We start from the raw sequence: 112,459 nt of genomic DNA on the forward strand, positions 1-112,459 counted from the left end.
TGCGCTTGACGGGCGTGGCCGTCGGGTCGAACGGGTCGATCTCGACCACCCAGCCGAAGCGGTGCGGCTCGTTCGGATGGCGGCTCACGTCGAAGCGCTCGTCGAAGCGCCAGTACTCGACCCACTGCGAGCCGGCCACCGTGCCGTAGCGGCGCTGGGCCGGCGTGGCGTTGCGGGCCGCGTCCTTCGGGCCGCCGAAGTAGCCGTGGAAGTTCTCCTCGCAGGTGAGGTAGGTGCCCCACGGCGTGACGCCCATCGCGCAGTTGGCGAAGGTGCCGAAGACAGCGTCGCCGGCCGGATCGGCCGTGGTGCGCATCAGCGGCGTGCCTGCGGCGGGGCCTGCAATGCGCATCGGCGTGCTGCCGTGCACGCGTCGTGCGAAGGGCGAGGGCAGCACCTGCTGCCAGCCCTTGTCGGTGCGCCGGATCTCGATCACCGAGACGCCCATGGCATGCAGCGACTTGCGGACCTTTCCGGCGGTCCATTCCTTCACGCCGTCGGTGTGCAGCAGCTGCTCGTCGGTGTACTCGTGGTTCATCGCCAGCAGGCCGCGCTCGCCGCTCGCATCGAGCGCGAAGAAGTGCATGCCGTCGTGGTGCATGCCGGCCTGCACGGCCTGGTCGTCGGCGCTGTTGCTCGCGTCGGGCGCGAAGCTCGGCATGCGGTTCGCGACGCCGGTGGGCGTGCCCCAGGGGTAGAGCAGCTGCCATTCGTATTCGGGAGGCACCACGATGCCGTCGCGCAGCGACGCCGGTACGCCGGTGAAGCCCAGCGCCTCTCCGGAGCGAGCGGATGCGGGAGCCGACGTCGAGGCGCAGCCCTGTCCGAACAACGCGACCACGGCGGCGGCCGAACCCGATTGAATGAGAAAGTGGCGGCGGTCCAGGGGCATGGCGGAGATGTTTGCGGTGTTGTGTTGGCGACAGGCGCCATCATCGCCTGAGCCCGTGCCCGGCGATACTGGTGCGGCAACCGCACAGGAGACATCGAATGACCGATCGCATCGAACGCACCCGCCACGCCGACGGCGTGGTCGAACTGCATCTTTCGCGCGCCGACAAGATGAACGCGCTCGATCCTGCGATGTTCGATGCGCTCATCGAGGCCGGCGAGGCGCTGCGTGAAGACAAGGCGGTGCGCGCGGTGGTGATCTCGGGCCGCGGCAAGGCCTTCTGCGCGGGGCTCGACATGGCTTCGTTCGAACGCATGCAGCAGCAGGACGCGGGCGCCAGCGTGCTGGGCGAGGGCGCCGCCGGCGCCGACCTGGTGGTGCGCACGCATGGCATCTCGAATGCCGCGCAGCAGGTCGCGATGGTCTGGCGCGAGGTGCCGGTGCCAGTGATCGCCGCAGTGCACGGCGTGGCCTTCGGCGGCGGCCTGCAGGTGGCGCTGGGGGCTGACATCCGCATCGTCGCGCCCGACACCAAGCTCTCGGTGATGGAGATCAAATGGGGCCTGGTGCCCGACATGGCCGGCATGGTGCTGATGCGCGAACTCGCGCGCAGCGACGTGGTGCGCGAACTCACCTTCACCGGCCGTATCTTCTCGGGCGAGGAGGCGCTGCGCCTGGGCTTCGCCACCCGCGTCAGCGCGGACCCGCTGGCCGAGGCGCTGCAGATGGCGCACGAGATTGCCGGCAAGAGCCCGGACGCGATCCGCGCGGGCAAGCGGCTGCTGAACGCATCGCTCTCGCAGAGCGCGGCCGAACTGCTGCGGGCCGAGTCGGTGGAGCAGAAGGCGCTGATCGGCAGCCCGAACCAGGTCGAGGCCGTGAAGGCCAACATCGAGCGGCGCGCGCCGCGCTTCAGCGCGCCGGGTTGACGGCCGGCGGGGCGCCCCGCGTGAAATCCATCGCTGCCGGGTGAACGGCCGGGCGGGTATTCCCCAGCCCGCCAACGCCGTTCTTCGCGCACCCTCGCATCCCCCGTCTTGCGCGGGCGCGGTTACATCTGCGCCTTCTGTTCGGCCGACCCTTCAATTCGGGCCGGAACAGCCGAAAACATCAAAAATCCCACTCGGTGTATCTTTATGTAAGAATAAAGTGGTTGTTTTATGGGGCAAAACCATGCGGATGGAGACAATTTGTGTGCAGAAGGTCACGTCTCCTCCGTTGATAGCTCCTGCGGAGGATGGCTCCAGACAGCTCACTCATTAACAATTGAACGCTTTGCCTAGCGACGGCGATCCTGCATGTCGACGACCACGTTTTTCTGTAACCTCAGCGTGCCCATCCTGGTGGGCGAGGATCGCTACAAGTACGTCCCCATCGTGGGAGTCTTCCGAAGCATTCCGTTCGATCAAGTCGATGAATGGGTGATGCACCCCGACGGCCGGCCGCGCAGCGACCGCGAACTGGCGGCCGAAGTCCTTGTTGAGATCCGCAAGCCGCTCGGCTCGAGTGGACGCACGGCGCCGCACGCCTTCGACGTCGCGGACATCCTGCAGCTCGACCGGGCCGCGGCGATCGTCGTGTCCACCTTCCTTGCGGCGCTCCCGCGCGTCTGAAGACGCCGCAGAGCCTTCAATTCCCTCGATCCTTCTTCAGTCGCACCTGAAGAGCACGCCGCTGCCCGGCGTGGTCGGTGCGTCGGCCTGCGTCAGGAACCGGATCGGGTTCCCGTCGATACGGCAATAGGCCTCCGCTTCCTGCTGGCTCGCAGCCCTGAAGACACCATCGTTGAGACGCTGCACGCCGGTTTGCGGCGTTGCGCAGCTGACGATGAGCAATAGGAGAGAGGCTGGCAGCAGGCGGCGCATGAAGCAAACGGGTCCGTTGGAGAACCCGAGACTTTAAGCGCTCCCCACCGCCCAGTAGAAAGTCGGCCTCGCCCCGTTGAGCAGGTGGTTGCCCACCACGCGCCCCTTGTAGATGGTCGGGTTGTGCGAGGCGAGTGTGCGCGCGTTGCGCCAGTGCCGGTCGAGCCGCCGGTCTTCCTGCAGCGCCGAAGCGCCGCCCACGTCGAAGAGACGCGTGCCCGCCTGCAGCACCGCATCGACGATGCCGGCCTGCGCCTTGGCGGTGTTCAGCTCCACCTCGAACAGCAGGCTCTCGGGCACGGCCTCGCCGCGCTGGCGGAAGCGGTCGACCTCGTCCAGGCCGCGCGCCACCGCCTGCACGGTCGATGCCGCGATGAAGGCCGTGCTCGCGAGCTGTCCGACGACCTGCTGCACCAGCGGGTCTTCACGCGGCGTGTCGCCGCTGCCATGGCTGTAGATGCGCTTGCGCGGCTGCACGAAGGCCACCGCGTCGCGCACGATGGCGCGCGCGATGCCCGCGAGCGTTGCCAGGTGGAAGAGCTGGAAGTGCGCAGTCAGCGGGGTGGGCTGGTCGCGCACGTACAGCAGCACGTTCTCGGGCTTCACGCGCACGTTGCGAAAGCGCGTGGTGCCCGATGCGCTCAGCCGCTGGCCGAAGCCGCGCCAGTCGTCCACGCGCTCCACGCCTTGCGCCTCGGCCGGCACGAGCGCGATCACGCGGTCGCTGCTGCCGTCGTCGTTCAGGCGCTGGGCCGAGACCGAGATCCAGTCGGCGTACAGCGTGCCGGTGCTGTAGGACTTGTCGCCGTCTAGCCGCCAGGCATCGCCGTCGCGCCGCAGCGTGGTCCGCAGCTCGCCGAGCGGGCCCTCGCCGAGCTCGGTGGTGGCGTTGCCGAAGATCACGCCCTCGGCCGCCAGCCGCATCCACGGGCCGTGCAGCGCGGGGTCGATCTCGGCGAAGAGCCGTTCGATGAAGCCGAAGTGCGCGCGCAGGATCTGCGGCAGGTTGGAGTCGGCCTCGCCGAGCTCGATCAGCAGGTCGTAGAGCTGCTCCACCGATCCGCCCAGGCCGCCGTGCTCGATGGGCACGCGCAGCGCGCCGAAGCGCTCGGCGTTGAGCCAGGCCACGGGCTCGTAGGCAAGCTCGCGTTCGTTCTCGCGCTGGGTGGAGCGCTCGGCGATGCGCTGGAAGACAGGACGAAAGCGGGCGGCAAGCTGCTGGAAGGATGGCGCCTGAGCGCCTGGCGCGTGCGCCGCGGGGTGCGTCGTTGCTTGGATGGATTCCATGGGGCAGGGCGGCCCCGAAAGGCACGCCCGGGAGAAGAGGGACAGCGCCCGACTGTCCCCCGCGGCACGGCGCTTGTGAAATACGCTTTTCGAGTTTTCTTATGCCTCTATCGCCTGCCGCGCGCGTCCACCGGCCAGATGGCGACCAGCGTGCCGCCTTCGACCACGTGATAGGCGTCGTGCAGGTTCACCGTCGGATCGCAGTGCGGGGTGACGAACTCCACACGCGAGCCCAATGCCGGTCTTTGCGCCTGCGAATTTTGCGAGCCCGCTGGCGGCATCAGCTTGCCGTGCTCGTCGCCGAAGAAGGCGTAGCGGCTCGCGGCGTCGGCGCCCTTGGCCACCAGCGGCACGCCGCTGTCGGTGGAGAAGCACTTGGTGCCGCCGTCCACCGTCACCCAGTCGGCCGCGTTCGTGCTTACCACCGCCGTCTGCACGAAGAGCGATGTCTCGAAGGGCGAGGGCCGGTCGCCGTCGGCCAGCACGCGGCTGTACTCGGCGTCCATGAACACGTACGAGCCGGCCTGCAGCTCGGTGAAGGCGTTTTCCTGTGAATCGAGGTCGTGCGTGCCGGTGCCCGCGCCGGTGACGATGTCGAAGTTCAGGCCCTGGCGCCGCGCCGCCGCGACGATGCCCGCCACGGTCTCGCGCAGGCCGGCGGCCGCCGCGCTGCGCTCCTCGCGCGCCACGATGTGCTGCAGGTTGCCCGCATAGGCCTGCAGCCCGCGCAGCCGCAGGCGCGGCTCGGCGGCGGCCAGTGCGGCCAGCTCGAGCACCTTGGCCTGCGTGGCGGCGCCGGTGCGGTTGTAGCCCGCGCCGTAGTCCACCAGCACGTCCAGCGGATGGGTGAGTTCGCTCGCGGCGCGCGCAAGCTCGGCGAGGTTCTGCGGGTTGTCGACCACCACCATCACGTCGCCCGGGCGCGCCTGCTGCGCCAGCCTGATGAGCCGCGCGATCTTGCTCGGCGTGACCGCCGGCGAGGTGATGAGCACACCCGGAATGCCGCCCTGGACCATCACTTCCGCCTCGCCCAGCGTGACGCAGCTCACGCCGATGGCACCCGCGGCCACCTGGCGGCGCGCGATCTCGACCGACTTGTGCGTCTTCACGTGCGGGCGCAGGTTCACGCCGCGCGACCTGGCGAAAGCGGCCATGCGTTCGATGTTGCGCGTCATCGCGGGCAGGTCGATCAGCAGGGCGGGGGTGTCGAGGAGATGGCGGCCGCCGGGAACGCCGATCAGCGGCGTGTTGACTTGCTGCAGGGCTTGGGGCATCGGGGAAAAGCCTTTGTCTCGGTTCTTGTTGTGGGACAGGCACCGGGCGCCCGGTGTTCCGGGGCGAGATGATCGCACCGATTCGCCCGGACCGACCAGGCCGGGTCAGGCCGGATGCGAGGGCCCGTGCCGCCCGGGCCGCCGCAGCGCCAGCCACCACAGCAGCGCGGCGTTCACCGACCAGCTCGCGGCGAGCATCAGCAGCGCCGTGTCGGCCACCCCGGGCGACAGGCCCAGCGTCAGCAGGCTCAGCGACCAAGGCAGCCCGCCCGCGATGGCGATCAGAAGGCTCACGTCGCTGTCGGGGGCGACGGCGCAGCCCAGGATGCAGACGACGCCGGCGACCGTGTAGATCAGCGCGGCGACGCGCCATCCGGAGCGCGCTGGTGAACGTGAATTTGCGATCGGCATGCCCTGAGCATCGCCGATCCCCCGCCGCCGCGTGAAGGCCTTCCGGACGAAAGGATGTAGTGTTTTCGAGCAGTCGAACACGAAGCCGAACGTTCATGTTTACTTCTTGGGCCTGTCATTCGAGCGCGCCACCATGCGCGGCATGGCTGGCCAACTTATCTCCATCGCCCTGACCGTCGACCAACACGACGAGGGCCATTACTTCTGGGTGCTGCTGGAGTCCTTCGACAACTCCATGGAGTTCGAGCCGCTGATGGAGGCGGCCAAGGGTTTCCACACCTACGCCGAGGCGCTGCAGGCGGGCTACGTCGTCCTGAAGGGGCTCTCGGAAGACCTGAATGTCGGACCTCGGGAGGAGGTCGACGACACCATCGCCGCGGAAGAGGAAAACGCCTTCGGCGGCATCCGCTGAGCGGCGTCGGCACACCCGCCGAATGCCCGGCGGCTGTCAGCTGCGAGCGATTTCGACTGACACGCGACCGACGCGCCTCCGACGAGATTGAGTCGAAAGGTCAACGACGTTGCGTCTTCCGCTCTTGTCGAGCGGGCCGCGGCGACCTTGATCGAACGATTACAAACAAAGTCAGGGATTTCGCATGGTCGAGTATTTCCGCGTGGGCCTCCCGTACATCCGGATGCGCTTCAGGGTGCCCGCACGGCGTGGCGGCAGGGTCGAGCTTCGGGGAAGGTTCGGAGCCATCACCGGTGCCAGCGGCGAATATCTGCTGGTGCGCTTCGACGGCGAGCCGGCGGCGTCGATCGTTCATCCGATCGAGCTCAACTATGTCGAGGCGGGGGAGGCGGCAGAGCCGCCCCGTGCATCGCGCAACGGGGCGAGACCGACTTCCGGCGAGTAGGGTGCCGGGCGCCGGGCGCCGGGCACCGGCGAGGGTAAATCCCCGCGATTTTTGTCTTCGGCAGGTCTATCTTGAATTGGTGACCAACTGCTGGAGACGATCATGTTGATGGTTACAAAAGTGGTGGCGGTCAGCGTGACTGCACTCGTCATCGGCGGCACTCCGTCGCCGGGCAGCGATCCTGCCGATCTTTCCCTCCTCGCATCATCCGTCGTGGCCGCACAGGCGAACCCTGGCCCGGTGGCGCCCGCGTGTCCGAGCGGATGCAACATGTGGCGAATGATTCACGACCGCCGTTGAGTCGTCGGACGATCGGCAATGCCGAGCCTTCGCAGGCTGGTTAACAGTCGCCAAAGACTGTATATTCATCCAGTCTTTGGCCACGAGCCCGGATCGGCGCGTACCTGCGCGCCGGGGCGATGAACCATGAACCAGTTCGAGCTTTTCTTTCCGCGGGGTGCTGCCGCAGCAGCGGCCTCAGCCTTTCCGGTTGCCTTGTCGCAGCCACAGCCACAGCCGCAACCGCATGCGCCGGTGCTGTTGCCGGAGCCCTCGTTTTCGCGCGCGCAGTCCGAGGAGCCGTTCCGCTTCGAGGACGTCGAAGTCGAGGAGCGGGTCGCGTACACCGTGAGGCTTGCCGACTATTCGCACCCGGCGGCCGATGCGGTGAAGGTGGCGCAGCAGCGCTTCAGGCGCGAGATCGACCGGCAGCTCGGCGGCGACGTGGTCGAGGCGTTGCGGGCGTTCCAGAACGCGAGCGAATCGAGCGAGAGCGATCTTTCGAAGGCGGAGATCGCCCTGGCCAAGCGATGGGCCAAGGCCTACGACGCGGCGCGCACGGCGGGCTTTCGCGACCTGGGCGACACGGACGAGGCGTTCTTCGACGTTCGGCCGGTCTGAGCCGGCCGGGCCCTCCTTCGGGGCCGGCAGCACGCGGCCGCACCGGGTTGCTGCATATCCGGCCGCAGATGTGTCAAAGTCGGCGAGGCGCTTCAGACATCGTTGCCTCGAAAGCAGATCTTGTTTCGTCGACCTTCCATCATCTTCCGGACCACGGCCTTCGTCGCCGTCGTCTGTCTCGCCCTTGTCGCGCTCGACTGCTGGAACAGCTGGCAGTCGCGCATGGTCCAGCTCAAGCAGATGAGCGTTGCCACGGCGAACCTGGCTCGTGCGATGGCGCAGCAGGCGGACGACACGATCAAGGAGACCGACACCGCCCTGATCGGCGTCGTCGAGCGCGTCGAGTACGACGGCACCGGGCCTGCGGCCCTCGAGAGGCTCCACAAGGTGCTCGCGATGCGGGTGGCCGAGCTCCCGCAGCTCGATGCGATCCACGTCTACGACAAGGAGGGCAACTGGGTCGTGAACTCGCGGAAGGTGCAGCCGCAGAACCTGAACAACGCCGAGCGCGAATACTTCATCTTCCATCGCGACCACGAGGACCGCGGACCGCACATCGGCATACCGGTGAAGAGCCGCACCAACGGCAAGCTGCTCGTGCCCGTCTCGCGGCGCATCGACAACCCCGACGGCAGCTTCGGCGGCGTGGCGCTCGCGACCATCGACGTCGAGTTCTTCACCAGGTTCTACGACAGCCTGGACATCGGCCAGGCCGGCGCCGTCGCGCTCATCCTCGACACCGGCACCATGATGACCCGCCGCCCGTTCAGCCCCGAGATGGTCGGACGGAACATGCTGGACACCTCGCTCTACCGCGCCTACAGGACCCTGGGGCCGGTCGGAACGGCCGAGATCAAGTCGGCGCAGGACGGCGTCACGCGGCTGAACAGCTTCAGGCGCCTTTCCAACTATCCGCTCTTCGTCGGGGCGGCTCTCTCCAAGGACGAGATCCTGGCCGAATGGTGGAGCGAAACGCTCTGGCACACAGGCGGTGTCGTCCTGCTGGTCTTGATCGTCGGCTTCGTGGGCTGGCGGCTGGTCAGGCAGATGGAGCTGCAGAACAAGACCGAGGCCGAGCTGCGGGGCGCGCGCGACGCGCTGGAAAAGCTCAACAAGACGCTGAACACGCTCGCCATGGAAGACGGCCTCACCGGCCTGGCGAACCGCCGGCAATTCGACGTGACGCTCGACACCGAATTCAGCCGCGCCATGCGCGACGCGAGCACGCTGGCGCTGATCCTGCTCGATGTGGACTGCTTCAAGCAGTACAACGACATCTACGGCCACACGGCCGGAGACGAGTGCCTGCAGACGATCGGCCGCACCATCTCGAACCTCGCGGCCCGGCATCCGGGTGACCTCGCCGCCCGCTACGGCGGGGAGGAACTCGCCGTGCTGCTGCCGAATACCGACGTGGCGGCCGCGGCGGTGCTCGCGGAAAAGATCCGCAGTGCGGTGCGCGACCTGGAGATCGTGCACGCCGGTGCGCCGGACGGCTTCGTCACGTTGAGCGCCGGGGTGGATGCGTTGAGCCCTGCCGGCACCCGTCAGCCGCCGAAGGAACTGATCCAGGCTGCGGACAGGGCGCTGTACGCGGCCAAGATGAATGGGCGCAACCGCGTCTGCACCGCCGCAGACCGGCCAACGACAGAATGAACGGCCGAATGAACGGGCGATACGCGCAAAGCGCATAAGCAAGCGCGATAACCGGATTTCCCTCGGGCGGCATCCCGCGCAAGACTCGAAGGCCAGTCACAACGCAGCCTTCTCTTCCGGATGCCCGGCATTCCCCACCAACCACCGCGCCCGCTTCGCCTCGGCTTCTTCAGCCGCCTGCTCGACGACGTGCCAGCCGCGGAACGCTACCGCCTCGTCGCGGCGCAGATCGCCCATGCCGAGGCCGCGGGCTTCGATTCGGCCTGGGTGGCGCAGCATCACTTCCACGAGCACGAGGGCGGCCTGCCGTCGCCATTCGTCTTCCTGGCCTACGTGGCGTCGCGCACGCGGCGCATCCGCCTGGGCACCGGCATCGTCACGCTGCCGCTGGAGAACGCCGTGCGCGTCGCCGAAGACGCGATCGTGCTCGATCTTCTCTCGGGCGGCCGGCTCGAGGTGGGCGTGGGAACCGGCGGCACGCCAGAGTCCTTCGCTGCCTTCGGGCTGGACGGCAACGACCGCTCGGCCATCTTCGCGAAGCAGCTGGCCGCGGTGCGCTCGGCCTGGGCTGGCCGGCCGCTGGCGGGCGGCGACGCGCTGTACCCCTCGGGCGAGCAGCTGCTCGGGCGCATCTGGCAGGCCACGTTCTCGGTGAGCGGCGGTACGCGGGCAGGGGAGGCCGGCGACGGATTGATGCTTTCGCGCACGCAGCCTCGCCCGGAGCATGCGCCGGATGCATCGCTCGCCGAGATCCAGAACCCGATCGTCGATGCCTATCTGGCCGCATTGCCGGCGGGCCGCACGCCGCGCATCGTGGGTTCACGAAGCGTCTTCGTGGCGGACACCCGCAAGGAAGCGCTGCGCCTGGCCGACATCGGCCTGCGCCGCTCGGCCGCGCGCTTCGCCGCTTCAGGGCAGGCCGGCCTCGCCGGTCGGGCCGGGCCCGATGCGCCGCTCGAAGAGCTGATTGCCGCCTACGACGTGCACGTCGGCTCGCCCGACGACGTGATCGCCTCGCTGCGTGCCGACAGCACGCTCGCGCGCGTGACCGATCTCGTGTGCCAGGTGCACTCCGTCGATCCGCCGCACGAGGCGATCCTGCGCTCCATCGAACTGACCGCCACCGCAGTCGCGCCGGCCCTTGGCTGGACGAGCGGAGCGAGCGCGTCCGACCTGCGATCGCTTGCGCTTCTCTAGGTGCACTCTTTTTTCCCCTTTTTTTGTCATGAACGCCATCGTCGCTTCTCCCATCGCACCCGTGGTGCCCGATGTCATCGACCGGCTCGTCGGCATCGAGCCCGGCAGCCATCTCGATCGCATCCGTGCGCATCGTGAACAGTCACGCACACATGCGCAGCAGAGCTATCTCGCGCTGTTTGCGCCGGCGCCGCCCGTGTTCGGGAATTTCGGGACCGCGGACAGGTTCGCCGTCGCGGCCTTCGTCACGGGGCTGCACGGACAGGCCGACGTGGCGCGCTTCTATGCCGATGCGCTGGCGGGGCAAGGCGCTCGCGCCGGCGTGGCGGATGCGATCGCTATCGAAACGCGGCGAGGCGCCGCGCAAGGCCCCGATGGACCCTATGGCCGCTATCCCCCGGGGCCGCTCAGCGCGGAGGATGCAAGCGGGCCTTCATACGAGGTGAGCGAAGCCGGGCGCGCGGTGCTGGGCGAGAAGCTCTCCGCCGCGCTGGCGCATGCGCACCTGCTCGTCTTCCATCCGCGCGACGCGAGCGCCGCGGCGCTGCAATCGCTGCTTGATGCGGGATGGACCGGCACCGAGGCCGTGACGCTGTCGCAGCTCGTGGCTTTCCTTGCTTTCCAGATCCGCGTCGTCGCCGGCCTGCGGGCACTGGCACAGCGGCCCGTCACCCTTGTCGATTGAGCAGAGAAAGACAGCGAGAAACACAGCCATGAGCGCCGAATCCGTGCTGAGCCACCCCGAGAACCACCATCCGAACGCCTTCACGCAGGCGCAGCTCGAGTGGCTGCCCTGGCTGGAGCCTTTGCCCGAGGCCGAACTGACAGCGCGGCATTTCGAAGGCCTGGTCGATGCAGCGCGCGCCAAGTCGCCGTACTTCCGCCTGCTGGCGCGCGACCCGGACATCCTCGGGGCGCGCACGCGCACCGACAAGGACATCTTCTACAACCCCGAAGCCGGCCTGCCGCGCGCCGAGCGCGAGCTCTCGGCCGCGGCGGCTTCGCGCTACAACGGCTGCATCTACTGCGCATCGGTGCACGCGCGCTTCGCCTCGCATTTCTCGCAGCGCACGCAGGACGTGCAGAGGCTGCTCGACGAAGGCGTGAAGGCCGACCTGGGCGAGCGCTGGAACGCGATCGTGGCGGCTTCGGTCGCGCTGTCGTCCACGCCCTCGGCGTTCGGGGCGGAGCATGTGGCACAGCTGCGGGCACAGGGGCTGGACGACCTCGCGATTGCCGATGTCGTGCATGGCGCGGCGTTCTTCAACTGGGCGAATCGGCTGATGTTGTCGCTGGGGGAGCCGCAGCAGCCCTCGGGCGGCTGAGCCTCCACGCTCAGGACAGCAGCGTCAGCAGCCAGGCCAGCAATTGGCCGATGGCAACCAGTGCGGCCCACAAGGCCCGTAGTGCGTCGAGCAAATTCGGTGTCCTGCCGGAAGGGCCGTTCGTTTTTTCGGGTCAGCGAATGCCGAAGCCCGGCCCCGGCTCTCCATGGCCGCAGTGGCTGAAGAAGGCGCCGGGTACGCACGACAGGGCGACGAGGGCGGCAGTGGTGGCCGTGGTGGCCGTGGTGAGTTTCCGGGTGGGGTATCGCATTCGGGGCGGTTTCCCTCGACGTTGAAGAAGCCCAGCCTAAGGCGCGACCTGGGGAGAAATTGGGAGGGCGGGAAAGGACCGGCGGCGACGGGCCCGTCGTCGCCGGCCTCCTCGTTTCAGCTCAGCTCGCCCGGGCCGTCAGCCACTTGTCGGAAGTCAGGGGCACGCCGACGATGCGGATTTCGCCGATGCTTCCAAGGAAGCCCGTGGACATGTTCCCGGCCCATTGCCCGCAGCCGATGGCGAGCTGCTGCGTCGGGGCGACGTACTGGATGCCCTGCATGTTCGTGTTGTTGCGCAGCACGGGCGCTCCCTCCACGTACATGGTGGTCGCATACGAAGCCGCGGGATCGTTGACGATGGCAACGTGCAGCCATTGGCCGGCCGATACGCCGCCCGACCAGCAGGTGAGGTTGGTTGCCTGGTTCACGGGAGCGACTTCCCATTGGAATTCCATCAGGTTCGAGAAGGCGAACATCAGGGCGCAGTCGCCATCGTCCGAGGCGAAGCCGGGCAGGTTCGAGCGTGCCCCCAGGCGATACAGGATGCCCATCCATCCATTCTTCGTCGCGTCGAAGCCGGCGTCGATGTACACGAACGCTTCGATGGTGTAGCCCTTGGCGAAGGTCTCCACGTTCAGTGCCGAATTCGCGTCGGTCGTGAAGTAGGAGAACCTGGTCTTGGTGGCGTTCAGGAAGCGCAGGCTGCCGGGCGCGGCCGACAGCGGATGATGGCTCTTCGACCAGACCAGGTCGCCGGACTGCCCCGCCCACGTGTTCACCGAGACGGGGTTCTTGCCTCCCGGGGAAACGTCCTGGATCTGCTGCCCAGGCTGATAGGGAAAGAGATCTCCCTCGGCCGCCGCCGCATTGAAGAAGCGCCAGTGGGCGAGCGTGTTGTCGACCTTCGGATAGTCGTCGGGGCCGGAAGGAAGCGCGGCTGCCTTCTGCGGCGGCTGGCTGTAGTTCGTCAGGATGAGCTTCTTCGCCACGTCCGTCAGGTTGCTGTCCGACGAACCGTCGGGCACCGAGAAATCCGGATTGAAGGAGGCGAATCTCTTGACGAAGTCCATGTCCAGCGCGAAGGACTGGTTCGAATCCGACAGCCATGCGGCGTCGAACTCGTTGAGCGTTGCGGCTGGCTTCAGGGGCACCCACGGGGAGAACGAGCTGGCGATGATCTTCCTGTTGGTCAGGTCGAACTCGAACATGCGCATGAGGCCGTTGCCGCCCATGTAGGCCATCTGGTAGTCCACCACCATCAGGTGCACGTCGTTTCCGCGGGAGTTCTTCTTCGTGCTGGTGCACGAGCCGTGGTAGTGGCCGCTGACGGCCATGAAGATCTGGTCGTTGTCCTTGATCAGCTTGTCCCACATGTAGTTCGAGTAGGCGGTGTCCGCGGCGGTCTTGCCGTCGCTGCCGATGCCCACCAGCTGGTGATTGACGAGGATGACCGGGGTCGTCTTGTTGGCCTGGATGACCTGGTTGGCCCAGCCGATCGCGTCGTCCGACGCCCGCCACGACATCGACAGCACCAGGAACCTGTTTCCCTCGGCTTCGAAGACGTGGTACTCGTGAAAGCCCGATGAGTGCCTTCCTCCGAAGGTGGCCTGCCGCTTCGCGCGCTCCGTGGGAAACACCTGCAGGTAGGGCTCGAACAGGCCGACGCGGTGGCTGCCTCCGTCCTGGTAGCCGTCGTTGTTGGCGAAACCGGTGACCCCCACGCCCCAGTCGGGACCCCACTGCATGTCGGAATCGATGGCTCCCACGTCGTGGTTGCCCGCGCAGATGGAGTAAGGGCATCTGGCCGCCTCCAGCACCTGCATCGCCTGGCTCGCGAGCTCCCATTCCTTCGTGACCTGTCCGTTGCCGATCTGGCCGTTGCCCACGAGATCGGTGGAGGCGCTCCAGGGCGACGAGCCTTCCGATGTGTAGTACCACGACTGGTCGACGATATCGCCCAGATGCATGGTGAACGGCATCTTCAGCAGCCTGGCGTTCTGGGCAATCCACTGCGTCTGGGTCTTGAAGGGGTTGTCGTATTTCGGGTCGATGCCCGAGTAAAGCTTCTGGTAGAGCTCGCCCATCTTTTCCGATGCATAGCGCGGATAGAACTGGGTATCGGGAAGCACCGAGATCGTGAAGCTCGAAATCTTTTGGGCGGTGACGCCCTGGCTCGCCGGCGGCGGCGCGCCGGTGGGCGATCCGGCTGTCGAAGGCTCGTTCGTCCCTGTCACCGGGAACGCCCCGGCACCGGCGCCACTGCCGCCGCCGCACCCGGGCAGCGCGACCGCGAGTCCCGTGACCGAGCCCGCCAGCATCAGCTTCAGCAATTCCCGGCGCCTGTTCTCCGGAACGGAAGCCAATTGAGCCAAGTCGATTTTTTCTTCATTGGAAAGAGTCTGCTTTTTCATGGTATTTGAATTCGTAGTGCATCAAATTCTTTTCTGAAATTGCCGGCAACTTCGGAAAGCGCAGACTCTATGCATTGAATATGATGTTCTCGTGAATTTATTGCCGCGAAAACTGCAGGTATTCGTTCCTCATTGCATCGATAAACAAGGCAATCAATTTCCCGGGTGGCCTGGAAATTTCAAGGGGACGCCGATTTTTCCGGAATTGCATGGATGTGTCCGGCCGCTGGGCATCGCGCCTCGTCGACTTGGGCTCGCACGGAGCGCCGCCACGGACGCCCGGGGTGTCGCCGGGGTTTGCTTTCAAAATTCTTTCAACGGGTATTGCTAATTTTCTTCTAATTCTGAAGTCAGTCTGTGGTCAGGTTTATTTGAGCGGGAATTCGATTGATCTGTTTTCGAGGTATTGACGGTGCACTGGCGGCAATTGACACATAAATGTCACCGGCCATTTCTACATTCCTCCCTGATCCGCGCTTTCTTAATGGGAAAGCAGCATCTCCCAAGTTTTCTCTCGCAGCTTGCTCAAAACCATCAATAACTCACTGCCCCACGATATGACGATATTCGACAAGAAAATCCTGCTCTCGTCCTTGACGACGGTCGCGGCCTGCGTGCTCGCCGCCTGCGGAGGAGGTGGCGGCGGAAGCAGCGGCTTCTTCCCGATCACCACCCCGCCCACCAGCACGACGGGCGCCACCCCCACGACCTTCAGCGGCGTGGTCGCGGCCAGCGGCTATGTGCCGGGCAGCAGCACGGGCAATCCGACGCTCAAGGCCGGCTACTACCAGAAGGCAACGGTCTTCGTCGATGCCAACGGCAACGGCGTGCTCGACAGCGGCGAAGCCTCGACCGTCACCGACGCGAGCGGCAAGTTCACGCTGACGACCACCCAGACCGGGCAGCTGGTGGCCGACATCGGCGCCTCCGCGATCAACACCGCGACCGGCGCGGCCGCGGGCAGCCACCTGATCCTGCGCGCTTCGGCTGCCCAGGTCGCCGACCAGGGCACGGACAAGATCGTCATCAGCCCGATGTCGAGCGAGGCCCAGCGCCTCGTGGAAGCCAACGGCAGCAGCTACGCCGCCGAGAAGGCCAACCTCGTCGCCCGTCTCAACGGGCCGGCCTTCAACCTCGGCACGGCCGCTTTCACCGATCCGCTGGCCGACGTCAACACGCTGAGCGGCGCCACCCAGTACGCGGCGCTGTATGAGGACAACCAGCTGACCAACCGCTACACCTACGCGACGGCCAAGCTCGACCGCAAGGACCTGTTCCCCGACAACCTGGCTGTCGCGGGCGGCGACCCGCGCCTCGTCGGCCTGTCGGGCGTGACGCTCACCAACAGGGACGGCAGCCAGGCCACTCCCACGTTGCCCTCGCAGAAGCAGGCGCCCATCACCTTCGCGCAGGCACAGCAGGCGGCCTTCAATGTGGAAGGCGTTCCGGCCTACGACAACATCTTCATCATCGTCGAGGAGAACAAGTCGACCGACGTGATCGTCGGCAATCCGCGCGCGGCGAACATCAACTACATCCTGAACAACTACAACCAGCTCAAGACGTACTACTCGACCGGCAATCCGTCCGAGCCCAACTACACCGCGCTGGGCGGCGGCGACGACTTCGGCATCCACGACGACAACTGGTTCGGCTGCGGCGCTGTCGCCCCCTACGACATCAAGGACGTCGCATTCGCCGGCGGAACGGCCTCTGACGGCCAAGTCATGCCCATGCAGGGCGCACTCCCGCCGGCGACCCCACAAGCTCGCTCCCAGTACGTCCCGGCGGACACGACCTGCGGCGACCACCCGACCGGGGGCACCGTGCACAACGTCCCGGGCAGCAATCTGTTCACGGCGATGTCCAAGGCGGGCCTCACCATCCGCACCTACAGCGAGTCGATGAACCCCGGCCAGGACGTGCGCGCCGACAGCATCCTGGACAACTCCGTCACCGCCACCTACGACTCCAGCAAGCTCAAGGGCGCCACCAACCTCGACGGCTCGGCACCGCCAACCCTGGTCGGCTCGCCCAGTTTCCCCGCGCAAGGCGGCCTCTACAAGGTCAAGCACGGTCCCTCGATCGCCTTCCAGGGCGCGCGCAGCCTGCCCGATTTCGTGGCCAACAACCGCACCATCTTCGGCACGCAGTACCAGGAAGCGGACTGGCTCAATTCGTCGATCTACCCGGTTCCGAAAGGCTGGATCTACGACCAGTTCGGCAAGGACCTGGACGTCGGTGACGTGGGCAACATCAACTTCATCGTTCCGGACCAGTGCGACGACATGCATGGCGTTGGCAAGGACACCAGCTGCGCGAACACCAACAACGACGGTCAGGCCGCCGGCACCACGCGCGCCGACATCTACCTGGGCATGGTGATCAACAAGATCCGGAGTTCGGCGCTGTGGAAGAACCCGCAGAAGCGCGTCGCGATTGTCGTGATGTACGACGAAGGCGAAGGCGGCAGCAATGGCTCCTGCTGCGGCTGGAACGCGGGTGGCCCGAACTCTGATGCGGCGCCGGTGACCGTGGATGCGAGCGGCAAGGCGGCGGCCACCACGCCGCCGCCCAACTATGCGGGGGGCAACTTCGGCCACGGCAATTCGATCTTCGGCATCATGACCAACCAGCAGGACGTCGGCACGGCGAAGAAGCAGGTGGCGGACAGCGACTCGTACAGCCACTTCTCGTTCCTGCGCACCCTGCAGGACATGTTCCAGATCGCCGACCCGGCCGTGGATGCGTCGTACCTGAACCGCACCAAATACACGGAAGCGTTCATCACGGCCAACATCCTTGCATTGCCGGAATACCAGGGCAGCGCGGACACGCACTTCGACTCGGTGCGGCCGATCAACCATGCCTACGTGATCCCGGCCAACTACACCCAGAAGCTGTACGCGAACGACATCGTAGGTGTGCAGGACCCCGTCACAGGCAAGCTGGAAGGCCAGATCACTCCTCAGGTCGGTCCTGATACGAGCCAGAACAACGTCTGGGCAATCAGGTAGCCGGATTGCGGCAGCAAGCCCGGGGGGACGGTTGGAAGAGGTTTCTTCCGCCGTCCCGCGGGCTCCTCGAATCCCGCAAGGTGAGCAGGTCCGGCGCGACTTGCCGCACTTGGGGAACAACAGCGAATGATGAATCCGGCAATGGAAAAAGTGGTCCCGCTCGCCATGGCGCTCTCGGTTGCGCTGTGGTGTCTCGTGGCCTGTGATGACAAGGGCGCGGCGAAGGCGGGCAACACCGTCCCGCGCGCGCCCACACTGAGCCCGGCGGCCCAGGTGGGGCAACTGGCCTTCTTCGACAAGAACCTGTCGGGTGGCCGGAACATGTCGTGCGCAAGCTGCCACGACCCGCAATACGCCTATGGCCCGCCGAACAGCATTTCAGTGCAACTGGGCTCCGACGTCACAAAAATCGGCGCACGTGCCGTGCCTTCGCTGCGCTACAGCTCGGCGACGCCGCCCTACAGCGACGACGCACCCAACCCCGACGGAGTGACATCCAGCTCGCCGGGCGGCGGCCTCATGTGGGACGGCCGCGCGGCAACACTGGCGATACAGGCCGGCATGCCGCTGCTCAACCCGGTCGAGATGAACAACACCTCGAAGGAAGCTGTCGTGAAGGTGGTTCAGGCCAGCGCCTATGCGGGCTTGTTCAAGCAGGCTTTCGGTGCCGATGTGTTCAACGACACCGATGCAGCCTTCAACGCCCTTGGCACCGCGATACAGGCGCTCGAGACGGAAGACCTGAGCTTCCACCCGTACAGCAGCAAGTACGACCTGTATGTCTTCAACAAGGCCGGCGGCATGCTGACGCCGGCCGAGCGGCGTGGCGAAGTGCTGTTCCACAGCAGCGCCGTCGCCAATTGTTCGGGCTGCCACTACACCGGCGCCAACTTCAACGGCAACACGGGCCTGATGACGGACTTCACCTACCAGGCCCTGGGTGCACCGCGCAACGACAGGTCGATTCCCAACAACCCTGATCCCATTCCGGCCAACGACGATCCGAAGTACTTCGACATGGGGCTGTGCGGCCCATTCCGCACCGACCACATGCCCGCCACGCCGGATACGGCGAATCCGTACTGCGGCATGTTCAAGGTGCCGGTACTGCGCAACGTGGCGTCGCGAGGCGTTTTCTTCCACAACGGCGTGTTCCACTCGCTGGAGCAGGTCGTCAATTTCTACAACACGCGGGACACAAACCCGGAGTACTGGTATCCCGCCAGCAACGACGGCAGCGGCGCGCCGCAGGCCAACCCGGCCTGGGCGCTGCAGCCCACGCACGTGCCGGGTGCGACGCTCGACAAGTACAACGACCTGCCGCAATCGCAGCACGGCAGCCTCGACGAGGAAGTGCCGCTGGGCACCGGCGAGGGCGGCGAAAAGACCCTTGCCAGCGGCACGCGCCCGCGCCAGCCTGGCTCCGCCCCGGCGATGACGCCGCAGCAGATCGCCGACCTGGTCTGCTTCCTGGGCACGCTGAGCGATGGCTATCAGCCTTCCGCCAGGGCATCGGCCACCGACAGGTGCACGAAATGAAAGCCGATCGTCGAGCGATGCGCCGCCTCGGCGGCATCCAGGTCCTGCTGGCGATGCTGCTCGCGGTCTTCCTGGCCGGTTGCGACAACGAAGAGGCGCGCTTTCCGAGCCGCGACAACTTCACCGCGACAACCAACGACTACCTCGCGCAGCGCGGCCATGTGTGCCTGGCCAAGTACGCCTGGCCGATCACCGTGGCTGCCGGATCGCACGAGCCCGATGCGCAGCAGATGCCGGTGCTGGAGAAGCTGGGATTGGTAAGCGGCAAGGATGTCGTCGCCGCTCAGCCCCCAGCCCGCGAATACGCGCTGACCGAGGCGGGGCGCAAGTACTACCTGCAGGTGCCCGTGGTGATACGCACGACGACGCAGACGATCACGCACCCGGCCGACTTCTGCGTGGCCACCCTGAGCCTGGATCGTCTGATCGGCTGGGATCCGCCGCAAACGCGCGATGGCCGCACCGCGACCTCGCTGCTGTTCACCTACCGCATCGCGCTCGAGCCGTGGGCCTCGACGCCCGAAGTGCTGCAAGCCTTCCCGCTGCTGGCGCGTGCCATCCAGCGCGAGGGAACGATGCAGGTGCGCCTCGGCGTTCACCTGACGCGACACGGCTGGGTTGCCGATGAACTCGACGAGCACTGAGCCGGCGATTCGCCACTGACATTCAAGAAAGCCAACCAGAAATCCCATGAATCTCCGTTTCATCGAACCGAGCCTGCGCATCCTGAATTCGCTCAAGACCCTGGCGGGCCTCGCCGTCATCTGTGCACTGGCCGCGTGCAGTGCCGGCCGTGACGCCAATGCGCCCACCGCCGAGAATCTCGCCGCCCCGCTGGATGACTACCTCGCCCGGCGCGGCGACATCTGCCTTGCCATGTTCGACTGGCCGATCGACCTGACCGAAGCCGAAGCCGGCTCCGGTGCGCGCCACGCAGTCCAGTTTCCGGTGATGGAACAACTGGGGCTGGTGCAGAGCACCATCGTCGCTGCACCGAAGAGCAAGGAAAACCCCGACGGTGCGATCAAGCGATTCGATCTGACCGAAGCCGGCCGCCAGTTCTACAAGCCGCATCCGCACGCGAGCCATGGCACCGAACACGCCAGCGACTTCTGCGTGGCGCATCTCAAGCGCGAGAAGATCGTCGACGTCAAGGTCGACGCCTCCGACGCACGGCATCCACTGGCGGTGGTCAGCTACACCTACCAGGTCGATACGGCGCCGTGGATGCGCAACGCCGACGCGCAGCGCGTGTTTCCGATGATCACGCGCATCATGAACGGCGCGGGTGGCCCGCTGCAGCTGCGCCAGGGCTTCCGGCGCGACGACAGGGGCTGGGTCGCCCAGATGGGGCCGGTCTGAGGCGCGGTACGGCGAACACACGGGTTCCCATGAGCACCATCGTCCGCTTCTCGCCCGATCTGGGCCGCTGGCTCACGCACAACCTGGATGCGGGTCTTGCGCCGCAGGCGGTGTTGGCCACGATGCTGAAGCAGGGAATGAGCGAGCGGGCCGCGCACGCCATCGTCGCGGCGTTTGTCGATGCGCGGCGGCAGGGCGGGGCGATGCCGGACGGCGCCGTCGAACTTCCGGACGAAGCGTCGTCCAGGCCGGTGGCGCGGCTCGCGCCGGGCACTCGGATACTGGCCGCCGGTCGCGAGATCGTCGTGCATTCGCGCGGCGAAGATCCGGTCTTTGCCGTGCTGGGCAACGTGGTCGACGCCGAGGAGTGCAAGGCCATCATCGAGATGGCGCGACCGCGGCTGAAGCCCTCCACCCTGGTCGACCCGATGAGCGGCCGCGACGTGGTGAGCGACAAGCGCGCAAGCTGGGGCATGTTCTTCCGTCCGGGCGAGAACGACCTGGTCGCCCGTCTCGACCGGCGGCTCTCGGCGCTGATGAACCTTCCGCTGGAAAACGGCGAGGGACTGCAGGTGCTGCACTATCCGACCGGCGCCGGCAGCGAGCCTCATTACGACTACCTGGCACCCACCAACGCCGCCAACCGCGAATCCGTCGCGCGAAGCGGCCAGCGCGTGAGCACGCTGGTGACCTATCTCGACGACGTGCCCGAAGGCGGCCAGACCGTCTTTCCGCAGCTCGGCCTCGCGGTATCGCCGATTCGCGGGAATGCCTGCTACTTCGAATATTGCGACGACCGCGGCCGCGTCGATGCGCGGTCTCTGCATGCGAGCGCGGCGGTGACCCGGGGGGACAAGTGGGTCATGACGAAGTGGATGCGGGAGCGGCGGTTCGTGGCTGCAGGAGAGGGCGCTTGATGGCTCCGGGTGGGCTTCGGTCGACCAATAGCGCTCGAGGCGCTGGCGCCGCGAGCCCATCGCATCAAAAAGAAAACCCGCCGAAGCGGGCTAAATGAGCAGCCATAGGAGGAGGGTAGAGGGAGAGATTGGCTGCCCGGGTGCAGTGTAGCCCTTTTGTTTTCATTGTTGGGCAGCCAAAAAGTGACAGCATGTTGCGCGCTGATGATCAACCCGCAACAGGCGCTGGCCAGGTCTCCGATCGCCTTGGGCTCGGCATCCTTTGCTCGACCGTGATCGAGTGCCATTGCGCGAAAGCTGCGGGTTGTTATCTCGGCGTTTTCAAGGCCCGTCCGGCGCACGGCGGCATGAGACCGTCCGGGACCGCGCCGGCCAGCTCATATCTTGCGAGGCTGCGTGAAGGACTGGATTGGCCTGCCCGGAGGGGATCGAACCCCCGACAACCTGCTTAGAAGGCAGGTGCTCTATCCAACTGAGCTACGGGCAGATTCCAGGCTGAAGAGATGCCTGGAAAATCAATGACTTGAGTGCGATTGCTCTCAAGCGGCAGCGGCGGATTCTACCGAGTTCCGCGTCCTGATTTGGCGCGCGGGGCGGTTTCGAGGCAGGCGACAGACCGCAGTCATGCGTGTCCGACCGCCTGCATCTCCGGCTCTTACCAGAGCACCTTCACACCCACGCTGGCGTTGACGCCGCTGCTGTTGCGTGCATCGCCGCTCATGTCCCACAGCTTGCCAAGTTCGCCGTACAGGCTGGTGCTGCGGCTCAACTGCCAGGATGCGCCCGCCGCCAGCTCGCCGCTGCTTCCACCAGTGCGCGTGGCGATGTCGGCGAAGCCGGCCGGACCGATGAAGCGCGCCACATCGGTGCCACTGCCCGTGTGATAGAGGTTCAGCCGCGCATAGGGTTGCAGCGGGCCCGCGCTGGTGTCGATCTCGCCCTTGACCCGCACGCCGACGCGCACCAGCCAGCCGCTGTCACTGTCCTGGCGGATCAGTGCACCGACGATGCTCGCGTCGTCCAGGCTCACGCGCTGGTGCACCAGCTGCAGCTGCGGCTCGATGGTCCAGCCGGCAGCGATGCCGAAGGACTGGCCTACTTCGACGGAGGCCAGCAGGCTGCTGCCCTTGCCACCGCTGCCCAGACCCAGCACCGGCGATGCCGTATAGCGGTGGCGGCCGCCCTGCAGCACACCGTCGATGTAGAGGCCGCTGTCGTTCTTCCAGGTGCCGTAGACGCCGAAGTATTGATTCTTGAGGTCGTTGATGCCGACGCCGAGATCGAGCAGGCCGCTGGCGAAACCGTTGACGCGCATGTCACCGTCGAGCTGACCGACATAGACGCCGGCGCGCCAGTGGGTATCGGCCCAGAGGTCGGTGCCGGCCTGGACGCCGGTGAGGCGGCCCCTGCTGGTAGGGCTCACGGTACCGGTCTGGCTGGTGGTGCGGTCGGTGCTGATGAGGCGGCCCCACGCCTGGCGGTAGCTCTGGCCGGCGACGGCAGGGCCTGCGTCGTTGGCGGCGGGGCGGACGTTATCCCCCATGCGCATGTGCAGGCTGCCGAGCATCGACAGGTTGGCCTGGCGGAACTGCTCGGGAAGCACTGCGTAGAGTGGAACCTCGGTACGGTAGGCCGGCACGACCACGCCGCCGCCTGTGCCACCTCCGTTGGTCGGAGGCACCGCCGCGACGGTCGAGCGCAGATACCAGTTCTCGCCCGCGCCGCTCGCGTCGGCGGCGTACAGCCGGTACTCGTAGGCGCCGGCGTCGACGTGGCCGCCCGCGAGCGCAAAGGCGTTCTTCGTGGTCTGCGCGGTGGTGGTGGCGCCGTTGATCGCGCTGATGACCTCGATGCCGTTGCCGGTGGTCAGCGCGCCGAGGCCGCCGAGGTTGGTGATCTGCACGTTGGTCGTGCCGCTGGCGATGGCGGTCGCGCCGCTGAGCACGAGCTTGTCGCTCGCGCTGCTGCTGTCGCCGAGTGCAGTGCCCAGCCGGAGCGTGCCGCCGTTGCCCACCCACGGGCCGGTGACGGTCAGCGTGGTGCCAGGCGCTGCGCCGGCGAGACTCACCGTGCCGCTGTTGTTCACGGATGCCAGAGTCTGGTTGTGGCCCGCCAGGTCGAGCGTCGCGCCATTGGCGACAACGGTCGCGCTCTTCGAACTGAAGGTGCTCACAGCCCCGGCGCGCACGGTGCCTTGCGTCACGGAGGTGTTGCCGCTGTAGCTGTTCGTACCGGAGAGCGTCAGCACGCCAGCCCCGGACTTGACGACGCCGCCCGTGCCCGTGATGGCGCCGGCGTAGGTGCTGTCGCCGGCCTGGTTGGCGGTGAGTGTCTGGGCGTTCAGCGCCACGGTGCCGCCGGTGCCGGAGAGGTTGGAGGTGGTGAGGTCCCAGATGCCCAGGTCGAGCGTGCCGCCGTTGACCGTGTAGGCGGTGTTCTGCACGAACGCGCCCGCGCTGCCGGCCAGCAGCCGGCCGGCCTGCACCACAGTGCCGCCCGTGTAGGTGTTGGTTCCGCTCAGCGTCGTGGTGCCCGTGCCCCGTTGCTGGACGACACCGCTGCCGCTGATGGCGTCGGGGAAGCTGACGGCATTCGAGCGGTTGATGGCCAGCGTGGCGTTGTTGACGACAGCGCCGGAGATCGAGCCGGTGGTGCCTCCGTTGCCCAGCTGCAGCGTGCCCGCGGTGATCGTGGTGCCGCCGCTGTAGTTGTTGTCCCCCGTCAGCGTGGTCGTGCCGCTGCCGATCTGGTTGACGATGACATTTCCGCCGATCGGCACCGCGAATTCGTAGCTGCTCGCGTTGTGGTTGAAGTTGATCGTCGACTGGCCGCTGCTGGAGGTGATGTTCTTCGCCGTCACGGCACCGGGGGCGGCAGGCGCACTCCCGACCGGTGCACCGATGTTCAAGGTTGTCACGCCGGTCGCCGTGTTGGCCAGGGAGAGCGTATTGGTGCCGCTGGTGCCTGAAGTCAGCAGGGCGCCGTCGGCCACGGTGACCGTGGCAGTTCCTCCTCCACCGATGGTCAGATTGTTGTTGACGCTGCCGAAGACGGACCCGGGCCCCGTCACGGTCGCGGTAAACACGTCACCCGCCCGGAAACCCACCTGCACCGTGTTGGCCCCGACGAAGCCGCCAGCGGAGACTTCGAGCGTGCCGGCATGGTGGTAGTAGCCGCTGGCCCCGCTGAACTGAATGGCAGAGCCGGTGCCGCTCACCACGACGTCCGTGATGCCTCCGTTCGCGGCGCCGTTGCCGCCCCCCAGGTTGGCGTTGGTGCCGACCGTGATCTTTCCGCCACCCGTCACGTTGATCGCGGTCTGGCCGATGCCCGAGTTCAGGTTGCCAACCGACATCGAGGCGCCTTTGCCCACGTTGATGGTGGCCGATCCAGCTCCGGTGTTCAGATTGCCGGTGAAGACGGCGGAAGCGCCGTCCAGAACGCTGACCGTGCTCTGACCTGCCCCGGTCGTGAGGGCAGTACCCGACAGCGCGGTGCCGCTGCCCTGGGCCACCACGATCCCGGTCGTGTTGGGGGCGATGCCCACCTGGACCACGGCGGCTTGATAGGTCGCGCCAGTCTGTAGATCCAGCGTTGCACCTGCAGCGGAGCCGATGGTCGTGGCAAACGTGCCGGTATTGACTGTCACTTTCGACGAGAGCTGGGGCAACTGCGTCGTCACCGTGATGGCCTTGGTGACGGTGATGGTGGAGCTCAAGTCGGGGCTGGCATTGGCGTCGTTGATGGCCGTGATCAGTTCCGCCTCGCTGGCGGCGGTGAAGGTCGCTGCCTGTGCGGCTCCGCCGGCGGCCAACGCGGCCAGCGCCAAGGCCGCGCTCGCAGTAACTGTGCGCCTTGAACCGCTCGCCTTGCCGCCCCGCTTCGAAGACACGTTCTCTGCTGCTGCTACACAGGCGCCCAGTGCCGCATTCCATACCGTTTTGTAACACGAATTCATCCAATCACTCCTTGTTCTAATGGCAGATTTCCCCAATGAGAAGCCAGAAAGCAATGCTTCTTGAGGCTGGAAAAATCTTACATATGAAACAAGATGTGTGAATCCGGTTTCAGCAGTCTCCCGCAGTGGTCGTGGGTCTTTCTGCCCGCGGGCTGCCCTCACGCGATCTGGGTGTAGGAAGTCGATAGGGGGCTCGGCGCATCGGCCCGCGAACTGTCCGCGTGTCAGGTGACGCAGAATGCAAAACGGTGACAGCAGCCCGAGCCACTGTCACCGTTCACATTTTTTGGTCGGGGCGAAAGGATTCGAACCTTCGACCCTCTGGTCCCAAACCAGATGCGCTACCAGGCTGCGCTACACCCCGACAAGCCTTCTATTCTAGCCCGGATAAAAGGGCCTCAGCGTTTCTCGTACTGGGTCTTGCCGAAAAGAATCTCTCGCTCCTTGTCGCCGGTGATCGGCTGGCGCAGATCGGCAAGCACTTTCACGCCGCGCTGCACGGCCGGGCGGGCGGAAATGCCGTCGAACCAGTCCTTCAGATGGGGGAAATCGGTGAGGGTGATTCCCTGATTTTCCCAGCTGCGCAGCCACGGGAAGATGGCGATGTCGGCGATCGAATAGCTCTTGCCTGCGATGAACCTGTTCTTCGACAGCTGCTTGTCGATCACGCCGTAGAGGCGCTTGGCTTCGTTGCTGTAGCGGTCGATGGCGTAGGCGATCTTCTCGGGCGCGTACAGGCGGAAGTGGTGCGCCTGGCCGAGCATGGGGCCGACGCCACCCATCTGGAACATCAGCCACTGCAGCACGTCGTAGCGCTCGCGGTCGCCGGTGGGCAGGAACTTGCCTGTCTTGCCCGCGAGGTACACGAGGATGGCGCCTGATTCGAAGAGCGAAATCGGCTTGCCGTCCGGACCATCGGGGTCGGTGATGGCCGGGATCTTGTTGTTGGGGCTGATCTGCAGGAAGTCGGGCGCGAACTGGTCACCCTTGCCGATGTTCACGGGGTGCGCGTGGTAGGGCAGCCCGCACTCCTCCAGCATGATGTGAATCTTGTGGCCGTTCGGCGTTGGCCATGAATAGACCTCGATGGGCGATGCGGGCATGTTGTCTGGCACTCCGGTAATGGGATGTGTTTGATGCGAGCCCGGCAGCATATACGTGCGAATTCAAACGCGTGCCGGCGCGGGAATTCGCAGTCTGGTTGGTGAAATTCGGGGAAATATCAACCGACTTGCTTCTCGTGCACGTTGCACCACATCCAGCTTTCACCGGGCTCGAGCGACCGGATGACGGGGTGACCTTCGGCGTGCGAGTGCCGCGTCGCATGACGGTTCTTCGACGAATCGCAGCAGCCGATGTGCCCGCAATGCACGCACAAGCGCAAGTGAACCCAGGTGTCCCCGGTCTTCAGGCAGTCTTCGCAGCCGCGCTGTTGCTGGGCGTGGGGCTGTGCGATCTCGGCGGGCACGTGGTCACAAGGTTTGATTGGCAACTTCGGACTCCTTCTGGTTTGAGCTGATGCGCTGTTCAGGCCACGGCCGAGGCCTGCGACAGGTGCTGGTGAATCAGCGCTACTGCGGCCGCGCCTTCGCCGATGGCGCCGCCCACGCGCTTGACCGAGCCCGAGCGCACGTCGCCGACGGCGAACACACCCGGCACGCTCGATTCGAGCGCCGCGGACGGCCGGGCCGGAAAGCCGCGGCTGGCGGCATCGCCGGTGAGCACGAAGCCATGCTTGTCGACCGCCACGCCGCAGCCTTCGAGCCATGAGGTTTCCGGCTCCGCGCCGACGAAGAGGAAGATGTTGCGCGCAGCGCAGTCGTGTTCGTTGCCGGAGGTATGACAGCGCCATGTCGCGCCGGTGAGGCCTTCGTCGGAGCCGCCATGAAGGCGAACGAGCTCGGTGTGTGGCTGCAGCGAGATATTGGGCGTGGCCTCGATGCGGTCGATCAGGTAGCGCGACATGCTGGCGGCGAGCGACGGCCCGCGCACCAGCACGTTCACCTTGGCCGCATGGCGCGACAGGAACACCGCGGCCTGTCCGGCCGAGTTGCCGCCGCCGACCAGCGCCACTTCTTGCTGCGCGCAGATCTTTGCTTCGATGGCAGAGGCCCAGTACCAGACGCCGCGGCCCTCGAATTCTGCAAGCCGCGGAACGTCGGGCCGGCGGTAGCGCGCGCCGCTGGCGATGACCACCGTGCGCGCATGGATCGTGCGGCCGTCCGCCAGCGTGACTGCCAGGCTCTCGAGCGCGTTTTCTCGAGAGCAGTCCAGCGACGCCACCTTGGCCGGAATCAGCATCTCGACGCCGAATTTCTGTGCCTGGACGAACGCTCGGCCCGCCAGCGCCTGCCCCGAGATACCGGTGGGAAAGCCGAGGTAGTTCTCGATGCGCGCACTGGCACCGGCCTGGCCGCCGAATGCCCGGCAGTCGAGCACGATCACGCGCAGGCCTTCGGAAGCCGCGTACACCGCAGTCGCCAGCCCGGCAGGCCCGGCGCCGACGACGGCCACGTCGTACAGCTCGTTGCGCTCCGCCGTATCGACCATGCCGAGGCAGCGCGCCAGCGCATCGTCGCTCGGGTTGACCAGCACCGAGCCGTCCGGGCATACCGCCAGCAGCTTGCAGGTTCCGTATTGGGCGAGCAGGGCGGCGGCGTCGGGGTCCTGGGCAGCGTCGACCAGGTGATATGGATAGCCGTTGCGGCGCAGGAAGTTCTCGAGCCGGGCCATGTCGGGCGACTGCGGCTGGCCGATCAGGACCGGGCCACTGGCGCCCGATTCGATCAGCGCCACGCGCCGAAGGATCAGCGCGCGGGTGATGCGCTCGCCAAGGTCGGCTTCGGCGACCAGCAGCGCGCGCAACTGCGCGGGGGACACCAGCAGCGCCTCCACATCCTCGTCGGCGTGGCCGTCGACGAGGGCAGGGCGGCCGCTCAACTGGCCGACTTCGGCCAGGAACTCTCCCGGTCCTTGCCGCACGATCGGCACCACATGACCGAGCCCGTCGCGTTGCGTGACAGCCACGACGCCTTTCAGCAGCACGAACATGCCGGGGCCTGTTTCGCCCGCGGTGAACAGCCTGGCGCCGCGCGCGAACTGTTGCACGGTGCCGAAGCGCGCGATGCGCGCAATCTCCGTGTCACTGAGGACGGGAAAGGTCTGATGGAGGCGGCTGCTGTCGGTGCCGTTGGCGGCGGTTGTGGCCATGTGTGGAACTCCGTTTCGCGAATCCATCGCATTAGACGACGAAGCTGGCCCTGTGGGTTGCAGTCGTTCTGCAGGCGGCGTGGGGTTGTAACAGCGTCACGCGCCTGCAATTTTCCTGACATGCCCGCTTCATCGCAGGTGCGGAGACTCCCTCGGCAGAAAGGGTCTCCCCATGAAAGAACTGCCCAACCCGACGTTTCCGCTTTCGCAGATCGGGCTTCGCGCGGCCTTGTGGCCCGCTCCCGCGGCTGGTGCTCCTGCCGCTGCGGCCCGTACGTCGGTGCCTCAGGCCCCCGCAGTCATCCTGCCGCAGGCCGTCGAATCCAAACAAGGTATCACCGTTGGCTGGGCCCGCCACGTCGACGACGTGCGGGCCGCCCAGCGCCTGCGCTACGACGTGTTCGTCGGTGAAATGGGCGCCCGGGTTTCCTCTCCGGTCGCCGGTCACGACATCGACCTGTTCGATGACTTCTGCGAACACCTTCTGGTGCGCGACGAACTGACCCAGCAAGTCATCGGCACCTACCGCGTGCTCACTCCCGCCCAGGCCCGGCGGGTCGGCAGCACCTACAGCGATACTGAATTCGACCTCACCCGCCTGCGCGACCTGCGCGAGCGCATGGTGGAACTGGGCCGCAGCTGCGTGCACCCCGACCATCGCCAGGGCGGCGTGATCCTCGCGCTCTGGGGTGCCCTGGCCGGCTTCATGCACCGCAACAAGCTCGACACGATGATCGGCTGCGCGAGCATCCCGATGTCACATAACGGTGTCACGAACGGTGACGCCGCTGCCAGCATCTGGCGCCAGGTTTCGGCCAAGCACATGGCGCCCATCCAATATCAGGTGCAGCCCCGTCTGCCGCTGCCCGTCGAACGCCTCGATAGCACGCTCGACGTGGAGCCCCCGGCGCTCATCAAGGGCTACCTGCGCCTGGGCGCGAAGGTCCTCGGCGCGCCGGCCTGGGATCCCGATTTCAACGCGGCCGACCTGCCGATGCTGATGCGCATCGACGACCTGCCGGCGCGTTACCGCAAGCACTTCCTGGGCGCATGAAGCCGGCGGCTGACCGGCCCGGAACCGGGCCGCTCGCTTCTCCCCCCGGTGCCCTCGGCCAGCAAACCGCCGGCCTCGGCGCGTCACGGAATAGTCATGGAACTGTCACAAGAGAGGCTGACACTGTCATATTTCAGCCTGTGTTCCCTCCTGTGTCGCCTGCCTCAGAATCAGTGTCCATGTCTCCCGCTCCCGCAAACCCGTCCCCTGAGGTTGCGGCGCCCGCGTTCACGTTGCTGGACCGCGACCACAGCATTCTTTCGTTCAACGAGCGCGTGCTCGACTGGGCGCATCGCAAGGAAGTGCCGCTGATCGAGCGGCTGCGATACCTGTGCATCGTGTCGTCGAATCTCGACGAGTTCTTCGAAGTCCGTGCCGCGCCCCACCTGATTGCAGGCAGCGCCGGCGACCACAAGGGCACTTACACGGTCGAGTCGTTCCAGCGTCTGGCCGAAGCGGCCCACAAGCTGGTGGCGCGCCAGTACGCGCTTTACAACGACGAGTTGATGCCGACCTTCGCGACGCACGGCATCCGCATCATTTCCCACGGTGAGCGCAATCCGGCGCAGCGCAAATGGGTCAGCGAGTATTTCGAGCGCGAGGTGCGCCCTCTGCTGATTCCGGTCGGCCTCGATCCGGCCCACCCGTTCCCGCAGGTGGCGAACAAGTCGCTCAACTTCATCGTCAGGCTGGGTGGCAAGGATGCTTTCGGGCGTGAAAACCCGATCCAGATCGTCAAGCTGCCGCGCGTGCTGCCGCGGCTGATCAGGATGCCGGCCAAGGTGTCGGAGGGCAAGACGCTTTTCGTGGCGCTTTCCAGCGTGGTGCGTGCACATCTGAGCGGCATGTTCCCGGGGCGCGAGGTGGGCGACTTCTCGCAGTTCCGTGTCACGCGGCATTCCGACCTTGCCGTGGACGAGGAAGACGTCAAGAACCTGCGTACCGCGCTGCGCCAGGGGCTGCAGCACCGGCACTACGGGCAGGCCGTTCGCCTCGAAGTTTCGGCAAGCTGTGCCGAATCGCTCGCGAGCTTCCTTCTGGCGCAGTTCAATCTGCCGCCAGAGGCGCTGTACCGGGTACACGGCCCTGTGAACCTGGCCCGGCTCACGCAACTGGCTGACCTGCTCGACGAACCGCAACTGCGGTTTCCGCCGTATCGCGCCTCGTACCCCGTCACCTTGTCGTCCGGCCAGTCGTTCTTCGAGCAGTTGCAGCGAGGCGACGTCCTGATCCATCAACCTTTCGAGAGCTTCGACGGGGTGCTGGCATTCCTGCGCGAGGCCGTGCAAGACCCGCAGGTGCTGGCGATCAAGCAGACCATCTACCGCACGGGTGCCGACTCGGAAATGATGGACCTGCTGCGTGAGGCCGTTCGTCGCGGCAAGGAAGTCACGGTGGTCGTGGAGCTGAAGGCCCGCTTCGACGAGGAGGCCAACATCAACTGGGCCGAGATGCTCGAGTCGATCGGTGCGCAGGTGGTGTATGGCGTGGTCGGACTCAAGACCCACGCCAAGATGCTGCTGGTGACGCGGCGCGAGGGCAAGCAGATGCGCCGCTACGGCCATCTTTCGACGGGCAACTACAACCCGCGCACGGCCAGGCTCTACACCGACATCAGCCACCTCACGGCCGATCCGCTGCTGACGGCCGACATGGAAGCCGTCTTCGTGCATCTGGCGAGCCAGAGCCGCTTGCCGAAGCTCAACCGCATGTGGCTGGCGCCATTCGACCTGCACAAGAACGTCATCGCCCAGATCGATGCGCTGGGCCTGGCAGCCGCAGCTGGCCAGCCGACCCGCATCGTCGCCAAGATGAATGCGCTGACCGACGACGAAATCATCGCCTCGCTGGTTCGCGCCGGCCAGAAGGGGGTGAAGATCGACCTGATCGTGCGCGGAGCGTGCACGCTGCCGGCGCAGGTGCCGGGCGTCACCGACAACATCCGGGTGCGCTCGGTGATCGGCCGTTTCCTGGAGCATTCGCGGGTCTTCTACTTCCGCAACGGGGAGGACGAGTCGCTGTACCTGTCGAGTGCCGACTGGATGAACCGCAACATGATGCGGCGCGTCGAGCTCGCATGGCCCGTGACGGACCCCGGGCTGCGCCAGCGGCTGATCGACGAATGCCTGGTGGCCTATCTGCACGACGGCCGCGACGCCTGGGACCTGGGCGCCGACGGCACGTACACGCGCGTCGACCACGATACGCATTCGGGCGAAGCAGGCTCGTCGCCCGTCGTCGAAGCCCATGGCGCGCAGGCGGCGCTCATGAACCGCTACGCATCACGAGGGCATCTCAGAGATGCATCCAGCAACTGAAGATCGAAAGACGATGACCATGGACTTGATCTTCTGGCGTCATGCCGAAGCCGAGGACTGGACCGAGGGTTGCGACGACATGCAGCGCTCGCTCACCGCGCGCGGCGAAAAGCAGGCCAAGCGGATGGCGGCATGGCTGGACCGCCAGTTGCCCGACGGTACGCGCATCATCTGCAGCCCGGCGCGGCGTTGCGAACAGACCGCGCTGGCGCTGGGCCGCAAATACAAGCTGCGCTCGGAACTCGCTCCGGACACCACCGCCGAGGCGCTGCTCGGCGCGGCCGGCTGGCCCAATGGCAAGTCTGTGGTGCTGATGATCGGCCACCAGCCATCGGTGGGGCAGGCGATCTCGCTGCTGCTGGGGCTGAAGCAGGACAGCTGCCCGGTGCGCAAGGGCGCGCTGTGGTGGATCCGCACGCGCGAGCGCGACGGCGACGTGCAGACCGTCGTGGTGACGGTGCAATCGCCCGAGTTGCTCTGATCGGGAGCGAGAAAGCCCGGCAGTCGGGAGTGCTCAGCAGCCGCTGAGCTCGACCCGCCAGTTGCTGGTCTTCTGCCAGGCCAGCACTTCCTCGCGCAGCAGGTGCGCCGATTGCGGATAGGCCTCGGCCCAGTCCGGAGCGCAGGCGATGGCGAAGGCCCGTGCGCCCAGTGCTGCCAGGTGGAGCGCCTGCGGGTCGGGATCGCGCCGTGCGTGGCACAGGATCACCGCGAGCCGCAGCGACAGCAACTGCATCACGAAGGTTTCATCGTCCAGCGACGCCTCGAGCTTGCGAAGCTTGCCTCGCTGGCCCAGCACCAGCTGGCCCAGCGCATGCAGTTCGTTGACCGCAAAGCCGGGTGCGTCGGTGTTGTCGAGGATGTAGGCGCCATGCTTGTGGTAATCGCTGTGGGACACCAGCGTGCCGATCTCGTGCAGATGTGCGGCCCACCCGAGCTTGCGAAGCGCGCGGCCAGCCCGGTTGGTGGTGCTGCCGCCGCGCGCGGCGGGCGAGAGCTGCACGAAGAGGGCCGCGGCGGTGTCGCCGACACGGCGAGCCTGCTCCGGATCGACCGCGAACCGGCTGGCCAGCCGCGCGACGGTGGTGGTGCGCATGTCGGCGACGCTCTCGTCGCGCTCAAGCAGCTCATAGAGCACGCCGTGGCGCAGCGCACCCTGGGCGACCTTCATTTCGTCGATGGACAGGAGATCGAACACGGCACGCAGCACGCTCAGGCCGCCGCCGATCACGGCCTTGCGGTCTTCGCGCATGCCATCGATGCGCAGCTTGTCAGCGCTGCCGGCCTTGAGCAGGCGATCGAGCAGCCAGTCGAGGCCCTCGCGAGTGACCAGGCCAGGCTCGCCGCCCGCCGCGGCCAGCACATCGCCGACGGCACCGATGGTGCCCGAGGCGCCATAGGCCACGTCCCACTGGTCACGCGTGTAGCTGCCGAGCGCGTCGTCGAGCACGGCCTTGGCCGCGACTTCGGCGGCGCGGAAGGCGGCCTGGGTGAAAAGACCTTCACCGAAGTGCTTCATCGACCAGGCGACGCTGCCGACGCGGTACGACTCCATGCGGTCGGCCTCCAGGGCGCGGCCGATGATCATTTCGGTGGAGCGCCCCCCGATGTCGACCACCAGCCGACGCTCGCGGTCGGATGCATCGTTGTGCGGCAGCATGTGCGCCACGCCCTGATAGATGAGGCGGGCTTCTTCCCGTCCAGGGATCACGTCGATGCCGAACCCCAGAATGGTGCGCGCGCGCAGCAGGAATTCTTCGCGGTTGCGCGCCTCCCGCAACGTTTGCGTGGCCACGGCCCGGACCTGCGAGCGCTTGAAGCCTGCCAGGCGCTCGCCGAAGCGGGCGAGGGCGTCCCAGCCGCGCTGCATGGCTTCGGTCGTGAGATTGCGGGCACTGTCCAGGCCGTTGCCCTGGCGCACCGTCTCCTTGAGATATTCGGTGCGGTGGATCTGGCCGTGGTCGACCTGTCCGATTTCGAGCCGGAAACTGTTCGACCCCAGGTCGACTGCTGCGAGGCGGGTGCCGTTTTGCATGTGATTCTGAAAAGGAGGGCGGTGTCTTTGTGTTTGATCGTAGCGCCGTGACAGGGCGTGCCGCCTTCTGATCGCGCGATGGCGAGTTCCGGAAGGCTAGGGGGCTCGCATGACGGTTATGTGACAGCGTCACATGCAAGACCGGCGAAACAAAGGCATTTTCCCTCGGTAGAGGGGTGTCATATTGATGTCACAGAAGCTTTCTAGAGTCCGTCCCAAGCCCGGAAAGGGACTACTTCTTACTTCTAAAAGGAAGCTTCATGAAAACGACGTTCAAATTTGCAACAGCCGGTCTCGTGGCCGCGGTGTTCTCCATTCCCGCCCTCGCGCAAGACGTGACCGGTGCCGGCGCCAGCTTCCCAGCGCCGCTGTACGCCAAGTGGGCTTCCGACTTCAACAAGGCCACCGGCGTCAAGATCAACTACCAGTCGGTCGGCTCGGGTGCCGGCATCAAGCAGATCGAAGCCAAGACCGTCGATTTCGGCGCTTCGGATGCTCCCCTGAAGGACGACGAACTCCAGGCCAAGGGCCTGATGCAGTTCCCCACCGTCATCGGCGGCGTGATTCCCGTGGTCAACATCCAGGGCGTGAAGCCCGGCGAGCTGAAGCTCAACGGCCAGGTCCTGGGCGACATTTACCTGGGCAAGATCACCAAGTGGAACGACCCCGCCATCAAGGCGCTGAACGGTTCGCTGAACCTCCCCGACGCGGCCATCGCCCCGGTTCGCCGCGCCGACGGTTCGGGTACCAGCTTCCTGTTCACCAACTACCTGAGCAAGGTCAACGCCGAGTGGAAGACCAAGGTCGGCGAAGGCACGGCCGTGAACTGGCCCACCGGCGCGGGCGGCAAGGGCAATGAAGGCGTCGCCGCCTTCGTGAACCGCCTGCCGAACTCGATCGGCTACGTCGAATATGCCTACGTCAAGCAGAACAAGATGACGTACGCCCAGATGCAGAACGCCGCCAGCACCTTCGTGTCGCCCGACGACTCGGCATTCAAGGCCGCCGCCGCCGGCGCCGAATGGAACAAGAGCTTCTACCAGGTGCTGACCAACCAGGCTGGCAAGGACGCATGGCCCATCACCGGCGCCACCTTCATCCTGATGCACAAGGTGCAGGACAAGCCCGCCAACGCGACCACCGTGCTCAAGTTCTTCGACTGGGCCTACAAGAGCGGCGACAAGACGGCCGACGAGCTCGACTACGTGCCGATGCCCGACGCCGTGAAGGCCACCATCGCCAAGGCATGGGGCGAGGTGAAGGACTCGTCGGGCAAGGCCGTCGCGTTCAAGTAAACCTACCCACCAGTCCAGAACGGCGCGCCCATGAGCAATTCTTCGCTCGAGGACGCGCCGCTTTCGTCTTTGCCGGAGCGACCCGTGTCATCCACCTTTCCCGCCGCCACCACCTCTCTCGACCTCGCGGCCGAGCGCGGTCGTGCCACCGCACCTCCGCCGCCTGTGAAGGCGCCGCGTTCCGGCCCCATGGCCGACCGGCTGTTCGGCTGGGCCGCCAAGGGCGCCGCCTTGCTGACGCTGGCGATGCTCATCGGCATCCTGCTGTCCCTGGTTGCCGGCGCCTGGCCCGCCATCTCGAAGTACGGCCTCGGCTTTCTCACGAGCAGCGTGTGGGACCCGGTCAAGGACGAGTACGGCGGCCTGGTCATGATCTACGGCACGCTGGCCACCTCGATCATCGCGCTGGTGATCGCGGTGCCGGTGAGCTTCGGCATCGCGCTCTTCCTCACCGAACTCTCGCCCAGCTGGCTCAAGCGCCCGCTGGGTACGGCCATCGAGCTGCTGGCGGCGGTGCCGTCCATCGTGTACGGCATGTGGGGCCTGCTGGTGTTCGGGCCGATCCTGTCGACCTGGGTGCAGCAGCCGCTGCAGAAGCTGCTCTCCGACGTGCCGTATCTCGGCGCGCTGGTGTCGGGCCCGCCCGTGGGCATCGGCATCCTGTCGGCTGGCATCATCCTCGCGATCATGATCATCCCGTTCATCGCCTCGGTGATGCGCGACGTGTTCGAGGTGACGCCGCCGCTGCTGAAGGAGTCGGCCTACGGCCTCGGCTCCACCACCTGGGAAGTCGTCTCCAAGGTGGTGCTGCCCTACACCAAGGCCGGCGTCATCGGCGGCATCATGCTCGGCCTCGGCCGGGCGCTGGGTGAAACGATGGCGGTCACGTTCGTGATCGGCAACATGAACCAGCTCAACTCCCTTTCCGTGTTCGAGGCTGCGAACAGCATCACCTCGGCACTCGCCAACGAATTCGCCGAAGCCGGCGCGGGCCTGCACCAGGCCGCGCTGATGTACCTCGGCCTCGTGCTGTTCTTCATCACCTTCGTCGTGCTGTCGCTTTCCAAGATGCTGCTGGCCAAGATGAAGAAGAGCGAAGGAACCAAGTCGTGAGCACCGCCCAGAACCTTCTCGTGGCCAAGGCGCTGGCCGAAACGCGCCAGGCCAAGTTCGCCGCGCGCAACCGCGTCAACAAGATCGCGCTCACGCTGTCGCTCGCCGCCATGGCCTTCGGCGTGTTCTGGCTGATCTGGATCCTCTGGGAGACGCTGCGTCAGGGCGTGGGTGGCCTCGCCATCGCCACGTTCACGCAGATGACACCGCCGCCGAACGAGGCGGGCGGTATCGCGAATGCGATCTTCGGCTCGTTCGTGATGGTGATGCTGGCCACCTTCGTGGGCACGCCGATCGGCATCATGGCCGGCATCTATCTGGCCGAGTACAACCCCAAGGGACTGCTCTCTTCGGTCACGCGCTTCGTCAACGACATCCTGCTGTCCGCGCCGTCGATCGTGATCGGCCTGTTCGTCTATGCAGTGGTGGTGGCCTACTTCAAGACCTTCTCGGGTCTGGCCGGGGCCATCGCGCTGGCGCTGATCGTGATCCCGGTGGTGATCCGCACCACCGAAAACATGCTGCAGCTGGTGCCGCCGGGCCTGCGCGAAGCTGCCTATGCGCTGGGCACGCCGAAGTGGCGCGTCATCACCAACATCACGCTGCGCGCCGCCCGCGCCGGTGTGGTCACCGGTGTGCTGCTGGCCGTGGCGCGTATCGCCGGCGAAACCGCGCCGCTGCTCTTCACCGCCCTGAACAACCAGTTCTGGACCGCCGACGTGAGCCAGCCGATGGCCAGCCTGCCGGTCACGATCTTCAAGTTCGCGATGAGCCCCTACGAGAACTGGCAACAGCTGGCATGGGCCGGCGTGTTCCTGATCACGATTGCCGTGCTTGCCCTCAACATCCTGGCGCGGGTACTGACGCGCAACAAACATTGAATCCGGAAGAAGTCAACAACATGCCAAACACCGTCGCACAACCGTCGCGCTCGAAGATCTCGGTCAAGGACCTGAACTTCTACTACGGCAAGTTCCACGCGCTCAAGGGCATCAATCTCGAAATCCCCGAGAACAAGGTCACGGCCTTCATCGGCCCGTCGGGCTGCGGCAAGTCGACCCTGCTGCGTACCTTCAACCGCATGTTCGAGCTCTATCCGGAGCAGCGTGCCGAGGGCACCATCGCCCTCGACGGCGAGAACCTGCTGACCTCGAAGCAGGACGTGGCGCTGATCCGCGCCAAGGTCGGCATGGTGTTCCAGAAGCCCACGCCGTTCCCGATGTCGATCTACGACAACATCGCTTTCGGCGTGAAGCTGTTCGAGAACCTCTCGGCCAGCGAGATGGACGACCGCGTCGAATGGGCGCTGAAGAAGGCCGCGCTGTGGACCGAAGTGCGCGACAAGCTGCAGCAAAGCGGCTCGGGCCTCTCCGGCGGCCAGCAGCAGCGCCTGTGCATCGCACGCGGCATCGCGATCAAGCCCGAAGTGCTGCTGCTCGACGAGCCCTGCTCGGCGCTCGACCCGATCTCGACTGCGAAGATCGAGGAGCTGATCGCCGAGCTCAAGAACGAATACACGGTGGTCATCGTGACGCACAACATGCAGCAGGCCGCCCGCTGCAGCGACTACACCGCCTACATGTACCTCGGCGACCTGATCGAGTTCGGTGCCACCGAACAGATGTTCTTCAAGCCGCAGCGCAAGGAGACCGAGGACTACATCACCGGCCGTTTCGGTTGAAGTCAAAGGAGACAACAACATGACCGAGAAACACCTCTCCAGCCAGTTCGACAGCGAGCTCAACGGCGTTTCGTCGCGCGTGATGGAGCTCGGCGGCATGGTCGAGTCGCAGATCAACCAGGCCGTGTACGCGCTGCTGCAATTCGATCCCGAAGCGGCCAACCGCGTGATGGAAACCGAGCACCGTGTCAATGCGATGGAAATCGACATCGACCGCGAGCTGTCGTCCATCATCGCGCGCCGCCAGCCGACCGCACGCGACCTGCGCCTGCTGATCGCCATCAGCAAGACCACCGCCAACCTCGAGCGCGTGGGCGACGAAGCCAACAAGATCGCGCGCATGGTCAAGTCGATCATCGAGAGCGGCGCCGCCCGCCAGCTGCCCACGACCGAGCTGCGCATCGCCGCCGACCTCGCCGCTGGCCTGCTGCGCAAGGCGCTCGACGCCTTCGCCCGTCTCGACACCGCCGCGGCGCTGTCGATCCTGAAGGACGACGACCTGATCGACAAGGAGTTCGACGGTTTCGTGCGCAAGCTGGTCACCTACATGATGGAAGACCCGCGCACCATCTCGGCCAGCCTGGACCTGCTGTTCCTGGCCAAGGCCATCGAACGCATCGGCGACCACGCGAAGAACATCGCCGAATTCATCATCTACATCGTCAAGGGTGCCGATGTGCGGCACACTTCGATGCAGGAAATCGAGTCCGCGCTGCAGTAACGGCTGCGGCAAGACTCCCAAGAAAGCATGAAGAAACCCCGAGTCCTGATCGTCGAAGACGAGTCCTCGATCGCCGAGCTGATCGCCGTCAACCTGCGCCACAACGGCTTCGAGCCGATCTGGTCGGAAGATGGCGCCGCGGCCCAGCGAGAGATCGACGCCTTCCTGCCGGATCTGATCCTGCTCGACTGGATGCTGCCCGGCCAGAGCGGCCTGCAGCTCGCGCGCCAGTGGCGCAAGGACCCGCGCACCAAGGCCATCCCGATCCTGATGCTGACCGCGCGCGGCGACGAACCCGACAAGGTTGCCGGCCTCGATGCCGGTGCCGACGACTACATCACCAAGCCGTTCTCCACCCAGGAGATGCTGGCCCGCATCCGCGCGGTGCTGCGCCGCCGGGCGCCGGAAGTGGTCACGGAGCGCGTCGAGATCGGCGAGCTGGCCCTCGACACCTCCACCCATCGCGTGACCTGGCAGGGCGGCGCGCTGAAGGTCGGCCCGACCGAGTTCAAGCTGCTGGCCTACCTGATGCAGCATGCCGAGCGTGTGCACAGCCGTGCGCAGCTGCTCGACAAGGTGTGGGGCGACCACGTCTACATCGAGGAACGCACGGTCGACGTGCACGTCAAGCGCCTGCGTGAATCGCTGGGCGCGGCGGCGCCGATGGTCGAGACCGTCCGCGGAGCGGGCTATCGCCTGACCGCCCAAGTCACGGTTTGAGCGCCGTGGCTTCCTTTGGCCGCGGGCGCGGATAATCGCCCGCCATGCCTTTCCGAATTGCTACTTTTTTAATAGCGTCCCTTGCAGTAGGAGCGGGCGCTGTTGCCATTTTTGGCTGGAAGTTCGGCTGGCTGGGGGCCTGGCTTGGTTCCGTGCTCTGGCTGGCGCTGGATGCATGGCGCGCTGATCGGTTGCTGCGCATCCTGCGCAACGACGCCGCCGGCCTGCCGTCTCGCTGGCCGGGTGTCTGGGGCGAACTCGCCGAGCGCATCCGCAAGCTGCTGCGCGACCGCGAGCAGCAGACCCGGCAGGCCGAAGACCGCCTGCAGGAGTTCCTCGCGGCCATCCAGGCATCGCCCAACGGCGTGGTGCTGCTCGACGAGCAGGGCCGCATCGAATGGTGCAACCAGACGGCGGCCAGCCAGTTCGGCATCGATGCGGAGCGCGATCTGGCGCAGCATCTGGCGAATCTGGTGCGCGATCCAGCTTTCGTCGCATACCTTGCGTCCTGGAACTACAGCCGCGACGTCGTCATCGACGGCCCGGGGCTGGGGCATGGGCACCAGCGCAGCCATCCGGTCAGGCTCTCCGTGCAGGTGCACCCCTATGCCGGCAATCGCCGCATGCTGCTCACGCGCGACATCACCGCGCTCGAGCAGGCCGAGGCGATGCGCCGCGATTTCGTGGCGAACGTGTCGCACGAGATCCGCACGCCGCTGACGGTGCTGGCGGGCTTCGTCGAGACCCTGCAGAACCTGCCACTCGATGCGGACGAGCGCGCGCGCTATCTGTCGCTGATGGGGCAGCAGTCGCATCGCATGGAGACGCTGGTGAACGACCTGCTGACGCTGTCGCGCCTCGAAGGCAGCGCGCCGCCGTCCGGCAGCCAGTGGATCCGCATCCGCGCGCTGTTCGCGCAGTGCGAGGACGAGGGGCGCGGACTGTCGGAACGGCTGACGCCCAAGGGGCACCAGTTGTCGTTCGTCGTGGATGCCGAGTCGGAAGTGTCGGGCGCGCCGACCGAACTGCAGAGCGCGATGTCGAACCTGCTGAGCAACGCCATCCGCTACACGCCCGGCGGCGGCGAGGTAGCTGTGAGCTGGAAGGTGCTGCCCGACGGGCGCGGCGAATACGCCGTGAAAGACACCGGCCCAGGCATTGCCGCGGAGCACATCCCGCGGCTGACCGAGCGCTTCTATCGCATCGACCGCAGCCGCTCCCGCGAAACCGGCGGCACCGGGCTGGGGCTGGCGATCGTCAAGCACATCGCCCAGCGGCACGGCGCGGAGCTGCGCATCGAAAGTACGGTGGGCAAGGGCTCCCGCTTCGCGCTGGTGTTCCCGGCGGCACGTGTGCGGGAAGCACGCGTGATGGCGAAGTAGGCCTTCGGGCCTCGTCTCTTTATCTTGCGCGCTGACCCATCGTCCAGCGCAGCAGCACGCCGAACAGCAGCGCAGTCAGGGCCAGAGCCGCGGCGCTCATGATCCAGAACGCCAGGGGCGACTGCATGGCTGCCCAAGGCCCAAGGCCGTGGTATGCGAGCAGATAGCTGCCACCCAGGCCCACTCCCCACAGCATCGTGCAGTAGATGACCAGCGGCGCCAGCGTGACCCGGTAGCAGCGCAGCACGAACACGCAGAAGGTCTGCACCGCGTCGGCGACGTGGTATGCAGCCACCGCCAGCAGCAGCGCGCCCGCCATCGCGATCACGGCGGGGTTGTCGGAGTACACATTGGCGAGCTGGTCGCGCAGCAAGGCCATGGCCGCGGCATAGAAGAGCGCGCACAGGGCCGTCAGCTCGAAGCCCAGGCGACAGGCGTGCCGCGCCTTGGCTGCGTCACCGGCACCGAGCCAGAAACTCACGCGGGCGCTGGTCGCGATGCCCAGGGACAGCGGCGTCATGTAGGCCACGGCCAGCAGGTTCGATGCGATCTGGTGCGAGGCCGCAGCGGCGGTGCCGAGGCGGGCGATGAAGAGGGCCATCAGCGTGAACGACGTGACTTCGACCAGCACCGCCAGTCCGCCCGGCACGCCGAGCCGGGCGAACTTGCGGATCTGCTGCCAGTCGGGCGCCTCGATGCGCTTCCAGAGTCCGTAGTCGGCATAGAAAGGCTGGTTGCGCAGCAGCCAGATGGCGCAGCCGAGCATGGTCCAGTTCACGCACAGCGTGGCCCAGCCACAGCCCACGAGGCCCATGGCCGGCAGGCCCGCGCCGCCGAAGGTGAACCAGATCGACAGGGGCAGCTTCACCAGCAGCGAGCCCAGTTGCAGCCACGTCACGAGCTGGGGCCTGCCCAGGCTCTGGTTCAGCGTGCTGAACAGGCGGAAGAGCAGGGCTGGCGCCAGCGCGAAAGCCAGCACGGCAAGGTAGGCCTCGACCTCGCCGCGCATCTCCGCCGGCACCTGGGTCCACTGCAGGACGGAGCCCGGCAGCAGCAGGATCGTCATGCCGACCACGATGGCGATGGCCGCAAGGTACAGCGATTGCCGCACAGAACGCCCCACCTCGCTGCCGCGCCCGCCGCCGTGCAGCTCGGCCCAGACAGGCAGCAGCGCCTGCAGAACCCCCATCAGCGACACGTAGACGCTCACGAAGACCGCGGCGCCGACCGACAGCGCAGCCAACGCGTGCTCGGAGTAGCGGCCCGCGATGATGGTGTCGGTCACGCCGAAGGCCATCACGGCCAATTGGCCGACGAGCACCGTGCCTGCGTGCCGCGCGATCAGAGCCCGTTCGCTCCTCACTGCGGCGTGATCTTCTGGTAGAGCAGGAGGTCGTCAGCGGCGCTGCTCGGTCGGCGCAGCGTGCCGGCGAAGCGCCACTGGTCGAACGGAATGATGGTGTGCAGGCGCTCGATCGTGTCAGGGCTGACCAGCAGCCACGGGCAGTCGGTGCCCAGCAGCAGCGGCTGCACGTTGAAGTTGCCGTGATGGCGCAGTGCCGCGATGTGCGGACGGCTCAGCGCCAGTTCCGCGATGCAGCGAGGCTGGCCCACGCGTTCGGCCACGGCGCGGATCTGCGGGACATAGCTGCGCGCATAGTCGATCGGCGGCAGCCACAGGGTCATCAGCAGCATCCAGCACAGGGCGGTGCCGCCGGCCGGCAGCACCAGCGTCTTCCAGAGGGCGGCGCGGTGCCGTCCCGTGCGCCAGCGCACCAGCCAGCACCAGGCAATGGTTGCTGCCACGGCGAGGACCACGGCAATGGGCGAGAACTCGGGCACGAAGCCAGGCACCAGGCGCGCGACGCTGGCTGCGGGCTTGGGCGGCACGCCCGTCTGCATGGCGATCCAGTAGATCCAGCCCAGCACGGCGAGACCGCTGAAGAACAGCACGTTGAACCAGTCGATCAGCGCCGAGGCGCTGCGCCGGAAGGTGGGCAGGGCGAATGCCGCGAGCGTGGCGAAGGCGGGCAGGGCCAGCAGCAGCGAACGGTCGGAGTAGTCGGTGCTCCAGGTGGCGGCCAGCGGCACCAGCGCGAACCAGAAAGGCAGGGCGACATGGCGCGCCGTGAGCTGTCGCCGCCAGCGCCAGAGCGTCCAGATGGCCAGCGGCCAGACCGGCCAGGTGAACCAGACCAGCAGCTTGGCCTGGCTGCGCACGTCGCCCAGCAGGGTGTTGCCGATCACGGTGATCTTCCAGGTCGGCAGCTTCAGGCTGAACACCAGCACCGCCGCCAGCGCGGTGATGCCGATCATCGTGAACAGCGCAGCCCGCGTGTAGCCAGGGCCGCTGCTTTCGTCGTCGATGAAGTCTTCGCTGGCGGATTGCGCGGCGAGCCGGCGTTCGTAGGCGACGTAGAGCACGCTGCCGATGGCCAGTGCGAGCCCGACCGTGGGTGCACCGCTCAACGTGATGCCGATGGTGCCGACCGCCAGTGCGATCACCGGGCCGTTGCGGCGATAGGGCAGCGCTGCCACGCCATAGAAAAGATGCGAGGCGAAGAAGAGCTGGGCCAGCGCGGGCGTGGTTTCGTGGCCGAGCTGGGCGAGGCCGAGGCAGGCGATCAGTGCCAGCAGGCCGCCGTCGGCGATGGCGCGCGCGTAATCGGTAGGCCGGGCCTCGCCGCCGAAGGCAAAGGCCACGGGCTGGGCGCGCGCGGTGCGGGCCAGGTAATAGACGGCGTACCAGGTGGCCGTGAAGGTGCCCCAGAGCAGGAATGCGAACGCGACGCGAACGGCCAGGTCCGGGTTGATCCATGCGGGGGCGATCTTGATGGCCAGGGCGCCGATCCAGTACGGAATCAGCGCCGGTGTTTCCGGTCGCAGGCCCAGCAGCATCGGATCGAACCAGCGCGCGATGCCCTCGGTGCTGCGGGCCAGCTCGGCCATGTAGCCAAAGGCCGTGATGTCCGCGCTCTTCCAGGGGCCCCGGCCGACCAGCCCCGGCAGCAGGTAAGCCGCACAGAGCAGCAGCAATGCGATGCGCGGCAGCCGGCGCACGGCGCTCTGGGCAACGATCGCGGGGGTGGGCTGGTTCAAGTGGCGGGAAGAGGCAGGATTGGGAAAGAAAAAGGGCAGCGCGGTAAACCGGGCTGCCCTCGACGCAAAAGCGCGTACCTTACTTCGAGGCGGCGCCGGTGGTCTTGCCGAAGCGGTTGCGGAACTTCTCGACGCGGCCGCCCATGTTGTCGACCGACTTCTGCGTGCCGGTGTAGAACGGGTGCGATTCGCTCGTGGTGTCGAGCTTGAACAGCGGCAGTTCGCGACCGTCGTCGGTCGTGCCCATTTCCTTGGTGTTCGCGCACGAACGGGTCACGAACTTGAAGCCGTTCGACATGTCGACGAACAGGACTTCGCGGTAATTCGGGTGGATGCCTTCTTTTGCCATGGTGTTTCCTTTTGCGCTTTTGGAATCAATGCGCGGTCGATGCGAGAGCCACCAGCGTGCCTAGAGTGGCGCGCTGCCTCGGAGGAAACCCGAGGAGCCAGGCGAAGCTGCCTGACCGCACTTTTCGCGAAGCCAGCGATTATCGCATACTGCCCCATTTTCGAGCAAACCGAAGGCTCCCCAATGACTTCCACACCCTTGCGCGCGGGCCTCGTCGGCTACGGATTTGCCGGCCAGACCTTCCACGCGCCCGTTCTTTCGGCCGTTCCGGGGCTGGAACTGGCGGCCGTGGCCAGTTCGCAGCCCCACAAGGTACATGCCGACTGGCCCGGCGTGGCGGTGGTGCCGGACGTGGCCGCCCTCGTGGCCCGTCCGGACATCGACCTGATCGTGGTCGCCACGCCCAACGCCCAGCACCATCCGGTCGCCAAGGCGGCGCTGGAGGCTGGCAAGCACGTGGTGGTCGACAAACCCTTCACACTCGACGTGGCCGAGGCGAGGGAGCTCGAACTGTTGTCAAAGCGCAACGATCGGCTTCTCGCGGTCTACCAGAACCGTCGCTTCGACTCCGATTACCTGACTCTCAAGGATGTCCTTGCGTCCGGCGAACTGGGCCGCCCCGTGTACCTGGAGTCCCATTTCGACCGCTTCCGTCCCGAAGTGAAGGAGCGCTGGCGCGAACAGGCAGTGCCCGGCTCCGGCCTCTGGGTCGACCTGGGCTCCCATCTGGTCGATCAGGCGGTGCAGCTTTTCGGCCGTCCCGACACGATCCAGCTCGACACTGCCGTGCTGCGCGACGGCGCCGTGGTCGAGGACTACTTCCATGCCGTGCTGCGATACGAGTCCGGGCCGCACGCACCGCTGCGCGTGGTGCTTCATTCGACGACGCTGGCGGCTCATGCGGCGCCGCGCTACATCGTCCACGGCACGCTCGGAAGCTACGTCAAGCACGGCGTCGATACCCAGGAAGATGCGCTGCGCGCCGGGCAGCGGCCGCCCGCCGTAGGGTGGGGCGACGATCCGCTGGACGGACAGCTTTCGCTGGCCGGACCCGGCGGGACCTTCACCAAGCGGAGCATTCCCACGCGGGCCGGCAACTACGTCGACTACTACGCCGCGGTTCGCGATGCCATCCTGGGTCACGGACCCAATCCGGTACCACCCGATCAGGCTGTCGCACTGATGGAGCTGCTCGACCTCGGCCGCCAAAGCGCCTTGGAGGGCCGAGCGATTCGCACATAAAAAATGCCCGCACAAGGCGGGCATTCATTCGTGGGGTGCCACTGATCCGGCTCTGCCGGTCAGTAGGCACCGCCCCCCGGTAGGGGGGAGGCGTAGCGACACGAAGTGCGCGCAGCCTGGGGGCGAGCAACAGCTACCCGCCGCGACGCATCATGTCGAAGAACTCAACATTGGTCTTCGTCGCCTTCATGTTCTTGAGCATCAGCTCCATCGACTCGATCTCGTCCATGTTGTACATGAGCTGGCGCAGGATGCGGGTCTTCTGCAGGATCTCGGGTGCCAGCAGCAGTTCTTCGCGACGGGTGCCGCTGCGGTTGAGCTGGATCGAGGGGAACACGCGCTTTTCGTACAGGCGGCGGTCGAGGTGGATTTCGGAGTTGCCGGTGCCCTTGAACTCTTCGAAGATCACTTCGTCCATGCGGCTGCCGGTGTCGATCAGCGCGGTGCCGATGATGGTCAGCGAGCCGCCTTCCTCGACGTTGCGCGCGGCGCCCAGGAAGCGCTTGGGGCGCTGCAGCGCGTTGGAGTCGACACCGCCGGTCAGCACCTTGCCCGACGAGGGCACGACGTTGTTGTAGGCGCGGGCGAGGCGGGTGATGGAGTCGAGCAGGATCACCACGTCCTTCTTGAGCTCGACCAGGCGCTTGGCGCGCTCGATCACCATTTCGGCCACATGCACGTGGCGCGCGGCAGGCTCGTCGAAGGTCGAAGCAATGACCTCGCCCTTCACCGTGCGCTGCATTTCGGTCACTTCTTCAGGGCGCTCGTCGACGAGCAGCACCATCATGTGGACGTCGGGGTAGTTGGCGCTGATGGCGTGGGCGATGTGCTGCATCATCACCGTCTTGCCGCTCTTGGGCGGCGCCACGAGCAGGGCGCGCTGGCCTTTGCCGATGGGGGCGATGATGTCGATGATGCGGCCCGTGATGTTCTCGTCGCCCTTGATGCCGTCGCGCTCGAGCTTCATCTGCTCCTTGGGGAACAGCGGCGTCAGGTTCTCGAACATCACCTTGTGCTTGTTCTGCTCCGGCGGGCCGTTGTTGACCTTGTCGAGCTTGGTCAACGCGAAGTAGCGCTCGCCGTCCTTGGGCGTGCGCACCTCGCCTTCGATCATGTCGCCGGTGTGCAGGTTGAAGCGGCGCACCTGGCTGGGCGAGATGTAGATGTCGTCCGTGCTGGCCGTGAAGCTGGTGTCGGGGCTGCGCAGGAAGCCGAAGCCGTCGGGCAGTATTTCGAGCACGCCATCGGCGAAGACCTGTTCGCCGGCCTTGGCGCGCTTCTTGATGATCGCGAACATCAGCTCCTGCTTGCGCATGCGGCCGACGTTTTCGATCTCAAGCGCTTCAGCCTGCTTGAGGACTTCAGACACGTGGAGTGCCTTGAGTTCGTTTAAGTGCATGGAATGACCCCTCGCGGGGTAATCGAACTGGAAACGGGGGGAGGTTGAACGTGAAGCGAGAAGTGCTTCACCAACCGGGGAACTCGAACCGGTTGCCTCTATGCAGAAGGACCGGTGAACTGGAGGAGATTATGACAGGAAAAACGCGCCGGCCAACGCATTGCGCGCTGGCCGGTTGAAATGTCGCTCAGGCGAGTTGCTGGTCGATGAAGGCCGTGAGTTGAGCCTTGCTCATCGCGCCGACCTTGGTGGCGGCCAGCTGGCCGTCCTTGAACAGCATCAGGGTGGGGATGCCGCGGATGCCGAACTTGGCGGGGATGTCGCGGTTCTCGTCCACGTTCAGCTTGGCGATCTGCAGCTTGCCTTCATATGCAGCCGACACTTCGTCCAGGATGGGGGCGATCATCTTGCAGGGGCCGCACCATTCGGCCCAGTAGTCGACCAGAACGGGCTGGCTGGACTTGAGCACGTCGGCCTCGAAGGAGGAATCGGAGATGTGTTTGATGAGTTCGCTGGCCATGTGTGAATCCTTGTGCGCAGAGAGTTTCGGTGCAGCTAAAGTGCTGGTCATTGTGACAGAAACCAAGGGGTGGCGTTCCGCGCGGAGACGCTATGGCGGCGATAGCCAAAGCCCTTGCGCGATGCGCTCTCCAACCCCTCGATGGAACCAATGAACGAAGGCCACCCCGTGCAGGCCCTGTGGTGCGATCCAGCCGACGGCATCGTCGCGCGGATCGTCCGCGCGCTCGCCGAACGCCAGTTGCACGCCGCCCGCACCGTGGTGCTGGTGCCCTATGCGCAGCTGATGGGCGTGGCGCGCGCCATGTGGGCGCGCTGCGGCAGCCCCGGCTTCGTGCCGCGCTTCGAAACCACCCACAACTGGGCCCGAAGCGCTAGCGGCTTCGTGCCGACGGGCTACGACATCGCCCACGACATGGCGCGCGACCTGGTCACCGCCCAGGCGCTGCTGTCGCAGGCGGGCTTTCATGCCGAGCGCTTCGCCCTGGCCGGCCGCGTCGTCGAGCTCGCCTATCAACTCGGTCCTCTTGCGGCTGCAGTGACGCCCGAAGAGCGGGGGGGCGGGTGGGCGCAGCGTGCCGCGAGCGTGGCCGACGCCGGCAGCGAGTCGGAGTGGTTCCGCATCGAAAGCGCGCTGATCCGCATCGCCGTCGCGTGGACCTCCACTTCTGGCTACGCCACCGACGTGCTCCAGCGCGAATCCACGCGCGCCCAGGTCGATGCGCTGATCGTTCTGGAGGGCTTCCAGTCCGATCCGCTCACGCAGTCGCTGTGCAAGCTCTGGGGCGACCGCGCCCTTCATCTTTCGCTCGTGCCTTCGGGTGCGCCCACGCGGACATGCGCCTCGCACGTCGCCCTCGACCCCGAGGACGAAGCCGAACTCGCCGCTGCCTGCGTGCTGCGCCATCTCGCCGAAGAGCGCGCTCCCGTCGCGCTCGTGGCGACCGACCGCGCGCTCACGCGCCGCATCAGCGCCCAGCTGAGCGCGCAGGGCGTCATCACGCACGACGAAACGGGCTGGAAGCTCTCGACCACCCGCGCCGCCGCCACGCTGATGAGCGCGTTGCGCGCCTGCGCCCACGACGCCACCAGCGACCAGGTGCTCGAATGGCTCAAGAGCAGTGTCGATGGCGATTCGCCGATCGTCCATTCGCTCGAGGCCCGCCTGCGGCAGGAGGCGATGCGCGACTGGTCGACCTGGTGCGCCCTGATGGCCCGTAGCGAGAAGTCGAAAGACACCGCGCTGCTCGTCTTCACCGAGGCCATCGAGGCCCGCCGTGCGCCCGTGGCCCGTGCGCGCCCGCTGGCCGAGTGGCTGCGCGCGCTGCGCGAGCTGCTGGAGGCCAGCGGCCAGTGGAGCCTGCTCGAGGAAGACCTGGCCGGCGGCAAGGTGATCGGTGCGCTGTGGCTCGACGCCGGCGCGCACGGCGACGATGAAGACGAATTCCCTGGCGGCCGCCACACCCTGGCCGAGTTCACCGCCTGGGTCCGCGACGTTCTGGAGGACGCGAGCTTCGTACCACCCGCAGGCGACCAGGCCCCGCGAGTCGTGGTGCTGCCGCTCTACCAGCTGCTGGGCCGCTCTTTCGGCGCCGTGGTCGTGCCGGGCTGCGACGATCGCCGCCTGCCCGCATCGCCCGAGCCTTCCGGCAACTGGAGCGCCGCCCAGCGCCTCGAACTGGGCCTGCCTTCGCGCGAAGCGCTCGAAGCCGCCCAGCGCGCGGCCTGGGCCGCGGCCCTGCACAACCCCTCGTGCGAGCTCATCTGGCGCCATTCCGACGCCAGCGGTGAGCCCGTGCGGCCCAGTCCGCTGGTGCAGGCGCTGCAGCTCGACCACGCACTGCAGCCATCGGCCGACCCGCGTACGCCACGCGAGGTGGCCCTCAGGCCGACCGGATACCCGACGCCCTCCGGCGCGCTCCTGCCGCTGCAGAACATCTCCACCAGCGTGTACGAGGACCTGCGCCGCTGTCCCTATCGCTTCTTCGCGCTGCGCCAGCTGGGCCTGCGTAGCGCCGACGAACTCGATGCCGAGGTCGACAAGCGCGACTTCGGCAACTGGCTGCATGCCGTGCTCGGCCATTTCCACGAGGCACTGGCCGAAGCCCCGACACAGGATGCGCAGGAGCGCGTCGCCCTCATCGAGGAGGCGGCCCGTCGCTCCACGCAGGAGCTCGGGCTTTCCGATGCCGAATTCCTGCCCTTTGCCGCCGCATGGCCCGCCGTGCGCGACGGCTACCTGGCCTGGCTCACGGGGCATGAGGCGGCCGGCGCCGTCTTCGCCGAATCCGAGCCCTGGAAGGAGCAGGCGCTGGGCGACCTGCGCCTGATCGGCCGGCTCGACCGCATCGACCGCATGCCCGACGGCCAGGCCTTCGTGATCGACTACAAGACTGAGTCCGCCACCGTCAGCAAGGAGCGCGTGAAGGACCCCACCGAAGATACCCAGCTGGCCTTCTACGCCGCGCTGGTGGCCGACGACACGCTGCGCGCGGCCTATGTGAACGTGGGCGAGAAGGCCGCCGGCACGCAGACCGTCGAGCAGCCTGCCGTGGTCGAGGCGCGCGATGCGCTGGTGGCCGGCATCATCGAGGACTTCAGGCGCATCGGGCAGGGCGCGGCGCTGCCGCCGCTGGGCGAGGGCGCCGTCTGCGACTACTGCGCCGCGCGCGGCCTGTGCCGCAAGGACTTCTGGGACGAAGCCGCACCGCCGCCGGGCGTCGAAGCCACCGGAGGCGACACGCAATGAACGGCGCAGCCTACGAACACAACGGCCGGCACGTCACGCGCGAGGCCTTCTACACGGTCGCCTGCGATCCGCGCCGCTCGGTCGCGGTCGAGGCCTGTGCCGGCGCGGGCAAGACCTGGATGCTGGTTTCGCGCATCCTGCGCGCGCTGCTCGAGGAGGGCGATGCCGCCTGCGAGCCGCACGAGATCCTGGCCATCACCTTCACGAAGAAGGCCGCGGGCGAGATGCGCGAGCGCCTCGACCAGTGGCTGGAAGATTTCGCCGAACGCCCGCAGGAAGAGCTGGTCGCCCAGTTGGTGATGCGCGGCATGGCGCCGGCGGCCGCATCGGCTGCGGTCCCGCGCCTCAAGGGCCTCTACCGGCGCCTGCTCGAAGGCGGCCGGCCGGTGCAGTTCCGCACCTTCCACGCCTGGTTCGCGGGCCTTCTGCGCAATGCGCCGCTCGCGGTGCTGCGCGAGTTGGGCCTGCCGTCGAACTACGAACTGCTCGAAGACGACGCCGAGGCACGCAGCCGCACGTGGCGTCCCTTCTTCGAGGCCGTGACCGCCGACAGGCAGGCGCTGGCCGACTATTACGCCGTCGTCGCCACGCACGGCCGCTCGCAGACGGCCAAGGCGCTGGGCGAGGCATTGTCGAAGCGCGTCGAGTTCTCGCTGGCCGATGCGGAGAGCGCCGTACAGCACTTCAGCGCGATGTACCCGGCGCTCGAAGGATTGGACGAGCCGACCGAGGCCCTGCGCGGCGAACCGGTCCGCCGGCGCTGGCTCGACCGCGCCGCCGCGTTGGGCCGCGAGAGCAACAAGACGCCGCAGAAGGCCGCCGAAGCCATCATCGACGTGTTCGGCACTGGCGAGCCGGCCGGCGATGCGCTGGTGGCCGCCCTTGCCCATCTGCGCAAGAACTTCTTCGTGGCGACGGAAGACCGTCTCAACAAGAACCTGCAGAAATTTCCCGCCGCGCAGGAGGCCGAGGCCGAGCTGCAGGTGCTGTGCGCCGCGCAGGCCCAGCACGCCGCCTGGCTCTACCAGCAGCGCATGACGCGCCTCACGCGCCTGCTGATAGCCGCCTTCGCCGACGTGAAGCGAGCCCACGGCTGGGTCGACATGAACGACGTCGAGCAGGCGGCCCAGCTGCTGCTGGGGCAGTCGGCGCTCTCGGGCTGGGTGCAGGAGCGCCTCGACGCGCGCATCGCGCACCTGCTGATCGACGAGTTCCAGGACACCAACCCGCTGCAGTGGCAGGCGCTCTACGGCTGGCTCAGCGCCTACACCGGTGCGCAGGGCCGCGCGCCGCGCGTGTTCATCGTGGGCGACCCGAAGCAGAGCATCTACCGCTTCCGCCGCGCCGAGCCGCAGGTGTTCATCGCCGCGAAGAAGTTCGTGCGCGAGGGGCTCGACGGCGAGCTGCTGAACTGCGACCACACGCACCGCAACGCGCAGTCGGTGGTCGGGCTGGTCAACGCGGCAATGCTGGCGGCTCAGGAGGCCGGCGAGTTCGACGGGTATCGCGCCCACACCACCGAGCGCCGCGACGACGGCGAGCTGCTGCGCCTTCCGGCCATCGACCGCGACGCGGTCGGCGGCGACGCATCCGAAGCCGCTCCCGCCGACGACGGCATGCTGCATTGGCGCGACAGCCTCATCACGCCGCGCGTGCTGCCCGAGGAGCAGCTGCTGCAGAAGGAATGCGAGCAGGCCGCACGCTGGGTGGCGCAGCGCATCGCCGATGGCACGCAGCCCAGCCGCATCATGGTGCTGGCGCGCAGGCGCAGCCGGCTCTCGGCCATGCAGGAGGCGCTGCGCCAGCGCCACATTCCCGTGCAGCAGCCCGAGAAGAACGATCTGTACGACGCGCCCGAGGTGCAGGACGTGGTCGCGCTGATCGACGCGCTGGTGTCGCCCGCGCACGATCTTTCGCTGGCCAGGGCGCTGAAGTCGCCGGTGTTCGGCATCGGCGACGATGCCCTGGTGCAGCTCGCGCTGCGCCAGCGTGAGCGTGGCCCCGTGAGCTGGTTCTCGCTGATCCAGAAGGACGAGAGCCTGCCGCCGGTGCTCGTCGAGGCGGGCGTTCAGCTCAAGCGGTGGCAGCGTTGGCTGATGACGCTGCCGCCCCACGACGCACTCGACGCGATCTTCCACGATGGCGACCTGCTCGCGAAGTTCGGCGCCGCCGTGCCGGCCGCGATGCGGCAGGGCGCGCTGGCCAACCTGCGCGGCGTGCTGTCGGCCTCGCTGGACATCGATGGCGCACGTTTCGCAACGCCCTATGCGCTGGTGCGTGCGTTGCGCGCAGGCGGCGTGCGGGCGCCGACCGTGACCGCGCCCGAGGCCGTGCAGCTGCTGACCGTGCACGGCGCCAAGGGGCTGGAGGCCGACACCGTACTCATGCTCGACTGCGATGCCCCTCCGCCGCGCGCCCAGACCATGGGCGTGCTGGTCGAGTGGAAGGGCAGCGACAGCGCACCGACGCGCTTCATCTTTCTCGCGAGCGAGAAGACGCCGCCGGCGTGCGCCGTCACGCTGCTCGAGGAAGAGCAGCGCGCGCGCCATCGCGAGGAACTCAACGGCCTGTACGTCGCCGTCACGCGGGCGCGCGAGCGGCTGGTGCTCTCGTCGGTGAAGCCGGCACGCGCCAACGAAGGCAGCTGGTGGTCGCGCCTGCAGCCGCTGTGCGAGCCCACCGAGGCCGACGAGCCGCTGGTCGCGCTGTCGACCGAAACCGGGTCGGGCAGCTTTGCAATGAAGCGCATGCCGCAGGCGCCGGAGCCTGCCGAGCAGCCGTCCGCGAAAAAGGCTGTCACCACCACGGTCGACGCGCGCGCCGCCGCCTTCGGGCAGGCCATGCACCGGCTGCTCGAATGGGCCGTGCCGGGCGAGCCACTGGCGGCCGCCCATGTACGAGCCGCCGCCCGCGAATTCCTGCTCGATGCGCAGCAGGCGCGCGGCGCCGCGGCGCTCGCCCACCGCATCCGCGCGGGCGAGGGTGCCTGGGTGTGGGACGATCGCAGGGTCGACTGGCATGGCAATGAAGTCACGCTGGTGCACGAAGGCGAGACCCTGCGCATCGACAGGCTGGTGCGCGAGCGCGGCAGCGGCGTGTGGTGGGTGCTCGACTACAAATCCGCGGCACGCCCCGAACGGGACGCCGCGCTGATCGCACAGATGCAGCGCTATCGCGCGGCAGTGCAACATGCCTATCCCGGTGCCACCGTGCGTGTCGCGTTCCTCACCGGGCAGGGCGAACTGGTGAATCTCGAATGACTGTTTCCCCGACCGTCGCCGTCATCGGCGGCGGACCCGCCGGCCTGATGGCGGCTGAAATACTGAGCGCGTCCGGCGCGCAAGTGCACGTCTACGACGCGATGCCCTCGGTGGGTCGCAAGTTTTTGCTGGCCGGCCGTGGTGGACTGAACCTCACGCACTCCGAGCCTTTCGACGCGTTCGTGAGCCGATTCGGCGAGCGCCGTGCGCAACTGGAGCCGATGCTCGCGCAGTTCGGGCCGCAGCAGGTGCGTGAATGGGCGAGCGGCCTGGGCATCGAGACTTTCGTAGGCACTTCGGGGCGCGTGTTTCCGACCGACATGAAGGCCGCGCCGCTGCTGCGTGCGTGGCTGCATCGGCTGCGCGCGGCTGGCGTGCAGTTCCACATGCGGCATCGGTGGGTGGGAGAGGGGGCCTTCGACCCGGCATCGCTGCGATTCACCACACCGGCCGGCGAAGTCATTGCCAGCGCCGATGCCGTCGTGCTGGCGCTGGGTGGAGCGAGCTGGGCGCGGCTCGGGTCCGACGGTGCATGGGTGCCATGGTTGCAGGCGAAGGGCGTGGATGTGGCTCCGCTCGAGCCGGCCAACTGCGGCTTCGACGGCTTGGGCTGGAGCGAGCATTTCTCCAGCCGCTTCGCAGGCCAGCCATTCAAGTCGGTCGCGATCTCGTTCACCGACAGCCACGGCCGGCAGTTCGCGCGCAAGGGCGAATTCGTCGCGACTGCCACCGGCATCGAGGGCAGCCTGATCTATGCGGCCTCGGCCCTGCTGCGCGACGAGATCGCCGAAAAAGGGAGCGCCACGCTGCTGCTCGACCTGTTGCCCGATCGCAGTGCCGAGCAGGTGTTGGCTGCCGTCAAGCATCCGCGCGGTGCGCGTTCGCTCAGCAGCCACCTCAAGAGCAGGCTCGGTCTGGAGGGCATCAAGGCCGGCGTGCTGCACGAAGCCCTGAGCCGCGAGGCGATGCACGACCCGCAGCAGCTTGCGGCGACCATCAAGGCAGTGCCGCTGAAGCTCGTTGCGGCCCGGCCAATCGACGAGGCCATCAGCACGGCAGGTGGCGTGCGCTTCGACGCGCTGGATGCCCAGCTCATGTCGAAGGCGCTGCCGGGCGTGTTCGCGGCTGGGGAAATGCTCGATTGGGAAGCGCCTACCGGTGGCTATTTGCTGACGGCATCGATGGCCAGCGGCGCGATGGCGGCGCGCGGCGCGATCCAGCGGCTCGGCCTTTGAGGGCCTGGCATCGCTGAAACTTTTTCGCTGGAGATTTGTTTGTGCGGGCCCCGTTTCATTTCGCATGGAATGAAACGAAACCGCTGAAGAGGTTGACGAGCCTTACCCCTGGCACTGACTACGCAGTTAGGGCTGCTTGGTTCCCCACCTGACCCGGTTGGCCACTTCACCATGCAGGGAGGCCCGTCAGGGCGTATTGTAACCCCCCCAGGCTGCGCGCACTTCGTGTCGCTTCGCCAACCCCCCTGCTTGGGGGGCGACACCGGAGGACCGGCAACGCCGGTTCCTCGGTGTCCTACGAAAGCCCCGCCCCAGTATCGGGATGGGTGCTCCGCGCCTTTTAGAATGCCCGCAATGTCTTATCTCGTGCTCGCCCGCAAGTTCCGTCCGAAAACCTTCGGTGAGATGGTCGGCCAGGGGCATGTGGTTCAGGCGCTCGAGAACGCGCTGACGACGCAGCGCCTGCACCACGCCTATCTCTTCACCGGCACCCGGGGTGTCGGCAAGACCACGGTTTCGCGGATTCTGGCGAAGTCGCTGAACTGCCAGGGGCCGGACGGGCAGGGCGGCATCACGGCCACGCCGTGTGGCGTCTGCCAGGCCTGCCGCGACATCGATGCGGGCCGTTTCGTGGACTACACCGAGCTCGACGCGGCCTCCAACCGCGGCGTGGACGAGGTGCAGTCGCTGCTCGAACAGGCGGTCTACAAGCCAGTGCAGGGGCGCTTCAAGGTCTTCATGATCGACGAAGTGCACATGCTCACGAACACCGCGTTCAACGCGATGCTCAAGACGCTCGAGGAGCCGCCCGAGTACCTCAAGTTCGTGCTGGCGACCACCGATCCGCAGAAGGTGCCGGTGACGGTGCTTTCGCGCTGCCTGCAGTTCAACCTGCGGCCGATGGCGCCCGAGACGGTGCTCGAGCACCTCACCGCCGTGCTGCAGACCGAAAGCGTGCCGGCCGAGCCGCAGGCGCTGCGCCTGCTGGCGCGCGCGGCGCGCGGCTCGATGCGAGATGCGCTCTCGCTCACCGACCAGGCGATCGCGTTCGGCAACGGCGAGCTGGTGGAGGCCGGCGTGCGCCAGATGCTCGGCAGCGTCGATCGCGGCCATGTGTTCCGCCTGATCGAGGCGCTGGCCCAGGGCGACGGCAAGACGGTGGTCGAAACTTCCGAGGCATTGCGCGTCGACGGCATGTCCGCCGCCTCCACGCTGGAAGAAATGACGGCTGTGCTGCAGGCCATGGCGGTGCTGCAGGCCGTGCCCTCGCGCGCTGAAGCGGCCGACGCCGCCACCGACCCCGACGCGGCCGACACTGCGCGCCTCGCGGCGCTGATGCCCGCAGACGAAACCCAGCTGCTCTACAGCCTGTGCCTGCACGGGCGTGGCGAGCTGGGGCTGGCTCCCGACGAGTACGCCGCGCTGACCATGGTGCTGCTGCGGCTGCTGGCCTTCAAGCCTTCCAGCGCGGCCGCTTCGACGGCTACCCCGGAAAAAAAAACTCTGAATGAACCAGAGGCCGCGGCGCCGCAGGCTCCGGTGCGTGCGGTTCCGCCTGCTCAGGCTCCCGCCCCAGTGGCTCGCCCGCCAGTCGAAGCGCCCGCGGCGGCCGTGCAGGCCCCGGTCCCGGCACCTGCGGTGCAGGCCGCCACTCCGGTTCCCGCAGGCCACCGCCTCGCAGTGGTCGACGAGCCCCGGCAGGCCGAGCCTCGTTCCGGCGGCGCCAACGGCGATGCTCCCGCAAAGGTCGTCGGCGTGCCTATCCGAGTGCAGCCGCCTCCGAGCGCCCGCGACACCCCGCGCCCCGACGAACCGCGCAGCGCTTTCACGCCGATTCCGACCAGCGAGGACGGCGACTTCTGGTACGCCACTGTCACCCAGCTGGTCGCTGCCGAGGCCATCACCGCGCTGGCGCGCGAGCTCGCCCTGCAGTCGCAGCTTGTCGGCCGCGACACCGACCAGTGGCTGCTGCGCATCGAGCGCGAGACGCTCAACCAGCCGTCCGCCCGCGAGAAGCTCACCGCGGCGCTGAACGGCGCCGGCCACAACGTCAAGCTCGCCATCGAGGTCGGCGGCGTGATCGACAGCCCCGCGCGCCGCAACAAGCAGGCGGCCGACGAGCGCCAGCGCCTGGCCGAGGAAGCCATCATGAGTGACCCCGAAGTCCAGGCGCTGATGCGCGATTTCGACGCGAAGATCGTCCCCGGCACGCTCAAGCCGGCCTGAGTTCGCGTCTCCCGTATCCTTCACCCACTTTCCAACCCGACAGATCAGGACCAACGATGTTCAACAAAGGACAACTGGCCGGCCTCATGAAGCAGGCGCAGGCAATGCAGGACAACCTCAAGAAGGCCCAGGAAGAACTGGCCACCATCGAGGTCGAAGGCGAATCCGGCGCAGGCCTCGTCAAGGTCGTCATGACCTGCAAGCACGACGTCAAGCGCATCACCATCGACCCCAGCCTGCTGGCGGACGACAAGGACATGCTCGAAGACCTCGTGGCCGCCGCCTTCAACGCCGCCGTGCGCAAGGCGGAGGAAACCAGCGAGCAGAAGATGGGCAAGCTCACGGCCGGCATGCCCGGTCTTCCCCCCGGCATGAAGCTGCCGTTCTGAGCCGGCGGCACGGATAGATGGCAGACGCCAGTTCGCTCGACGCCTTGGTCGAAGCGCTGCGCCGGCTGCCCGGTGTCGGCGTCAAGTCGGCCTCGCGCATGGCGTTCCACCTGCTGCAGCACGACCGCGAGGGAGCGCAACTGCTCGCACGCGCCCTGCAGCAGGCAGCGGGACAGGTGCGGCATTGCGAGCGCTGCAACACCTTCACGGAAGCGCCGATCTGCAGTGTCTGCCTCGACACGCGGCGCGACCCGACGAAGCTCTGCGTGGTCGAGACGCCGGCCGACCAGGCCGCGCTGGAACGCACCGGCGCCTTCCGCGGCTATTACTTCGTGCTGATGGGCAAGCTCAGTCCGCTCGATGGCGTAGGTCCGAAGGACATCGGGCTGCAGAAACTCTTCGACCGCGCGCGCGACGGCACGGTGAGCGAAGTCATCCTCGCCACCAACTTCACGGCCGAAGGCGAGGCCACCGCGCATGTGATCGGTGAAGGGCTGAAGCAGCGCGGCCTGAAGGTGACGCGCCTCGCGCGCGGCGTGCCGGCCGGCAGCGAGCTCGAGTACGTCGATCTCGGCACCATCGCGCACGCGCTGGTGGATCGCAGGTAGGGCAACCGCACATGACTTTCTCGCTGCTCACGGTCGCCTACTGGTGCGTGCTCGTTGCTTGCGTGTTGCCGTATGTCGCGGCATGGATCGCCAAGGCCGGCAGCTTTGCACCGCGCGACAACCAGCATCCGCGCGAATGGGCCGCGAAGCAGAGCGGCTGGCGCGCTCGCGCCAACAGCGCGCAGGCCAACAGCTTCGAGGGCCTGCCATTCTTCATCGGCGCGGTGATCATCGCGCACCAGCTCGGCGCGGCGCAGGCGCGCCTCGACATGCTCGCGATGGCCTACGTGGTGCTGCGCGTGATCTATCTCGCGCTTTACATCAGGGGCATCGGAAGCCTGCGCAGCGCTGTCTGGGCGCTCGCGTTTCTGGTCAATATCGCGATACTTTTTCTGGCTCGCTGAAGCCTCGGCGAAGGCTTCTCTGCGAGGCCTTCATGCTTACGTGGAAACCCGCACGGGATGACCCCGATGCAGTTGCCTGTTGCGGCCCCTAAGCTCGATTCAGTTTCTTACGAATCACAGAGCCCAGAAGCAACAGTTCAGGCAACAGCTTCAGGCAACAGTTCCAGGCCAGTTTTCATGCTTCATCGCCGTACCCTCATTTCTGCTTCCGCCATCGCCGCCGCAACCATCGCGTTGCCGCGTGTCTTTGCGCAGCAGGCCAAACTGGAGAAGACGAAGATCTCCATCGCGGTGGGTGGCAAGGCGGCGTTCTACTACCTGCCGCTCACCATCTCCGAGCAGCTCGGCTACTTCAAGGCCGAAGGGCTCGACGTGGAGATTTCCGATTTCGCCGGCGGCGCGCGCGCGCTGCAGGCAGTGGTGGGCGGATCGGCCGACGTGTGCTCGGGCGCCTACGAGCACACCATCAACCTGCAGGCCAAGAACCAGTTCTTCCAGGCCTTCGTGCTGCAGGGGCGCGCACCGCAGATCGCGGTGGGCGTGTCGACCAAGAACATGGCCGGCTACACCGGCATCCAGGATCTCAAGGGGAAGAAGATCGGCGTCTCGGCACCGGGCTCGTCGACCAACATGGTGGCCAACCTCGTGCTGTCGCGCGGCGGGCTCAAGGCCAGCGACGTGAGCTACATCGGCGTGGGCGTGGCGGCCGGCGCGCTCACCGCGCTGCGCTCGGGCCAGATCGACGCCATCAGCAACACCGATCCGGTGATGACCATGCTCGAGCAGAAGGGCGACGTGAAGATCATCAGCGACACGCGCACGCTCAAGGGCACGCAGCAGGTGTTCGGCGGCACGATGCCGGCGGCCTGCCTCTATGCGTCGTCCGACTTCGTCCAGAAGAATCCCAACACCTGCCAGGCGCTGGCGAACGCGATCGTGCATGGGCTCAAGTGGCTGCAGACGGCAGGGCCGGGCGACATCATCAAGACGGTGCCCGAGACCTACCTGCTCGGCGACCGCGCGCTGTACCTGGCTTCTTTCGACAAGGTGCGCGAGTCGATCGCCACCGACGGCCTCGTGCCCACCGACGGCCCCAAGACCGCGCTGAACGCGATCGCCAGCTTCGACACCACCGTGAAGGCCGACAAGATCGACCTCGCCAGGACCTACACCAACGATTTTGCAAGGCGCGCCAAGGACAGGTTCAAAGCCTGACCCCCGCATGTCCCGCGACCCGGCTCAGGCCGGGTTTTTTCTGCCATGTCCGAACACGCACTCGAACTCCTCTCCATCAGCTGCACCTTTCTGTCGAAGGACGATCCTGGCCGGCGCTACACGGCGGTAGCCGACACCACGCTGCGCGTGAAGGCCGGGGAGTTCGTCTCGGTGGTCGGTCCCACGGGCTGCGGCAAGTCGACGCTGCTGAACGTGGGCGCCGGGCTGCTGCAGCCTTCCTCGGGCACGGTGAAGGTCTTCGGCCAGACGCTCTCGGGCATCAACGCGCGCGCGGGCTACATGTTCCAGACCGAAGCGCTGATGCCGTGGCGCAGCGCCATCGACAACGTGATGGTGGGCCTGCAATACCGCGGCGTGCCCGAGGCGCAGGCGCGCGAGCAGGCCGGGGCATGGCTCTCGCGCGTGGGCCTCTCGGGCTTCGGCGACCGATATCCGCACCAGCTCTCCGGCGGCATGCGCAAGCGCGTGGCGCTGGCGCAGACGCTGGTGCTCGACCCCGACATCATCCTCATGGACGAGCCTTTCAGCGCACTCGACATCCAGACGCGCCAACTCATGGAGAACGAGGTGCTCGAGCTCTGGAGCGCGAAGAAGAAGGCGGTGCTCTTCATCACACACGACCTCGACGAGGCCATCGCGATGAGCGATCGCGTAGTGGTGCTGTCGGCCGGCCCGGCCACGCATCCCATCGGCGAATTCGCCATCGATCTTCCGCGTCCGCGCGACGTGGCCGAGGTGCGAACGCAGCCGCGCTTCGTCGAGCTGCACACCCAGATCTGGGAGGTGCTGCGCGACGAGGTGCTCAAGGGCTATGCGCAGCAGCTCAGGAAGGCCGCGTGATGGCACGGCCCGGTCTGAACGAACGCAATGCGCGCTTCTGGCAGCTGGCGTTGCTGGCGCTGATCCTGGTGGCGTGGCATGTCGCCTCGCGCAATCAGCAGATCGCCTTCTTCCTCGGTGAGCCTATCCAGGTTGCGGGGCGCATCTGGAGCTGGTTCCTGCCGTTCGAGGTTCCGGCCAACGCACTCTTTCCCGAAGGACTGAAGAGCAACGCCGACATCTACCAGCACCTGGGCACCACGCTGCTGGAGACGGTGCTGGCCTTCGGCATCGGCACCGTGCTCGGGCTGGCCTGCGGGCTGTGGCTGGCGCTCGCGCCCACGGCGAGCCTGATTCTCGATCCGTACATCAAGGCCGCCAACTCGATGCCGCGCGTGATCCTCGCGCCCATCTTCGCGCTGTGGTTCGGGCTGGGCATCTGGAGCAAGGTGGCGCTGGCGGTGACGCTGGTGTTCTTCATCGTGTTCTTCAACGTCTACCAGGGCGTGCGCGAGGTGAGCCCGGTGGTGCTGGCCAACGCGAAGATGCTGGGCGCCAACCAGCGGCAACTGCTGCGCACCGTGTACCTGCCGAGCGCGACCAGCTGGGTGTTCTCCAGCCTGCACACCTCCGTGGGGCTGGCCTTCGTGGGCGCGGTGGTGGGCGAGTACCTGGGCTCGGCGCGCGGCGTGGGCTACCTGATCCTGCAGGCCGAGGGCACCTTCGACGTCAACACCGTGTTCGCCGGCATCGTGGTGCTCACGGCCTTCGCGCTGGCGCTGGACGGGATCGTCGGGGTCATCGAAAGGCGCCTGATGAAGTGGCAGCCGAGGACGGGCGAGACCGAGAAGCTCTAGTTCGGCCCCGTGCGATGATCGCGCGCGGCACCCGCAGGGCGCCGCAACGATTCATGGGGGTAAACGAACAATGAGCCACGACAACAACCACAAGCGGGCCACGACCCTGCGCTCGCGCAGCGAGGCGGCACGGGTCTCCAACGAAGAGCTGTTCTTCGACCTGGTCTACGCCTTCTCCGTCACGCAGCTTTCCCACTACCTGCTCGACCACCTCACGCTGATGGGGGCGCTGCAGACGCTGGTCATGTGGTTCGCCGTCTGGCTGGGCTGGCAGTACACGGCCTGGACCACCAACTGGTTCAACCCCGGCACGCTGCGCATCCGCGGCGTGCTCTTCGCGATCATGCTGCTGGCGATGGTGATGGCCTCGGCGCTGCCAGGCGCCTTCTCCGAGCGCGGGCTGGTGTTCGCGCTGTGCTTCGTGGGCATCCAGGCGGGGCGCACCTTCTGCATGCTGATCGCCATCGGCCCGAACGATCCGCTCACGCCCAACTTCCGCCGCCTGCTGGCCTGGAACTGCGTGGCCGGCGTGTTCTGGATCGCCGGCGGCTTCGCCGAAGGGCAGGCGCGCCTTGCGTTGTGGTTCGGCGGCGTGCTGTGCGAGTACATCGCGCCGATGATCGGCCTGCGCTTTCCGGGCCTGGGCCGTTCGCTGACCAGCGACTGGACCATCGACGGCGGCCACCTCGCCGAGCGCTGCCAGCTCTTCGTGATCGTCGCGCTGGGCGAGTCGGTGCTGGCCACCGGCATCGCCTTCGGGCACCACGTCGAATGGCATGGCGTCGACCTGTTCGCGCTGCTCGTGGGCTTCGCGGGCAGCCTGGCGATGTGGTGGATGTACTTCGACACCAGCGCCAGGGAAGCCACGCACGTCATCGAGCATGCGCAGGACCCGGGCGCCATCGGCGCGAAGTTCCACTACACGCACGTGATCCTGGTGGCCGGCATCATCGTGTGCGCCGTGGCGGACGAGCTGACGATCGGCGAGGGTTCGCACCACGCCGAGCTCAAGTACCTGGGCGCGCTGATCGGCGGCCCGGCGATCTACCTGTTCGGCAATGCGCTCTTCAAGCGTGTGGTGCGCGGCTTCCTGCCGCAGTCGCATCTCTTCGGGCTGGGCTTCCTGGCGGTGCTCGCGGTGTTCGCCTCGCACTTGACGGTGCTGGTGGTGGGAACGCTCACCACCGCCATCATGATCGGGGTCGCCGCGATGGAGGCTATCGTGCGACGCAGGGCACAGCAGGCCGCAAAGGCCCACTGAGCCTCCGTCAGCCTGCTTCTCAGCGCTTCTTCTTGGAGGGCGTGCCGCCGCGCTTCTCGCGCACGACCTGCTGCTTGCTGCTCGCAGGCACCTTGACCACGCTGCCGGCGCCACGCGGGGCTGCAGACTTGGACGGCGCGCCGCCGCGGCGGGCCGGGGCGGGCGCTGCTGCATGCGAGGTTGCGCGGATGCCGGTGCCGGCGCGGGCAGCCACCGTTGCGCGAACGGGCAGGTACACCACCACGCTGTAGCCGCGCTTGAACGCGTGGTTCGGCTTCACGTCGTTCCACTCGGCCACGCTGGCGGGCTTGAGGTTGTAGCGGCGCGCGATGCTCGCGACGTTGTCGGCGCGTCCGGCCTTCACCGTCGTGCGGCGCGTGACGATCTCGGGCTGGAAGCTCAGGTGGCCGCCATCGGCGACCACCGCTGCCACGTCTTCCTTCACACGGGCGCCGCGCGGCACGATCAGCGTCGAGCCGGCCTTGATGAGCATCCGCGGCGGGATGTTGTTGATGGAGCGCAGATCGTTCTCGCTCATGCCCGAGCGCTGGGCGGCGTCGGCCACCGTCATGGTGTTGGGCACGACCCAGGCGGTCCAGCTGGCGTACTGGCCCTGCGAGTAGGCGTCGAAGTTGCGCTGGAACACGGCGGCGTTGTCCCAGGGCAGCAGGATCTGCGGCGTGCCGGCGGCGATCAGCACTGGCTTGTGGGCTGCGGGGTTCAACGCGCGGAAGTCTTCGAGCCGCACGTCGGCCAGCTTGGCGGCGAGCTCGACGTCGAGGTCGCGCGTGAGCGTGACGGTCTGGAAGTAGGGGTGGTTGGCGATCAGCGGCAGCTCGGTGTTGAAGGCCTGCGGATTCGCCACGATGTTCTTCACCGCCTGCAGCTTGGGCACGTACATGCGCGTCTCGGCGGGCATGGTGAGGTCGCTGTAGGTGGTGGGCAGGCCCAGGCGCTGGTTCTTGGCGATGGCGCGGCTCACGCTGCCTTCACCCCAGTTGTAGGCGGCCAGCGCGAGCTGCCAGTCGCCGAACATGCCGTAGAGCTTCTGCAGGTAGTCGAGCGCTGCGCGGGTGGAGGCCACCACGTCGCGGCGGTCGTCGCGGAAGATGTTCTGCTTCAGGTCGAAGTCGTTGCCGGTGGCCGGCATGAACTGCCACATGCCTGCGGCGCGGGCGCTGGAGATGGCCTGCGGGTTGAACGCGCTCTCGATGTAGGGCAGCAGCGCCAGCTCGGTCGGCATGTTGCGGCGCTCGAGCTCCTCGACGATGTGGAAGATGTACTTGTTCGAGCGCTCCGTCATGCGCTGGATGTAGTCCGGCCTGCTGGCGTACCACTGCTCGCGGTCGCGTACGAGGTCGTTGTCGAGGTCCGGCATCTTGAAGCCGCGGCGGATGCGGTCCCACATGTCGACTGGCGGTGCGAGCGTGACGACGCTCTGCGAATGGGCCTGGCCGCTGGTCAGCGGGGAGAGTGCATCGCGCGGATAGACGGGGGCCGCGCTGCCGGCGACCTTGGAGCCGGTGCCGCCGGCGCGCGCCGACGAGGAGGGGGAAGAGGAGGAGGAAGAGGTGCTGTTGTCGTTCGTGTTCGCGCAGCCGGCGAGCACCAGTGAACCTGCAAGGCAGGTGGCAGCGATCAGTTTCATCGGAAGTCGTTTTTCCATTGGCGCAGTGCCGCGAACACGTCGGCCTCGGCTGCATCGGCAGCCAGCTCGGCGTGGGCACGCACCGCTCTAAGGACAGTGGCTTCGCGGCTGCGAAGAAAGGGGTTGACCTGGCGTTCGACCGCCAGTTGCGACGGCAGCGTGGGCTGCCCCTTCGCGCGCAGGCTCTCGCAGCGCGCGTTGTAGTGAGTCAGCTCGGCGTTGGCCGGTTCCACCGCCTGCGCGAAACGCAGGTTAGAAAGTGTGTACTCGTGGGCGCAGCACACGCGCGTGTCGCCGGGCAAGGCGGCGAGCGCGTCGAGCGAGGCCAGCATCTGCGAGGGCGTGCCCTCGAAGAGGCGCCCGCAGCCGCCGGAGAAGAGCGTGTCGCCGCAGAAGAGCAGCGGCGCGTCTTCGCGCGAGGCCTGCCCGGCGGGCAGGAAGTAGGCGATGTGCCCGGCTGTATGGCCCGGCACGTCGATGACCTCGAAGCGCAGCCCGAGGGCCTCGGCAATGTCGCCTTGCGCCAGCGGCGCGAAGGGCTCGGGAATGCGCTCGCGCGCGGGGCCCCATACCTTTGCCCCGGTGGCTGCATGCAATGCGGCCACGCCGCCCGTGTGATCGGGATGGTGGTGCGTGACTAGAATCGCGGCCAGCCGCAGCTTGTCGCGCGCCAGCGCGTCGAACACCGGTTGGGCATCGCCCGGATCCACCACGATGGCGTGGGACCCGTCGTGCAGCATCCAGATGTAGTTGTCGGCGAAAGCGGGCAGCGGAACAAGGGTCATGAGCGGTCAAATTATAGGTTTGCAGGATTGGTTCGCGACCCCCCCGGGGCGGTACCTGCTGGCTTGGGAGCAGGCCCAGTTCGATCAGGCGGTGGCCGATGTATTCGGCTATCACGCGCTCCAGCTGGGCGCCGCCGAGGTCGATGGCCTGCGCGCCAACCGCATGCCGCACCGCTGGCTGGCTCTCGACGACCCGGCCCGCGGCGGCAAGGCGACGCTGCTCACGGACTTCGCTGCCTTGCCTTTCGCGGCCAACAGCCTCGACCTCGTGGTGCTGCCGCACGCGCTCGAGCTGAGCCCCGACCCGCACGCCACGCTGCGCGAGGTCGAGCGGGTGCTGGTGCCCGAGGGCCGCGTGGTCATCTGCGGGCTCAACCCGACCAGCCTCTGGGGCATGCGGCAGCGCCGCGCACATGTCTACCGCAGGCTGGGCATCGGCGATCTCTACCTGCCCGAGGGCGGCGAGTTCATCGGCTACTGGCGCATGCGCGACTGGCTGCGCCTGCTGAGCTTCGAGGTGGAGTCGGGTCGCTTCGGCATTTACCGGCCGGCGGTGCGCAGCGAAGCCTGGCTGGAGCGCCTGCGCTGGATGGACTCCGTCGGCGAGCGCTGGTGGCCGATCTTCGGCGCGGCCTACTTCCTGGTCGCGGTGAAGCGGGTGCGCGGCATGCGCCTGCTGAGCGCCGACTGGCGCCGCGCCGGTGCCCGCGCCACGGCGCCGGTGCCCATCGCCGGCAAGGTGCATCGCGACGGGCCCGGCAAGAATTGGAAGAAATGAAGATCGATTGGAATCGAATGAAGAAGAAGGAAACGTCAGCTTGAACGAAGTCGTGATCTATACCGATGGCGCATGCAAGGGTAATCCCGGGCCCGGCGGCTGGGGCGCGTGGCTCAAGTCCGGCACCAGCGAGAAGGACCTGTTCGGCGGTGAACTCAACACCACCAACAACCGCATGGAGCTGACCGCCGTCATCGAAGGACTGGCCGCGCTCAAGCGGCCTTGCAAGGTGCTGCTCTACCTCGACAGCCAGTACGTGCGCAAGGGCATCACCGAATGGATCCGCGGCTGGAAGGCCAAGGGCTGGGTCACCGCGAGCAAGGAGCCGGTGAAGAACGTCGAACTCTGGAAGCGGCTCGACGCGCTGGTGAACGAAGGCGGCCACCAGATCGAGTGGCGCTGGGTCAAGGGCCACTCGGGCGATCCGGGCAACGAGCGCGCGGACATGCTGGCCAACAAGGGCGTGGACAAGGCGCTGGGCCGGATCTGACCCCGGGCCCGTTCTCCGGCGGCTAGATCACGCCGTCGAACATCATCACGTCGACTTCCTCGCCGGGCGCTACGCTGCCTTGGTCGTGGCGCAGCACCACGAGCCCGTTGGCCTCCAGCATCGAACTCAGCACGCCCGAACCCTGGTTGGCCGCCACGCACACCTCGGGCAGCGCGCCGGGCACGGCCTTCACGAAACCGCGTTGATATTCGGTGCGGCCCGGCTTCTTTCGGATCGGGCCCGTGCTGCGTGCACGCAGCAGCGGCGGCGGTGCGGCGGCCGCCTCGTGGCAGCCCATCATGCGCAGCAGCGCAGGCCGCACGAAGGCCAGGAAGGTCACCATCACTGCCACCGGATTGCCCGGCAGGCCGAACAGCACGGCCGGCGGCTTCGATGCGCTTTCCTCCGTAGGAATCAGTCCCACCGCCAGCGGCCGGCCCGGCCGCATCGCCACGCGCCAGAAGGCCATGTCGCCCAGCTGCTGCATCACGGCGCGCGTGTGGTCGGCCGTGCCCGCGCTCACGCCGCCGCTGGTGACGATGGCGTCGGCCTCGCGCGCTGCGCGCCGCAGCGTGGCGGCGAGCGTGGCCGGGTCGTCGCGCACGAGGCCGAGGTCGAGCACCTCGCAGCCCAGCCGCGTGAGCAGGCCGATCACGGTGTAGCGGTTGCTGTCGTACACGGCGCCCTCGCGCGGCGCGTCGCCCAGGCTCAGGATTTCGTCGCCGGTCGAGAAGCAGGCCACCCGCAGCCGCCGCAGTGCGGGTACGCCCGGCAGGCCCAGACTCGCGACCATGCCGAGCGCGGCGGGCGAAAGGCGCTCGCCCTTGCGCAGCGCGGGCTGGCCCTTCATGAGGTCTTCTCCGGCGAACCGGCGGTTGTCGCCGCGGCGCAGCACCCGGGCGGGGAAGCAGACGCGGTCGCCATCGACCTTGCAGAACTCCTGCGGAATGACGGTGTCGAGGCCCGCCGGCATCATCGCGCCGGTCATGATGCGCACCGCATCGCCGGGCCCCAGCGCGCCGCGCCATGCGGCTCCGGCGAGCGCCGTGCCCACCACGCGCAGCGTGATGGATGCGTCGCTGGGCGCCTTGTCGGGCAGCACGGCGCCGTCGAAGGCGTAGCCGTCCATGGCGGAGTTGTCGTGCGGGGGCACGCTGACGGGCGAGACGATGTCCTCGGCCAGCACGCGGCCGAGCGCTTCAGAGAGCGAGACGCTCTCGCGCCCGGTGACGACGGCCGTGGCCGTCAGCTGGGAAAGAAAGGCGTGGACGGCCTCGACGCTCAGGTCGGCGTCGTCATGGCCCGCGAGGGCGGAAGCGAGTTCTGCGATGCGGCTCATCTCATCGGTTTTCGAGGGCGTGCAGTTCGGCCAGGGTGTTGGCGTTGAAGAACGCGTCGGGCGCGTCACAGGGCCGGTCGAAGGGCACTTGCACGGTGCGGTGCTGCGCGATCCAGGCGTGGACCTTGCGGCCGCCGGCCGTGGTGTAGCGAAGCAGGCTTTCGCGAAGGCTGGCGCGCAGCAGGCAGAAGACAGGCTGGGGGCGCAGTTCCACCGTGCCGCCGCCATCGGCGGGCTCGGGCGCTACCACCATGGCGATGTCGGCCTGGCTGGCCGCCGCCGCTTCGGCGAGGCGGGCGGCGAGGTCCGGCGGGAAGAGGGGCGTGTCGCAGGGCACGGTCAGCAGCCAGGGCGTGGCGCAGTGCTCCAGCCCGGCCAGGAAGCCCGCCAGCGGGCCAGGGTAGTCCGCGAGGCTGTCGGGCCACACCGGCGCGCCGAAGGCTTCGTACTCGGCGAGATTGCGGTTGGCATTGACCATGAGCGTGCCGACCTGCGGCGCCAGCCGGCGCATCGCATGCAGCGCCAGCGGTTCGCCGTTGAAAGGCTGCAGCCCCTTGTCGACGCCGCCCATGCGCGAGCCGCGGCCGCCGGCCAGCAGCAGTCCCGTGATGTCGGCGGACGCGATGCTGGCGTGCGCGGGCATGGCAGGCGCCTGCCTCATCCGCCGATGTAGCTCATCTCGACGCGGCGCGGGCCCTTGGAGCCGGCGTCGCCGTTGCCGCTGTCGCCATCGGGGCCGCGCAGGGCGCGCAGCTCGGAGTAGCGGTCGGCTCGGCCCTGCCAGATGTGGCCGATGGCCGAAGCGATGTCTTCGTCGCTGGCGTTGCCGCGCAGCAGCGGGCGCAGGTCGTGGCCGGCGCTCGCGAAGAGGCACAGGTACAGCTTGCCTTCGGTGGAGAGACGCGCGCGGCTGCAGTCGTGACAGAAGGCCTGCGTGACGCTGCTGATGACGCCGATCTCGCCGCCGCCGTCGGCATAGGCCCAGCGCTTGGCGGTCTCGCCGGGCGCGGTGGCGCCCAGCGGCACGAGCGGGAATTCGGAATGGATGCGCGTGACGACGTCGGCCGACGGCAGTACCTCGTCCATGCGCCAGCCATTGGTGGCGCCAACGTCCATGTACTCGATGAAGCGCAGCACCACCTTGCCGGCGTGATGGGTACGGAAGTAGCGCGCCATCGGCAGGATCTCCTGCTCGTTGGTGCCGCGCTTGACCACCATGTTGACCTTGACGGGGCCCAGGCCCGCGGCCAGCGCCGCGTCGATGCCCGCGAGCACGTCGGCCACCGGGAAGTCGACATCGTTCATCTGGCGGAACACCGCGTCGTCGAGGCTGTCCAGGCTCACGGTCACGCGCTGCAGGCCGGCGGCGCGCAGGCCGGCGGCCTTGCGCGCGAGCAGAGAGCCGTTGGTGGTGAGCGTCAGCGCCAGCGGCTCGCCCGCGGGCGTGCGGATCTCGGCGAGCTGCTCCACCAGGCCCTCGATGTTCTTTCGCAGCAGCGGCTCGCCGCCGGTCAGCCGGATCTTGCGCGTGCCGTGCGCGGCAAAGAGGCGGGCCAGCCGGGTGATTTCCTCGAAGCTCAGCAGGGCGCTGTGCGGCAGGTACTTGTAGTCCTTGTCGAACACGTCCTTGGGCATGCAGTAGCTGCAGCGGAAGTTGCAGCGGTCGGTCACGCTGATGCGCAGGTCGGTCAGGGGCCGGCCCAGCCGGTCGAGCAGCATGCCGGTGGCGGGCACGGCGACCTCCGGCATGGCCACCGCAGGGCGTGCTCGGCCGATGCTGGAGATCGGAATGACGGTGCTGCTGCTGTTCTTCATGGCTTCACGAGGCGGGTCCTGATTTTGCGCCAGGCCCCAAGGGCCTGCGGAACACAGGCTACTTGATCACGGCCGCATAAATCATGTCCCGGGTCAATGTTCTGTAATGTGTCCTGAATTTCGGCGACTGCAGCATCAGCACCACGAACATCTCGTTCTTCGGGTCGACCCACATGTAGGTGCCGCCCGCGCCGCCCCAGTTGTATTCGCCGCCCGCCGAGGGGTAGGGCGCCTCGCCGTCGTTGCGGCGCACCGCGAAGCCCAGGCCGAAGCCGTAGCCAGGGCCCGGCAGGTAGAGCGGGCCGGGCACGATGCCGGCGCCCGCGTTGGAGTGGTCGGCGGTCATCAGGGCGATGGTGCGCGGGCCGAGATAGCGCCTGCCATCGAGCGAGCCGCCGTTGATCAGCATCTGCAGAAAGCGGGCGTAGTCGTTCGCGGTCGACACCAGCCCGCCGCCGCCCGATTCGTACTTGCGCACGATGCGCGGGTCGTTGAAGTCGGCGCCGACGCCGAAGCTGCGGTCGTTGGGCAGCGGCTCGGCGATGCGTGACTGGCGGGCCGGCTCGGGCACGTAATAGGTGGTGTCCTTCATGCCCAGCGGATCGAATAGCCGGGCCTTCTCGAACTGGTAGAGAGACTGGCCCGAGACCACCTCGATCACCCGGCCGAGGATGTCGGTCGACTGGCTGTAGTCCCAGGTCGTGCCCGGCTGGTAGGCCAGCGGCAGCTTCGCCAGGCGCTGGGAGAACTCGGCCAGCGTGGGGTCGCCAGCGCCCAGGTTGGCGGCGTTGTAGGCCTGCTTCACGAGGCCAGGGCCGAAGAAACCGTAGGTCAGGCCCGAGGTGTGGCGCATCAGGTCCTGCACGGTGATCGGGCGGCGCGCGGGCACGGTCTCGAGCACCGGCTTGCCGTCGGCGCCGGGCTTCTCGACGCCCACCGTCATGTTCGCGAATTCGGGCAGGTAGGTTGAGATCGGGTCGTCGAGCTTCAGGCGGCCGTCCTCCACCAGCATCATCGCGGCCACCGTGGTGATGGGCTTGCTCATCGAATAGATGCGGAAGATGCCGTCGCGCGGCATCGGCGTGCCGGCGGCGCTGTCGAGCTTGCCGACCGGCTCGAACCACGCCACCTTGCCCTGGCGGGCCACCAGCAGCACCGCGCCCGGGATCTTGCCGGCCGCCACGTCGGCCTTGAGGACGTTGTCGAGCATCTGCAGGCGCTCGGTCGAGAGGCCGACCTGCTCGGGCGTGGCCGTGGGCAGTTGCTGCGCCGCCGCAAGCAGGGGAATGGCCAGGCCCAGGCCGAGCACTGCGGCGCGCAGCTTGCGCTTCAGGAATTTCATGGTGTCGTCTCCGTCTTGTTGTGGTGGATGAAAAAACGAAAACCGTGCGCGGCGGTCCCGGAGCCGCCCGTGCCTGACCAGCCCGGCGCTATCCGCGGCAGAGCTTCAGGTTCGTGCGCGTGGCGCGGACCACGGGCAGGTAGATGTCGGCGTCGGCCGGTGGGTAGTTTTCCTTGATGCCGTCGTCGGTGCGGGCGGCGTCCTCGGCCAGCGGCTGCAGCGTCCTGAGGCAGGCGGCGCGGTCATCGAGCTTGTACTGCGTGAGCGCGAGGTCGTTGCGCAGCCAGGCCTTGGTGATCCAGTCGAGTGTCCTGTCGCAGTCCGAGAGAACGGGCGCGAGGGTGGTCTGCGCGGCGGCGTAGTCCTTGGCGTCGTACTGCCGCTTGAAGGTTTTGCGCGTGCTGCTCACGGCCTTGTCGGTGCAGGAGGGGGCAGGGCGGATGTAGGTGCCTTCGAAGACGGCGCGCATGCCGCAGTAGCCGCGGCACTCGTCCGAGCCATTGGTCGTGACCTGCAGCTTGTCGGCATTGGCCGCGAAGTTCACCACGCACCCCGTGTCGTCGAGCTTGGCCTTGCCGCGCGCGATGGTGCCGTCGAGCGCGCAGGTGTGGGCGTTGGCGCCGATGGTGGTGATGTCGAAGTGGCCGTTGGGCTTGATGCGCAGCGAACCGCTGCCCCCCTCGTAGATGTAGTCGCCGGCGGGCTGCGCGGCGGCGAGGCCGCAGCCAAGGAGCAATGCGAGGGGAAGAAAGATGGATCGTGCGAGCTTCATCGTTGGAGATCTCCCGGAAAACATGCCGTAGGGCAGTGTATCGATCGTTGCCGAAAGCTTCCGGAATTGGCGGATTTGCGTCATTCGAGGTCTTTATGTCTTGACGTAGACAATGAGAATTCTTATCATTTGGGTGCCCGAGTACGCACATGTCGACAACGCAAAGGGCTCTTTCAACCAAGGAGCTTCCCGACCGTGCCGTACACCCTGCCAGCCTTGTCCTATGCCTTCGACGCGCTCGAACCCCACATCGACGCGCTGACGATGGAGATCCACCACGGCAAGCACCACCAGACCTATGTGAACAACCTCAACGCGGCGTTGAAAGACACGCCGCACGAGGGAACGCCGGTCGAAGAGCTCATCGCCGGTGTCGAGCAACTGCCCGAAGCGCTGCGCGCGCCGGTGCGCAACAACGGCGGCGGGCACGCCAACCACACCCTGTTCTGGACCGTGATGGCGCCCGTCGGCCAGGGCGGCGGCGGGGTACCCACCGGAGCGCTTGCCAAGGCCATCGACGCCGACCTGGGGGGCGTCGACGCCTTCAAGGACGCATTCACCAAGGCCGCCCTCACGCGCTTCGGCAGCGGCTGGGCATGGCTCTGCGTCGGTGTCGGCGGCAAGCTCGCGGTGGAAAGCAGCGGCAACCAGGACAGCCCGCTGATGCGCGGCACCGGTTCGGGCAACACGCCGATTCTCGGGCTCGACGTGTGGGAGCACGCCTACTACCTCAAGTACCAGAACCGCCGCCCCGAGTACATCGCGGCCTTCTACAACGTCGTGAACTGGGCCGAGGTGGCCCGGCGCCACGCTGCCGCCACCGGCGGTTGAGGAGCAACCCATGAACGAGCCGCGACAGGGCGCCATCGCGCAAGGCAGGCAGTCGAGGCCCGCCAGGCCGATGCGCGAACGGATCGGCTTCGCCATCGTCGCGGCCGGCGTGTTGATCGGCGCCTTGCAGTTCTGGCAGTTCGTGCGATCCGACCCGCTGGTGTGGAACGCCTTGCTCGGCGGCTCGGTCGCGGCGCTGGCGACCGCGCTCGGCACGCTGCCGGTGCTGTTCTCGCAGAAGCTGCCCGAGCGGCTGCAGGACACCCTCTTCGGTTTCGGCGCCGGCGTGATGCTGGCGGCCAGCGCCTTCTCGCTGATCATCCCGGGCCTGGAGGCCGCGAAGAACGCGGGCACCTTCGGCAGCGGAAGCTGGGCGGCGGGCGGGGTGATCGGCTGCGCCATCCTGCTGGGCGGCATCGCGCTGATGCTGATGGACCGCGTGCTGCCGCACGAGCATTTCATCAAGGGCCGCGAAGGCAATGCCGCCAAGCAGCTGCGCCGCACCTGGCTCTTCGTCTTCGCGATCGCGCTGCACAACGTGCCCGAAGGCCTGGCGATCGGCGTGGGATACGCGGCCAACAACGGGCTGCGTGCCGATGCGCTGGCCACCGGTATCGCGATCCAGGACGTGCCCGAGGGGCTGGTTGTCGCGGTGGCATTGCTGGCCGCGGGCTACAGCCGTGGGTTCGCCGTGCTGATCGGCATGCTCTCCGGGATGGTCGAGCCGCTGGGTGCCGTGCTGGGCGCGGCCGTGGTCGGCCACTCGGCGATGCTTCTGCCCTGGGGGCTGGGCTTCGCGGCGGGCGCGATGCTCTTCGTGATCAGCCACGAGATCATTCCCGAGTCGCACCGCAAGGGGCACGAAGCCTTCGCCACCAGCGGGCTGATGATCGGCTTCGTGCTCATGATGCTGCTCGACACAGCGCTAGGCTGACGCACCGTGCCCGCAGGGCGCGCCAACCAAGGCCCTCAGCCGTGCTTGACGGCGACGGTCTTCAGGGTGGTGAATCCGTACAGCGCCTCGAAGCCCTTTTCGCGGCCATAGCCCGACGACTTCACGCCGCCAAAGGGCAGTTCGACGCCGCCGCCGGCGCCGTAGTTGTTGATGAACACCTGGCCGCTCTTCACGCGCTTGGCCATGCGGAACTGGCGCGCGCCGTCGGCCGTCCATACGCCGGCGACCAGGCCGAAGTGCGTTGCGTTGGCTAGCGCCACGGCTTCGTCCTCGTCGGCGAACTGCATCGCCGCCAGCACCGGGCCGAACACTTCTTCCTGCGCGAGACGGTGGTTCACCGGCACGTCGCGCAGCAGGGTGGGGGCCTGGTAGAAGCCGGTTTCGGGCGCTTCCTCGACCACGATGCCCTGCGCCACCATCGGGATGCCGGCGTGCTGGGCGTCGCTCAAAAAGTCCCACACGCGCTGCTGCTGCGTCTGGCGGATCAGCGGGCCCACGTCGAGGTCCATGGCCGCCGGGCCGACGCGCAGCGCCTCGAAGGCGTGGCCCAGGCGCTCCAGTAGCGGCTCGTAGATGTCGCGCTGGATCAGCACCCGCGAGCCGGCCGAGCAGGTCTGGCCGGCGTTCTGCACGATGGCGTTGATGACCACCGGAATGGCCGCGTCCAGGTCGGCGTCCGCGAAGATGATCTGCGGGCTCTTGCCGCCCAGCTCCAGCGTGACCGGGCAGTGCCGCTCGGCCGCCACCTGCTGGATCAGCGTGCCGATCTTCGGGCTGCCGGTGAAACTGATGTGGTCGATGCCCGCATGCCGCGCGAGCGCGTCGCCCACCTCGTGGCCGTAGCCCGTCACGATGTTCAGTGCGCCGGCCGGAAACCCCACCTCGGCCGCCAGCTGCGCCACGCGGATCAGCGAGAGGCAGGCGTCCTCCGCCGGCTTGACCACGCACACATTGCCCGCCGCCAGGGCGCCGCCCACGCTGCGCCCGAAGATCTGCATCGGGTAGTTCCAGGGAATGATGTGGCCCGTTACGCCGTGCGGCTCGCGCCAGGTGAAGACGCTGTAGCCGTTCTGGTAGGGGATGGTCTCGCCGTGCAGCTTGTCGCAGGCGCCGGCATAGAACTCGAAGTAGCGCACCAGCGCCACCGCGTCGGCGCGTGCCTGCTTGACAGGCTTGCCGCAGTCGCGCTGCTCGATCAGCGCGAGCTCGTCGACGTGCTCGGCGAGCTTCTGCGAGAGCTTGAAGAGCAGGCGGCCGCGGTCGGCGGCGCTGACCTTGTGCCAAACGCCATCGAAGCAGTCGCGCGCGGCGCGCACGGCGGAGTCGATGTCGGCGGCATTGCTGCGCTGGATTTCGTCGAAGGGCTGGCCGTCGGAGGGGTCGATGACCGGCAGGGTGCGGCCGGAGGAGGACGGGACGTCCGCGTTGGCGATGTAGTTGAGCTGCATGGGGCTGGATTTTGCGCGAAGCATTCCAAACCCGTGGCCCGGCGGGGCTCAGACCCCGGACGCTACTTGGCTGCGCTCGTCTTCGGCAGCGCCTTCACCGCATTCAGCATCCGCTCCACATGCTTGTCCGGATTCAGGTTCTGGTAGTAGTAGGCGACTTTGCCGTCCGGCGCGATCACGTACGACAGGCGGTTGGCGAAGTCGGGGCGGGTCTGCATCAGGGCGTCGAAGCCCTGGATCACGGTCTTGCCCTCGTCCGAGGCGACCGGGAAGCGGCTCTGGCATGACTTGACCGAGAACTTCGACAGGGTACCTATGTCGTCGGCCGAGACGCCGATGACGCTGGCGCCCAGCGCGGCGAACTGGTCGATGGCTTCGGCGAAGGCGTGGGCCTCGATGGAGCAGTCGTTGGAGTCGGCCGCAGGGAAGAAATACACCACCACCGGGCCCTTGGCGAGCGCTTCGGCCAGCGAGTAGCGGAAGGTCTTGCCGCCGAGGGCGGCGTTGGCGGTGAACTTGGGAACCGGGTCGCCGATGTCGAGAGCGGCCCAGGTGGTATTCGTAAGAGCCGCAAAAAAGGCGAGGCAGGCGATGCGGTGGGGGAGTGAACGGGCCATGATGTAACTCCGCAGCGGTATGGATCGAATTCTAGGCCGGAGCCTTCCCGAAAAGGAGGCGAAAAGCGCCTTGAAACCGGTGCGGACCGGCCGGCGTACTGCAGGAACACAAGGACAGAAAACCACAAGAACACGACCTCATGGAAACACGATCATGAACGCCTGGCTCCAATCATTTCTGCGCATCGCGCTCGCGGGCGCGCTGATGGCGTTGCTCGGCGCCTGCGGCTCGCTGCCGCCCGCGCGCGAACGGCCTGCCGAGTTCGCCGCATCCGCCGATCCCTCGACCACGCTCGCCAGGATTGCCACCGCCTCCACGCCGCCCGACGAGCATTCGGGCTTCCGGCTGATGCCGCTGGGCGTGTATTCGCTCGACGCGCGCATCCAGCTCGCCCAGCGGGCCCAGCGCTCGCTGGTGGTGCAGTACTACCAGCTCGAGAACGACCCCGTCGGCCGGCTGCTGCTGCGCACGCTGCGCGAGGCGGCGATGCGCGGCGTGAAGGTGAGGGTGCTGGTGGACGACCTGTACACGGTCAAGAGCCAGCAGCTGCTGCTTGCGCTGTCGGAGACGCCCAACGTGGACGTGCGCCTGTTCAACCCGTTCTGCTGCGGACGCAACGGCTTCCTGTCGCGCTTCGCAGCCTCGCCGTGGGAGATTCCGCGGCTCAACCATCGCATGCACAACAAGCTCTTCATCGCCGACGGCGTGATGGCGGTGGTGGGCGGGCGCAACATCGCCGAGGAATATTTCGTGCTGAGCGAGGCGCAGAACTTCATCGACATGGACGCGCTGGTGGTCGGCAAGGTGGTGCCGCAGCTCGAATCGATCTTCGATGCCTACTGGAACAGCGAGCAGGTCTGGCCCATCGCCGACATCGTGACGGGCGAGGGCGGCCGCAAGCCGACGGGCGCCGATTTCGACGGCTGGGTCGGCATGGCCGCCGCGCCGCCGAAGATCGTGCTGCCGCCGTCGGACATCCTGGGCTACGGCCCCATCGCCGAAGAGCTCGACGCCGGCCGCATGGGGCTCCTGTGGGGCGAGGCCCGCGCGATCGCCGATCCGCCCACCAAGCCCACGACCATGACGGCCGACGAGGCCATCGCCACCAGCGTCACGATGAAGGTCTGGGGGCTGCTGATGGACGCCAAGACGGAGGTCGACCTGACCTCGCCCTACCTCGTGCCGGGCGAGCGCGGCATGGAGGCCTTCCAGGACCTGACGCGGCGCAAGGTCAAGCTCACGCTGCTGACCAACTCGCTGGCGGCCAACGACGAGCCGCTGGTGCACACCGGCTATGCGCGCTACCGTGAGCGGCTGCTGCGAAGCGGCGCCGACGTGTACGAACTGAGCCCGCAGCGCACCAGCGCGGGCGAGCGCTTCGGCATGTTCGGCAAGTCGCTCGGGCGGCTGCACGCGAAGACGGCGGCCATCGACAAGACGCGCATCTTCATCGGCTCGATGAACCTCGATCCGCGCTCGGCCAGCCAGAACACCGAGATGGGGGTGGTGGTTGACAGCCCGCAGCTGGCGCGCGAGATGCTGCGCGTGATCAACATCAGCAAGCTGCAGAACTCCTACCGGCTGCGGCTGGCCAAGGACACCGGCACGCTGCAATGGCTGACGAACGACGGCGAGAAGGAAATGATCCTGACCTCGGAGCCGGAGTCGGGCTTCTTCCAGCGCTTCTACAACATGCTGATCGCGCCGATCGTCCCCGAGATGCTGTTGTAGCCTCGGGGGATGGCGCAGACCTTCACCTCGTTGTCCGCCCCGCAGGTCATGCTGTGGGGCCTGCTTTTCTTCGGCGGCATTTATCTCGGCTTCGGCGCCATCACCTGGCTGCTGACGAAGCGCGTGCTGCCGGCGCTGGGCGTCGGGCGCGTGCTCGATCCGCGGCCGCTGCAGCCGGGGCAGCTGCGGCGCGAGCTCACGCAGTCTGGCGTGTCGGTGCTGATCTTCGGGCTGGGCATGGTGTTTCCGTGGGGGCTGCTGCAGCTGGGCTGGGCGAGGCTCGATCCCGATGCGGGATGGCGGCAGATCGTGGCAGAAATCTTCGTGCTCGCGATCTGGAACGACGTGCACTTCTGGATCAACCACAGGCTGCTGCACACTCGCTGGCTGCGGCGCTTCCATGGGCCGCACCACCGCTCGTTCGTGACCACGCCCTGGTCGACCTACAGCTTCCATCCCGTCGAGGCGCTGATGCTGGGCAACGTGATCCTGCTGCCGATGGTGATGCACGACTTCAGCTTCTGGTCGCTGGCGGCGGTGCCGGTGTTCAGCCTGTTCTTCAACTGCGTCGGGCATTCGAACTACGACTTCTTCACGGGCGTCTCGTACAGCCACTGGTTCGCGGCGAGCCGCCGGCACCACCTGCATCACGCGGTGCACAACGGCAACTACGGATTCCAGTTCACCTTCATGGACCGGCTGTTCGGCACGCGCGTGGCGGCCGACGCGGCCGAACCGGTTCTGCAGGCTTTCCGCAAGAAGCATGGCGCGACCACGGCCTGAGGTGAGCCGCCGCGTGCCGAGCTTGCGTCACTGGCGCGACTGGCAGAGCCTCGCCTATCTCGCCGCCTTGCCCGCGCTGGCGGCGTGGCAGTGGGTCCGTGGCTTCGACATGGTGCTGTACGGGTTGATGCTTTTCCTGACGCTGGGCGTCGGCGTGATCCACCACAACCACGTGCACCTGCGCATGTGGCGCAGCCGGCGCATGAACCGGTTGACGGATTTCTGGATCACGCTGCTGCAGGGCCATCCGACCTTCGTGTTCTGGCCCGCGCATGTGGCCAACCATCACCGCCATCGCCATGGCCCGAAGGACGTGGCGCGCACCTACCGCTTCGGCGGCGACACCAATCACCTGTGGGGCTATCTGCTGCACCCGTTCCAGGCCGTCTGGGTGCTGATGCCGCTTTTCTTCGCATGGCTGGCCCGGCTGCGGCGCCATCGGCGTGGCGCCTGGCGCTACTGCATCGCGCAATACGCGGTGTGGCTGGCGAGTTGGGCGGTGCTGCTGGCGATCGACTGGCGCAAGGCGCTGCTCTTCGTGATCGTGCCGCAGTTGCACGGCCTGCATTGGCTGCTGGCGACCAATTACCTGCAGCATGCGCACGCCGACGGCCGAAAGGCTCCGCCGGGTGCACCGCGCGATACCGCGGGTAGCCGTCTGAACTACGCACGCAATTTCGAAGGGCTGGTGAACCCGTTGCTGTTCAACATCGGCCTGCACACCGCACACCACGAGAACCCGCATGCCCACTGGTCCGAGCTCACCCGCCTGCATCGCACGCGCTACCGCGCGCAGGTGGACCCCGTGCTCAACGAGGGCGGGCTGGTGCCGTACATGGTGCGCGTCTTCGTGCTGGGGGCCGTGTGGCCGCGTTTTCGCAGCCGCCCGCTGATGCCCCGCGATTCATCAACTCTCTGAACCATGCCTGTCTCATTCCAACGCGTGTACCTCGAAAGCGCCGGCTATTTCATGCCGGGCGAGCCCGTTTCCAACGATCACATGGACGCGTACATCGCGCCGCTCAACCGCATGTCCGAGCGCATCAAGCGGCGCATCCTGGCAGAGAACGGCATCCTCACGCGGCACTACGCCATCGACGCCGAGGGCATGACCCGGCATACCAACGCGCAGATGGCGGCCGGCGCGATCCGCGACTGCCTGCAGCGCGGCGGCGCCGAGCTCTCGCGGGTGTCGCTGCTGGCCAGCGGCTCCTCGGGCGGCGATGCGCTGATGCCGGGCTTCGCCAACATGATCCAGGGCGAACTGGCGGCGCAACCGATGGAGACGCATTCGGTGCACGGCATCTGCGCCGCTGGCGTGTCGGCGATCCAGACGGCCGCGCAGGGCATCGAGCTGGGCGCGCACCGCTCGTCGTTGGCGGTTGCCAGCGAGATGCCGTCGCGCCTTTTCAAGCGTTCGCGCTTCGCGGCACGCGGCTACGAGACCGACTTCGACTCGCACTTCCTGCGCTGGATGCTGTCCGATGGAGCAGGAGCCCTGCTCCTGTCCGACAGCGCATCGGCCCTGGCCGGCTCGCGGGGCCTGCGGCTTAAGCTGAAGTGGGTGCACCAGCGCGCCTTTTCGGGCGACTACCCGGTCTGCATGCAGCTGGGGCTGACCGAGGATCGGGTGCGCGGCCATCTGGACTTCGGCTCCTGGGCCGAGGCCGAGGCGGCGGGGGCGCTGTCGCTGAGGCAGGACATCCGGCTGCTGCCGCACCTGTTCGACATCGGCATCCACGAGTACGCGGGGCTGGTACGCGACGGCTGGGTCGATCCGAAGCGGGTCGACCACTTCCTGTGCCACTACTCGTCGGAGAAGTTCATCCCGGTGGTCGAGGACCTGATGGCCAAGGCCGACCTGTCGATCCCGCGCGAACGCTGGTGGAGCAACCTCGCGTGGCGCGGCAACACGGGGGCGGCGTCGATCCTCGTGATGCTGGCCGAATTCCTGCACACCAAGGCGCTGAAACCGGGCGAGCAGATCTTCTGCTACGTGCCGGAGTCCGGGCGCTTCATGGCGGCGTACATGCTGTGGGAAGTAGAGGCCGTCGATGCGGCGCCCGTCGCGGTGGTGCCACGCGCCGCGGCCGTGCCGGATGACGACCTCCTGATCGCGCCCCCGCACGACCCCGCAGCCGCGCCCGAAGGGCTGGGCGCGCTGCTGACCGAGTTGGCCGCCATCTGGCACGACTACCGTTCGCGCGTGTGGCGCACGCCGCTCATCCGCCAGATCCGCGAGCGCCGCTTTGCCGTGCCCGACTACCTGAACTGGATGGAGCAGTGGGTCCCGCAGGTGCGCGAGGGCAGCAAGTGGATGCGCGAAGGCGCAGCCTCTCTGAGCGAGCCGTACCAGGTGCTGGCCTCGCTGATCGGCGTGCACGCGGGCGAGGAGCAGAACGACTTCAACATCCTCTTCAGCGACTACCGAAAGGCCGGCGGTACGGTCGAGAACATCGAGGAGCTGCGCCGCAACCCCGGCGGCGAGGCGCTCAACGCCTACCTGCACGGCCTGGCCGCCACGCGCGACCCGATCGGGCTGCTGGGCGCGATCTACATCATCGAGGGCACGGGCCAGCGCATCGTGCCGGCGCTGCTGCCGCTGCTCAAGGCGAGCCTGAAGCTGCCGCCGGATGCCTTCCGCTTCCTGGAGTACCACGGCCACAACGACGAGAACCACCTCAGCCGCTGGCTCACGGCGGTGGAGATGGTGATGGCGGTGGAAGGGCAGTCGCGCGCCGCCAGCCAGATCGTCGAGACGGCGCGCCACACGGCCGCGCTGTACCTGATGCAGTTCCAACACATCACGCAGCGGATGCCCCATGGATCGAACGCCTGAATTCCTGAAGCAAGCCCACGACGAGCGCGACCCCAGCCCCTGGCTGGCGCTGTACCTCGACCAGAGCACGCCGCTGCCGGACGACGTCAAGTCGGCCTGGCTGGCCGATTCGAGCTCGGGCTCGCGGCAGTACCTGCTGCCGTTCCTGCGGCCGATCGCGCGGCTGACGATCATCCTGATCCAGATCGCCAAGGTGTTCGTGCCGCGCAACTGGTCGCATTCGATCCTGCTGCACCGGCTGCTGGCCTGGGGGCTGAAGCGCTTCGTGTCGCCGGAAGCCAACTGGCTGATCCTGCGGCACTTTCACCTGGGCTCGCAGATCCTGGCCTTCATTGGGCGAAATTCGCCGGCGCCCGTGGCCACCAATCCGCTGGAGCCGGCCGACATCGACGCGCTGAAGGACGAGATGTTCCTGAAGCACGACCTGAACCTCTTCAACTTCGTGATCAGGCTGAACACAGCGCTGCGCGAGAGGGGGCTGGCGCTGTGCAAGGCGGAAAAGGTCGATTTCTCGATGATCAGGGAGCCGGGGCTGCGGCTGGAGGACATGCCGCAGGGCAGGCTCAACTTTCTGGACCTGCAAAGCGCCATCGAGCTTTTCACGCCGCTGTACCAGCTGATGCTCACGGACAACGATTTCTGGCGCGCGGCCAATTCCCTGCAACTGGACGAGACCATCGGCATCTACGCGGCGACCATCCTGAACGCTCCGGAGCACCTGATCCTGGTCAACAACAAGCACCCGCTGGTGCCGCTGTCGACCCTGCGGGCGGGGCACCGGCTGGTGATCCACGGGCTGTCCACCGAAATGCTCCACAGCCTGCTTCAGCGGATGCAGGTGACTCAGCAGAAGGCCGCAAAGGACGAAACTGCCGGCCAGCCGGAGACAACCCTGTACGAGCAGCCACTTGCATAGGCGTATGCTGCCCCCAGATGCCGATCATGAACACGACCGATAATCCGTCTTCCAAGGCCGATCTGGCGGTGACCCATGTTTTGGCGCAACTGCTGGAAAAGCTCGAGCACAGCCCTGTACCCGTGGGTGCAGAGCAGTACCGCTCCGTGGTCGAACACCTCGTGCACGAGTTCGAGGACATAGGGCAGGGCGCCGAACTCGGTCGCCTGCTCGATGCGTATCCGGCCGCGGCAGAGGTGTACGAGAACCTCAACTACCAGCACGCCGGGCTTTGCCGCTCGGCGTTGGACGCTTCCCTGGCGGCCGAAATCAGCGCCCGGGAAGCCATTGCACGCGCGATGCGCCGTGCAGAACCGAACATCAAGGATCAAATGCATGGCGAAGGGTGAAGTGAAGACGGCAGTGGTGGCGGATGGCCTGCGCTACAAGTCGAAGGCGCCGGGGTCGCCATTTCGCGCCTCGGCCTCCTTCAGCGGGGCGACCATGTCGTGCTTCATGTGCGGCAAGCACCGCGTGCGCTCGCAACTGCGCACCCGTCAGGTGCTGGGCAAGTCGCAGACCGTCTGCGCGCCTTCCTGCAAAGCGCTCGACGAAGCCCTGGAGTAAGGGCGTCCTGCCTCTGGTGCGGGCTGGCTGCTACCACATCGGAGAGGCATTTTGGAGACATTTCCTCGTGCATAAGTCACGGATTGGCCTTCCACATTCCCGGTAATCGCTATACAGTTGGACACAAATGATGCATGTAATTGCATGTAATCAAAGGTTCTACTAGTAGCTGATTTCCAATGAATTGCTGCCACGCTGTCCACACCCAATGCGGGACATGGAATTCGACCTTTCCAGAAGGGTTCCGCCATGGCTAAGTCGCGTCACGTGATCATGCAGGTGGTCAAGCGCTCCTCCGGCAGCGCCACGCACCACGTCGAATTCCTGATGGACGACACCTTTGCCGAGCGCCTGCGCCAGCTGCGCTCGCTGGTGCCTCCCCTGGGCAGCCTCAACAAGCAGCGCGACCTAGTCATTGACAAGGTGCGCGTGCGCCTGCCCAACGCCATCTGGCGCTCGGGCAACGAGATCGAGATGGACGGCGGCGTGGACGGCTCCTGCATCGTCATCGCCGCCGAAGGCTCGTTCAACTGCGGCGGCAAGGACCGCAAGACGCGCGAGAAGCTCGTGACGTACAACTTCTCGATCGCCCGCCTGGTCGAACTGCACGCCGAGCGCCCGGAAGGCGAGACCCTCTACATCCGCGACGGCGTGTTCGCCAACGACGAGCCGGCCGACTCCCCGGCCGGCCGCTGGGTCGCGTCGATGCACGAGCTGGAAGTGGTGATGCGCGTGCCGGATGCCCCGTCCGACTTCGACACCCTGCACGACCTGCAGATGCGCCCCGAGCACCAGCAGGCCGGTGGCAACACGACGACCCGCGCCACCTTCTTCTGAGCGATTGGGCGCGGTCCGGCGCCGTCAGCGCGCCGCCGCCGCCTCGGGTGCCGCGCCCACCGGCGTGTACTGCGCCCGGTTGTCCGCGAGCCAGCGCGTCGAAAGGCTGCTGTCCTGCTGCATCGGGTGGAAATCCGGGCGCAGGTAGCTGCGCCAGCCGGCGAGATTGCCGCGCAGCAAGCCATCACGGCTCAGCAGGATGCGCGCGGCGCTTTTCCAGGTCGACCATTTCCACAACTGCTTTTCCTGGCGCAGGTTGTCGATGGTCTGGCGCATCAGGTCGCCCAGGAACATCATCGTGACGCGGCGGAACCAGCGCGTGCGCCATTCGTCGGAGCCGCCCGCGGCCTTGTAGATGTCGAAGGCCACGCTCTTGTGCTCCAGTTCTTCGGCGCTGTGCCACAGCCACATGGTGCGCAGCCGGGGTTCGGCACCGTCGAGGACGGCGGGGTGCGCCAGCAGCCACTCGGCGAACATGGCCGTGAAATGCTCGGTGGCTGCCGTCACCGCCAGCGCGTGGCGCGGATCGGCGCCTTCCATCAGCTCCATGCGCTTGCTGGCGCGGGCGGTCCAGCGGTCGACCAGCCCCTGCTTCTCGAGATGGTTGTTGAACAGCGAATGGATGCGCCGATGCGTGGCTTCCTGCCCGATGAAGCCGCGCACGTCGGCCTTGTACTGCTCCTGGACCTCGGGCGGCAGCGTGGCGACGGCATCGCGCACCGCGTCGATGAAGAACTGCTCGCCGAAGGGAAAGCTCATCGACAGGGCGTTGAAGAAGGCGGTCGAGAATGCGTCGCCACCGCACCAGTCGCGGGCGAAAGGCGGTTGCAGGTCGATCAGAAGGCGGCGTACGACAAGATCGGTCATGGGAACAAGCCTCGGAAAAAGCACTGATTGCGTGGAGCTGGAATGCTGGTACATCTGCGTACCGCATGCTGCCATGTTGCAATTGTGAATTGGTACTGTCAAGTACCCGAGCGTAGGAAAATGTGTCGTCCATGAGCGAAACCATCGAAAAAGCAGCGCCCTCCAAGTCTGGCGACGGCCCCGGAAGCGAGCACTACGCGCGCCTGTTGCAGGGCATGGCGCATGCCGTGGCGGCCAAGGGCTACGCCGAGACCACCATCGCCGACATCGTGCGCGAGGCCGCGGTGTCGCGCCGCACTTTCTACGAGCACTTCAGCACCAAGACCGAATGCCTGATCGCGCTCTATGAAGCCGCCAGCCGGCTCGCGCTGCAGGCAGTGAGCGAGGCCTTCGATCCGGCGCAGCCCTGGCATGCGCAGGTCGAGCAGGCCATGACGGCGTATTTCGACTATCTCGCGCAGGACCCGGTACTGCTGCGCACGCTCTTCGTCGAGATCCTCGGGCTCGGTCTTCCCGGTCTCGCGGTGCGTCGCAGGGTGAACGATGAAATCGCCAATTTCATCCAGGCCGCCATCAACAGCAGCGGCAACGGCGATGCGGAAGGCCCCGCCGTGCATCTCACGAACCAGATGGCGATGACGGTGGTGGGCGGCATCAACGAACTGGTGCTGCAGGCCATCGAGCAGAACCGCGCAGGCGACCTGCGCGAGCTGGTGGAGCCCGCCACGCGGCTGGTGCGCGCCGTGGCCGCAGAGAGCCGGCGCTAGGTCGGCTTCGCCGGCACCGGGGCCACGAGGCGGAGCACCAGCAGCCCCGCCAGCGTCAGCGACAGCAGCACGCCCAGATAGGGCAGCACGTCATGCAGCGGCGCGCCCATCTGGTTGAGCCGCAGCGAGGCCTGGATGCCCGCCGTGCTCGGAAAGAGCCAGCGCAGAGCCTGCAGCGGCTCCGGCAGGGCCTCCACGGGCCACGAGAACCCCGAGAGGAATGCCATCGGCAGCGCGGTGAACAGCAGCACTTGCAGGGCCCGCTCGCGATCGCGGAACCAGCAGCCCAGCAGCAACCCCACCGTGCAGATCGCCGGCACATAGAACGCCAGCAGCACCAGCGCCCCCAGGGGATTGCCGCCGCGCGGGTAGTCCTGGAGGAAGAACACCCAGCCGAAGTAGAAGATCCCGCTCAGGAAGCCGAAGCCCGAGAGCGCCCCCAGCCGCCCCAGCCAGGCGCCCATCGACGCGCGCAGCCGCCCGGCCTCGGCCCAGGTGCCGGCCAGCATCGCCACGCCCATGAGCAGCGTCTGCTGCAATATCAGCAAGGCGACCGCCGGCACCACGTAGCTGCCGTAGCCCTCGGTGGGGTTGAACAGCGCGACCAGCTGTGTGTTGAGCGGACTGCGGCTGCGTGCCGCCTGCACCGCGCTCTGGCCGCCGGCCTGCAGCTTGCGGATCTCCACCCCGGCCGAGACCGTTCCCACGGCCTCCGAGAAGCCGTACAGCACCGCCTTGTTCAGCAGCGCATAGGCGCCGTTGCCCTCGATGGTGACCACCGCCGAGGTCCCGCGCAGCACGTTGCGCTTCAGGTCGGCCGGCAGCAGCGCATAGCCCTCGATCTCGCCGCGCCACAGCGCCTGCTGCGCCTCGCCCACGTCGCCCGTGACCATGCGCACGTCCAGCCTCGGATTGGCCAGCGCGAAGCGCGCGATCTGCCGCGAGAGGCCGGTGTGGTCCTGGTCGACCACCGCCACCGGCACACGCGTCACCGCCTGCGTGCCGTAGGGCCACGGATAGAAGAAACCGTAGATGACGGGCGCGAGCAGCATGATCAGCAGCACGCCCTTGTCGCGCAGCACCGCGAGCGCCGTCTCGCGCCATGCGGAGCCGAAGCGAAGGGCTTCGTCAGCCATCAGCGTCCTCCCCAGCTTTCGGGCGCCTTGGCCACCTTCACCAGCGCCCCGGCGCATGCGGCCATCAGCACGCCCGTGCCCACCACCATCCACAGCGGCGTGGCCACCGAGTACGCCACCGGCGCGCCCATCTGCAGTTGCTCCATCTGCACGCGGATGTAGTGCGTGTAGGGCAGCAGCTTGGCCCAGGCCTGCGCCAGCAGCGGCATCGCGACCAGCGGAAAGCCGACACCGCCGAACGCGAAGGCCGGCGCCGTGATGAAACCCGTGGCCGACAGGGCGGTGCGCAGCGAGCGCGTGAGTGCCGCCACGAAAGCTCCCAGCGCGATCGACAGCGCCAGGAAAACCAGCAGCGCGAAGAGTGTCCACCCGAGCGAGCCGGCCGGATGCCAGCCCCGGCCCGCGGTGATCCACAGCATCGCCGCCAGCGCGACCGCCGAAAGACTTGCGAACGCCAGCGCCAGCTTGCCCACCAGCGCGGCCAGCGCCTCGTGCCAGCGGGGAGAGGCGCCCAGCCATTCGCCGATGCTGCGGTCGCGCAGCTCGCGGCCCACTGCCCAGGCTCCGGCCGTCATCGCGAGGATGTGCAGCAGCGCCGGAATCAGCGCAGCCCCGAGGAACTGCTCGTAGTCGGTCGACGTGTTGAAAAGTGCCACCATGCTCGCCTTGATCGGCTCCATGCTCACGCGCGCCGCCTTCATCGACTCGCCGCGCTTGTTGCGCACCGTGAGCTCGACCCCGCCCGATACGGTGCCCACAGCGGTGCGCACGTCGCGCTGGATCAGGCTCGAATGCGTGCCGAGCTGTGCGTTGTGCAGCAGCACGATCTGCCCGACGCGGCCCTGCTTCACGTCGCGGCTCAGCTCGCGCGGCAGCTGCACCGCCGCGTCGACGTCACCGCTTGTGAGCGCGCGCGCCATCTCGGCTTCGTCGCTGTAGCGCTGCGCCACGCGCAGGCCGGGCGTGGCATCGAGAAAGCGCACCACCTGCCGCGAGAGCGAGGAGTGGTCCTGGTCGAGCACGCCGATCGGCAGCCGCTCGGGCAGGCCGGCCGAGAAGATCCACCAGATCAGGAACACCGCCAGCAGCGGCACCCACGAGATCATCGCGAGGTCCCACGGTCGCGTGCGCAGCAGCGCGAACTCGCGCCTTGCGCTGGCGGTGGAGAAGCCGCGGAGGCTCATCGCGGATGGTCTCAGTCGACCAGCACGCTCATGCCGGGCCGCGCGCCTTCGATTGGCTTGAGCGGACGTGCCCGGACCTCGAAGGTGCGCACGTCGAAGCCGGTGCCGCCGCGCGTGGCTCGCCACGTCGCGAAGTCGGGCAGCACGGCGCTGTAGTAGACCTTGAAGCGGGCGGTGCGCTTGCCTTCGGGCAGCGCGGGCAGATGCGCGTCGAACTCGTTGCCGAGCGCGAAGCGGGAGAGCCGGTCTTCGCGCACGTTCAGCACCACCCACTGGTCGCTCAGGTCGACCACCGTGACCACCGCCACGCCCTGCGGCGAGAGCTCGCCGACCTTCGCCAGCACCTTGGCCACTTCGCCGCCGACCGGGCTGCGCAGCTCGGTCTCGGCCTTGGCGGCTTCGGCCTCGGCCACCACACCCGCGACCTGGCGGGCCTGCGCGCTGGCTGCCGCCTTGTCCTCGGGGCGGGCGCCGGTGCGGGCCATGTCGTACTGCGCCTTGGCCGCGATGGCGGCGTCGCGCGAGGCTTTCCAGTTGGCTTCTGCTTCGTCGCGCTTCTGGTCGGCCACCAGGCCCTCGCGCGCCAGTCCGTCGACACGGCGGAACGAGGTCTGCGCGAGCTGGGCCGCGGTTTCGGCGCGCTGCCACTGCATGCGCGCCATTTCCACCTCCTGCGGGCGGGCGCCGTTCTGCGCCTTCTCGGCGACGGCCTGCGCGGCCTGCTCGGCGGCGGTGGCCTGTGCGAGCTTGGCGCGGACCTCGGGGCTGTCCATGCGCACCAGCACCGTGCCGGCCTGGATGCGGTCGCCTTCCTTCACTGGTACCTCGGCGATGCGCGCCGTCACCTTGCCGGCGACGTCGGTCTCGCGCGCTTCCATCTGGCCCTGGAACACCTCGGGCGCCGGGCGCGAGGCGCGCCAGAAGCCCCAGGTGAGCAGCGCCAGCACGAGCAGGGCGGCGAATATCGCGATCAGTTTTCGGGTCTTGGCACTCATCATCAATTCACCTTCACGTCGGCACGCGCGATGTAGTCGGAAAACTTCTCGGAAAGCCCCGCGCTCTCGAGCAACTGCGCGAGCGCCTGCACGTAGTCGTTGGCGGCCTGCGCGCGTTCGGTCAGCACCTTCGCCTGGTTGGTCTCGGCGTCGATCAGGTCGAGCGTCGTGCTCGTGCCTTCGCGCAGGCCGGCGGTGCGCAGCTTCACGACCTCCTGGGCCAGCTCGACCGAGGCCTTCATCTCCAGGTACTGGCGCCGCGCGTTCTCCAGCGCGCGCCAGTTGCGCTCGACCAGCAGCGAGATGTCGCTGCGCGCCTGCGCATCGGTGCGCTCGGCCTGCTCGACCTGCTTGAGCGAGGCGGCGGAGAGCTTGTCGCGGTCGACCGAGTCGTAAAGCGTCCAGCGCACGCCGACGCCGGCCACCCAGTCGGCGTTGCCGCTCTTGAGCTCGCGCGTGCCGAAGGCGATCACCTGCGGGCGGCGCAGCGCCTCTTCGCCTTCGTGCAGCTGCTCGGCCTGCGACTTCCTGGCCGCGACCTTGTCCAGGCCCGGATGCCGCATGAGCGCCGAATCGATGAAGTAGTTCAGCGGCTCGATCGGCGTGCTGATGAGAAAGAGCGGCGTCTGCGGTGCCACGCTGCCATCGGCGCGCACCGTGCGCGCCAGCGCCACCGAGGCCAGCGCCGCATCGTTCTCGGCCTTGCGTGCGTTGCGGCGGGCTTCTTCATATGCGGCGCTGGCCTGCAGCCGCTCGACGCGCGAGATCACGCCGGCCGCCAGCATCTTCTGCGCCGCCGAGTCGTGCTGCGCGATAGTGCGCTCGGCCTGCAGGCGCAGGGCGGCAGCGCGACGGGCGAGCTGCGCGCCGAAGTAGCGCTGCACGAGCAGGGTGTCGACCTCGTGGCCGGCTTGTTCGGCGTCGGCCTGCGCCTCGCGCGTCTGGGCCGAGACGAAGCCGCGCACCGCGTCGGTCGCGCCGCCCACGTAGAGCGGCCACACGGCCGAGATCGACGCGTTGGCGCCGGTGTCGTGGCGGTTGAGCGTGTAGCTGTTGGGCAGCTGCGGAATCGGCACGCGCGCGATCACGCTCTGGATGGAAGTCGGCAGCGAGGAGCCGAGTTGCCCAAGCCGCTGGTTGAGCGGATCGAGGTCGAGGTTCAGGTTCGCGTTGTAGGCATAGGCCAGCCCAGAGACGCTGATCGACGGGCCGCCCAGTCTCTTGAGGCCCTGGCTCTGCAGTTCCTTGGCGTCGACGGCCGCGCGCGCCGCGGCCAGCTTGTCGGAGCGGTCGAGCATGCGGGCGCGGGCCGCGTCGAAGCTCAGGGAAAGGGTGTCTTCGCCGGTCTGTGCGAACGCGGCGCCGCACAGCACGAGCAATGCCGGAAACAGGCTCAGCTTGATGGGGCTTGCGGCGTGGCAGGTTCGTGTCGTCATCGTTTCAGGTGGTCTTGCGCAGCAGGACGTCGAGTTCCTGCTGAAGGATCACGGGGAACGCGGCCTGCACCGCGCCGGCGGCGAGCCCTCGGGCCTGTTCGAGCAACTGGGCAGTTCGCCCGGCCTCGATGGCGTCGTCGCTCAGCAGGTTGTCCGCCAGCGCGCGCAGCCAGTGGCGCGCCACGGTGCGCAGCGTGCGGACCATGGTTTCCTGCATGCTGATCGCAGCCTCCAGCGGCAGGCCGAGTGCGGCGAGCTGCTCGGCGATCTGGCCGAGTGCGGGGCTGAGCATCTGCACCTGGCCGTCGGGCAGCTCGCGCATGAGGCCGGCCTTGGTGGCGCGGGCGAGCAGGGCGGGTGTCATCTGGCCCTTCCATTTGGCGGCCAGCGCATCGGCCGAGACCACCACCGGCGTTTCCTCCGCGAAGAGGCTGCCCGAGACGGAGCGGGCCACGGCCACCAGGTCGCGCCAGGCCGAGGCCGGCGCGCGGCCGAAGATGCGGCGGATGGCTTCTATGCCGAAGCCCTGGTCGCGCAGTTCGCGGATCAGCGCGAGGCGTTGCGCGTGCTCGTCGCCGTACAGGCCGAGGCGGCCGCGCAGCCTGGGCGGCGGCAGCAGGCCGGCGGTGGTGTAGGCGCGGATGTTGCGCACCGTCACGCCGGTGCGCGCTGCCAGCTCCTCGACGGAGAGTTCCCGGGCGGCATCGGTGACGGCTGAGGTGTTCATGTGACGGGCTGAATGTTACATCATCGATGTCACATAGCCTTGCCTAGACCTGGATCGTCGGCTTGTAGTCCGCCGGCAGCACTTCGTTCCACTTGCCGAAGATGGCCATCAGCCCGACGGCCACCGCGCCCGACAGCAGCACCGCGCCGCAGGCATGCGCCCAGCCGTTGTCGAAGGCACCGAACATCACGGCGCGGAAGGCCTGCACCACCCAGCTGAAGGGCAGCCAGCCGTGCACGTCGCGGAAGAAGCCGGCCGAAAGCTCCACCGGCAGCACGCCGCCGCCGGCCGACAGCTGCAGCGTCAGCAGCAGCACGGTGAGGATGCGGCCGAAGTCGCCGAACACGTGCAGGATCGCGAACAGCACCACCAGGAACACCAGCGAGGCCAGCGCCATCGTCAACGCCAGGGCAGGAACGTCGGGGGCCTGCACCCGCAGCACGCCCACCAGCGTGGCCAGCACCAGCGCCACCTGCAGCAGCACGACCAGCGCTGGCATGGTGATCTTGCCAAGCGTCTTCGCGAGCTTCGGGTAGTGGCTGTGCTCCGACAGCACGATGCGGATGTTGAACAGGTAGCCCGCCATCACCGCGCCGATCCACAGCGCCACCGACACCATGTTGGGCACGAAGGCGCTGCCGTTGTTGGCCACCGGTGCCACCACTTCGACCTTGGGCTCGACCGAGTCGGCCAGCCCCGAGGCGCTGCCCTGGATGCGGGTGATCGAGGCGGGCAGGGCGGCCTCGATGGTGCGCACGCCGGTCGACAGGCGCTCCGCGCCCTGGGCGAGCTGCGCGCCGCCCTGCACGAATTCGTCGAGCTTCCGGTCGGGGGGCAGCTTGCCGGACATGGTGTGGATGCCGGCCGCAAGCGCCGTCATGCCGTCGGTGAGCTTGACCACGCCGCCGTCGAGGGCCGTTGCGCCGGTTGCGAGCTTGTGGTTGCCGTCCTGCGCCTTGGTCATGGCCGCCTGCGCCTGTTCGATGCCGCCGCGCAGCTTGTCGGCGCCGGTGGCGAGTTCGCCCGCGCCCTTGGCGATGCGATCGCCCACGAAGGGGATGTCGGCCGTGTCCTTCTGCAGTTTGCGCGCGCCGTCGCCGAGCTGGCCGGCGCCGCCTTCCAGTTGCTCCAGCCCGTCGCCGATCTGCGCGAGCCCGCTGCCGAGTTCGCGCTGGCCCGACGCAAGCTGCTGCGAGCCGGCCTTGAGCGCGCGCAGGTCGGCGTCGGCCGGCAGCTTCGACTCGATGGTGCGGATGCCGCCGTTGACCTGCTTGAACCCGCTGCCCAGCTGCTGAGCCGCCGCGCTGTACTGGGCCGCGCCGCTGGCCAGCGTCTGGCTGCCGTCGCGCAGCTCCAGCAGGGCCTGCTTGAGCTTGTCGAGCCGCGCCTGCGAGCCGGAGGCCGCGCTCAGCACCAGCCCCCAGCGCTGCTCGTTGAGCATCTCGTTGACCTGGTGACCCAACTCGCCCGCGAAGCGCCGCGCCAGGCCGGCCGAGCTGTAGTTGTTGCCCTCGGAGGTGTAGACCACGATCTGCCCCGCGCCACGCTGCGTGCCGGGCACCGCGTTGGCGCTGAAGTCGGGCGGGATCAGCAGCGCGAAGGCCAGCGTGCCGCGCCGTACCTCGGCGCGCGCGGCTTCGGTGTCGGTCATCGTGCGGAAGCCGAAGGCACGCTTGTCGAGCAGGGTCTGCGTGAGCTCGTCGCCGACGTTGACCGTGCGCGACATGTAGGTCACGCCCTGGTCCTGGTTGACGATGGCGGCGGGCAGGTCGGCCGTATGGCCGGCCGGGTCCCACACGCTCGAGAGATAGATCAGCGCATAGATCGCCGGCACCACGCCGACCGCCACCACGGCCAGCAGGATGCGCGGAAAGCGCCGCACGATCGCCAGCTCGGCCCGGGCAATGGCCCAGGTGCCGGCGAACAGTGCTTGGAGGTATCGCATGGGGCTAGGAGGCTACCAGCAGCGCCATGGCGGTGGGGCGCGCGAGAAAGGCGCTGGTCAGCCCGGCTTTCGTTGCGCGGGGTCGTAGAAGAACTGCTCCTCTGCGATGCGGTCGCCCTCCCAGCGCTGCCAGGCGATCTCTTCCATGCGCATCCTGCCGCCGCCCTTGAACGTGAACTCGAAGATCCAGTGGATCGCCACGTGGTCGCCGTTCACCAGCACCGGCCGCACGCAGGTGGAGGCCACCGACTCGGTGCGATCGAGCACGGCGGTTTCCTGCGCCACCAGCGTGCTGCGCCCGCGCCGGGGCTCGGCTTGGTTCTCTCGCATGGTGGCATCTTCGGTGTAGTAGTCCTCGATGGCCTTGGCATGCGCGCCGCCTTCGACGGCGGCGATGAATGATTCGAGTCGTTCGGGCGTGGGCATTCTCAGGACTTTACTTTGACTTCGACGCGGCGTGCCTCGGCAGGCGGGCCGTCGGCCTGCGACTGCTCCGGCTTCGCCAGCTCGATCTTGTCCTCGGGCGCGCCAGCGGCCTTGAGCGCATCGCTCACCGCCATCGCGCGCTGCTTGGCGAGTTCGGCGTTCTTGGCCGGGTCGCCGCTGGCGTCGTGGTAGCCGCTCACGAGCACGGTGCTGCCGCTCTGCACGGCCTTGATGACGTCGGCCAGGGCCTCCTTGGCGTTCGGCGCCACTTCGGAGCTGGCGCTCGCGAAGTAGAACTTCACCACGCCGTTCTCCACCTTCACAGCGGCGGCTTCGGCGGCCGACACGGCGCCCGATGCGACCACGGCAGCAGGCGTCGACGGTGCCATGGCTGCCGGTGCCGTGGCGGCGGGCGGAGTCTCCACCTTCGCCGGAGCTGCCGCAGCCGCATCGCCCGCATGGAACTTCACCACCAGCGGCACGATGAGCAGCGCCACGATGTTGATGATCTTGATCAGCGGGTTCACGGCCGGGCCGGCGGTGTCCTTGTAGGGGTCGCCCACGGTGTCGCCGGTGACGGCCGCCTTGTGCGTCTCGCTGCCCTTGCCGCCGAAGTGGCCATCCTCGATGTACTTCTTGGCGTTGTCCCAGGCGCCGCCGCCCGTGCACATGCTGATGGCGACGAACAGGCCCGTGACGATGGTGCCCATCAGCAGCCCGCCCAGCGCCTTCGGCCCGAGCACCAGGCCGACGATGATCGGCACCAGCACAGGCAGCAGCGACGGGATCATCATTTCCTTGATGGCCGCGCCGGTCAGCATGCCCACGGCCTTGCCGTACTCAGGCTTGCCGGTGCCTTCCATGATGCCGGGGATGTCGCGGAACTGGCGCCGCACTTCCTCCACCACCGCGCCGGCCGCGCGGCCCACGGCCTCCATGGCCATCGCGCCGAACAGGTAGGGAATCAGGCCGCCGATGAAGAGGCCGACGATCACCATCGGGTCGCTCAGGTTGAAGCTGATCGCCTGGCCGAAGCTTTCCAGCTTGTGCGTGTAGTCGGCGAAGAGCACCAGCGAAGCCAGGCCCGCCGAGCCGATGGCGTAGCCCTTGGTCACCGCCTTGGTGGTGTTGCCGACCGCGTCGAGCGGATCGGTCACGGCGCGCACGCTGTCGGGCAGTTCGCTCATCTCGGCGATGCCGCCGGCGTTGTCGGTGATGGGGCCGTAGGCGTCGAGTGCCACCACGATGCCGGCCATGCTCAGCATCGACGTTGCGGCCACCGCGATGCCGTAGAGGCCCGCCAGCGAGTACGCGGCCAGTATCGCGATGCACACGAAGATCACCGGCCAGGCGGTGGAGCGCATCGACACGCCCAGGCCCGCGATGATGTTGGTGCCATGGCCGGTGGTCGAAGCCTGTGCGATGTGCTGCACGGGCTTGTACTGCGTGCCGGTGTAGAACTCGGTGATCCACACCAGCGCGGCTGTGAGTGCCAGGCCGACGAAGCAGGCGCCGAACAGCTTGAGCTGGCTGCCGCTGGCGGCGATGGCGTTGTCGGGAATGAGCCAGTTGGTGACGAACCAGAACGCGATCAGCGACAGGATGCCCGACACGGCCAGCCCCTTGTAGAGCGCCGGCATCACGTTGACCATGCCCGGCGAGGCCTTCACGAAGAAGCAGCCGATGATCGACGCGATGATCGACACCCCGCCCAGCGCGAGCGGGTACAGCACCGCGTTGGTGGGCGCCGCCGCGACCATCAGCGCGCCCAGCACCATGGTGGCGATGAGCGTCACGGCGTAGGTCTCGAACAGGTCGGCCGCCATGCCGGCGCAGTCGCCGACGTTGTCGCCCACGTTGTCGGCGATCACGGCCGGGTTGCGCGGGTCATCTTCGGGGATGCCGGCTTCCACCTTGCCCACCAGGTCGGCGCCGACGTCGGCACCCTTGGTGAAGATGCCGCCGCCCAGCCGCGCGAAGATCGAGATCAGCGAGGAGCCGAACGCAAAGCCGATCAGCGGATTGAGCACCGCCGAGAGGCTGTGCCCCGCGGCCGGCGTGCCGCTGCCGATCAGCACCCAGTAGAAGGCCGACACGCCCAGCAGGCCCAGCCCCACCACCAGCATGCCGGTGATGGCGCCTCCGCGGAAGGCGACGTCGAGCGCCGGGCCGATGCCGTGCGTGGCCGCCTGCGCGGTGCGCACGTTGGCGCGCACCGACACGTTCATGCCGATGAAGCCGCAGGCACCGGAGAGCACCGCGCCCACGATGAAGCCGACGGCGGTGGTGAGGTCGAGGAAGACGGCGATCAGGATCGCGAGCACGATGCCGACGATGGCGATGGTGCTGTACTGCTTGGCGAGATAGGCGGAGGCGCCGGCCTGGATGGCCGCCGCGATCTCCTGCATGCGGGCATTGCCCGCGTCCTTCGAGAGAATCCAACTTCGGGCCCAGAAACCGTAGGCCACGGCGACGAGACCGCAGACGATGGCCAGTATCAGGGGGGTGTTGCCGATCATGCTTTGCTTCTCCATTCGTTCGTTGTGACTAGTGGAGACGGACAGCACGGGCCCTCTGCGTGCAACGCGTACGGGACCGTGATTTCCGCCGCGTTGCTTCCTCGAAGCTCGCTGCACCGGGGGTGCGGAGCCGATTGGCCAACGGTTGCAATTTACAGGCAAAAACAGATGCGTGTGCGACCGGCCGGTGACACGGAAAGTAAACTCAGGGTTTGTCCCCGTCTCTCTCATACTTTTCAACTACTCGAAAAACGTCATGTCCTTCGACAAAGTTTCCCCCGGCAAGAACCTGCCCGATGCCTTCAACGTCGTGATCGAAATCCCGATGAACGCCGATCCGATCAAGTACGAAGTGGACAAGGAATCGGGCGCCATCTTCGTCGACCGCTTCATGACGACGGCCATGTACTACCCCGCCAACTACGGCTACGTGCCGCAGACCCTGTCGGGCGACGGCGACCCGGTCGACGTGCTGGTGATCGCCCCGTACCCGCTGCTGCCGGGCGTGGTGGTGCCGTGCCGTCCCCTGGGCATCCTGATGATGGAAGACGAAGCCGGCGTAGACGGCAAGGTGCTGGCCGTGCCCACCGACAAGGTGCTGCCCATCTACAGCCACTGGAAGTCGGTGGACGACGTGAACCCGATGCGCCTGAAGGCCATCAGCCACTTCTTCGAGCACTACAAGGACCTGGAAGCGGGCAAGTGGGTCAAGGTGCTGGGCTGGGAAGGCATCGACTCGGCCAGGAAGGAAATCCTGGACGGCGTGGCCAACTACAAGAAGTAAGAAACTGAAAGTGAAAGCGGCAAGCTCGCCTATTCGTTCAGGAAGGGCGAGCGCCGCGGGTCGCGCACGAAGCTGCCGGCCAGCGCAGGTGCGCAACCCGGTCCGTCCGATACGGTGACGCGGTCGGCGTCGAACCGCAGCGTGCGGGTGCAGCCACCGGCCTCGCGCACCACGAGGCGCCGCTGCCCGTCGAGCACGTTCTTTCCCTGCAGCAGCATGTTCCCGCGCGAATCGGGGCAGACGTACAGATCGATGCTCAGCGTGCCGCCGACCTCCGGCGTCACGTCGAGGAAGCGGCCGTCCTTGGGGCATCGGCCCTCCACGTAGCGGCCCATCCACTGCAGAAGAGGGTGGCCGAGGTAGCTGATGCGCCGCTCGTAGTCCTGCTTCAGGCACTCGGCGTTGCCCTTGCATTCGCGGTTGCGAACGACGATCCAGTCGCGCTGGTCGCGTTTCAATAGGGTGGACCACTGGCCCGCATCGGGCATCTCGACCTGCCGCTTGTAGAGCGCGGCCATCGCCTCGTCCTGGCGCGAGAGACCGGGGTCTGCGCAGATCGCCTTCTCGGTGGCGTTGCCGGCCTTGGCGCAGTCGAAGCTGGCGGCCGTTGCCAGCGGCGCGGCGGCAATGAAGCAGAGTGCCGTAATTGCTCGGCGTGTGGATGTCGGCATGCGGGGATCTCCTCGAAGCCGATGCTAGGAGAGGCCCGGCACGCCGTCGATGTGCCAAACGGACAAGGGCGCTATGCCCTTGGACAGAGAGAAGCCTCAGCCCCGGACGGCGTCGCCGGCCAGCCGCATCCATTCGCGGTTGACCGAGCGTGCGTGCGAGTTCCAGTGGCGCGCGGCCTGCTGGAGCTCGTCCCACTGGCGCTGCGCGCCGGCGGTGTCGCCTTGCTGCGCGAGCCACGCGATGTAGCGGGCGCGGGCCTCGACGGTGTTGTAGCGGCCGAGCGCGTCCTCGAAGGCCTGGCGGGCTTCCGCCTGCTGGTTGTCGGCGGCGAGCGCGCGTGCGGTGAGCACCGCCACTTCGTCCTTGCGGTAGTCGTCGCGCGTGGAGCGCAGCGTATGCAGGGCCTGCAAGGCGTCGCGCCCGGCGGTGGCGCCGCCTGCGGCGAGCAGGGCGCTGGCCAGGCCGAACTGCAGTTCCGGGTCGGAGGCCAGCGGGCCCTTCAGCGCATCGCGGTAGTGTCCGACGGCGTCGGCGGCCTGGCCCCTGTCGAGCGCGGCCCTGGCGAGGCGCAGCTTGTTCTGGGCGGTAGGGGCGAGGTCGTAGGCCTCGGCGGCCGCGCGGTACTCGCGCTCGGGGTCGATGAAGCCGATGGCCGCGTTCGCCACCTTGCCCGCGGTGCGCTGCATGCGCGAGGCGGGGAGGTACTCGACCACGAAGTACACGATGCTGCCCAGCAGCGGAAAGCTGAAGAGGATGAGCAGCCAGTACATCTGCTTGCCGTGGCGCATGGCATGCACGGCGAAGAACAGTGCGATGAGGACGTGCAGGCCCAGTCCCAGGAATGGCATCGGTTTCTCTCTGAGTTGTTGTGGATGGCGGGCGCTTTTATAGCAGCGCGCCATGGCACTCAGGCTGACTTGAAGGGGCTGCGCTCGCCCAGGTGGTCCATGTAGTTCTCGATGCCCGCACCCTCGCGTTCGAGAAAGCGCTCCACCGCGTCTGCGAAGGACGGATGCGCCAGCCAGTGGGCGCTGGTGGTCTTCACCGGCATCAGGGCGCGCGCCATCTTGTGCTCGCCCTGGGCGCCGCCCTCGAAGCGCTGCGCGCCGTGCTCGATGCACCAGGCCAGCGGCTGGTAGTAGCAGGCCTCGAAGTGCAGGCAGTCGACGCGCTCCAGCGCGCCCCAGTAGCGACCGTAGGCAACCAGCGGCCTGTCGGTATCCGTCGAGAGCGCGATCAGGCTGCTCGCCATCGGCTTGCCGTCGCGCTCGGCGATGAAGAGCAGCCACGCCTCGGGCATCGTGTCCGCCATGCGCCGGAAGAAGTCGCGCGTGAGGTAGGGCGGGTTGCCATGCTCGCGGTAGGTGCGTTCGTAGCAGCGGTAGAAGAAGTCCCAGTCGGCCTTGCGGATGTCAGCGCCGCGCGACCAGCGGAAGCTCACGCCTGCATCGGCCACCTTGCGGCGCTCCTGGCGGATCTTCTTGCGCTTGTCGTGGGAGAGGCTCGCGAGGAAGGCGTCGAAGTCGGCGTAGTGCGCGTTCGTCCAGTGGAACTGCACCGTGTTGCGCAGCATCAGGCCCGCTTCGGTGCAGGCGGCGATGTCCGCATCGGCGCCGAACAGCAGGTGCAGCGACGACAGCTCGAGCTGCTTGCACAGCGCAATGAGCCCTTGCACCAGCAATGTGCGGCTTTCGGCATCGCGCGCCAGCAGCCGTGCCCCGGGCACGGGCGTGAACGGCACCGCCACCACCGCCTTCGGGTAGTAGGCGAGCCCGTGCTGCTCGTAGGCATTGGCCCAGGCCCAGTCGAAGACGTATTCGCCGTAGGAGTGGTCCTTGACGTAGAGCGCGCACGCGGCCTGCAACTGCTCGCCCTGCCAGAGCGTGACGAACTGCGGCAGCCAGCCGCTGTCGGGCGCGGCGCTGCGGCTGTCGGTCAGGGCCGAGAGGTATTCGTGGCGCATGAAGGGCGACGGCTCGGCCTGGGCGGCAAGCAGCGCGTTCCACGCTTGCGGGCTCACCTCCGACGGAGACGGCAGAACCCGAATGACATAATCGTCCAAGCCTTTTTCTTCCTTCTGTATGACGCTCAAGCTCGCCATCGCGCAACTCAATTTTGTGGTGGGCGACCTCGCCGGCAACGCAAAGAAGATCAACGATGCCGCACGCGATGCCCATGCCCAGGGTGCGCGCCTCCTGCTGACGCCCGAACTCTCGATTGCCGGCTATGCGGCGGAGGACCTGTTCCTGCGCCCCGCCTTCACCGAAGCCTGTGATGATGCCGTGAAAGGCATCGCCGCCGCTCTGGCCGACCTCAAAGACATGGTCGTGGTGGTGGGGCATCCGACCGGCGGCAGCCTGCGCAGCCGCTCGGTGGCCGTGCAGATGCGCCACAACGCCGCCAGCGTCATCAAGGAAGGCCGCATCCTCGAAACCTACGCCAAGCGCGAGCTGCCCAACTACCAGGTGTTCGATGAGCGCCGCTACTTCACGCCGGGGCAGGGCACCTGCGTGTTCGAGGTGGAGGGTGTCTCGGTCGGACTGCTGATCTGCGAGGACGCCTGGTTCGACCAGCCGGCCGAGCTGGCGCGCGAGAGTGGTGCGGAGGTGGTGGCGGTGATCAACGCCTCGCCGTACCACGTGGGCAAGGAGGGCGAGCGCGTCGCGCGCATGGCCGACCGGGCGCGCGCGGTGGGGCTGCCGCTGGTCTATGCGCATCTTGTTGGCGGGCAGGACGAGGTGGTGTTTGACGGTGCCTCCTTCGCGCTGCAGGCCGACGGCTCCACGGCGATGCAGGCCGAGAGCTTCCGGGAGAAGCTGGTTTTCGCGCAGTTGGAGCGCAAGCCGCAGGGCGGCGTGGGCTTCGTGGCCGACCCTGCTGCCGTGGCGCCGCCACGCGATGCCGAAGCTCAGCTCTGGGACGCCCTGGTGCTCGGCGTGCGCGACTACATCGGCAAGAACGGTTTTCCGGGTGCCATCCTGGGGCTTTCGGGCGGCATCGATTCCGCCCTGGTGCTCGCGATCGCGGTCGATGCGCTGGGCAAGGACAAGGTCCGCGCGGTGATGATGCCTTCGCCTTACACCGCCGACATCAGCTGGATCGACGCGCGCGACATGGCTGGCCGGCTGGGCGTGCGCTACGACGAGATTTCGATCAGGCACACCTTCGAGTCCTTCAAGGGCGCGCTGGCGGAGGAATTCAAGGGCCTGCCCGAGGACACGGCCGAGGAGAACATCCAGGCCCGCATCCGCGGCACGCTTCTGATGGGACTGTCGAACAAGTTCGGCTCCATCGTGCTCACCACCGGCAACAAGAGCGAGATGGCCACCGGCTACTGCACGCTGTACGGCGACATGGCGGGCGGCTTCGCGGTCATCAAGGACCTGCTCAAGACCACGGTGTTCGCGCTGGCGCGCTGGCGCAACGCCCACGACCCGTACGGCACGGGCAGCGAGCCGATCCCCGAGCGGATCATCACGCGTCCTCCCAGCGCCGAGCTGCGGCCCAACCAGACCGACCAGGACAGCCTCCCGCCCTACGACATCCTTGACGGAATTCTGGCACGCTACATGCAGGACGACGAGGGCATCGACGAGATCATTTCGGCCGGCTACGAGCGCGCTGTGGTCGAGCGGGTCGCGCGGCTGATCAAGTTCAACGAATACAAGCGGCGCCAGGCGCCGGTAGGCATCCGGGTCACCCATCGAAGCTTCGGCAAGGATTGGCGTTACCCTATCACCAGCAAATTCAACGAAACCGCCGGAGCGCAAAAACCATGAAGCAGATCACCGCCATCGTCAAACCCTTCAAGCTCGAGGACGTGCGCGAGGCCTTGGCCGAAGTGGGCGTCACCGGCCTGACCGTGACCGAAGTCAAGGGTTTCGGCCGCCAGAAGGGGCATACCGAGCTCTACCGAGGCGCCGAATACGTGGTCGATTTCCTGCCCAAGATGAAGGTCGAAGTGGTCGTCAACGAGGCCGACGTGGAGCGCTGCATCGAGGCCATCGTCAATTCCGCGCGCACCGGCAAGATCGGCGACGGGAAGATCTTCGTGACTGGCGTGGAGCGCATCGTGCGTATCCGTACCGGCGAGGAAAACGAGAACGCTGTCTGATTGGTTCGCCCCCAAGCTGCGCGCACTTCGTGTCGCTGCGCCAATCCCCTTCCGGGGGGCAACACCTGAGGCCCGGCGGAGCCGGTTCCTCGGTGTTTCTGGAATGGCTTTTCCGGGGTTACCTGAGGGTCAGAGGTTTTCCGAGAGGCGGTCTTCGCGCGGGTGCAGCGGCACCTCGGCGCGCAGCGCGGTGAGCAGTTCGGGCACGTCGGTGCCTGTGCGGATCAGGTCCATCTGCCAGTCGCCCATGAAGCCCTCGCGCACGCTGTGCGCCAGGAAGGCGAGCAGGCCGTCGTAGTAGCCGGCGGTGTTGAGGATGCCGGTAGGCTTGTCGTGGTAGCCGAGCTGGCGCCAGGTCCAGATCTCGAACAGCTCCTCGAAGGTGCCGATGCCGCCCGCCAGGGCGATGAAAGCGTCGGCGCGCTCGCCCATCATGGCCTTGCGCTCGTGCATGGTGTCGACCACATGCAACTCGTCGCACAGGGGGTTGGCCAGTTCCTTGTCGACCAGCGCCTTGGGGATGATGCCGACGACGCGGCCGCCGGACTGGCGGGTGGCCTCGGCCACGGTGCCCATCAGGCCGGTTCGGCCACCGCCGTAGACAAGTTGACCGCGATGCTGGCCGATCCATTGGCCGACCGCCTGTGCGGCTTGGGTGAATTCGGGACGCTCGCCAGGGCGCGAGCCGCAGTACACACAGATCGAAAATTCAGGAGTCATCCCGCCATCATGCCGCAGGCGGTGGGCCGTCTCATGACATGAAGCGCTGCCACAGTGCCGCGGCCCAGATGCCCCCGCACAGCGTGAGCGACAGCAGCACGGCGGCGCTGCCCATGTCCTTGGCGCGCTTGGAGAGGTCGTGCCACTCGGGCCCGATGCGGTCGATGGCGGCTTCCACGGCCGTATTGAGCAGCTCCACGATCATCACGAGGATGGCGCTGCCTGCGAGCAGTGCGACCTCGACCCAGCTGCGCCCGAGCCAGAAGGCGGCCGGGATCATGATGATCGACAGGATGGCTTCCTGGCGGAATGCGGGCTCGCTCCAGCCGGCGCGCAGGCCGTGCAGCGAGATCAGCGTGGCATGCCAGACGCGCTCGAGGCCCTTGCGGGCCTTCTGCGGGTTGACGGCGGGATCGGGAAGCTTCGGCACGGCACTCATCGGCGGCTCATCGGTTTGGAGGTGATGAGCCGTGTACCGGCCCAGGCGTCGTGCCAGAACTGGCGGTCGGGGTGAAAGCGTGCCAGCACGGCCCAGACGGCCACCCAGCCGAAGATCAGCACGGTCGATTCGGCGCCCGACAGCTTGAAGGGCGCGATGGCGGCCAGCGGCGGCAGGAACCAGACCCAGCTCAGCAGATAGCGCGCGAGCGCGCGGCGCTGGCTCACGGGCCGGCCGAGCATGTCGACGATGCGGATGTTCCAGGTTTTCATGGCGAGGGTCTGGCCTTTGGTCCAGAACCAGACGAAGTACACGCCGAATACCACGAAAAGGAAAGCCTGCAGCAGATGGCGCCGCGAATCCATGGCGTCGCGCATCTGGCCGAGGGTGCTGAAGAGCCAGCCCGAGACGAACACCACCGCGAACAGCAACATGCCCTCGTAAAGCCAGCAGGCCATGCGGCGCCAGAGGCCGGGCACTGCGGAAACAGGAGCGCTGGCTGCGGTAGGGGTGGAGGAGGCGGGCTGGTCGGAGCCTGAGGCTTCGGAAGAGCTGGAAACCATCGAAGCCTTGCGGTCAGGGGGCAGAGGAGGAAGGCGGCTGCTCTGCTGCCGACGACGGCGCCGGCACCTGGGCTTCGGCGGGAACCGGTGGAGTCGCCGAGCTGGACGACGGGGCAGAGGCTGCCGGCACCACGGAAACCGCTGGCGTCGCCGTCGAGGCGGCGGGTGCACGCTCGGGCGGTGACGACACCAGCACGGTCGTGGCCGGCGTGGCGGCAGGCGCGGGCGGCGGGGCCAGCAGGATGCGCGGTGTGTGCTGCCCGCCTGGGGTGATGGCGGGTACCGGCACGAGCTTCTGGGACGACACCGGCCGCACGGGAATGGCGGCGCCGCGTGGCTTGGGCGGCGCGCGCTCGGCGAGCTTGCGCTTTTCTTCGTCGCTCAAGGCTTGATACTGCTCCCACTTGACCTTGCGCTCGTCAGCCGGAATGCGCTTGACCTCGGCGAAGTTCAGGCGGGCCTGGGCGCGCTGCTGGTTGCTCAGGGCGGCCCATTCGATCATGCGGCTATGCAGGGTGGACTGGTCGTCCGCGGACATGCTCCCGAAGTTGCGCGAAAGCGCCAGCCACTTCCGCTTCTGTCCGATGTTCAACGTGTTCCAGTGGGTACCCAGGGGTTTGAGCGCCTGCTGTTGCTCGGCCGTGAGCTCGCTCCAGAGCGGCTTGGTCGTGGAGACCGCCTTGGGACTGGAGGCCGGCGCGGAGCTCCCAGCCGCTTTCGAGGCCGCCTCGGAGTGAGGCTGGGCGCAGGCAATCGTCAGGCTGAAGGCCGCGACAACAAACGCCCCTGCCCAAACGACTGCGCCCGCCGGAAGCGGGCGCAACGGGCGGGGGCTGTTCGCGCTGGAAGTGGAACGGCGTCGCATTCGATCGATGAAGGTTCAGTCGGAGGCGTTTTCGGCCTTGAGAAATTGGGCAAAACCGGGGTCGGTATAGGCGGCCGGAGGGAGATCGCCCGTCAGCAGCGCGGAATCCACTTCGGCCAGCTCGCTGGCGCGGTCGTCGTCCTGCATCACGCTGATGGTGATCAGGCCTGCGACGAGTGCGATCAGCGGCACCACGGAACCGATACGGGTCCACCAGCTGCCGCCCATGGTCAGCGTATGGCCCGACTGAACCACCACAGGCGCGGCCCTCAATTGCGGGGCCTGCTTGCGCGCCGCAACGGCCTGCGCACGCGCCACGCGCAGCCGCTCGCTGATGTCGTGCGGCAATTCGCCGTTGCCGGCCGAAAGGCGGGCGGCAAGACGCTTGCCAAACTGGTCTTCGGCGACGGTGTTGGTTGAGGTTGGAACCTTAGTGTTCATAGCGATATTCCCTTGGCCTTGAGCGCCTTGCTCAGAGCGTGGACGGCTCGCGAGCAATGGGTTTTGACGCTGCCCTCGGAGCAGCCCATCGCGGCGGCCGTCTCTGCGACGTCCATTTCCTCCCAGTAACGCATCAGGAAAGCCTCGCGTTGACGGCCCGGCAATGCTGCGATCTGCTCCTCGATTTCCTGGAAGATCTGGGCACGGCGGGTCGTGTCTTCGGCGCTCTCCGACTCCCTAGAGTCGGCCGGCGAGACGAAGTTCTCCAGCAGGTCGAAATCTCCGTCTTCGTCAACCGAATCGAAATCGCTGAGGTTGGAGAACAGGGCGCGCCTGGTTTTCTGACGGCGGAACCAGTCGAGCGTGCAGTTCGACAGGATGCGCTGAAACAGCATCGGCAACTCGGCCGCGGGCTTGTCCCCGTAGTGCTGGGCCAGCTTCATCATGCTGTCCTGCACGATATCGAGGGCCGCTTCTTCATCCCGCACGTGATAGACCGAGCGCTTGAAAGCGCGCCGTTCGACGCTTTTCAGGAAGTCGGAGAGTTCTTGTTCAGTGGCCAAGCGAGAGGGGGCGCGCAGGGCGCGCCGCGTGGGAATGGGGTCTAGCGATCGCTACGTTTATCGCCGCGGATTATGCCTTTGTAGCTTTACAAGGCAGCTGAAGCGAATATGAACGCCCGGAAATGTCATAATCCGGGTCGCAAGTCAAAAGGCAAACGGGTCACGGTCCGGCGGAACATCAGTCCGCTCATGGCTTTGGCCTCAAGTCCTGGCGCGACCTCACAAGGGTTGGCAAGGGGCACCCAAGGTATTTCGTTCCCGAAATAAACAAAGGTTGATCATGGAAATCTCCAAGGCGGAAATCGTCTCCGCAGCCGCTGCGTCCGCTGGCGCCGGCAATTCGACTCAGGAACTCATGGGCGCCGAAGTGCTGGTCAAGGCACTGCAGGCCGAAGGCGTCCAATACGTCTGGGGCTACCCAGGCGGCGCGGTTCTCTACATCTACGACGCGTTCTACAAGCAGGACACCATCCAGCACGTGCTGGTGCGCCACGAGCAGGCCGCCGTCCATGCGGCCGACGGCTATGCGCGCGCTACCGGCGAAGTCGGCGTGGCGCTGGTCACTTCCGGTCCCGGCCTGACCAACGCGGTCACCGGCATCGCGACGGCGTACATGGACTCGATCCCGATGGTGATCATCTCGGGCCAGGTGCCGACGGCGGCCATCGGCCTCGATGCCTTCCAGGAATGCGACACGGTCGGCATCACCCGTCCCATCGTCAAGCACAACTTCCTCGTCAAGGATCCCAAGGATCTGGCCATGACGATGAAGAAGGCCTTCCACATCGCACGCAGCGGCCGTCCCGGCCCCGTGGTGGTGGACGTGCCCAAGGACGTCTCGTTCAAGAAGATCCCGTACGCTGGCTATCCCGACAAGGTCGAGATGCGCTCGTACAACCCGGTGCGAAAAGGCCACGGCGGTCAGATCCGCAAGGCGCTGCAGCTTCTGCTGGCCGCCAAGCGCCCCTACATCTACACAGGCGGCGGCGTGCTGCTGGGCAATGCCTGCAACGAACTGCGCACGCTGGTCGACATGCTGGGCTATCCGGTCACCAACACGCTGATGGGCCTGGGTGCCTATCCGGCGAGCGACCGCAAGTTCCTGGGCATGCTGGGCATGCACGGCACGATCGAGGCCAACAACGCGATGCAGAACTGCGACGTGCTGCTGGCGGTGGGCGCGCGCTTCGACGACCGCGTGATCGGCAATCCCAAGCACTTCGCGCAGAACGAACGCAAGATCATCCACGTCGACATCGACCCGTCGAGCATCTCCAAGCGCGTGAAGGTCGACATCCCGATCGTCGGCGACGTGAAGGACGTGCTCACCGAACTGATCTCGATGATCCGCGAGAGCACAGCCAAGCCCGACGCAGGCGCCCTGGCCGACTGGTGGAAGACCATCGAGTCCTGGCGTTCGCGCGACTGCCTGAAGTACGACCGCGGCAACAAGGACGTGATCAAGCCGCAGTACGTGGTCGAGACCCTCTGGAACATGACCAAGGACACCGACACGTACATCACGTCGGACGTCGGCCAGCACCAGATGTGGGCAGCCCAGTACTACCGCTTCGACGAGCCGCGCCGCTGGATCAATTCCGGCGGCCTGGGCACCATGGGCGTGGGCATTCCCTACGCCATGGGCATCAAGCTCGCCAAGCCCGATTCGGAAGTGTTCACCATCACCGGCGAAGGCTCGGTGCAGATGTGCATCCAGGAACTCTCCACCTGCCTGCAGTACAACACGCCGATCAAGATCTGCTCGCTCAACAACCGCTACCTGGGCATGGTGCGCCAGTGGCAGGAGATCGAATACTCCGGCCGCTACAGCCACAGCTACATGGATGCGCTGCCCAACTTCGTGAAGCTCGCCGAGGCCTATGGCCACGTCGGCATGCTGATCGAGCGTCCACAAGACGTGGAGCCGGCGCTTCGCGAGGCGCGCAAGCTCAAGGACCGCACGGTGTTCATGGACTTCCGCACCGATCCGACCGAGAACGTGTTCCCGATGGTGAAGGCCGGCATGGGCATCACCGAGATGCTGCTGGGTTCCGAAGATCTTTGACCGATCGACGGAACGGACATTCGCTCAACTCTTAACTACTGACGAATCTATTGCCCGCCAAGCCCGCGCATTACCGTGCACGGGGGAGGGCGGCGAAAAGAGGAGTCACGCAAACATGAAACACATCATCGCAGTGCTGCTGGAAAACGAGCCGGGTGCTCTTTCCCGCGTGGTGGGCCTGTTCTCGGCCCGCGGCTACAACATCGAATCGCTCACGGTGGCGCCCACGGAGGACTCGAGCCTCTCGCGCATGACCATCGTCACCACCGGCTCGGACGACGTGATCGAGCAGATCACCAAGCACCTGAACCGCCTGATCGAAGTGGTGAAGGTCGTCGACCTCACCGAAGGCGCCTACACCGAGCGCGAGCTCATGATGGTGAAGGTGCGCGCGGTCGGCAAGGAGCGCGAGGAGATGATGCGCATGGCGGAGATCTTCCGCGGCCGCATCATCGACGTGACCGACAAGAGCTACACCATCGAACTCACCGGCGACCACGGCAAGAACGACGCTTTCCTGGAAGCGATCGAGCGTAGCGCTATCCTCGAGACTGTCCGTACCGGTGCCAGCGGCATCGGCCGCGGCGAGCGCATCCTGCGCGTGTAGGAGGGTGAAGGCGCCCTCAGTTCATACGTTCATCCACACATGAGGCAAGAGTGATGCGAGGTCTGCTCGGTTTCGACAGGATGGTGACCCCGGCGATCGTCCGGGTGCTCTACTTCCTCGGGCTGCTGGGCGTGGTCGTGCTGGCGGTGGCCGCGCTGTTCCAGCGGCAGTACCTGCCGGCCTTCACGGTCCTGATCTTCGGCACCATCGGCGTACGCATCTACAGCGAACTGCTCATCGTGCTGTTCCGCATCCATGACAGCCTCGTGTCCATCAACCAGCAGATGAAGGACCGGAATTCGTCCGGCCTTTGAGTGAAGTGCATCCGTACGGATGCTCGAGATTTTTTAGGAGAGATTCAAATGAAGGTTTACTACGACAAGGACGCTGACCTGAGCCTCATCAAGGGCAAGACGGTTGCAATCATCGGCTACGGCTCGCAAGGCCATGCGCACGCACAGAACCTGAACGACAGCGGCGTCAAGGTCGTGGTCGGCCTGCGCAAGGGTGGCGCCTCGTGGCCCAAGGTCGAGAAGGCCGGCCTGAAGGTCGCCGAAGTCGCCGACGCCGTGAAGGCCGCCGACGTCGTGATGATCTTGCTGCCCGACGAGCAGATCGCCAACGTCTACAAGAACGACGTCGCCCCCAACATCAAGGAAGGCGCTTCGCTGGTGTTCGCGCACGGCTTCAACGTGCACTACGGCTTCGTTCAGCCGCGCGCCGACCTCGACGTGTGGATGGTCGCTCCCAAGGCCCCTGGCCACACTGTGCGCAGCACCTACACCCAGGGTGGCGGCGTGCCCCACCTCGTGGCGGTGCACCAGGACAAGACCGGCAAGGCGCGTGACCTCGCGCTGAGCTACGCCACCGCCAACGGCGGCGGCAAGGCCGGCATCATCGAGACCAACTTCCGCGAAGAAACCGAGACCGACCTGTTCGGCGAACAAGCGGTTCTGTGCGGCGGCACGGTCGAGCTGATCAAGGCCGGCTTCGAAACGCTGGTGGAAGCCGGCTACGCCCCTGAAATGGCGTACTTCGAGTGCCTGCACGAGCTGAAGCTGATCGTCGACCTGATCTACGAAGGCGGCATCGCCAACATGAACTACTCGATCTCGAACAACGCCGAGTACGGCGAGTACGTCACCGGCCCGCGCGTCGTGACGGAAGAGACCAAGAAGGTCATGAAGCAAGTGCTGAAGGACATCCAGACCGGCGAGTACGCCAAGAGCTTCGTGCTGGAAAACGCCGCCGGCGCTCCCACGCTGATCAGCCGCCGCCGCCTGAATGCAGAGCACCAGATCGAAGTCGTCGGCGAAAAGCTGCGCGCGATGATGCCCTGGATCAAGAAGAACAAGCTGGTCGACCAGACCCGCAACTGACCTGCGAGCCAGGAGGGCGCTTCGGCGCCCGTTCCCGAGGGCCACCCGTTGCGGTGGCCCTTTTGTTTGACGAGGGGCGGTGCAGCCCCTGAACTACACTGCGAACCATGCGATTCAAAGATCAAGATGCTATCGAATGGATAGCTGTCAGCGCAGTGCCCACGAGGGACGGAGGCAAATTCAATGCATGACGACACGCTCCCCGACGATGTGCAGCCGCGCAAGCGCCGCAAGGGCATCTACATCCTGCCGAACCTGTTCACGCTGGCGGCGCTTTTCGGCGGCTTCTATTCGGTCGTGATGGCCATGAACGCGCGCTTCGACCTCGCGGCGCTCGGCGTGTTCGCGGCGATGATCCTCGATAGCCTAGATGGCCGCGTCGCGCGCATGACCAACACGCAGAGCGCGTTCGGCGAGCAGATGGATTCGCTGTCCGACATGGTTTCTTTCGGCGCAGCGCCGGCGCTCATCGCCTACGAGTGGTCGCTCAAGGGACTGGGCCGCTGGGGCTGGATCGCGGCCTTCGTGTACTGCGCCTGCGCGGCGCTGCGGCTCGCGCGCTTCAACGTCAACACCGGCGTGGTCGACAAGCGCTGGTTCCAGGGGCTGCCGTCGCCCGCGGCCGCGGCGCTCGTGGCGGGCTTCATCTGGCTGGTGAACGAGTGGGGCAAGCCGGGGGGCGAGGTGCTGTATCTCTCGTGGACGCAGATCACATGGGTGACTTTCGCGTTCACGCTGTATGCGGGCCTCACGATGGTCACCAACGCGCCGTTCTACAGCTTCAAGGACATCCAGATGAAGAAGAGCGTGCCGTTCGCGGTGATCGTGCTGATCGCGCTGGGCATTGCCGTCATCAACATCCATCCGCCGACAGTGCTGTTCGGCCTGTTCGTCGTCTATGGCCTGAGCGGCTACGTGGTCTATGCATGGCGCAAGGCCAAGGGCCAGCAGGCCAGCGTGATCAGCACGTCGACCGAGGAGCCCGACGAACGGGGCTTGCATAACTGAGCGTGGCTTGTGCTACATTCGTCACCCTCATGAACAAGATTTCGCTGCTGGCCCTACTAGACCTCCCTCACGGGCGGAGACGGTAGCGCACGCGCAAATCCCTCACCACGGCCCGTTCGCACCAGCAACGGGCCGTTTGTTTTTTGGGGTTGCTGGTCGATTACCAACCATCTAAGAGAAATCGACATGCTCAAGCAACCTCAAAGCAAATATCGCGCATTCGCCCCGATCGGCCTCAAGGACCGTACCTGGCCCGATGCCGTGCTGACCAAGGCGCCGATCTGGCTGTCGACCGATCTGCGTGATGGCAACCAGGCCCTGGTCGAGCCCATGGACATCGCGCGCAAGATGCGCATGTTCGAAACCCTCGTGGCCATCGGCTTCAAGGAGATCGAAGTCGGCTTTCCCTCTGCTTCGCAGATCGAGTTCGATTTCGTGCGCAAGCTCATCGAGGAAGACCGCATTCCCGACGACGTGACGATCCAGGTGCTGACGCAGGCGCGCGACCACCTCATCGCTCGCACCTTCGAAGCGCTGCAGGGCGCCCCGCGCGCCATCGTGCACCTCTACAACGCCGTCGCGCCCGTGATGCGCCGCGTGGTGCTCGGCATGGACGAAGACCAGATCGTCGAGCTCGCCAGCAGCCATGCCCGCATGTTCAACGAGTTCGCCGGCAGGCAGCCGAACACGAAGTGGACCTTCCAGTACTCGCCCGAAATGTTCTCGGGCACCGACGTCCACTTCTCCAAGCGCGTGGTCGATGCCGTCACCGAAGTCTGGGCGCCGACGCCCGAGCGCAAGTGCATCGTCAACCTGCCCACCACGGTCGAGCACTCCACGCCGAACATCTTCGCCGACATGATCGAGTGGATGCACCGCAACCTCGCTCGCCGCGACTCCATCGTGCTGTGCGTGCACCCGCACAATGACCGCGGCACCGGCACGGCGGCCGGCGAACTGGCCTTGATGGCCGGCGCCGAGCGCATCGAAGGCTGCCTCTTCGGCAACGGCGAGCGCACCGGCAACCTCGACCTGGTCAACGTCGCGCTCAACCTCTACACCCAGGGCGTCTCGCCGGAGCTCGACTTCTCGAACATCGACGAGATCCGCGCGACGGTCGAGCACTGCAACCAGATCCCGGTGCACCCGCGCCATCCGTACGTGGGCGACCTGGTCTACACCTCGTTCTCGGGCTCGCACCAGGATGCGATCAAGAAGGCCTTCGCGGCACGCAAGGACGGCGACATCTGGGAGATTCCGTACCTCCCCATCGACCCGAAGGACGTGGGCCGCAGCTACGAGGCCGTGATCCGCGTGAACAGCCAGTCGGGCAAGGGCGGCATGGCCTACCTGCTCGAGAGCGAATACGGCATCGAGATGCCGCGCCGCCTGCAGATGGAATTCATGCAGTCGGTGCAGCGCGTGATGGACGTGGCCGGCAAGGAGCTCACCGCCGCCGACCTCTGGCAGCTGTTCGTGCGCGAATATGGCATCGAGACCGCGCAATCGCTGCGGCACCGCCTGATCGAGGAGAAGAGCGAGGGCGCCGACGCCGCCGTGGCAATTCACGCCGACGTGCATTGGGACGGTGAAGTCCGCGCCATCGAAGGCCGCGGCAACGGCCCCATCGACGCCTTCACCCAGGCGCTGAGCCAGGCCACTGGCCATTCCGTGCGCGTGATGGACTACCACCAGCACGCCATCGGCGCGGGTGCCGACGCCAAGTCGGTGGCCTACCTGGAGCTTCGCGTGGACGGCAACCAGACGCTCTTCGGCGTCGGCGTGGACGCGAACGTGGTCACGGCCTCGCTGAAGGCGATCGTCTCGGGCGTGCAACGTGCGCGTGCTCGGGACGCGCACAGCGCACAATCGGTGGTTGAAGTCGCCTGACGCTGAAGCGCTGGTCCGGTCCGGACGCGCAGGAAGGGCGCGTACGAAGGAGAACCACGATGACCGACCAGCTGATCATTTTCGACACCACCCTGCGCGACGGCGAGCAATCGCCGGGCGCCTCGATGACGCGCGACGAGAAGATGCGCATCGCCAAGCTGCTGGAGCGGCTGAAGGTCGACGTCATCGAGGCCGGCTTCCCGGCCAGTTCGAACGGCGACTTCGAGGCGGTGAAGGCGATCGCCAACGCGATCAAGGATTCGACGGTGTGCGGTCTCTCGCGCGCCAACGACCGCGACATCGGGCGCGCGGCCGAGGCCCTGAAGGGCGCCGCCCGAGGGCGGATCCACACCTTCATCGCAACTTCGCCGCTTCACATGGAAAAGAAGCTGCGCATGTCGCCCGACGAGGTCCATGAGCAGGCCAGGCTGGCCGTGCGCTTCGCGCGCAACCAGATCGGCGACGTGGAGTTCAGCCCGGAAGACGGCTATCGCAGCGACCCCGACTTCCTGTGCCGCGTGCTCGAGACCGTGATCAACGAGGGCGCCACCACCATCAACGTGCCCGACACCGTCGGCTACGCCATCCCCGAGCTCTACGGCAACTTCATCAAGATGCTGCGCGAGCGCATTCCCAACAGCGACAAGGCGATCTGGTCGGTGCACTGCCACAACGACCTGGGCATGGCCGTGGCGAACTCGCTGGCCGGCGTGAAGATCGGCGGCGCGCGCCAGGTGGAGTGCACCATCAACGGCCTGGGCGAGCGCGCGGGCAACTGCTCGCTCGAAGAGGTCGTGATGGCTGTGAAGACCCGCAAGGACTACTTCGGTCTCGACCTGCGCATCGACACGCAGCACATCGTGGCCGCGAGCCGCATGGTCAGCCAGACCACCGGTTTCGTGGTGCAGCCCAACAAGGCGGTGGTGGGGGCCAATGCCTTCGCGCACGCTTCGGGTATCCACCAGGACGGTGTGCTCAAGGCGCGCGACACCTACGAAATCATGCGCGCCGAGGACGTGGGCTGGACGGCCAACAAGATCGTCCTGGGCAAGCTCAGCGGTCGCAACGCCTTCAAGCAGCGCCTGCAGGAGCTGGGCGTGGCCATGGACAGCGAGGGCGAGATCAACGCCGCCTTCCTGCGCTTCAAGGAGCTGGCCGACCGGAAGTCGGAGATTTTCGACGAGGACATTCTTGCGCTCGTCAGCGCCGAAGAGGTGTCGAACGTTGGTGAGCAGTTTGCTTTCGTCTCTCTCTCCCAGCACAGCGAAACCGGCGAGCGCCCCCAGGCGAAAATCGTGTTCACCGTCCAGGGCAAGGAAGTCACCGGCGAATCCGACGGAAATGGCCCGGTTGATGCTTCCCTGAAGGCCATCGAGTCGCACGTCAAGAGCGGTGCCGAAATGGTTCTTTACTCTGTAAATGCCATCAGCGGCTCGACGGAAAGCCAGGGAGAAGTTACAGTCCGGTTACAAAACGCAGGGCGGGTGGTCAA

General features: G+C 67.0%; 103 protein-coding genes, 2 tRNA genes and 1 other RNA gene (2 of these 106 only partly in view). 59 read left to right on the plus strand and 47 right to left on the minus strand.

The features are described from left to right. Nucleotides 1-892: the beginning of a PhoX family protein gene (locus tag ABL838_RS13240; RefSeq protein WP_418125588.1), read on the minus strand. 983 nt of this gene lie to the left of the window's left edge; the window shows 892 of its 1,875 coding nt (coding positions 1-892); it begins with the start codon at nt 890-892; its stop codon lies off the left edge, out of view. A gap of 98 nt (nt 893-990) precedes the next feature. Here ABL838_RS13240 and ABL838_RS13245 point away from each other — a divergent pair, with 98 nt between their 5' ends. Both ABL838_RS13245 and ABL838_RS13250 read left to right on the plus strand, forming a co-directional pair. Next, nucleotides 991-1,821: a crotonase/enoyl-CoA hydratase family protein gene (locus ABL838_RS13245; RefSeq protein WP_418125589.1), complete on the plus strand. Its 831-nt coding sequence runs from the start codon at nt 991-993 to the stop codon at nt 1,819-1,821. 369 nt (nt 1,822-2,190) lie between these two features. Further along, a complete protein-coding gene (locus ABL838_RS13250) occupies nt 2,191-2,505 on the plus strand; it encodes a hypothetical protein (RefSeq protein ID WP_019653070.1) in 315 nt (104 codons plus the stop codon). A 36-nt stretch (nt 2,506-2,541) separates the two neighbouring features. Here ABL838_RS13250 and ABL838_RS13255 read toward each other — a convergent pair whose 3' ends face one another. The 4 genes from ABL838_RS13255 to ABL838_RS13270 form a co-directional block, all read right to left on the minus strand. After that, nucleotides 2,542-2,757: a hypothetical protein gene (locus ABL838_RS13255; protein WP_184638519.1), complete on the minus strand. Its 216-nt coding sequence runs from the start codon at nt 2,755-2,757 to the stop codon at nt 2,542-2,544. Between the two features lie 33 nt (nt 2,758-2,790). Next, entirely contained in the window at nt 2,791-4,044 is a 1,254-nt protein-coding gene (locus ABL838_RS13260; RefSeq protein WP_418125590.1) for an acyl-CoA dehydrogenase family protein, read from the minus strand. Nucleotides 4,045-4,151: 107 nt separating this feature from the next. After that, nucleotides 4,152-5,318, minus strand: a complete 1,167-nt coding sequence (locus ABL838_RS13265) for a DSD1 family PLP-dependent enzyme (protein WP_418125591.1) — start codon at nt 5,316-5,318, stop codon at nt 4,152-4,154. A gap of 105 nt (nt 5,319-5,423) precedes the next feature. Beyond that, entirely contained in the window at nt 5,424-5,729 is a 306-nt protein-coding gene (locus ABL838_RS13270) for a hypothetical protein (RefSeq protein WP_126018922.1), read from the minus strand. Nucleotides 5,730-5,871: 142 nt separating this feature from the next. Here ABL838_RS13270 and ABL838_RS13275 point away from each other — a divergent pair, with 142 nt between their 5' ends. The 7 genes from ABL838_RS13275 (at nt 5,872) to ABL838_RS13305 (ending at nt 11,664) form a co-directional block, all read left to right on the plus strand. Continuing rightward, complete coding sequence (locus tag ABL838_RS13275; protein ID WP_369658432.1) at nt 5,872-6,141, plus strand: hypothetical protein; 270 nt, start codon at nt 5,872-5,874, stop codon at nt 6,139-6,141. Between the two features lie 184 nt (nt 6,142-6,325). After that, nucleotides 6,326-6,586, plus strand: coding sequence for a hypothetical protein (locus ABL838_RS13280; protein ID WP_369658431.1), 261 nt, complete (start codon nt 6,326-6,328; stop codon nt 6,584-6,586). A gap of 426 nt (nt 6,587-7,012) precedes the next feature. Continuing rightward, entirely contained in the window at nt 7,013-7,486 is a 474-nt protein-coding gene (locus ABL838_RS13285; protein WP_418125592.1) for a hypothetical protein, read from the plus strand. 120 nt (nt 7,487-7,606) lie between these two features. Further along, entirely contained in the window at nt 7,607-9,142 is a 1,536-nt protein-coding gene (locus tag ABL838_RS13290) for a diguanylate cyclase domain-containing protein (RefSeq protein WP_418125593.1), read from the plus strand. 120 nt (nt 9,143-9,262) lie between these two features. Next, complete coding sequence (locus ABL838_RS13295; protein ID WP_418125594.1) at nt 9,263-10,339, plus strand: putative FMN-dependent luciferase-like monooxygenase; 1,077 nt, start codon at nt 9,263-9,265, stop codon at nt 10,337-10,339. Nucleotides 10,340-10,367: 28 nt separating this feature from the next. Continuing rightward, nucleotides 10,368-11,024: a CMD domain protein gene (locus tag ABL838_RS13300; protein WP_418120183.1), complete on the plus strand. Its 657-nt coding sequence runs from the start codon at nt 10,368-10,370 to the stop codon at nt 11,022-11,024. A 28-nt stretch (nt 11,025-11,052) separates the two neighbouring features. Further along, nucleotides 11,053-11,664 (plus strand): alkylhydroperoxidase domain protein, encoded by a 612-nt coding sequence (locus ABL838_RS13305; protein WP_418125595.1) that lies wholly within the window; start codon nt 11,053-11,055, stop codon nt 11,662-11,664. Nucleotides 11,665-11,797: 133 nt separating this feature from the next. On the opposite strand, the gene ABL838_RS13310 is transcribed toward ABL838_RS13305, so the two are convergent. Then, nucleotides 11,798-11,935: a hypothetical protein gene (locus ABL838_RS13310; RefSeq protein WP_418125596.1), complete on the minus strand. Its 138-nt coding sequence runs from the start codon at nt 11,933-11,935 to the stop codon at nt 11,798-11,800. Between the two features lie 121 nt (nt 11,936-12,056). After that, nucleotides 12,057-14,348 (minus strand): LamG-like jellyroll fold domain-containing protein, encoded by a 2,292-nt coding sequence (locus ABL838_RS13315; RefSeq protein ID WP_418125597.1) that lies wholly within the window; start codon nt 14,346-14,348, stop codon nt 12,057-12,059. Nucleotides 14,349-14,905: 557 nt separating this feature from the next. On the opposite strand from ABL838_RS13315, the gene ABL838_RS13320 reads away from it, so the two are divergent. From ABL838_RS13320 to ABL838_RS13340, 5 genes are all read left to right on the plus strand, one after another. After that, nucleotides 14,906-17,365: a phosphoesterase gene (locus tag ABL838_RS13320; protein ID WP_418125598.1), complete on the plus strand. Its 2,460-nt coding sequence runs from the start codon at nt 14,906-14,908 to the stop codon at nt 17,363-17,365. Nucleotides 17,366-17,506: 141 nt separating this feature from the next. Further along, a complete protein-coding gene (locus ABL838_RS13325; RefSeq protein ID WP_418125599.1) occupies nt 17,507-18,904 on the plus strand; it encodes a cytochrome-c peroxidase in 1,398 nt (465 codons plus the stop codon). Continuing rightward, complete coding sequence (locus tag ABL838_RS13330) at nt 18,901-19,548, plus strand: hypothetical protein (protein ID WP_418125600.1); 648 nt, start codon at nt 18,901-18,903, stop codon at nt 19,546-19,548. Before ABL838_RS13325 ends, ABL838_RS13330 begins: the two co-directional genes overlap by 4 nt. A 46-nt stretch (nt 19,549-19,594) precedes the next feature. Next, nucleotides 19,595-20,266 (plus strand): hypothetical protein, encoded by a 672-nt coding sequence (locus ABL838_RS13335; protein ID WP_369658420.1) that lies wholly within the window; start codon nt 19,595-19,597, stop codon nt 20,264-20,266. A gap of 29 nt (nt 20,267-20,295) precedes the next feature. Beyond that, nucleotides 20,296-21,183, plus strand: coding sequence for a 2OG-Fe(II) oxygenase (locus tag ABL838_RS13340; protein WP_418125601.1), 888 nt, complete (start codon nt 20,296-20,298; stop codon nt 21,181-21,183). Nucleotides 21,184-21,593: 410 nt separating this feature from the next. Here the strand turns inward: ABL838_RS13340 and ABL838_RS13345 are convergent. The 6 genes from ABL838_RS13345 to ABL838_RS13370 form a co-directional block, all read right to left on the minus strand. Then, a tRNA-Arg gene (locus ABL838_RS13345) sits at nt 21,594-21,670 on the minus strand. Nucleotides 21,671-21,838: 168 nt separating this feature from the next. Further along, complete coding sequence (locus tag ABL838_RS13350; protein WP_418125602.1) at nt 21,839-25,141, minus strand: autotransporter outer membrane beta-barrel domain-containing protein; 3,303 nt, start codon at nt 25,139-25,141, stop codon at nt 21,839-21,841. A 287-nt stretch (nt 25,142-25,428) separates the two neighbouring features. After that, nucleotides 25,429-25,505 (minus strand) — tRNA-Pro (locus ABL838_RS13355). A gap of 34 nt (nt 25,506-25,539) precedes the next feature. Further along, nucleotides 25,540-26,244, minus strand: coding sequence for a glutathione binding-like protein (locus ABL838_RS13360; protein WP_369658363.1), 705 nt, complete (start codon nt 26,242-26,244; stop codon nt 25,540-25,542). Nucleotides 26,245-26,363: 119 nt separating this feature from the next. Then, complete coding sequence (locus ABL838_RS13365; RefSeq protein WP_126019022.1) at nt 26,364-26,633, minus strand: UBP-type zinc finger domain-containing protein; 270 nt, start codon at nt 26,631-26,633, stop codon at nt 26,364-26,366. Between the two features lie 35 nt (nt 26,634-26,668). After that, on the minus strand, nt 26,669-28,351 hold the full coding sequence (locus tag ABL838_RS13370; protein ID WP_221297484.1) for an FAD-dependent oxidoreductase: 1,683 nt from the start codon (nt 28,349-28,351) through the stop codon (nt 26,669-26,671). A gap of 172 nt (nt 28,352-28,523) precedes the next feature. Between ABL838_RS13370 and ABL838_RS13375 the strand changes: the two genes are divergently transcribed. The 3 genes from ABL838_RS13375 to ABL838_RS13385 are packed head-to-tail and all read left to right on the plus strand — an operon-like array spanning nt 28,524 to nt 32,204. Then, nucleotides 28,524-29,405, plus strand: coding sequence for a GNAT family N-acetyltransferase (locus ABL838_RS13375; RefSeq protein WP_126019026.1), 882 nt, complete (start codon nt 28,524-28,526; stop codon nt 29,403-29,405). After that, nucleotides 29,402-31,723: a polyphosphate kinase 1 gene (gene ppk1 / locus ABL838_RS13380; protein ID WP_418125603.1), complete on the plus strand. Its 2,322-nt coding sequence runs from the start codon at nt 29,402-29,404 to the stop codon at nt 31,721-31,723. The genes ABL838_RS13375 and ppk1 overlap by 4 nt, the downstream gene beginning before the upstream one ends. A 19-nt stretch (nt 31,724-31,742) precedes the next feature. Beyond that, nucleotides 31,743-32,204: a SixA phosphatase family protein gene (locus ABL838_RS13385; RefSeq protein ID WP_171022539.1), complete on the plus strand. Its 462-nt coding sequence runs from the start codon at nt 31,743-31,745 to the stop codon at nt 32,202-32,204. A 33-nt stretch (nt 32,205-32,237) separates the two neighbouring features. On the opposite strand, the gene ABL838_RS13390 is transcribed toward ABL838_RS13385, so the two are convergent. Then, the gene (locus ABL838_RS13390) at nt 32,238-33,758 is read right to left on the minus strand and encodes a Ppx/GppA phosphatase family protein (protein WP_126019030.1); all 1,521 of its coding nucleotides are present in this window, start codon (nt 33,756-33,758) and stop codon (nt 32,238-32,240) included. 260 nt (nt 33,759-34,018) lie between these two features. On the opposite strand from ABL838_RS13390, the gene pstS reads away from it, so the two are divergent. Genes pstS through phoR form a run of 7 tightly spaced genes read left to right on the plus strand, consistent with a single transcriptional unit; the run spans nt 34,019 to nt 40,670 of the window. Further along, nucleotides 34,019-35,053: a phosphate ABC transporter substrate-binding protein PstS gene (gene pstS / locus ABL838_RS13395; RefSeq protein ID WP_418125604.1), complete on the plus strand. Its 1,035-nt coding sequence runs from the start codon at nt 34,019-34,021 to the stop codon at nt 35,051-35,053. Nucleotides 35,054-35,083: 30 nt separating this feature from the next. Beyond that, nucleotides 35,084-36,166, plus strand: a complete 1,083-nt coding sequence (gene pstC, locus ABL838_RS13400; RefSeq protein WP_126019034.1) for a phosphate ABC transporter permease subunit PstC — start codon at nt 35,084-35,086, stop codon at nt 36,164-36,166. Further along, a complete protein-coding gene (gene pstA / locus ABL838_RS13405) occupies nt 36,163-37,047 on the plus strand; it encodes a phosphate ABC transporter permease PstA (RefSeq protein WP_019653049.1) in 885 nt (294 codons plus the stop codon). Before pstC ends, pstA begins: the two co-directional genes overlap by 4 nt. Nucleotides 37,048-37,067: 20 nt before the next feature. Continuing rightward, nucleotides 37,068-37,847: a phosphate ABC transporter ATP-binding protein PstB gene (gene pstB, locus ABL838_RS13410; protein ID WP_021007056.1), complete on the plus strand. Its 780-nt coding sequence runs from the start codon at nt 37,068-37,070 to the stop codon at nt 37,845-37,847. 19 nt (nt 37,848-37,866) lie between these two features. Next, the gene (gene phoU, locus ABL838_RS13415; RefSeq protein WP_184638458.1) at nt 37,867-38,568 is read left to right on the plus strand and encodes a phosphate signaling complex protein PhoU; all 702 of its coding nucleotides are present in this window, start codon (nt 37,867-37,869) and stop codon (nt 38,566-38,568) included. 27 nt (nt 38,569-38,595) lie between these two features. After that, nucleotides 38,596-39,288, plus strand: a complete 693-nt coding sequence (gene phoB / locus ABL838_RS13420; protein WP_007836652.1) for a phosphate regulon transcriptional regulator PhoB — start codon at nt 38,596-38,598, stop codon at nt 39,286-39,288. A 44-nt stretch (nt 39,289-39,332) separates the two neighbouring features. Further along, entirely contained in the window at nt 39,333-40,670 is a 1,338-nt protein-coding gene (gene phoR, locus ABL838_RS13425) for a phosphate regulon sensor histidine kinase PhoR (RefSeq protein ID WP_126019041.1), read from the plus strand. Nucleotides 40,671-40,689: 19 nt separating this feature from the next. On the opposite strand, the gene ABL838_RS13430 is transcribed toward phoR, so the two are convergent. From ABL838_RS13430 to ABL838_RS13440, 3 genes are all read right to left on the minus strand, one after another. Beyond that, nucleotides 40,690-42,033, minus strand: coding sequence for an MATE family efflux transporter (locus ABL838_RS13430; RefSeq protein ID WP_418125605.1), 1,344 nt, complete (start codon nt 42,031-42,033; stop codon nt 40,690-40,692). Further along, the gene (locus ABL838_RS13435; protein ID WP_418125606.1) at nt 42,030-43,769 is read right to left on the minus strand and encodes a hypothetical protein; all 1,740 of its coding nucleotides are present in this window, start codon (nt 43,767-43,769) and stop codon (nt 42,030-42,032) included. The genes ABL838_RS13430 and ABL838_RS13435 overlap by 4 nt, the downstream gene beginning before the upstream one ends. A gap of 79 nt (nt 43,770-43,848) precedes the next feature. Then, on the minus strand, nt 43,849-44,118 hold the full coding sequence (locus tag ABL838_RS13440) for a type B 50S ribosomal protein L31 (RefSeq protein WP_126019047.1): 270 nt from the start codon (nt 44,116-44,118) through the stop codon (nt 43,849-43,851). A 183-nt stretch (nt 44,119-44,301) separates the two neighbouring features. Here ABL838_RS13440 and ABL838_RS13445 point away from each other — a divergent pair, with 183 nt between their 5' ends. Then, nucleotides 44,302-45,360, plus strand: a complete 1,059-nt coding sequence (locus ABL838_RS13445) for an oxidoreductase (RefSeq protein WP_369658358.1) — start codon at nt 44,302-44,304, stop codon at nt 45,358-45,360. A 133-nt stretch (nt 45,361-45,493) separates the two neighbouring features. On the opposite strand, the gene rho is transcribed toward ABL838_RS13445, so the two are convergent. Beyond that, nucleotides 45,494-46,759 carry a transcription termination factor Rho gene (rho, locus tag ABL838_RS13450; RefSeq protein ID WP_126019051.1) on the minus strand — a complete coding sequence of 422 codons (1,266 nt, stop codon included), beginning with the start codon at nt 46,757-46,759 and terminating at the stop codon, nt 45,494-45,496. Between the two features lie 187 nt (nt 46,760-46,946). Then, nucleotides 46,947-47,279, minus strand: coding sequence for a thioredoxin TrxA (trxA, locus tag ABL838_RS13455; RefSeq protein ID WP_093431992.1), 333 nt, complete (start codon nt 47,277-47,279; stop codon nt 46,947-46,949). Nucleotides 47,280-47,429: 150 nt separating this feature from the next. Between trxA and ABL838_RS13460 the strand changes: the two genes are divergently transcribed. The 3 genes from ABL838_RS13460 to ABL838_RS13470 are packed head-to-tail and all read left to right on the plus strand — an operon-like array spanning nt 47,430 to nt 54,522. Next, complete coding sequence (locus ABL838_RS13460) at nt 47,430-50,027, plus strand: PD-(D/E)XK nuclease family protein (protein WP_418125607.1); 2,598 nt, start codon at nt 47,430-47,432, stop codon at nt 50,025-50,027. Further along, nucleotides 50,024-53,287 carry a UvrD-helicase domain-containing protein gene (locus ABL838_RS13465; RefSeq protein ID WP_418125608.1) on the plus strand — a complete coding sequence of 1,088 codons (3,264 nt, stop codon included), beginning with the start codon at nt 50,024-50,026 and terminating at the stop codon, nt 53,285-53,287. The genes ABL838_RS13460 and ABL838_RS13465 overlap by 4 nt, the downstream gene beginning before the upstream one ends. After that, complete coding sequence (locus ABL838_RS13470) at nt 53,284-54,522, plus strand: TIGR03862 family flavoprotein (protein WP_418125609.1); 1,239 nt, start codon at nt 53,284-53,286, stop codon at nt 54,520-54,522. The genes ABL838_RS13465 and ABL838_RS13470 overlap by 4 nt, the downstream gene beginning before the upstream one ends. 91 nt (nt 54,523-54,613) lie before the next feature. Here ABL838_RS13470 and ffs read toward each other — a convergent pair. Continuing rightward, an RNA gene (ffs, locus tag ABL838_RS13475) (signal recognition particle sRNA small type) lies at nt 54,614-54,710 on the minus strand. 166 nt (nt 54,711-54,876) lie between these two features. Between ffs and dnaX the strand changes: the two genes are divergently transcribed. From dnaX to ABL838_RS13515, 8 genes are all read left to right on the plus strand, one after another. Continuing rightward, complete coding sequence (gene dnaX, locus ABL838_RS13480) at nt 54,877-56,748, plus strand: DNA polymerase III subunit gamma/tau (RefSeq protein ID WP_418125610.1); 1,872 nt, start codon at nt 54,877-54,879, stop codon at nt 56,746-56,748. A 56-nt stretch (nt 56,749-56,804) separates the two neighbouring features. Continuing rightward, a complete protein-coding gene (locus ABL838_RS13485) occupies nt 56,805-57,137 on the plus strand; it encodes a YbaB/EbfC family nucleoid-associated protein (RefSeq protein WP_012747441.1) in 333 nt (110 codons plus the stop codon). 17 nt (nt 57,138-57,154) lie between these two features. After that, nucleotides 57,155-57,745, plus strand: a complete 591-nt coding sequence (gene recR, locus ABL838_RS13490; RefSeq protein WP_184638442.1) for a recombination mediator RecR — start codon at nt 57,155-57,157, stop codon at nt 57,743-57,745. An 11-nt stretch (nt 57,746-57,756) separates the two neighbouring features. Further along, nucleotides 57,757-58,149, plus strand: a complete 393-nt coding sequence (locus ABL838_RS13495) for an MAPEG family protein (RefSeq protein ID WP_126019064.1) — start codon at nt 57,757-57,759, stop codon at nt 58,147-58,149. Between the two features lie 177 nt (nt 58,150-58,326). Continuing rightward, the gene (locus ABL838_RS13500) at nt 58,327-59,364 is read left to right on the plus strand and encodes an ABC transporter substrate-binding protein (protein ID WP_126019066.1); all 1,038 of its coding nucleotides are present in this window, start codon (nt 58,327-58,329) and stop codon (nt 59,362-59,364) included. 45 nt (nt 59,365-59,409) lie between these two features. After that, nucleotides 59,410-60,225 (plus strand): ABC transporter ATP-binding protein, encoded by an 816-nt coding sequence (locus tag ABL838_RS13505; RefSeq protein WP_418125611.1) that lies wholly within the window; start codon nt 59,410-59,412, stop codon nt 60,223-60,225. Continuing rightward, nucleotides 60,225-61,061, plus strand: coding sequence for an ABC transporter permease (locus ABL838_RS13510; protein ID WP_418125612.1), 837 nt, complete (start codon nt 60,225-60,227; stop codon nt 61,059-61,061). The genes ABL838_RS13505 and ABL838_RS13510 overlap by 1 nt, the downstream gene beginning before the upstream one ends. 70 nt (nt 61,062-61,131) lie before the next feature. Next, nucleotides 61,132-62,322 carry a low temperature requirement protein A gene (locus tag ABL838_RS13515; protein WP_126019072.1) on the plus strand — a complete coding sequence of 397 codons (1,191 nt, stop codon included), beginning with the start codon at nt 61,132-61,134 and terminating at the stop codon, nt 62,320-62,322. A 19-nt stretch (nt 62,323-62,341) separates the two neighbouring features. On the opposite strand, the gene ABL838_RS13520 is transcribed toward ABL838_RS13515, so the two are convergent. Then, complete coding sequence (locus tag ABL838_RS13520) at nt 62,342-63,970, minus strand: transglycosylase SLT domain-containing protein (protein ID WP_126019075.1); 1,629 nt, start codon at nt 63,968-63,970, stop codon at nt 62,342-62,344. Beyond that, complete coding sequence (gene gloB, locus ABL838_RS13525; RefSeq protein WP_369658351.1) at nt 63,967-64,755, minus strand: hydroxyacylglutathione hydrolase; 789 nt, start codon at nt 64,753-64,755, stop codon at nt 63,967-63,969. The genes ABL838_RS13520 and gloB overlap by 4 nt, the downstream gene beginning before the upstream one ends. Before the next feature lie 19 nt (nt 64,756-64,774). Here gloB and ABL838_RS13530 point away from each other — a divergent pair, with 19 nt between their 5' ends. Both ABL838_RS13530 and rnhA read left to right on the plus strand, forming a co-directional pair. Further along, nucleotides 64,775-65,533, plus strand: coding sequence for a class I SAM-dependent methyltransferase (locus ABL838_RS13530; protein ID WP_369662450.1), 759 nt, complete (start codon nt 64,775-64,777; stop codon nt 65,531-65,533). 40 nt (nt 65,534-65,573) lie between these two features. Continuing rightward, nucleotides 65,574-66,023: a ribonuclease HI gene (rnhA, locus tag ABL838_RS13535; RefSeq protein ID WP_126019079.1), complete on the plus strand. Its 450-nt coding sequence runs from the start codon at nt 65,574-65,576 to the stop codon at nt 66,021-66,023. Between the two features lie 22 nt (nt 66,024-66,045). On the opposite strand, the gene glp is transcribed toward rnhA, so the two are convergent. The 5 genes from glp to ABL838_RS13560 form a co-directional block, all read right to left on the minus strand. Beyond that, nucleotides 66,046-67,362, minus strand: coding sequence for a gephyrin-like molybdotransferase Glp (gene glp, locus ABL838_RS13540; protein ID WP_418125613.1), 1,317 nt, complete (start codon nt 67,360-67,362; stop codon nt 66,046-66,048). Between the two features lies 1 nt (nt 67,363). Beyond that, nucleotides 67,364-68,005 carry a molybdenum cofactor guanylyltransferase MobA gene (gene mobA / locus ABL838_RS13545; RefSeq protein WP_418125614.1) on the minus strand — a complete coding sequence of 214 codons (642 nt, stop codon included), beginning with the start codon at nt 68,003-68,005 and terminating at the stop codon, nt 67,364-67,366. Between the two features lie 14 nt (nt 68,006-68,019). Next, nucleotides 68,020-69,177, minus strand: a complete 1,158-nt coding sequence (gene moaA / locus ABL838_RS13550; protein ID WP_418125615.1) for a GTP 3',8-cyclase MoaA — start codon at nt 69,175-69,177, stop codon at nt 68,020-68,022. A 58-nt stretch (nt 69,178-69,235) separates the two neighbouring features. Next, nucleotides 69,236-70,519, minus strand: coding sequence for a serine hydrolase domain-containing protein (locus ABL838_RS13555; protein WP_418125616.1), 1,284 nt, complete (start codon nt 70,517-70,519; stop codon nt 69,236-69,238). Nucleotides 70,520-70,607: 88 nt separating this feature from the next. Continuing rightward, nucleotides 70,608-71,291 carry a hypothetical protein gene (locus ABL838_RS13560; RefSeq protein ID WP_418125617.1) on the minus strand — a complete coding sequence of 228 codons (684 nt, stop codon included), beginning with the start codon at nt 71,289-71,291 and terminating at the stop codon, nt 70,608-70,610. 195 nt (nt 71,292-71,486) lie between these two features. On the opposite strand from ABL838_RS13560, the gene ABL838_RS13565 reads away from it, so the two are divergent. After that, the gene (locus ABL838_RS13565) at nt 71,487-72,122 is read left to right on the plus strand and encodes a superoxide dismutase (protein WP_418125618.1); all 636 of its coding nucleotides are present in this window, start codon (nt 71,487-71,489) and stop codon (nt 72,120-72,122) included. Nucleotides 72,123-72,192: 70 nt separating this feature from the next. Next, entirely contained in the window at nt 72,193-73,056 is an 864-nt protein-coding gene (locus ABL838_RS13570) for a ZIP family metal transporter (RefSeq protein ID WP_418125863.1), read from the plus strand. 35 nt (nt 73,057-73,091) lie between these two features. On the opposite strand, the gene ABL838_RS13575 is transcribed toward ABL838_RS13570, so the two are convergent. Further along, nucleotides 73,092-74,525: an aldehyde dehydrogenase family protein gene (locus tag ABL838_RS13575; protein WP_418125619.1), complete on the minus strand. Its 1,434-nt coding sequence runs from the start codon at nt 74,523-74,525 to the stop codon at nt 73,092-73,094. Nucleotides 74,526-74,587: 62 nt separating this feature from the next. Beyond that, complete coding sequence (locus tag ABL838_RS13580) at nt 74,588-75,142, minus strand: peroxiredoxin (protein ID WP_418125620.1); 555 nt, start codon at nt 75,140-75,142, stop codon at nt 74,588-74,590. Nucleotides 75,143-75,296: 154 nt separating this feature from the next. Here ABL838_RS13580 and ABL838_RS13585 point away from each other — a divergent pair, with 154 nt between their 5' ends. The 8 genes from ABL838_RS13585 to ABL838_RS13620 all read left to right on the plus strand — a co-directional run bounded on the left by ABL838_RS13585 (nt 75,297) and on the right by ABL838_RS13620 (nt 82,855). Beyond that, nucleotides 75,297-76,874 carry a phospholipase D family protein gene (locus ABL838_RS13585; protein ID WP_418125621.1) on the plus strand — a complete coding sequence of 526 codons (1,578 nt, stop codon included), beginning with the start codon at nt 75,297-75,299 and terminating at the stop codon, nt 76,872-76,874. A gap of 9 nt (nt 76,875-76,883) precedes the next feature. Beyond that, nucleotides 76,884-77,657, plus strand: a complete 774-nt coding sequence (locus tag ABL838_RS13590) for a sterol desaturase family protein (RefSeq protein ID WP_418125622.1) — start codon at nt 76,884-76,886, stop codon at nt 77,655-77,657. Further along, complete coding sequence (locus ABL838_RS13595; protein ID WP_418125623.1) at nt 77,638-78,576, plus strand: fatty acid desaturase family protein; 939 nt, start codon at nt 77,638-77,640, stop codon at nt 78,574-78,576. The genes ABL838_RS13590 and ABL838_RS13595 overlap by 20 nt, the downstream gene beginning before the upstream one ends. A gap of 3 nt (nt 78,577-78,579) precedes the next feature. Further along, complete coding sequence (locus ABL838_RS13600) at nt 78,580-80,496, plus strand: iron-containing redox enzyme family protein (RefSeq protein ID WP_418125624.1); 1,917 nt, start codon at nt 78,580-78,582, stop codon at nt 80,494-80,496. Further along, nucleotides 80,480-81,412: a DUF6999 family protein gene (locus ABL838_RS13605; RefSeq protein WP_418125626.1), complete on the plus strand. Its 933-nt coding sequence runs from the start codon at nt 80,480-80,482 to the stop codon at nt 81,410-81,412. Before ABL838_RS13600 ends, ABL838_RS13605 begins: the two co-directional genes overlap by 17 nt. Before the next feature lie 26 nt (nt 81,413-81,438). Next, the gene (locus tag ABL838_RS13610; protein ID WP_418125627.1) at nt 81,439-81,801 is read left to right on the plus strand and encodes a hypothetical protein; all 363 of its coding nucleotides are present in this window, start codon (nt 81,439-81,441) and stop codon (nt 81,799-81,801) included. Further along, a complete protein-coding gene (locus tag ABL838_RS13615) occupies nt 81,788-82,018 on the plus strand; it encodes a hypothetical protein (RefSeq protein ID WP_019653008.1) in 231 nt (76 codons plus the stop codon). The genes ABL838_RS13610 and ABL838_RS13615 overlap by 14 nt, the downstream gene beginning before the upstream one ends. 249 nt (nt 82,019-82,267) lie before the next feature. Beyond that, a complete protein-coding gene (locus tag ABL838_RS13620; RefSeq protein WP_184638407.1) occupies nt 82,268-82,855 on the plus strand; it encodes a hypothetical protein in 588 nt (195 codons plus the stop codon). 24 nt (nt 82,856-82,879) lie between these two features. Here the strand turns inward: ABL838_RS13620 and ABL838_RS13625 are convergent, their stop codons facing one another. Next, the gene (locus ABL838_RS13625; protein ID WP_418125628.1) at nt 82,880-83,722 is read right to left on the minus strand and encodes a metal-dependent hydrolase; all 843 of its coding nucleotides are present in this window, start codon (nt 83,720-83,722) and stop codon (nt 82,880-82,882) included. 131 nt (nt 83,723-83,853) lie between these two features. Here ABL838_RS13625 and ABL838_RS13630 point away from each other — a divergent pair, with 131 nt between their 5' ends. Beyond that, complete coding sequence (locus ABL838_RS13630; RefSeq protein ID WP_184638402.1) at nt 83,854-84,489, plus strand: TetR/AcrR family transcriptional regulator; 636 nt, start codon at nt 83,854-83,856, stop codon at nt 84,487-84,489. Here the strand turns inward: ABL838_RS13630 and ABL838_RS13635 are convergent. The 8 genes from ABL838_RS13635 to ABL838_RS13670 are packed head-to-tail and all read right to left on the minus strand — an operon-like array spanning nt 84,486 to nt 94,857. After that, nucleotides 84,486-85,625: an ABC transporter permease gene (locus ABL838_RS13635; protein WP_418125629.1), complete on the minus strand. Its 1,140-nt coding sequence runs from the start codon at nt 85,623-85,625 to the stop codon at nt 84,486-84,488. The genes ABL838_RS13630 and ABL838_RS13635 overlap by 4 nt on opposite strands. Further along, entirely contained in the window at nt 85,625-86,809 is a 1,185-nt protein-coding gene (locus ABL838_RS13640; RefSeq protein WP_418125630.1) for an ABC transporter permease, read from the minus strand. The genes ABL838_RS13635 and ABL838_RS13640 overlap by 1 nt, the downstream gene beginning before the upstream one ends. A gap of 11 nt (nt 86,810-86,820) precedes the next feature. Beyond that, entirely contained in the window at nt 86,821-87,807 is a 987-nt protein-coding gene (locus ABL838_RS13645) for an HlyD family secretion protein (RefSeq protein ID WP_418125631.1), read from the minus strand. Continuing rightward, on the minus strand, nt 87,807-89,240 hold the full coding sequence (locus ABL838_RS13650; RefSeq protein WP_418125632.1) for a TolC family protein: 1,434 nt from the start codon (nt 89,238-89,240) through the stop codon (nt 87,807-87,809). The genes ABL838_RS13645 and ABL838_RS13650 overlap by 1 nt, the downstream gene beginning before the upstream one ends. A 4-nt stretch (nt 89,241-89,244) precedes the next feature. Further along, nucleotides 89,245-89,967: a MerR family transcriptional regulator gene (locus ABL838_RS13655; protein ID WP_418125633.1), complete on the minus strand. Its 723-nt coding sequence runs from the start codon at nt 89,965-89,967 to the stop codon at nt 89,245-89,247. A gap of 43 nt (nt 89,968-90,010) precedes the next feature. Continuing rightward, nucleotides 90,011-91,912 carry a YhgE/Pip domain-containing protein gene (locus ABL838_RS13660; RefSeq protein WP_184638391.1) on the minus strand — a complete coding sequence of 634 codons (1,902 nt, stop codon included), beginning with the start codon at nt 91,910-91,912 and terminating at the stop codon, nt 90,011-90,013. A 57-nt stretch (nt 91,913-91,969) separates the two neighbouring features. Then, nucleotides 91,970-92,338: a nuclear transport factor 2 family protein gene (locus ABL838_RS13665; protein ID WP_126019129.1), complete on the minus strand. Its 369-nt coding sequence runs from the start codon at nt 92,336-92,338 to the stop codon at nt 91,970-91,972. A gap of 2 nt (nt 92,339-92,340) precedes the next feature. Continuing rightward, nucleotides 92,341-94,857, minus strand: a complete 2,517-nt coding sequence (locus tag ABL838_RS13670) for a sodium-translocating pyrophosphatase (protein ID WP_418125634.1) — start codon at nt 94,855-94,857, stop codon at nt 92,341-92,343. A 256-nt stretch (nt 94,858-95,113) separates the two neighbouring features. Between ABL838_RS13670 and ppa the strand changes: the two genes are divergently transcribed. After that, on the plus strand, nt 95,114-95,641 hold the full coding sequence (gene ppa / locus ABL838_RS13675; protein WP_126019134.1) for an inorganic diphosphatase: 528 nt from the start codon (nt 95,114-95,116) through the stop codon (nt 95,639-95,641). 29 nt (nt 95,642-95,670) lie between these two features. On the opposite strand, the gene ABL838_RS13680 is transcribed toward ppa, so the two are convergent. From ABL838_RS13680 to ABL838_RS13690, 3 genes are all read right to left on the minus strand, one after another. Next, the gene (locus ABL838_RS13680) at nt 95,671-96,312 is read right to left on the minus strand and encodes a lysozyme inhibitor LprI family protein (protein ID WP_184638388.1); all 642 of its coding nucleotides are present in this window, start codon (nt 96,310-96,312) and stop codon (nt 95,671-95,673) included. Between the two features lie 96 nt (nt 96,313-96,408). Continuing rightward, nucleotides 96,409-97,161 carry a hypothetical protein gene (locus tag ABL838_RS13685; RefSeq protein WP_184638386.1) on the minus strand — a complete coding sequence of 251 codons (753 nt, stop codon included), beginning with the start codon at nt 97,159-97,161 and terminating at the stop codon, nt 96,409-96,411. A 59-nt stretch (nt 97,162-97,220) separates the two neighbouring features. Beyond that, a complete protein-coding gene (locus tag ABL838_RS13690) occupies nt 97,221-98,375 on the minus strand; it encodes a GNAT family N-acetyltransferase (RefSeq protein WP_418120223.1) in 1,155 nt (384 codons plus the stop codon). A 19-nt stretch (nt 98,376-98,394) separates the two neighbouring features. Between ABL838_RS13690 and ABL838_RS13695 the strand changes: the two genes are divergently transcribed. Together ABL838_RS13695 and ABL838_RS13700 are read left to right on the plus strand one after the other, a co-directional pair. Further along, complete coding sequence (locus ABL838_RS13695; RefSeq protein ID WP_418125635.1) at nt 98,395-100,092, plus strand: NAD+ synthase; 1,698 nt, start codon at nt 98,395-98,397, stop codon at nt 100,090-100,092. Next, nucleotides 100,089-100,427: a P-II family nitrogen regulator gene (locus ABL838_RS13700; protein WP_056518066.1), complete on the plus strand. Its 339-nt coding sequence runs from the start codon at nt 100,089-100,091 to the stop codon at nt 100,425-100,427. Before ABL838_RS13695 ends, ABL838_RS13700 begins: the two co-directional genes overlap by 4 nt. Nucleotides 100,428-100,556: 129 nt before the next feature. Here ABL838_RS13700 and ABL838_RS13705 read toward each other — a convergent pair whose 3' ends face one another. Genes ABL838_RS13705 through ABL838_RS13730 form a run of 6 tightly spaced genes read right to left on the minus strand, consistent with a single transcriptional unit; the run spans nt 100,557 to nt 104,018 of the window. Continuing rightward, entirely contained in the window at nt 100,557-101,147 is a 591-nt protein-coding gene (locus ABL838_RS13705) for a TIGR00730 family Rossman fold protein (protein ID WP_369658330.1), read from the minus strand. Between the two features lie 31 nt (nt 101,148-101,178). Continuing rightward, nucleotides 101,179-101,586: a diacylglycerol kinase gene (locus tag ABL838_RS13710; protein WP_418125636.1), complete on the minus strand. Its 408-nt coding sequence runs from the start codon at nt 101,584-101,586 to the stop codon at nt 101,179-101,181. Then, complete coding sequence (locus tag ABL838_RS13715) at nt 101,583-102,149, minus strand: RDD family protein (RefSeq protein ID WP_418125637.1); 567 nt, start codon at nt 102,147-102,149, stop codon at nt 101,583-101,585. The genes ABL838_RS13710 and ABL838_RS13715 overlap by 4 nt, the downstream gene beginning before the upstream one ends. 13 nt (nt 102,150-102,162) lie before the next feature. After that, nucleotides 102,163-103,014: a DUF3106 domain-containing protein gene (locus tag ABL838_RS13720; protein WP_418125638.1), complete on the minus strand. Its 852-nt coding sequence runs from the start codon at nt 103,012-103,014 to the stop codon at nt 102,163-102,165. A gap of 15 nt (nt 103,015-103,029) precedes the next feature. After that, nucleotides 103,030-103,455, minus strand: coding sequence for a DUF3619 family protein (locus ABL838_RS13725; protein WP_126019152.1), 426 nt, complete (start codon nt 103,453-103,455; stop codon nt 103,030-103,032). Continuing rightward, nucleotides 103,452-104,018: an RNA polymerase sigma factor gene (locus ABL838_RS13730; protein WP_126019155.1), complete on the minus strand. Its 567-nt coding sequence runs from the start codon at nt 104,016-104,018 to the stop codon at nt 103,452-103,454. The genes ABL838_RS13725 and ABL838_RS13730 overlap by 4 nt, the downstream gene beginning before the upstream one ends. Nucleotides 104,019-104,298: 280 nt before the next feature. Between ABL838_RS13730 and ABL838_RS13735 the strand changes: the two genes are divergently transcribed. From ABL838_RS13735 to ABL838_RS13765, 7 genes are all read left to right on the plus strand, one after another. Continuing rightward, nucleotides 104,299-106,083 (plus strand): acetolactate synthase 3 catalytic subunit, encoded by a 1,785-nt coding sequence (locus tag ABL838_RS13735; protein WP_126019157.1) that lies wholly within the window; start codon nt 104,299-104,301, stop codon nt 106,081-106,083. Between the two features lie 115 nt (nt 106,084-106,198). After that, nucleotides 106,199-106,690: an acetolactate synthase small subunit gene (gene ilvN, locus ABL838_RS13740; RefSeq protein WP_081266310.1), complete on the plus strand. Its 492-nt coding sequence runs from the start codon at nt 106,199-106,201 to the stop codon at nt 106,688-106,690. Between the two features lie 53 nt (nt 106,691-106,743). Then, nucleotides 106,744-107,004: a DUF4282 domain-containing protein gene (locus ABL838_RS13745; RefSeq protein WP_126019159.1), complete on the plus strand. Its 261-nt coding sequence runs from the start codon at nt 106,744-106,746 to the stop codon at nt 107,002-107,004. A 48-nt stretch (nt 107,005-107,052) separates the two neighbouring features. Then, a complete protein-coding gene (gene ilvC / locus ABL838_RS13750) occupies nt 107,053-108,069 on the plus strand; it encodes a ketol-acid reductoisomerase (RefSeq protein WP_081266312.1) in 1,017 nt (338 codons plus the stop codon). Between the two features lie 183 nt (nt 108,070-108,252). Beyond that, nucleotides 108,253-109,077, plus strand: coding sequence for a CDP-diacylglycerol--serine O-phosphatidyltransferase (gene pssA / locus ABL838_RS13755; RefSeq protein WP_418125639.1), 825 nt, complete (start codon nt 108,253-108,255; stop codon nt 109,075-109,077). A gap of 186 nt (nt 109,078-109,263) precedes the next feature. Continuing rightward, complete coding sequence (gene leuA, locus ABL838_RS13760; protein ID WP_418125640.1) at nt 109,264-110,967, plus strand: 2-isopropylmalate synthase; 1,704 nt, start codon at nt 109,264-109,266, stop codon at nt 110,965-110,967. 59 nt (nt 110,968-111,026) lie between these two features. Further along, nucleotides 111,027-112,459, plus strand: the 5' portion of a protein-coding gene (locus tag ABL838_RS13765; protein ID WP_184638370.1) for a 2-isopropylmalate synthase. It continues 106 nt past the right edge of the window; only the first 1,433 of its 1,539 coding nucleotides appear in the window; its start codon is at nt 111,027-111,029; the stop codon falls past the right edge of the window.

Source organism: Variovorax sp. 160MFSha2.1, from assembly GCF_048305075.1.
Classification (GTDB): domain Bacteria; phylum Pseudomonadota; class Gammaproteobacteria; order Burkholderiales; family Burkholderiaceae_C; genus Variovorax; species Variovorax guangxiensis.

What these genes read in the sequence shown, in the direction of transcription:
- ABL838_RS13245 (WP_418125589.1), top strand. Translation starts at nt 991, where the DNA reads ATGACCGATCGCATCGAACGCACCCGCCACGCCGACGGCGTGGTCGAA.
- ABL838_RS13250 (WP_019653070.1), top strand. Translation starts at nt 2,191, where the DNA reads ATGTCGACGACCACGTTTTTCTGTAACCTCAGCGTGCCCATCCTGGTG.
- ABL838_RS13255 (WP_184638519.1), bottom strand. Translation starts at nt 2,757, where the DNA reads ATGCGCCGCCTGCTGCCAGCCTCTCTCCTATTGCTCATCGTCAGCTGC.
- ABL838_RS13260 (WP_418125590.1), bottom strand. Translation starts at nt 4,044, where the DNA reads ATGGAATCCATCCAAGCAACGACGCACCCCGCGGCGCACGCGCCAGGC.
- ABL838_RS13265 (WP_418125591.1), bottom strand. Translation starts at nt 5,318, where the DNA reads ATGCCCCAAGCCCTGCAGCAAGTCAACACGCCGCTGATCGGCGTTCCC.
- ABL838_RS13270 (WP_126018922.1), bottom strand. Translation starts at nt 5,729, where the DNA reads ATGCCGATCGCAAATTCACGTTCACCAGCGCGCTCCGGATGGCGCGTC.
- ABL838_RS13275 (WP_369658432.1), top strand. Translation starts at nt 5,872, where the DNA reads ATGGCTGGCCAACTTATCTCCATCGCCCTGACCGTCGACCAACACGAC.
- ABL838_RS13280 (WP_369658431.1), top strand. Translation starts at nt 6,326, where the DNA reads ATGGTCGAGTATTTCCGCGTGGGCCTCCCGTACATCCGGATGCGCTTC.
- ABL838_RS13285 (WP_418125592.1), top strand. Translation starts at nt 7,013, where the DNA reads ATGAACCAGTTCGAGCTTTTCTTTCCGCGGGGTGCTGCCGCAGCAGCG.
- ABL838_RS13295 (WP_418125594.1), top strand. Translation starts at nt 9,263, where the DNA reads ATGCCCGGCATTCCCCACCAACCACCGCGCCCGCTTCGCCTCGGCTTC.
- ABL838_RS13300 (WP_418120183.1), top strand. Translation starts at nt 10,368, where the DNA reads ATGAACGCCATCGTCGCTTCTCCCATCGCACCCGTGGTGCCCGATGTC.
- ABL838_RS13305 (WP_418125595.1), top strand. Translation starts at nt 11,053, where the DNA reads ATGAGCGCCGAATCCGTGCTGAGCCACCCCGAGAACCACCATCCGAAC.
- ABL838_RS13310 (WP_418125596.1), bottom strand. Translation starts at nt 11,935, where the DNA reads ATGCGATACCCCACCCGGAAACTCACCACGGCCACCACGGCCACCACT.
- ABL838_RS13315 (WP_418125597.1), bottom strand. Translation starts at nt 14,348, where the DNA reads ATGAAAAAGCAGACTCTTTCCAATGAAGAAAAAATCGACTTGGCTCAA.
- ABL838_RS13320 (WP_418125598.1), top strand. Translation starts at nt 14,906, where the DNA reads ATGACGATATTCGACAAGAAAATCCTGCTCTCGTCCTTGACGACGGTC.
- ABL838_RS13325 (WP_418125599.1), top strand. Translation starts at nt 17,507, where the DNA reads ATGGAAAAAGTGGTCCCGCTCGCCATGGCGCTCTCGGTTGCGCTGTGG.
- ABL838_RS13330 (WP_418125600.1), top strand. Translation starts at nt 18,901, where the DNA reads ATGAAAGCCGATCGTCGAGCGATGCGCCGCCTCGGCGGCATCCAGGTC.
- ABL838_RS13335 (WP_369658420.1), top strand. Translation starts at nt 19,595, where the DNA reads ATGAATCTCCGTTTCATCGAACCGAGCCTGCGCATCCTGAATTCGCTC.
- ABL838_RS13340 (WP_418125601.1), top strand. Translation starts at nt 20,296, where the DNA reads ATGAGCACCATCGTCCGCTTCTCGCCCGATCTGGGCCGCTGGCTCACG.
- ABL838_RS13350 (WP_418125602.1), bottom strand. Translation starts at nt 25,141, where the DNA reads ATGAATTCGTGTTACAAAACGGTATGGAATGCGGCACTGGGCGCCTGT.
- ABL838_RS13360 (WP_369658363.1), bottom strand. Translation starts at nt 26,244, where the DNA reads ATGCCCGCATCGCCCATCGAGGTCTATTCATGGCCAACGCCGAACGGC.
- ABL838_RS13370 (WP_221297484.1), bottom strand. Translation starts at nt 28,351, where the DNA reads ATGGCCACAACCGCCGCCAACGGCACCGACAGCAGCCGCCTCCATCAG.
- ABL838_RS13375 (WP_126019026.1), top strand. Translation starts at nt 28,524, where the DNA reads ATGAAAGAACTGCCCAACCCGACGTTTCCGCTTTCGCAGATCGGGCTT.
- ppk1 (WP_418125603.1), top strand. Translation starts at nt 29,402, where the DNA reads ATGAAGCCGGCGGCTGACCGGCCCGGAACCGGGCCGCTCGCTTCTCCC.
- ABL838_RS13385 (WP_171022539.1), top strand. Translation starts at nt 31,743, where the DNA reads ATGGACTTGATCTTCTGGCGTCATGCCGAAGCCGAGGACTGGACCGAG.
- ABL838_RS13390 (WP_126019030.1), bottom strand. Translation starts at nt 33,758, where the DNA reads ATGCAAAACGGCACCCGCCTCGCAGCAGTCGACCTGGGGTCGAACAGT.
- pstS (WP_418125604.1), top strand. Translation starts at nt 34,019, where the DNA reads ATGAAAACGACGTTCAAATTTGCAACAGCCGGTCTCGTGGCCGCGGTG.
- pstC (WP_126019034.1), top strand. Translation starts at nt 35,084, where the DNA reads ATGAGCAATTCTTCGCTCGAGGACGCGCCGCTTTCGTCTTTGCCGGAG.
- pstB (WP_021007056.1), top strand. Translation starts at nt 37,068, where the DNA reads ATGCCAAACACCGTCGCACAACCGTCGCGCTCGAAGATCTCGGTCAAG.
- phoU (WP_184638458.1), top strand. Translation starts at nt 37,867, where the DNA reads ATGACCGAGAAACACCTCTCCAGCCAGTTCGACAGCGAGCTCAACGGC.
- phoB (WP_007836652.1), top strand. Translation starts at nt 38,596, where the DNA reads ATGAAGAAACCCCGAGTCCTGATCGTCGAAGACGAGTCCTCGATCGCC.
- phoR (WP_126019041.1), top strand. Translation starts at nt 39,333, where the DNA reads ATGCCTTTCCGAATTGCTACTTTTTTAATAGCGTCCCTTGCAGTAGGA.
- ABL838_RS13440 (WP_126019047.1), bottom strand. Translation starts at nt 44,118, where the DNA reads ATGGCAAAAGAAGGCATCCACCCGAATTACCGCGAAGTCCTGTTCGTC.
- ABL838_RS13445 (WP_369658358.1), top strand. Translation starts at nt 44,302, where the DNA reads ATGACTTCCACACCCTTGCGCGCGGGCCTCGTCGGCTACGGATTTGCC.
- rho (WP_126019051.1), bottom strand. Translation starts at nt 46,759, where the DNA reads ATGCACTTAAACGAACTCAAGGCACTCCACGTGTCTGAAGTCCTCAAG.
- trxA (WP_093431992.1), bottom strand. Translation starts at nt 47,279, where the DNA reads ATGGCCAGCGAACTCATCAAACACATCTCCGATTCCTCCTTCGAGGCC.
- ABL838_RS13460 (WP_418125607.1), top strand. Translation starts at nt 47,430, where the DNA reads ATGAACGAAGGCCACCCCGTGCAGGCCCTGTGGTGCGATCCAGCCGAC.
- ABL838_RS13465 (WP_418125608.1), top strand. Translation starts at nt 50,024, where the DNA reads ATGAACGGCGCAGCCTACGAACACAACGGCCGGCACGTCACGCGCGAG.
- ABL838_RS13470 (WP_418125609.1), top strand. Translation starts at nt 53,284, where the DNA reads ATGACTGTTTCCCCGACCGTCGCCGTCATCGGCGGCGGACCCGCCGGC.
- dnaX (WP_418125610.1), top strand. Translation starts at nt 54,877, where the DNA reads ATGTCTTATCTCGTGCTCGCCCGCAAGTTCCGTCCGAAAACCTTCGGT.
- ABL838_RS13485 (WP_012747441.1), top strand. Translation starts at nt 56,805, where the DNA reads ATGTTCAACAAAGGACAACTGGCCGGCCTCATGAAGCAGGCGCAGGCA.
- recR (WP_184638442.1), top strand. Translation starts at nt 57,155, where the DNA reads ATGGCAGACGCCAGTTCGCTCGACGCCTTGGTCGAAGCGCTGCGCCGG.
- ABL838_RS13495 (WP_126019064.1), top strand. Translation starts at nt 57,757, where the DNA reads ATGACTTTCTCGCTGCTCACGGTCGCCTACTGGTGCGTGCTCGTTGCT.
- ABL838_RS13500 (WP_126019066.1), top strand. Translation starts at nt 58,327, where the DNA reads ATGCTTCATCGCCGTACCCTCATTTCTGCTTCCGCCATCGCCGCCGCA.
- ABL838_RS13505 (WP_418125611.1), top strand. Translation starts at nt 59,410, where the DNA reads ATGTCCGAACACGCACTCGAACTCCTCTCCATCAGCTGCACCTTTCTG.
- ABL838_RS13510 (WP_418125612.1), top strand. Translation starts at nt 60,225, where the DNA reads ATGGCACGGCCCGGTCTGAACGAACGCAATGCGCGCTTCTGGCAGCTG.
- ABL838_RS13515 (WP_126019072.1), top strand. Translation starts at nt 61,132, where the DNA reads ATGAGCCACGACAACAACCACAAGCGGGCCACGACCCTGCGCTCGCGC.
- ABL838_RS13520 (WP_126019075.1), bottom strand. Translation starts at nt 63,970, where the DNA reads ATGAAACTGATCGCTGCCACCTGCCTTGCAGGTTCACTGGTGCTCGCC.
- gloB (WP_369658351.1), bottom strand. Translation starts at nt 64,755, where the DNA reads ATGACCCTTGTTCCGCTGCCCGCTTTCGCCGACAACTACATCTGGATG.
- glp (WP_418125613.1), bottom strand. Translation starts at nt 67,362, where the DNA reads ATGAGCCGCATCGCAGAACTCGCTTCCGCCCTCGCGGGCCATGACGAC.
- mobA (WP_418125614.1), bottom strand. Translation starts at nt 68,005, where the DNA reads ATGCCCGCGCACGCCAGCATCGCGTCCGCCGACATCACGGGACTGCTG.
- moaA (WP_418125615.1), bottom strand. Translation starts at nt 69,177, where the DNA reads ATGAAGAACAGCAGCAGCACCGTCATTCCGATCTCCAGCATCGGCCGA.
- ABL838_RS13555 (WP_418125616.1), bottom strand. Translation starts at nt 70,519, where the DNA reads ATGAAATTCCTGAAGCGCAAGCTGCGCGCCGCAGTGCTCGGCCTGGGC.
- ABL838_RS13560 (WP_418125617.1), bottom strand. Translation starts at nt 71,291, where the DNA reads ATGAAGCTCGCACGATCCATCTTTCTTCCCCTCGCATTGCTCCTTGGC.
- ABL838_RS13570 (WP_418125863.1), top strand. Translation starts at nt 72,193, where the DNA reads ATGCGCGAACGGATCGGCTTCGCCATCGTCGCGGCCGGCGTGTTGATC.
- ABL838_RS13575 (WP_418125619.1), bottom strand. Translation starts at nt 74,525, where the DNA reads ATGCAGCTCAACTACATCGCCAACGCGGACGTCCCGTCCTCCTCCGGC.
- ABL838_RS13580 (WP_418125620.1), bottom strand. Translation starts at nt 75,142, where the DNA reads ATGGCCCGTTCACTCCCCCACCGCATCGCCTGCCTCGCCTTTTTTGCG.
- ABL838_RS13585 (WP_418125621.1), top strand. Translation starts at nt 75,297, where the DNA reads ATGAACGCCTGGCTCCAATCATTTCTGCGCATCGCGCTCGCGGGCGCG.
- ABL838_RS13590 (WP_418125622.1), top strand. Translation starts at nt 76,884, where the DNA reads ATGGCGCAGACCTTCACCTCGTTGTCCGCCCCGCAGGTCATGCTGTGG.
- ABL838_RS13595 (WP_418125623.1), top strand. Translation starts at nt 77,638, where the DNA reads ATGGCGCGACCACGGCCTGAGGTGAGCCGCCGCGTGCCGAGCTTGCGT.
- ABL838_RS13600 (WP_418125624.1), top strand. Translation starts at nt 78,580, where the DNA reads ATGCCTGTCTCATTCCAACGCGTGTACCTCGAAAGCGCCGGCTATTTC.
- ABL838_RS13605 (WP_418125626.1), top strand. Translation starts at nt 80,480, where the DNA reads ATGGATCGAACGCCTGAATTCCTGAAGCAAGCCCACGACGAGCGCGAC.
- ABL838_RS13610 (WP_418125627.1), top strand. Translation starts at nt 81,439, where the DNA reads ATGAACACGACCGATAATCCGTCTTCCAAGGCCGATCTGGCGGTGACC.
- ABL838_RS13615 (WP_019653008.1), top strand. Translation starts at nt 81,788, where the DNA reads ATGGCGAAGGGTGAAGTGAAGACGGCAGTGGTGGCGGATGGCCTGCGC.
- ABL838_RS13620 (WP_184638407.1), top strand. Translation starts at nt 82,268, where the DNA reads ATGGCTAAGTCGCGTCACGTGATCATGCAGGTGGTCAAGCGCTCCTCC.
- ABL838_RS13625 (WP_418125628.1), bottom strand. Translation starts at nt 83,722, where the DNA reads ATGACCGATCTTGTCGTACGCCGCCTTCTGATCGACCTGCAACCGCCT.
- ABL838_RS13630 (WP_184638402.1), top strand. Translation starts at nt 83,854, where the DNA reads ATGAGCGAAACCATCGAAAAAGCAGCGCCCTCCAAGTCTGGCGACGGC.
- ABL838_RS13635 (WP_418125629.1), bottom strand. Translation starts at nt 85,625, where the DNA reads ATGGCTGACGAAGCCCTTCGCTTCGGCTCCGCATGGCGCGAGACGGCG.
- ABL838_RS13640 (WP_418125630.1), bottom strand. Translation starts at nt 86,809, where the DNA reads ATGAGCCTCCGCGGCTTCTCCACCGCCAGCGCAAGGCGCGAGTTCGCG.
- ABL838_RS13645 (WP_418125631.1), bottom strand. Translation starts at nt 87,807, where the DNA reads ATGATGAGTGCCAAGACCCGAAAACTGATCGCGATATTCGCCGCCCTG.
- ABL838_RS13650 (WP_418125632.1), bottom strand. Translation starts at nt 89,240, where the DNA reads ATGACGACACGAACCTGCCACGCCGCAAGCCCCATCAAGCTGAGCCTG.
- ABL838_RS13655 (WP_418125633.1), bottom strand. Translation starts at nt 89,967, where the DNA reads ATGAACACCTCAGCCGTCACCGATGCCGCCCGGGAACTCTCCGTCGAG.
- ABL838_RS13660 (WP_184638391.1), bottom strand. Translation starts at nt 91,912, where the DNA reads ATGCGATACCTCCAAGCACTGTTCGCCGGCACCTGGGCCATTGCCCGG.
- ABL838_RS13665 (WP_126019129.1), bottom strand. Translation starts at nt 92,338, where the DNA reads ATGCCCACGCCCGAACGACTCGAATCATTCATCGCCGCCGTCGAAGGC.
- ABL838_RS13670 (WP_418125634.1), bottom strand. Translation starts at nt 94,857, where the DNA reads ATGATCGGCAACACCCCCCTGATACTGGCCATCGTCTGCGGTCTCGTC.
- ppa (WP_126019134.1), top strand. Translation starts at nt 95,114, where the DNA reads ATGTCCTTCGACAAAGTTTCCCCCGGCAAGAACCTGCCCGATGCCTTC.
- ABL838_RS13680 (WP_184638388.1), bottom strand. Translation starts at nt 96,312, where the DNA reads ATGCCGACATCCACACGCCGAGCAATTACGGCACTCTGCTTCATTGCC.
- ABL838_RS13685 (WP_184638386.1), bottom strand. Translation starts at nt 97,161, where the DNA reads ATGCCATTCCTGGGACTGGGCCTGCACGTCCTCATCGCACTGTTCTTC.
- ABL838_RS13695 (WP_418125635.1), top strand. Translation starts at nt 98,395, where the DNA reads ATGACGCTCAAGCTCGCCATCGCGCAACTCAATTTTGTGGTGGGCGAC.
- ABL838_RS13700 (WP_056518066.1), top strand. Translation starts at nt 100,089, where the DNA reads ATGAAGCAGATCACCGCCATCGTCAAACCCTTCAAGCTCGAGGACGTG.
- ABL838_RS13705 (WP_369658330.1), bottom strand. Translation starts at nt 101,147, where the DNA reads ATGACTCCTGAATTTTCGATCTGTGTGTACTGCGGCTCGCGCCCTGGC.
- ABL838_RS13710 (WP_418125636.1), bottom strand. Translation starts at nt 101,586, where the DNA reads ATGAGTGCCGTGCCGAAGCTTCCCGATCCCGCCGTCAACCCGCAGAAG.
- ABL838_RS13715 (WP_418125637.1), bottom strand. Translation starts at nt 102,149, where the DNA reads ATGGTTTCCAGCTCTTCCGAAGCCTCAGGCTCCGACCAGCCCGCCTCC.
- ABL838_RS13720 (WP_418125638.1), bottom strand. Translation starts at nt 103,014, where the DNA reads ATGCGACGCCGTTCCACTTCCAGCGCGAACAGCCCCCGCCCGTTGCGC.
- ABL838_RS13725 (WP_126019152.1), bottom strand. Translation starts at nt 103,455, where the DNA reads ATGAACACTAAGGTTCCAACCTCAACCAACACCGTCGCCGAAGACCAG.
- ABL838_RS13735 (WP_126019157.1), top strand. Translation starts at nt 104,299, where the DNA reads ATGGAAATCTCCAAGGCGGAAATCGTCTCCGCAGCCGCTGCGTCCGCT.
- ilvN (WP_081266310.1), top strand. Translation starts at nt 106,199, where the DNA reads ATGAAACACATCATCGCAGTGCTGCTGGAAAACGAGCCGGGTGCTCTT.
- ABL838_RS13745 (WP_126019159.1), top strand. Translation starts at nt 106,744, where the DNA reads ATGCGAGGTCTGCTCGGTTTCGACAGGATGGTGACCCCGGCGATCGTC.
- ilvC (WP_081266312.1), top strand. Translation starts at nt 107,053, where the DNA reads ATGAAGGTTTACTACGACAAGGACGCTGACCTGAGCCTCATCAAGGGC.
- pssA (WP_418125639.1), top strand. Translation starts at nt 108,253, where the DNA reads ATGCATGACGACACGCTCCCCGACGATGTGCAGCCGCGCAAGCGCCGC.
- leuA (WP_418125640.1), top strand. Translation starts at nt 109,264, where the DNA reads ATGCTCAAGCAACCTCAAAGCAAATATCGCGCATTCGCCCCGATCGGC.